The following is a 115,343-nucleotide window of genomic DNA, read 5'->3' as shown; positions in this document are numbered from 1 at the left end:
ACCAAACAAACTACAGTTTTAGAACTCGTTTTACAGGAGATGAAAAAGGTACAAATCCCGAAGAATTATTAGCGGCGGCACACGCAGGCTGTTTTACAATGGCAGTAAGTTTTGCCTTGACAGAAAAAGGCTTAACACCAACATTATTAAATACCGAAGCGACTTTAACAATGGAAGGTTTTGCTATTTCAGGAATTCATCTTTCGATTACAGGAAGTGTACCGGGAATTAGTGAAGAAGAATTTACAGCCGTAACAAAAGCAGCAGAACAGAATTGCTTAATATCAAAAGCTTTAAGTGTTCAGATTACTTCTGATGCGCAGCTTTTCGCTTAAATAAAATAATTTTTAAGCTGAACTAAATTACCAAATAATTGACCTTAATCGCAAAAGCATACTCTTTTTTGTATTGCAATTTTACAAGGTCAATAATGACACAATTTAAAATTTAAAATCATGATAACATCAAAAAAAATGAAAGGAATTGTAATGATGATAATTGCAGTTCTTTGTCTAACAGCTTCGAATATCTACGCACAGGAAACATTAAAAAAAGGAGATAAAGCTCCGGGATTTACTCTAAAAAATCAAGATGGCAAAGATTTTAAACTGGCAGATCATCTGGGAAAACAAAAAATAGTGGTTTTTTTCTACCCAATGGATCAGAGCCCGGTTTGTACTGCCGAAGTATGCGCGTTTAGAGATGCTTACGCAAAATACAAAGATGCCAACGCTCTTGTTATCGGGATTAACCAAGGTACTGTTGAAAGCCATAAAGCATTTCAATCAAAAGAAAAACTTCCTTTTGATTTATTAAGCGATCCGGATAATAAAGTATTGAAATTGTTTGGTGTAAAAGAAGAAAATTTAGGCACTATGATCCTGAGCGGACGTGAAACGTTTGTGATTGGAAAAGATGGTGTTATTGCTTATAGCTTCAGAGATTTTATGAAAGGTGAAGATCATTCTAAAGAAGTACTTTCTTATCTAAAAAAATAATAATCAGTTCTATTTTTTAAAGTGTCCGCTATTAAGCATCGGTGCTTCAAGGTTACTGACGGCATCGGTGCGAGGAGCGGCTAATCGTAAAATTTTATTCAAATGAAAAATTTAAAAAACGGTTCTGGTCTGCTATCATTTTGTTTTCTTCTGTTTTCAATGTTTTGTTCTTTGAATGCAGAAGCTCAGAATAAAACAGGAAATGAAATAAATTTTGTTCCGAAGAATTATCAGCAGGCACTTACTATGGCTAAAGCAAGTCATAAAAATATTTTTGTAGATGCATACGCCGTATGGTGTGCTCCTTGTAAACAACTTCAAAAAACTACATTCAAAGATCAAAAGGCAGCTGCTTATTTCAATAAAAATTATATCAATTTCAGTATTGATGTAGAAAAAGGAGAAGGAACTACACTAGCTAAAACATGGGGAATTGAAGGTCTGCCGACACTTTTAATTTTGGATCAAAACGGAAAAATAATTGCCAGTCATATTGGATATGTTGATGGTGCGGGTTTGCTTGAATTTGCTAAAGAAGCCTCGGCTCAATAATATATGCTTTTGATTGAATCAGAAGATTTCAGATCTCTATCTGAATTAATAATACAAATTATGAAAAAACACGTTCTGGCAATTTATATCCTGATATTTTCCTCGCTTTCAGGATTTGCATTTCACACTTTTAAAAGTTCAGTTACTTCGACTCAGGCAGCGGTTCTTCAAACAGAAACTGCAACATTTGCAACAGGCTGTTTCTGGTGCGGAGAAGCTAAATTTTCACAGCTTAAAGGCGTATTAAAAGTTACGCCTGGTTATACAGGCGGTCTTACTGAAAATCCCAGTTATGAAGAAGTTTGTACCGGAACAACCGGACACGCTGAGGCTTTTTCTATTGTTTATGATCCGTCTTTAATTTCATATGATGAATTACTGGAAGCTTTTTTTCTTTCACATGACCCAACGCAGTTGAATCGTCAAGGCAATGATGTTGGTACACAATACCGTTCGGCGATTTTTTATCATAATGAAACTCAGAAACAAAGAGCCAAATATTGTATTGCGCAGCTTAGAGAGAAAAAAATCTACGAACGCAATATCGTGACCGAGGTAACACCTTTCACTAAATTTTACAATGCCGAAAGTTACCATCAGGAATATTATAAAAAACATCCCAATCAGGCTTATTGCCGATATGTAATTCAGCCGGAACTGGAAAAATTCAGGGAAATATTTAAAAAGAAACTCAAATAGTGATCACTATGAAAAATATAGTATTAAGCTGTATAGCAGTTCTATTGACTGCCAGCGGTTATGCTCAAAATATGAAATCAGAGAAAGGACATGAAAATAATCCTTACTATTCAACAACCGATACGTCAAAACTGACTGTTTCTGATGCTGAATGGAAAAAAGTATTATCGATTGACTTATATCTGGTGGCAAGAGAAAAAAATACCGAAAGACCTTTTACAGGGAAATACTGGAAAAGCAGCACTAAAGGAACGTATTATTGTGCAGCGTGCGGTAATATACTTTTTAAATCTGATGCCAAATTTGCAAGCAGCTGCGGATGGCCGAGTTTTTACGAACCTCTTAGAAAAAACAGTGTGCGTTATCACGAAGATAATTCACTTGGAATGAACCGTACAGAAGTTCTATGCGGACGATGCGATGCGCACTTGGGACACATTTTTGATGATGGTCCGGCGTCTACTTACAAACGATTCTGTATGAATTCTATTTCGCTGGATTTTGAACCAGAAGAATCAAAAAATAAATAATATGGATCAAAAATTTAAGGGTATTCTTGGAATACTTTTCGTTTTGTTTTTTATAAATGTAAACGCTCAGATTCAGGAAAATCCTGTAAAATGGAAATCAAGCATTGAACAAGGTTCTGGAGATACGCTGCATTTAAAATTTTCGGCTGTAATTAAAAAAGGCTGGCATATTAACAGTCAGTTTAATAAAATAAAGGATGGTCCGCTTCCTACATCTTTTCATTTTGAAGAATCAGACCAATATGTTCTTGCAGGCCGAGTAATGGAACCCAAACCTCTCAACCGAATAGAGAAGGAGTTTGAGAATCAGACTTTGTACTATTTTGAAAATGAAGTCACTTTTATACAAAAAATAATTCCTAAAGCAAAAGACAGCATAAAGATTAAAGCAACTGTCAATTATATGTCGTGCGGAAGTACAATGTGCCTTCCGCCAGAAACTGAAGAAATTAATTTAAAATACTTGCCTAAAAAAAGTGCAGTAAATGCACATTATACACCTCCTGTAAAAGAAGCTAATTTATGGTGGATATTTCTGGGAGGATTCCTTGGCGGTTTTTTGGCTATACTAACGCCATGTGTGTTTTCGATGATTCCGCTTACGGTTAGTTATTTTACAAAAAACGGAGGAATAAAGCGAGCCATAATTTATGCGGCATCCATTGTTGCCATATATGTCACACTTGGTTTAACCGTTACGCTGACTTTAGGACCAGATGCGCTGAATGCTTTGGCAAGTAATGGTATTGTAAATTTTATTTTCTTTTTGATTTTTGTTGTTTTTGCGATCTCATTTTTAGGCGCTTTTGAAATAACACTTCCAAGCAGCTGGCTTAACAAATCTGATGAAATGGCAGATAAAGGCGGATTGATCGGAATATTTTTTATGGCTTTTACACTGGCATTGGTTTCGTTTTCCTGCACAGGGCCAATTATAGGAAATCTTTTGGTAGAAGCAGCAATTAGCGGAAGTATTGTTGGACCAGCAATAGGAATGTTTGGGTTTTCATTTGCGCTGTCCATTCCGTTTCTGCTTTTTGCCGCTTTTCCGAGTATGCTTAAAAAACTGCCGAAATCAGGAAGCTGGCTTGGAAAGGTAAAAGTGATTTTAGGTTTTTTAGAACTGGCTCTTGCACTAAAATTCCTCTCAACTTTTGATCTTGTTTACGGATTGGGAATATTAAAGTGTGAACTTTTTATAGCCATTTGGATTGTTATCTTCACCTTATTTGGATTTTACATGCTGGGCAAGCTAAAGTTTGATGAATACGAAAACAATTCAACAGTTTCAATCAGCGGTTTTGTATCTTCTATTTTGATATTCAGTTTTGTGGTTTATTTGATACCGGGGCTGTGGGGCGCCCCTTTGAAACTAGCCAGCGGATTTTTACCACCGTCTTTTTACAAAGAATGGAATCAAAATAATAGTGCTTTTGTTTCATCCAATATAGAAAATGCGACAGAAAAACATTCGCAGCCATGTCCGCAAAATCTCAACTGCTTTCATGATTATGAAGAAGGACTGGCTTATGCTAAAAAAGTAAATAAACCTATCATACTTGATTTTACGGGTTGGAGTTGTGTGAATTGTCGCAAGATGGAAGACAATGTTTGGAGTGATAAAGAAGTGTGGGAAAAACTCAATAACAATTATGTACTGATTTCACTTTATGTAGATGATACAACAGTGCTTACGGAAAAGGAACAGTTTATTTCGAAAACTACCGGCAAAAAGATCAAAACAATTGGTAATAAATGGAGTAATTTTCAAACTGAAAAGTTCCAAACCAATTCGCAGCCGTATTATGCTTTGATGGATACAAACGGAAATATGCTTTCTAAACCAGCAGCATACGAACCTGATATCAAAAAATACGCAGCGTTTTTACAAAATGGAATTGAGAATTTTTAAGTTATTTTGATGATACTTAATTGAGAAATTAATATTTCAATTTAGACCAATAAAAAACCCTTAAACAGAAATGTTTAAGGGTTTTGCTTTTTAGTTTGTTCTAAAAATATCATTAATTAATTTTAACCAAATGATTTTCAATAGCAGCTCTTTGAGACTCGTATTGAGCAGGAAGTTTTAAGTTTTGACCTAATTCTTCTAAGCTTTCATCTACAGTAAATCCGGGATTATCTGTAGCAATTTCGAATAAAACACCTCCCGGTTCTCTAAAATACAGAGAATGGAAATATTGTCTGTCTATCTGCGGCGTAATTGACAATCCGTAAGCCTCGATTTTTTCACGGAAGTGCATTAAAATTTCATCATTTTTTACTCGGAAAGCAACGTGATGAACAGTTCCATTTGCGTTTAAACCGCGTTTTTCATCAGCCAATTCTACCAAGTCAACAATTGCAGCATTTTCTACAGCATCTGTTGCATAACGGTAACGATTTACATCCTGATCGATTAATTTGTAACCAAATATTTCAGTTAAAATTGCAGCAGTTGGTTTAATGTCGTTTAAAGTCAAAGTAATGTTATGAAAACCTTTTGTAGCTACATCTGCTTTTACCTCATCAGTTTCCCAGGCTTTTCTGTTATCGTCTGTTTTAGATTCGATTAATTCTAATTTTAAACCATCAGGATCTAAGAAAGTAAGATATTTTTCTCCAAATTTTTCAGCTGGTTTATTGTATATTACATTGTATTGTTCGAAACGTTTCTGCCAAAAATCCAAGCTTCCTTTTGGAACAGAATATCCAATTTCTGTAGCCATTCCAGAACCTTTTCTTCCTTGCTGAATTCCTTCTCCCCAAGGGAAAAAAGTTAGGATTGTTCCGGCACTTCCCACTTCGTCGCCAAAGTAAAAGTGATAGGTTCCCGGATCATCAAAATTTACTGTTTTTTTAATGAAACGTAATCCTAAAATATTAGAATAAAAGTTGAAGTTTCTTTTTGCGTCACCTGCTATTGCAGTTATATGGTGTAAGCCTAAAATTTTATTTTCCATGGTATTTATAATATTAAATTGTTATTGATTTCTTATACAAATTTACCTCCATTATCGTTCTGGATCGATTAACCTAGATTAAGAAATAAAAGCCTCTTTTTATTATTCGAAAACTAATAACCAAATAGTATTCCAAGCGTGTTATCTGTTTGTTTATTAGTGTTTTACTTGTGCTGTGGTTTTTTGTTTTTACGATATATCGCAATTTTATAAATGAAGCTGTTTTATTTAGAAAATCGATAAAAATATAGTGAGGTTATTTCTTAGATTTCATAAATAAAAAAGCCGACAGAATGCCGGCTGTTTATAATTTTATAAATATTGATTTTCGAAGTTTGGGTTCCATATTTTTTGTTTTGTGTCCTTTTCCTGTGGTATCTTCAACCAAGAGAATTGATCCCGTTTCAAATTTTCTTTTTTCTCCTAAAGAAGTTTCAATTTCTACACCGCCTTCTAATAAAACAATATATTGACGGTCTGGTGCATTATGAAAATCATAATCATAAGAAGGTTTGACTTCTCTAAATACTATAGATTTTACAGGCTCATCATCAGATAAAAATCCGATATCGCCATTGTTTTTCAACGGAACTTCGAAATCTTCAAAATGACTTTCGCCGTTGGCATCGCTGTAAACTCGTGTTATCGTAATCATTATTTTTTGTTGAAAATTAATGCATTTGCACAATCTACTTCGTCCTGACTTATAGTATGTCCCATATTCGGGTAGATTTTTTTAGTAACATCTGCGCCTAATTTTTGAAGAAGTGCTTCAGTTTCATTTACTCTTTCAACAGGAACATGAAAATCAGGATCACTTGTTCCGATGAAAACTGGTGTGTTTTCGAAATTTCCGGCATAATGATTTTCATATACTTTATCGCCAATAAGTCCGCCTGTAAAAGCGACAACGCCTCCGTATTTGGCAGCATTTCGGGCTGTAAATTCTAAAGCAAGACAAGCGCCCTGAGAAAATCCAAGAAAATAAATGTTTTCTTTTTCAATTCCGTTTTGCTGAATTGCCACCACAACCTGATGAATAGCTTCTAGTGATTTTGAAAAAGAAGGTTCATTTTCATTAAGTGGAGCCAAAAAAGAATACGGATACCATGTTCTGTTTTCGGCCTGTGGCGCTACTAATGCAAAGTCATCAACTTTAAGATGGTTTGCAATTGAAAGAATATCATGAGCACTTGCGCCACGTCCATGAATCATGATCAAAGCTTTTTTAGCTTCGTTTAAAGGAATACCGTCGGTTAAAATTTCTGTATTCATAATGTTATATTTTTAAAATTATGAGGCTGATTAAAGTAAATTTTTTAGCCACAGATTAAAAGGATTAAAAGGATTATTTAAAAATCTGTGTGAATCCTTTTAATCTGTGGCCTGTAAAAAAAATATTTATTTTTTCCAGATATCCTGATATTCATCCGGATGTCTTTTGAATTGCGCATGAACGTATGGACAAAGGGGTAAAACCATTAAATTATTGGCACGAACATACGATACCATTTCTTCCAAAAGTTTTTTCGCATAGCCTTTTCCTTCTGCTTCCGGTTCAACTCCTGTATGATAAACAGTCAATAAATCCGGTTTAATACTTACCGTCATTTCACCTTGTTTTTTGCCATCAACATAAAGATTAAAAGCGCCATGTTTTTTCTCGTCTAATTCTAGTTTTATCGTTTCCATATTGTTCTAGTTATAATTTGATGTTGTTAATTTCTTTTACAAACTTAGGCAATACACACAAATCTGCTGATTAACCTAGATTAAGAAAAATTTCACTTCTCAGATTTAAAATAGATTCTATTTGTGTACTATTTATATTTCACTATCGGTGAATTCTTTTAGCGAAATATAGTTATTAGAATAATTTTTTAAAGTATATTTATTTGATTATCAATAAATTAGTAAATTAGCATAGTGCTTGCTTTATCTGTTTCCATGATTAGATATAGGAAAGAAATCAGAATACTTGTAAAGTATTTGAAATCTTAATAAAATGATTAAAATCTGATCTTTAATAAGTGCTTTGCCCGGATTATACAGCTAATTTAGAAGTAAGGTACGTCATATTTTATAAACCTCAATTACTCATTAAATATTAATCTTATGACAAAATCAAAATCTATTATTCTGATACATGGAAACTTTGTAAACCAAACAAGTTGGGAAAAGTGGAAAGACCGATACGAACAAAAAGGCTATACCGTTTACACGCCGGCTAATCCCGGACATGACGGAATTCCTTCTGACTTAAGAAAACAAGTTCATCCTGATCTTACCAAAACGGGTTTTATAGATGTGGTTGGCAATATTGTTAAATTAATTGATACGCTGCCAGAAAAGCCATTAATTATAGGGCATTCAATGGCAGGAATGGCGGTGATGAAATTATTAGAATTAGGTAAAGCAGCTGCGGCAGTTAGTATTGATGGTGCTCCTCCAAAAAATGTATTTCCTCCTTTTGCAACATTAAAGTCAGTTATACCGGCATTTGGTTTCTTTTCCTCCCAAAAATATTTTATGGGCAGCCGCGAATGGTATGACAAATGTTTTTTCAACACACTTCCGGAAAGAGACAGAGCAAATGCTTTTGAGAGTTTTGCCGTTCCGGAAAGTTATAAAGTAAGCCGTGAACTGGTGTTGAATTCTTTTTCTAATATTGATTTCAGCAAACCTCATAATCCTATTTTATTTATTGGAGGCGGCAGTGATGCAATTTTCCCTTCATCACTTACAACCACTCTGGCCAGAAAATATAAAGACAGTAACAGCAAGGTTGATCTGAAGATTTTTCAGGGCAAAAGCCATTTTATATGTGGAGAACCAGGCTGGGAAGCTGTAGCAGATTATATTTTAGACTGGTACGAACAATTATAAACTTCGAAAATGCATACTAACAATTAAAACATAATACAATGAGCAAGATTACAGTAAAAGACGGAACAGAGATTTATTATAAAGATTGGGGTACTGGTACGCCTATTTTTTTTCATCATGGCTGGCCTTTATCAGCAGATGACTGGGATGCACAAATGCTATTTTTCTTAGATAAGGGATTTAGGGTAATTGCACATGACCGAAGAGGACATGGAAGATCTACACAAACGTATTCCGGTAATGAAATGGATACTTATGCTGCAGATGTTGCAGAGCTTACGGAGTTTTTAGATTTAAAAGATGCTATACATATCGGACATTCTACAGGTGGAGGTGAAGCGATTCATTATGCCGCAAAATATGGTAAAAACCGTGTGTCAAAAGTAATACTTATTAGTGCGGTGACACCGTATATGATCAAAAATGAAGGTAATCCAGACGGAGTGCCAATAGAAGTTTTTGATGATATTCGTTTTAACACAGCCAATAACAGACAGCAGTTTTATCATGATATTACTTTTCCGTTTTATGGATATAATAGAGAAGGAGCAGATATTAAAAAAGGAATTCAGGATAATTGGTGGCGTCAGGGAATGAACGGCGGAATTAAAGCACATTATGACTGTATAAAAGCATTTTCTGAAACAGATTTTACCGAAGATCTAAAAAGTGTTGACTTTCCTGTACTTATATTACACGGCGAAGACGACCAGATAGTTCCTTATCAAGTCACTGCACTAAGAGCGATTAAACTGGTAAAAAACGGAAAAATAATTACTTATCCGGGACTTTGCCACGGAATACCAACAACAGATGCTGATAAAGTGAATGCAGATATTCTTAGCTTTATTAAATCCTAAGTATTTTATTTAAAAGGTTCTATTTAAAGGGGAAAACTTTATCACTTAAACATTCAGGGATTTATAAATAAAATAAATCCCTGAATGTTTTTTTTAAATATGTTTTTCTGGTTTGTTAATTATAAATCTGTAACTATCAGTTTTCCAATGTTTTGTATTGGTTTTTTATTAAGAATTTTTACCTTTGGTGACTTCAAAAATAAAAAATCGCTTAACGCTTAGCCCCGAAACGTTTGCAGTAATAATTAAGGAATTGAGTTATTAATTAAAATTACAAACATTAAACAATAGGAGCTATGGAAAAACATCTTCAGGAAATTCGGGAACAGCAAAAAATTTCATGGAATAAATTTTCTCCGGGCTGGAAAAAATGGGATAAGGAAATGATGGATTTTCTTAAACCAATGGGAGAAAAAATGATTGATCTGCTTGATTTGAAAGCAACAGATCATGTTTTGGATATTGCATCCGGAACAGGTGAGCCTGCACTTAGTATAGCCAATTATGCTAAAAAAGTAACCATTACAGATTTATCGAATGATATGTTGATAATCGCAAATGAAAATGCTGAAAATAGAGGTATAAAAAATGTTGATTTTGTGAATTGCGACGTTTGTGAACTTCCTTTTTCAGATGAATCTTTTGATGCGGTCAGCTGCCGTTTAGGTTTTATGTTTTTTCCGGATATGGACTTAGCAGCAAAAGAAATTTTTAGGGTTCTTAAACCCGGCGGCAGAGTTGTAACTTCTGTTTGGGATATTCCCGAAAAAAACTTTTGGCTCACTGCTATTGGAGGGTCAATTAACAGAAATATGGAATTACCTCCTCCCAATCCTGGTGCCCCGGGTGTTTTTAGATGTGCAAAATCTGGATTAATTGAAGATTTATTTCATAATGCAGGTTTTAAAAATGTCAAAGGTTATGAAGTAAAAGGGAAATTAAACTATGAAACTCCGGAAAGATACTGGAGCATGATGACTGAAATTGCCGCTCCGGTAGTGGCAGCTTTAAGCAATGCAGATGATCAAATGCGTCAAAAAATTAAAACGGAAGTTTTAGAAATCGTTCAAAAAGCATATCCGGATAAAGTTATTATTGAAGGAAACTCTTTTGTGATCGTGGGAGTAAAATAATCTTTTAGAAACACTAATCATCAATTAAAGAAATACGTTCTATGCAAAAACGCTGGATTAACCCAAATAAAAAACCCTTAAACATTTCTGTTTAAGGGTTTTGCCTTTTTGTAGCGAGGACGGGAGTTGAACCCGTGACCTCAGGGTTATGAATCCTGCGCTCTAACCAACTGAGCTACCTCGCCTGGACTGCTATCATTGAATTCCTGATTGCGGGTGCAAAGATAGAAATAATATTAAAGCTTACAAGAATAAAATGAAGAAAAAAAAATATTTTTAAAAACGCATTGTTTTTGGACATATATTCTTATATTTCGAAAAAATTAAAAGTAGCACATGGATTCAAAAATACGTTACGAAATCGAGTTTCCGATCAATTCTTCGCCACAATTATTGTATCAATATATATCAACTCCGTCAGGTTTATCAGAATGGTTTGCTGACAATGTTAATTCAAGAGGTGAATTTTTTACTTTCATCTGGAATGATTCGCAGGAAAAAGCACGTCTTGCGTCTAAAAAAACAGGTGAAAAAGTAAAGTTTAAATGGGTTGATGAAAGCAGTAAGGATACTGAATACTTTTTTGAACTCCATATTTTAGTTGATGAATTAACTAAGGATGTATCATTAATGGTAGTCGATTTTGCAGAAAAAGAAGAAGTAGGAGAAGCTAAACAATTGTGGGAGAATCAAATCTCAGACCTAAAACATCTTATAGGATCTGTTTAGTAAAAGTCTATTTTATGCCTTATATTTGCCCTGAACAAAATTCAGGGTTTTTTTATGATCAATTTTAACGGAAACATTGCACAAGAAGAAAATATACTAACTCAAAATCGTGCCTTTTTATACGGAGACGGCGTTTTTGAAACAGTAAAAATAATCAATAACAAAATCTTGTTTCTCGAAGATCATTATTTCAGGTTAATGGCTTCAATGCGTGTTGTTAGAATGGAAATTCCCATGAATTTTACAATGGAATATTTTGAAGAGCAGATTTTAAATCTTGTTCAGCAAAAAAACATTGCTTCTTCGGCAAGGGCAAGAATTACCGTTTTTAGAAACGATGGAGGTTTATATCTTCCAAAAACAAATGAAGTTTCTTTTTTAATTCATGCAACGCCGCTTGATAATACTTTATATGCTTTAAATAAGGCCGAATACGAAGTTGATTTATATAAAGACTTCTATGTGACAAAACAATTATTATCGTCGATTAAAACGACTAATAAAATGATTAATGTTACGGGAAGTATTTTTGCCCATGAAAACGGATTAGCAAATTGTATTTTAGTAAACGATACTAAAAATGTTGTTGAAGCTTTGCAGGGAAATTTATTTATGGTTTCTGGCAAAAAACTAATTACGCCTCCAATCTCTGAAGGATGTTTAAACGGAATTATGCGCAAGCAGATTTTAGCTTTAGCTAAGAAAGTTGAAGGTATAGAAGTCGTGGAAGAAATAATTTCGCCGTTTGATCTTCAAAAAGCAGACGAATTATTCTTGACAAATGTAATCACAGGGATACAACCGATAAGCAAATATCGAAAAAAAGAGTTTACAAGTAATCTGGCTCATTTATTAGTACAGAAACTAAATGAATCCATATCCGAAAATTAATTCAGATATGGGTTTTCAGGTGCATTTGACCAAATAACATAATCACCGCCAAGTTCAATAATCTGCTCTTTCCAGAAATGGGTAGTAGATTTTCCAATAATTTTGTTTTTGTAATTATTGTCAGCAATGATCCAGGAGTTTCCCTGCATTTCGTTTTCAAGCTGATTTTCGTCCCAACCAGTATAACCTAAGAAAAAACGAATATTGTTCTTATTGATCGATCCGTCGTTAATTAAGTCTTTGGTTGATTCGAAATCTCCACCCCAATAAATTCCGTTAGAAATCTCGACACTATTCGGGATTAAGTCAGGAATATTATGAATGAAGTACAGATTGTCTTGTTCAACTGGGCCTCCGTTATATATTTTAAAGCTGGCTTCAATTTCAGGTATTAAATCATTAATAGTGTATTTTAATGGTTTATTAATGATAAAACCTATTGATCCTTCTTTGTTATGGTCTGCTAATAAAATTACCGATCTGTTAAAAGATAAATCTCCAATTATTGAAGGCTCGGCAATAAGCAGGTGTCCTTTTTTTAATTTTTCTGAAATCATACGGCTACAATTTTTATTAAATTTAATCATAAATTTTTTAAATTCACAAAAAAAATCGTTAAACCGCACAAAAAAACCCTCCATAAGGAGGGTCTTAATTATATTATTTAGTTTAGAGAACTTTCTTACTTAGTTCACTGCACCTTCTAATTCAGCTCCAGCTTTGAATTTTACTACATTTTTTGCAGCAATTTTGATAGTTTTTCCTGTTTGAGGATTTCTACCGTCTCTAGCAGCTCTCGCAGATACTGACCAAGATCCGAAACCTACTAATGAAATTCTTCCGCCTTTTTTCAAAGTAGTTCCTACGTTTCCTAAAAATGACTCTAAAGCTAATTTAGCCGCAGCTTTTGTAATTCCTGCATCAGCAGCGATAGCATCGATTAATTCTGATTTGTTCATAATAATTAGTTATTAATTGTTGGTTAAAAAAAATTGTTAATACACAAATTTAGTAGGAAATCCGTTGCGTGCAAGTGTTTTCTTTAATTTTAGCAACAATTGTTGATAACTTGTTTTTTTTGTTCATAAAGCGTGTTGTTCATCGATCAAAAACAGGTAGGAACCCCTGTTTTACTGACCTTAATAGACCTTTGCGCTATCAGAAAAAGTTATCCCATTTAACAATTCTGCTACTTGCATTCGTTTCTTACCAGGTAATTGCAGACTTAATAACTGAATAAAGCCCTCTTTTATTGCAATTTTGATTTCTTTTTTATTACTAATTAAAGTCCCAGCTTCATAAGAATGCACCTCTGAAAGCAGTTTGGCTTCATATATCTTTATATTTAATTCCTCATTTTTATCTTTCAAAAAACACCATGCTGCAGGATAAGGACTTAAACCGCGAATTAAGTTATTAATTTCATTTCCTGGTTTTGTCCAGTCAATTTTACAATTCTCCTTATTTAGTTTATAAGCCGTTTTGATATCGTTATTATCTTCCTGAATTGTTGTAGTAACATTTCCGTTTTCAATAATCTTTAAAGTATCAATAACAGTTGTGCTTCCTAAATGCATTAATCTGTCGTGAAGTTGTCCGGCATTTTCTGTTGGTTCAATTGCAATTTCCGAATTTAAAATCATGGCTCCGGTATCGATTTTATCATCGATAAAAAATGTTGTAACTCCGGTTTTGGTTTCTCCATTAATAATAGCCCAATTTATAGGAGCCGCTCCTCGGTAATTTGGCAGCAATGAAGCATGAAGATTAAATGTTCCTAAACCTGGCATTTCCCAAACTACTTTTGGTAACATTCTAAAAGCAACAACAATTTGTAAATTGGCATTCAAAGCTTTTAATTCAGCTAAAAAACTTTCATCTTTTAAATTGGTTGGCTGTAATAAGGTAAGATTGTTTGCTAATGCATATTCCTTAACAGCCGAATATTTTATTTTTTGTCCGCGTCCAGCCGGTTTGTCTGCAGCTGTAATAACGCCAACAACTTCGTAATTGTTTTTGATAATGGTGTCCAGAATGCCAACTGCAAACTCCGGAGTTCCCATAAATATAATTCGTAATTTTTCCATTATGATTTTAAAGCGTATTTATTATTGGCTAAAATAATGATATGATTGTTTTCCAGTAATTCCTGAAGAACCACAATAACATCTTTAGCATCTAATTTTATTTGATTCTGAATTTCGCGCGAAGTTAGTGCAGTTGCTTTTAATAAGTGAAGAATTTTATCAGCAATTGAATCCGCTTCGGTAATTTTTCCTTTTTGAGTAATACAGAAAGAACAAACGCCGCAATTCGATTTAGTTTCTTCTCCAAAATAATCCAAAACCAATCTGTTCTTACATGTTTTGTCTTCCTTTATATAATAGAGAACAGATGAAAGCTGATCGCGTTTTAGTTTGTTCTGTTTTTCCAGATATTTAGCAACTCTGTTTATAGTTAAATCATCTTCGCGGACTTCATTAAATAAAATAGTAGCGTCGTTGTTTTTCGATTTGTATTCAATGATATCTTTCTCTTTCAATTTTTCTAAAAGATCAGTAACCTGTTCTTCGGTATGATTTGATTTTTTTGCAATAAGCGAAAGATTAAGAGGTGTTTTCATTTCATGAATTCCTGGATAAGTTCTTAAAATCGCCAGAATAATTTCTTCGTCATTCGGATTCAGGCTCATGTATCGAAGTACTTCTTTTGATTCGATTAAAAACTGCATGGAAACTTTTTCTGAAAATTCCTGAGACATCGTAATAATCCCCTGTTGATTCAAAAACTGCAAAGCATTATACGTTTTCAAAGTAGGGAAGTCGTATTTATGACAAAAATGATTCATTTTAAAAGAATACGAATCGTCTAAACCTTCGCCATAAGCAATTTGAAAATAATTGCACAATTTAATGTACATCGTTTTCAGGAACGTTTTATCAGGAAGAACACTTATAAACTGCTGTTCTGTTTGATTTGCATCTGAATTATTAAATAATAAAACCGAAAATGATTTTTCGCCATTTCGTCCCGCTCTTCCGGATTCCTGATAATAATTTTCTATGTTTTCGGGCAATTGCGTATGAATAACTGTTTTAACATTATCCTTGTCAATTCCCATTCCAAACGCATTGGTGGCTACAATAACCTGCGCCTGCTCGGACATCCACAATTGCATATTTCTATCTTTTTCCTGAGCCGAAAGTCCACCGTGATAATACGTTGCTCTAAATCCCAGCGATTGCAATTGCGTTGACATGTTTAAACATGATTTTCTGTTTCGGACATATATAATACATGGCTGCGGATTTTTCTTCAAAATCTGCTCCACGCGATACAATTTGTCTTCCACTTCAAAAACCATGTACGCAATATTCTTTCTTTCAAAAGACTGCTGAAAAAGTTTGGTATCTTTTAATCCCAATTCGGTTTTAATATCTTCAACAACTCGTGGAGTTGCAGTTGCGGTTAAGGCCAAAAACGGAATTTTAGGAAAGTATTTTTTAAGTTCTGAAATTTTTAAATAAGCGGGTCTAAAATCGTGGCCCCATTGCGAAACACAATGAGCTTCGTCAATAGCAATTAAATTTATAGGAAGATTTTTGATGCGTTCTAAAATCCAGTCAGATTGTAATCGCTCCGGAGAAAGATAAAGGAATTTATAATTTCCGAATTGGCAGTTATCCAGAAGATCAATAATTTCTTCGGTATGAATTCCGCCAGTTAGCGCAATTGCTTTAATTTCTCTTTTTTGAAGATTCGCTACCTGATCTTTCATCAGTGCAATTAAAGGAGAAACTACCAGACAAATTCCTTCTTGCATCATCGCCGGAACCTGAAAACAAATCGATTTTCCGCCTCCGGTTGGCAGCAGTGCAAAAGTGTCTTGCCCTTCTAAAACCGAATCAATAATTTCTTTTTGCAACGGTCGGAAACTTTGGTGTTTCCAGTATTTTAAAAGAATTTCCTGTGCGTCCTGCATGGCCTCTGTTTTAAAGTTAAAAATGTAGAAATCAGTTTCTAGTTTTACAACTTTAAAACCGGCTGCTAAATTTTGTCTAAGATATAAAGAATTCTGTTTTCAACCGTATCTTTCGGAACCTCAATTAAATTGTAACCGTATTTTTTGTACGTTTCAATTAAGTGTTTCTGAATGGTAAGTGCCTGTTCAAAATTTTCATATCGCTCTGTGTCGCTCTGATAAATTTCTTCCCAAGGCGGTAAAATAAAAGTTTTATAATATTTATAATTCTCGCATGCTTTTATAAAATCTTCCGGATATTCATCGCCAATATAATCCATATAAGCCACAACATCAGGAATACCACGATCTATAAAAACGATAGTATCGGGTTCTTTTTGGGCATTTTCAAATTGCTGAATACGTCCTTCTAAAAGCATTTCGCTAAATAATAAAGGCTGCTCCAGAAACAATTGTTCAACGCCTCTTTTTTGGGCTTCGAGTGTAACTTCTCTGGAAATTTCAGGGTAACAACAATAGCCACGAGCGACTAATTCGTTTATAAGCGTAGATTTTCCTGTACCAGGACCGCCAATGAGAACTATGATTTGTTTTTGCACTATTCTAAAAATAAAGCGCAAATTTACCTAAACTTATTCGTATTTAAAAAGAATATTTATCAAGAGCGAATAATTTAGCATTTTTATAAAAAACGAACTCCTTTTGCAAGAGGGAAATATCGCTGTAAACTGGACTGAAGTCCAGCTCTACAATATGGATCGTTCCTTCGGAACTAAATTGTGAAAAGATTTGTGGATTTGTTAAATATTGTGGTAGCTGGATTGAAGTCCAGCTCTACAGTATGGATCGTTCCTTCGGAACTGAATTGTGAAAAGAGTTTTGGGTTTCTTAAATATTGTGGTAACTAAAGTCCAGCTCTACAATATGGGTCGTTCCTTAAGAACTAATTCGTAAGAGAGCCATAGGCTCGCCAAATATTGTAGGGCTGGACTTCAGTCCAGTTTATAATGTTGATTATTATGGTGTGATTAAATTTTTTAATCACAAAACAAATATTTCCCAGAACCTTTTCCTTTTTTAGAAGGCACAATCAAATGCGATTCAATTTTTTTTCCTTTCAAAACATCATTCACAAAATCCAGAACATATTGTTGACCGTCATGAAAAAGGTAACCGGAGAATTCATGTCCGCCGCCACAAAAAGTAATCAGTTCAACATCTTTATGTAAATCCTGCATATGATTGTAAACCGCATAGGATCCAAATAAAATTAACCAGCCTGAAGCATTTGTCGGGCAGGAGCGATGGGAGCCAGCACTATAAGGAACAGTATCGTCATTGCTGCCATGTGCCAATAACATCGGAATTGCTTTTTCTTTTGTAATCAAATTGATATCCTGAATGGCGCCCGAACCTCCAATAAATCCAGTATATTTAAAGTTTTCCGGCAAATTGCTTTTGTATAAATTCATTAATTTATAATCCCAAAACGAAGCGTGAAAACCAATTTCTGCCCCGGCACTAATTCCCGAAATAAAGATTTTAGAAGAATCGAGATTATATTTATCAGCATTTTCGATTAAAAAAGAAGTAGCCTGCCACATATCGCTCACACCAATTTGAATCGCTTTTATCTTTTCCGTTAAAGTTCCCTTGCAGCCAAAATCTTTTCCTTTCATATATAAACTGTATGAAATGCTGGCAACCGCATAACCGTTTTCGGACATAAACATTCCGAAGTTTTTTTCGCTCGTACGTTCTCCGCCAGAAAATCCGCCGCCAAAGGCAAACATAATAAGCGGAATTTTTTCGTTAGACTTTTTCTTTGGCAGATATAAATCTAAATCCAGTTTTAAAGTGTCGTTTTGGAAATAAGTTAAAGTTTTGACTTCTTGTGCCTCAATATTGTTGAATATAAGTGCTATAAAAAATAAAAGGATTTTTTTCATTATAATGGGTTTTAATCTCGCAAAGTCGCAGATTCGCAAAGTATTTCAAATATAAAGGTTTGCCACGAATTACACGAATTTTAATTTTAAAATTAATCAAAAGCCAGCAAAATTGAGGAAGATATTCACGCCAATATAATTAGTGTAAATTAGTGAAATTCGTGGCAAAAAATCTACAGCTTCTCCAATGAAAAAAATCTAAAATCTAAAATCTGAAATCTGAAATCAAAACCGTATATTTGCGTTTATTTTTAATTACGAATGGAGAACGATAAAGAAAAAAATACCGCCGAATTTTTCGAAAGATTAAAAGTCGAATTAGACAACGCAAATACTTGGCCAGCAGAATATTTGTACAAATTCATTGTGCCTTCTGTAGGCGATAATGTTGAACGTGTTGAAAAAGCTTTTGACAGAATGGGCGCGGTTATTAAAACAACAAAATCAAAAACCGGTAAATTTACCAGTGTTTCTGTAGATGTTACCATGAATAGCTCTGATGAGGTGATTGGTAAATACAAAGAAGTTTCTACAATAGAAGGTATAGTTTCATTATAAACTTATGGTCGAAAAATATAAAAAAGAAGTCGCAAATGACGTTGTGTATAATTTAGAATATAATTCTGAAAGACAACGTTTGATTATTCCGGAGTACGGTCGTCATTTACAAAAACTGATCGATCAGGCTACTGCAATCGAAGATGATGAAACACGCAACAAAGCTGCGAAATATATCATTCAGGTTATGGGAAGCTTAAATCCGCATTTGCGTGATGTGCCGGATTTTCAGCATAAATTATGGGATCAGCTTTTTATTATGTCTGATTTTAAATTGAATGTTGAGTCTCCGTACCCAATTCCTTCAAGAGATGTACTGCAGTTAAAACCAGATGTTTTACAATACCCTCAGAATTTTCCAAAATACAGATTTTACGGAAACAATATCAAATACATGATTGATGTTGCCAATAAATGGGAAGATGGCGAAATGAAAAATGCATTGGTTATGGTAATTGCCAACCACATGAAAAAATCATTTTTGAGCTGGAACAAAGACACAGTAAAAGACGATGTTATTTTTGAACACTTATATGAATTGTCTGGAGGAAAAATAAACTTGCTGCACAGTACAGAAGAACTGTTGAACACAACAGATTTAATGCGTACAAACAAACGTGTGTCAAACAAAATCGCACCTGCAGGGCAGCCTAAAATTCAAAATAACAAAAACAATAATAAAGGCGGTAAACCTAAAACTTTTCAAAAAAACAATAATCAGAAGTAAAGTCTCTAAGTTGCTAAGATACTAAGCTGCTAAGTTTTTTCTTAGAGTCTTAGAATCTCAGAATCTTAGAATCTTAAAAAGAAGAACCTAAACAAGATCTATGGGAATTTTTAAAATCGAAGGAGGAACTCCTTTAAAAGGAGAAATCACTCCGCAAGGAGCAAAAAATGAGGCATTACAAATTTTATGTGCCGTGCTTCTAACAGGAGAGAAAGTAAGAATTAATAACATTCCTGATATTATAGACATCAATAAATTAATCACTTTGCTGGGTAATTTAGGTGTTAAAATCCAACGCAATGAACCGGGTTCGATTACGTTTCAGGCCGATGAGGTTAATGTTGGATATTTAGAAACAGAAGCTTTCAAAAAAGAAGGTGGAGCGCTTCGTGGTTCTATTATGATTGTTGGACCGCTTTTGGCTCGTTTCGGAAAAGGATATATTCCAAAACCGGGAGGAGATAAAATTGGCCGTCGTAGATTAGATACTCACTTTGAAGGTTTTATTAACCTTGGAGCAAAATTCAGATACAACAGAGAAGATCACTTTTACGGAGTTGAATCTCCAGCAGAAGGACTGCAAGGAACAGATATGCTTCTTGATGAAGCTTCTGTAACCGGAACAGCAAACATTGTAATGGCTGCGGTTTTAGCAAAAGGTAAAACTACAGTTTATAACGCGGCTTGCGAACCATACTTACAGCAATTATGCAAAATGTTGAACTCTATGGGAGCTAAAATCACTGGAGTTGGTTCTAACTTATTAACTATCGAAGGTGTTGAAAGCCTTGGTGGATGTGAGCACAGAATCCTTCCTGATATGATCGAAATTGGTTCTTGGATTGGTCTTGCGGCTATGACAAAAAGCGAAATCACGATTAAAAATGTAAGCTGGGAAAATTTAGGTTTGATCCCAAATACATTTAGAAAATTAGGAATTACTATTGAAAAACGTAACGACGATATTTACATTCCGGCTCACAAAGACGGATATGAAGTAAAAACAGACATCGACGGATCTATCTTAACTATTGCCGATGCGCCTTGGCCAGGATTTACACCTGACTTGTTGAGTATCGTTTTGGTTGTGGCAACACAGGCAAAAGGCGATGTTTTAATTCACCAAAAAATGTTCGAAAGCCGTTTGTTTTTCGTGGATAAATTAATTGACATGGGAGCAAAAATCATGTTATGTGACCCGCATAGAGCTGTGGTTATGGGACATAATTTTGAATCTCAATTAAAAGCAACTACAATGTCTTCTCCTGATATTCGTGCAGGAATTTCATTATTGATTGCGGCGCTTTCTGCAAAAGGAACAAGTACAATTCAAAATATCGAACAAATTGACCGTGGATACGAGCGTATCGACGAGCGTTTAAGAGCTATTGGAGCAAAAATTGTAAGAGCATAAAAATTATTTGCCACGAATTTGATTCTTCAAAGAATATCAAAAATAATTCGTGGCGAAAAAATAATTTTCTATAATGACAGATGAAAAAAAAGCTATAAAAGCTACTATTTTTAGTATAGTCGGAAACACCTGCTTGGCCTTGATAAAAGGTTTGGCAGGTTTTTTTGGCAATTCATACGCCTTGATTGCAGATGCAATTGAGTCAACAGCAGACATATTTTCGTCCTGTTTGGTCTTATTCGGAATCAAATATTCTAATAAACCGGCAGATGAAAATCATCCTTACGGTCACGGCCGTGCAGAACCTTTAATTACCTTTTTGGTTGTTGGGTTTTTAATTACTTCGGCTACCATTATTGGGTACGAAAGTATTGCCAATATTCAATCGTCGCATGATTTACCAAAATCCTGGACATTATATGTTTTAGGGGCTATAATTCTTTGGAAAGAGTATTCGTATCGTTTAGTCATGAAACGAAGCAGGGAAACCAATAGTTCGTCTCTTGCCGCCGACGCCTGGCACCATCGTAGTGATGCTATAACTTCAGTTGCAGCATTTATCGGAATTTCGATTGCACTGATTATGGGAAAAGGTTATGAATCTGCAGATGACTGGGCAGCTCTTTTTGCTGCTTTTTTTATTCTATATAACTGTTATAAAATTTTCAGACCTGCACTTGGCGAAATCATGGATGAAAACATGAACGATGATTTAGTAGAAGAAATTCGTGTAAAATCGCTGACAGTACCCGGAATCCTCGGAACAGAAAAATGTTTCATCAGAAAAGCCGGAATGCGTTATCACGTCGATCTTCACGCCATTGTATCAGCTGAAATTTCGGTAAAAAAAGGACATGATTTATCTCATAAATTGCAAGATACTTTAAAAGAAAAAATTCCGCAGCTGGGAAATGTTCTGATTCATATTGAACCAGATGATTATCATTGAGATTTTAAGTGACTAAGGTTCTGAGATGCTAAGATTCTAAGTTTTCTTTAGGGATCTAATCTTATTTTTGTCAGGCTGAGCGAAGTCGAAGCCCGCGCAAAAATCTTCAAAACTTTGAAAAAATCCGTTTATTCTTCAAGAGAGTAAACGGATTTTTTTATGGGCGTTACCTTCGGCCGGGCTGTCCGCTGTATCTTTTTATTTTTAAAGAAAAAATAAAAAGAATGCCGCTTCCATCCCTAACGCAAACTCAGGTAATTAGAATTTTTATGGTTTAACTCAAATTATAGACACAGCTTGTCAGTTCGAGCGAAGTCGAGAACTTCGCAAAGTATTCACGCTGCACAAAACCTTTGTTCCTTTGGACCTTTGCAACTCTGCACCTTAATTCAAAATATTCAAAATCTTCAGCCCAAACACAACACCATTTTGCTGAATTCCGCCTTGGTAAGAATGTACATAATCAACCCTGAATAATTTAAATTTCCCGAAACCTAGATTATCTAAACCAACTGTAAATTCAGTATACGGTTTACGATCCGGAATTGCCAGCGAATGAAAACCAAGATTCATTGTTGATTTTAAAAGATTCAAAAGCGGAATTTTATTCGTTACAAATCCCATATCATTGTGTTCTAAATGCATTTCAAAATAACTGTCGTTTGTACTATTGTCATAATATGGCATTAAGTTGAAAACATTCAAATAACGATCGCTGGTGCCAATGTGGGTTTGGTTTCCGTTAAAATGTCTGTAATCAATAAAAGAAATATTTTCGGCATTAAAGAATTTACCTGCTCTGAAATTCATTCCTAAAAGGCCTTTGTTGTTTAATTTTAAATCATATTGAACAGAAGCGCCAATTCTTTCAAACTCGTATTTTTTTTCGCTTGCGGCAAGTGCCTTTTCAAAAGCTAAAAATACAGTTGGATATTTTTCATCTTTAAAATTATATCTTCCGTCAGGTCTTGAAATATATTTGTTTCCAAAATTAATTCTGGCCGTCAAATTAGCCTTCATTAAATGATGCTGATCAAAAGCAGGTGTGTTGAAGTCATTCGGCGCAAGCGGATTATTTGACGAATAAATATCATCCCTTTTAAAGAACGAATAATCGGTTGTATTAAAAAGAGGTTTTCTTTGTTCGTAAGCTACCCTTGCGTTTAAATTTAATCCGTTTGCAATATCTTGTGCATAGTTAATTTGAGCAAATTCCAAATTGTACAACTTCATGTAATTGTCTTTAAAAAACAACGAACTTACAGAATTGATCAATTTGCTAATAGGCTCAGCGCTATTAAATTGTTCTGTTTTTGTTCCTCCCGAAGCTGAAATTGTCGCGTAATTAATCGTATTAAATCGGTGGCTGAATTCGCCAATAACACGCAGACGTTCATCAGAAAAACCATAATTGAAATCTGTACTTATGGAAGTGCTTTTTCCTTTTTCTTCATTCCATTTTTTAAATGAAAATCCAGTTCCCAGATTAAATCCCTGAACTGTATTAAAACTTAAAGAAGTTGGACTTAGTAAACCGTCAAATTTAAAAGAGTATTTCTTAAACGTGTTTTTATAATCGTAACCACCAAGAATATCTAAAATTTTAAATTTATTCTCTTTTGCATCAATAGAATCAGTATATTTTTTAGATTTTCTGATAACTTGTAAACTGTCTTTTTTGGTGTAATCTGTACTTTCTTCGAGTGTTAACGGAATCGGACGAATTTCATTCCAAAATGAATCATCTTTTTTATTGGCATTCAAATCAAAAGCTACGATTTCGTTTCCAAAAGTTTTCTTGGCAAACGATTCCGGAAATTCATAATTAGAATAAACATAATTAAACTGACCTGAAAATTTTATTCCAAGGCCACCCGCATTAAACGAAAGCGTCTGTGCATTTTTTGACCAGATTTTGTTTTTTACATTGTAACTAAAGCTTTGTTTTAAATTCATTACTTCAGTAAATTCATTTTTCATTCGGTAGCCTTTAATGTCGAAATCAACGGCATAAATGGCAAAACTATCATCGACAATGTAAATATAACCTTCAAAAACAGGTTCTTTATCTCGTTTTGGAATTACTTTAATTTTGTAAATCTGCTGTTTATTATCATCATAAAAAGTTCCTTCCAGTTTGTATTTATAATAGCTGAAAGCGTTATTAGCAATAGGAGAGATGAGGTTTACATCAAATTCTAACGTATTGTCGTAGAAATCATAAGTTGATAAAGCGGCAGTATTATAGCTGAAACCTTTATTGTTTCCGGAAATTTTAGAGGCAATTATAGTTTCCTTTAATTTATCTGGTTTTTGATAAGAAACTTTTGAAATAGTTTCGGATAAATATAAAATTCCAGTTCCGGTTGAATCTAAATTAGAAGATAAATCCGGACCAAGATCTACTTTTTGACCTAATATTTTTTTAGGTAAATCTTTTACTTTTAAAATTCCTTTCGAATAAAAATCGGCAGTAAATCGAGCTGTTTTTTCAGAGTTTTCTTTTCTGTTTGCAATCGCATTTTTAATGATGGCGTTTGCCGGATTGTTTTTAGGATCAATAACTACTTCGTTTAATGCAAAACTTTCTTCCTGCATTTTAATATCTAAAGTTACTGTTTTTGAATCTCCCGAAACCGTTATTTTTTGAGTTTTAAATCCCAAATATTGAAAAACGATTCTGTTTTTACCAATTTCTTTTACCTGCAATTGATATTGTCCTTGTTCGTTTGAAGTAGTTCCGCGATAGGTATTCTCTTCAAAAATAGAAACAAACGGCAGCGGATTCCCTTTTTCATCGGTTATAGTTCCTTTGATCTGGGCAAAATTGGAAATCGAAAAAAATAAAAAGGCGAATAAAATATAGTTTTTCATGAAAGTAGTTTCTCTCACAAAAATAAAATAAGTTGAAAATGAGCTTATTAATAATTTGTTAAATTGTAATAGGGAAAATCAAAGTCGTTTGTCAGGTTGAGCGAAGTCGAAGCCCCTCGCACGCTATAAGCGCTTCGACTTCGCTCAAGATGATAATATCTTATAAAAAGGACTGAATCGCCAATTCGTAACTTTTTAATCCAAACCCTAAAATAACACCTTTTGCATTTCCAGATAAATACGATTGATGTCTGAAACTTTCGCGGGCATAAGTATTAGAAATATGCACTTCGATAACAGGAGTTGTAACTGCTTTCATAGCATCGCCTAAACCTATAGATGTATGAGTGTACGCTCCGGCGTTTAGAATAATTCCATCAAATGAAAAACCAACATCCTGAATTTTTCCAATCAATTCTCCTTCAATATTACTTTGGTAATACGAAAGTTCAATGTTTGGAAATTTTTGTTTCAACGTTTCAAAATAATCTTCAAAAGTCTGACTTCCGTAAACTTCGGGTTCACGTTTTCCTAAAAGATTCAAATTTGGTCCGTTGATAATGCAGATTTTCATATTTAAAATTATTTATTGAAATATTGATATTGCTATTGCAATTGAATTGTGTAAAAATAAAAAAACCGATCTAATTAATAGACCGGTTTTTGTAAAAGTATGTGATATTCTTTTTAGAACATATATCCAGCTGAAAGTTGGAATACAGAGTTTTTAAAGTCAGCTTCTTTTGAAACTTCTGTTAAACCTATTCCGTAACGAGCTTGAACAAAAAGACCTCCAACTACTTTTAATCCTAGACCTGCATTAAGAGAAAAGTCAAATGTGTTTGGATCTGCTGCATCAAATTCTTTTTTATTGCTAACAAGAAATGATGCTTGTGGTCCAAGCTCAAGGCTAAGAGATTTAGTCATATAGATTTTTGCCATTACTGGAATAGCGATATAGCCCATTTCGTTTTTAAATTCTGAAAAAGCATTTTTATAAGTTGCTCCTTGTGTAGTATACAATAGCTCTGGCTGAATTGAGAATTTTTCTAATAATTTAAGTTCTGCCACAAGACCTGCATGGTAACTTGTAATTCCTTCTTTATCAACAGAAATTCCTTCAAAGTCTGAACCTCCAGTTTGGTTAGCAAAGTTAACCCCGGCTTTAACCCCGATTTGTACAAATTGCGCTTGGATTGTAGCTGTTGTTGCAACGAACAATACAGCTGCTAAAAGTATTTTCTTCATAAAAAATGTTTTTAGTTTGGTATTTAAATGTTATTCTTTTAATTCAAAACTACATTATTTTGATTTTATTGTTTTATATACTGCATGATAAATTTATTAAAATTCTCACATTTTTTCAAATTCATATTGTTGAAATGATTGTTTTTTGTACAAATGAACTGAAAATTAATAGGTTATTTGAAAATCCATTTTGTCTTATTTTAATACTTTAATTACTTTTTGGGGTTATTTTTTGGTAAGTATAATCTTAGTTTTGGATTGTAATTAAAAAAATAAAAACATGAAAAAAGTAATTTTAACTGCTATTGCAGTATTAGGATTTGTATTTGCAAATGCGCAAACAACGGGTTTCTCGAAAGGAGATGTATTTGTTTCAGGAGCTTTCAATGTAGGTTCTCAAAAAACTGGGGATTTTAAATCAAGCGATTTTACCCTTGTCCCAAGTGCTGGTTATTTTGTGACTGAAAATATTGCCATTGGAGCAAAATTAGGTTTTAGTACATCGAAAGAAGGTGACAACAAAACTAATGATTTTACAGTAGGAGCTTTCGGTAGATACTATTTTACTCCAGCTTCTCAATTTTCAGTTTATGGTCAGGCTGGATTTGATTACATGAACTCAAAAGAAAAACCTAGTGATTTTAAATCAAACACAATTGGTGGGAACATTGGTTTAGGTATGAGCTATTTCTTGTCTAATCATTTTGCTATCGAAGCTACTTGGATTGGTTTAGGTTATTATGTTGACAACAACGGTGGTCATGGAGCAGAGAAAACTAATACTTTTGGTCTTGGAACAGATTTAAGAGATGTAAGTTTTGGAGTTGTTTACAAATTCTAAAAGAAAATATTTTTAGTTAGTTTTTTAAAAAGCTTCCTCATTTTTGAGGAAGCTTTTTTCTTTTCATTTAAAAGCAATTTCACCTTGTCTTAACAATTTGTATGCTTATTACTATTTTTTTTGTTAAAATCCAAGCAGTTATTTGTGAAGAATATTTTTATATTTGATCATTAATAACCCAAAACAACTTTTATGAAAAGAATTATTTTAGCTGCTATTGCAGTAATGGCATTTGGATTTACTAATGCACAACAAACTAGATTTGGAGTAAAAGGAGGTCTAAATATCTCTACAATTGGCAATGCAGATCGTGCTGATGCATTAATTGGTTTTCAATTAGGAGGTTTCGCTGAAATAAATATTTGGAAAAAATTATTCATTCAGCCAGAGCTTTTATATTCTACTCAAGGTGCGAAAATCGACTATGGTATCGGAAACGATTTTACAGTTAACTTAGATTATTTAAACGTTCCGGTACTTGCTAAGTATTATATTACAGATGCTTTTACTGTTGAAGCAGGTCCGCAAATTGGTTTTTTAGTTTCTAGTAAAAATATTGAAAATGAAAAATCAGTTGATTTAGGTTTTAATTTAGGAGCTGGATATAATATTACTAAAGATTTTTCTGTAGGTATTCGTTATACGATTGGGGTGTCTAACATCTATGATGATAATTATGACTATGATGAAGATGATTTTGATGTTTATTTAGATAGAAGACGCACTAATAATGTTTTAGCTTTAACTGCCGCATATAAATTCTAATTTGAATTTTTAAAATACTTAAAAACCTTCCAATCGTGGGAGGTTTTTTTATGTATAAATTGTAAGTTTTTATTTCTCATTATTTAAAGCTTATTGTTTTTTTTATAAGATTTTATTTATATATTAGTGAAATTATTAATGAATAAAAAAAATATTATGAAAAAAATTTTAAAAATGTTTTTGATTAGTGGTTTTACTGTGTTTTCTTTTTCAAGTTGTGACAATCGCGATGAGAATAATGAAGCTTTGTCAAGTGCAGAAGTTAATAAGTTAAAAGTAGATAATCTGTATGACTCAAAATCAAATTTAAAAAGAGAATTTGGTAAAGCTCTTGTCAAATCACTGAACGAAAGTAAAGCTTTACGAGATTTAATTAAAAATGAGTCTTTAAAAATGTTTGACAATGATTATGAGGTTTTGTATCAAATGATTAAAAATGAAACTCTAGAAAATAATCTTACAGTAAGAAATTTAATTCTTAAAAATTTAGAAAATGAAAATTTATTAAATGATATAGAAATAAACAACCCAACGCTTACAATCCTTGTTCCTGAATTGCCAGAAAACTCTTTTTCAGCTAAATTATGGGATACAGATAATCAAGTTCCTAAAGTAGCAGTAAGGCTTACTACAAGTAATGACGTGCCACTTATTAATCAAGATGGTACAGAGGAAGTTCTTGAAGCGAAATATATTCCTGGATTTCCAGTAATAGTTTTAAAGGATAATGAAAGAATAATTTCTAGCAATAATTCTACTAACAAAAATCTTAAGACTAATAGTATTGCCGTTATTAATGGAGTAAATTATAAATTTTTGGATGACTGTTTTGATGGTTCAAAGAAAATTAATAATCAAACTGCAAGAACAGTTCCTACTTCATCTTTAGATTCAAAATTAATTACTGCCTATAACACTTATGTTAATACTGATGGATGGCAGAGAGATTTTGTTTATTATGATATAACTCCTGGGACGCCTAAGGGACCATTTAAATATAATTTTCAAGAATCGATAAAAACATTTTCTTTACAAGGTGATCCTAGGGCGGCTTATAATAAAATTGCTGATCAAACAGGTGATCCTAAACTTGCAGAAGGTGGTCATGCTGTAAATGATGTGTATAAATTTAATACTGGTTGGACGGGAGGAAATTTTGAGTTTAAGGTTAGAATTATTGTTAATGGAAAAAACGGTGTTGGTAGCGAAATAATAAAGTATTTTAATGCGACTGGAAGTGATCTATTTGATCATAGTTTTGTAGCCATTCAAAAAAGATTTCCAGCTATTACCATTTATGAATTAAGAATTAATTCTTTGAAGCAAATGAATTTAAATATTCCAATTTTTAATTGGGATTTAGATCAATATGCTTCGTCAATTAAAATTGATATTGAGGAAATAGATTTAACGGAAACGACTATTTTGACAGAATCTAGAAATGTAGAATTTGCTTCTAATTTTGGTGTTGATGTAAGTGGAGGATATAAGGATTATGTGAAAATTGGACTTAAATATGGAACTAGCCAAAAAGTTAATTCGGTTAGTACAATCCAAAGAACTTTTACACAAGGAAATGATTTGCTAGGTGATGTTATTGTGAATTTTGGAGATAATATTATTATAGGGACTACGGGAAGTACTTACACTACTAGGGAATATAATTCTGGTTTATATTCAATTACAGTTGAACCGGCTAGGGTTCAATAGATTCAATGATAAGCAATATATTAAACCTTCCAGAAATGGAAGGTTTTTTTATGCCCAAAAATGTTTTACTTTGTAAATATGAAATGGAACAATTATATAAAAGACTATCAATCGTATCTGCGAATAGAAAGAGGTTTGTCTAAAAATACAATTGAAAACTACAGCTTTGATATTGAGCGGTTATGTCTTTTTTTAGAAACCAATCAAATTGATGTTTCGCCTATAAAAATTAAAGATGAAACCATTCAGCAGTTTATATATTCGGTTTCAAAAGAAGTAAATCCGCGTTCGCAGGCGAGGATTATTTCGGGTTTGAAAAGTTTTTTTAATTATCTGGTTTTTGAAGATTATAGAAATGACAGCCCGCTTGAATTAATTGAAAGCCCCAAAACCGGACGAAAACTTCCCGATACATTATCCATAAAAGATATTGATGCACTTATCGCAGCTATTGATTTAAGCAGTAATGAAGGAGAACGAAATCGTGCTATTTTGGAAACGTTGTATGGATGTGGACTTCGGGTTTCTGAATTGGTTTCGCTCAAAATATCAGATTTATTTTTTGACGAAGGTTTTATAAAAATTACCGGAAAAGGAAATAAAGAACGTTTTGTGCCCATTGGAAAATTAACTAAAAAATATATTGAAATCTATCAGGACGAGATTAGGGTACATCTCAATATTAAAAAAGGCTGTGAAGATACTTTGTTTCTAAACCGCAGAGGAAACCAGTTAACGCGCGCCATGATTTTTACGATTATAAAAGATTTGGCTGTAAAAATTGGTTTAAATAAAAATATAAGCCCGCATACTTTACGCCATTCCTTTGCAACGCATTTACTCGAAAATGGCGCCGATTTAAGATCTATTCAATTAATGCTGGGACATGAGTCTATTACAACAACAGAAATTTATGTACATCTGGACAGAAGTTTCCTGACAGAAGTAATGCATTCGTATCATCCGCGGAAGTAATTTTTTGGGAAGTGTCTGGTTTTTTTACGCCAAAAGTTATAACTTGGTATCACATTTGTATTCAAAGGGAAGTAAATTAAAAGGATTTTGAGGATTTTTTTAACTCAGATCCAGTAAGATATTATTTACTTAAATAGCGACATATGATTTTTGATTTGTACAGTAATGAAGACTGCATGGAAGTAAATAATTTTTACAGAAAATTATTTGCCGAAATGCCAGATTTGCTTTTTCAATTTGTTATAGATACTCATAATCATTATACTTTTCCTCTAGTGAGTAAATCAGTTGATGAAATTTTTGAACTTTCCTTCAAAGAATTTACAGACGATATTAAACACATTATTTACGAACGCGTTTTTGAACAGGACAGGGAAAAATTTTTTCAGTCCCTTGTAAAAGCACGTAAAGAAATTGTGCCTTGGGAATTAGAGTTCAGGTCTGTTTTACCCAAAAAAGGACTGCGCTGGTTTAGGGTTTCTGCGAAAACAGAACTATCTTCCGATGGAAAAGTTAGTTTTTTTGGACATATCTCTGATATTACCGATTTAAAAGACAAAGAAGAAAAACTCCGTATTTCTGAAGAACGTTTCCAGTTTGCACTTGATGCATCAACAGTGGGAATCTGGGATTGGGATATGGTTACGAATAATGTTTTTTATTCTTCACTCTCCTTAAAAATCTTAGAATTAGAATCGGCAGATATTTTTGACGACCCGGAACGCTGGGATAAAATTGTGCATCCTGACGATCTTCCAAAATATTACTCAGACATTAAAGAACATTTTGATAATAAGATTCCGTATTATGAAAATTACCATCGTGTAATGACGTCAAGCGGTAATTATAAATGGATTCTGGATAGAGGTAAAGTCATAAAACGGGATGAAAACGGTAAACCATTACGCGTTATTGGAACGCACACAGACATTTCTCTTCAAAAGGAAAAAGAACTGGAACTTTTAAAAACAATGAAATTGTACAGCGACCAAAATAGTCGGTTGTTAAACTTTTCGCATATTGTTTCGCATAATTTAAATACACAGGCAGGAAACATAAAATCGATTTTAGATTTTATTGATGAAGATGGAGATAAAGCAACTGTTGGTGAAATGCTGGAACATCTTCGTACGGTTTCAAATGATTTAAATGAAACGATTTCTAACTTAACGCAAATTGTAAAAACGCAGAGTAATATTAATATTGCTGTAGAGCCTTTAAAACTTTGTGAATATATTGAGAAAACGGTCGCGACTATAAAAGGGTATGATAAACAGAAAAAAGTTACAATTGTAAATAATGTTCCGCAATACTTGACCATTAATTTTAATCCGGCTTATCTTGAAAGTGTTTTGCTCAATTTTACCACAAATGCTATAAAATATGCACATCCGGATCGTGATCCGCTTATTGTATTTGATTTTGGAATTGAGCCAGAAGGATATAAATCTTTAAAAATTACAGATAACGGTTTAGGAATCGATTTAAAAGTCTACGGTGAATTATTATTCGGAATGTATAAAACGTTTCATAAACATGAAGAAGCACGCGGAATTGGCTTGTATATTACCAGAAACCAAATAGAAGCGATGAAAGGAACCGTTTCTGTAGAAAGTGAAGTTGGAGTAGGGACGAGCTTTAAAATCGTTTTTAATGATCTCTAAATAATTAATAAAGGCTGTCAAAGACAGCCTTTTTAATTTTATATAATAGAAAGAGAATTATTTAGCAATGTTCACTGCTCTTGTTTCTCTAATTACAGTAACTTTTACCTGACCCGGATAAGTCATTTCTGTTTGAATTTTTTGTGAAATTTCAAATGATAAATTTGCAGCATTATCATCAGAAACTTTTTCGCTTTCTACAATAACACGTAATTCTCTACCAGCCTGAATTGCATAAGCATTTTTGACACCGCTAAATCCGTAAGCAACATCTTCAAGATCTTTCAAACGTTGAATGTATGAATCTAAAACCTGACGTCTTGCACCTGGTCTTGCACCTGAAATAGCATCACAAACCTGAACGATTGGTGATAATAATGATTTCATTTCGATCTCGTCGTGGTGCGCTCCAATAGCATTACAAACTTCTTCTTTCTCACCGTATTTCTCGGCCCACTGCATACCTAATAATGCGTGTGGTAAATCACTTTCTGTATCTGGAACTTTACCAATATCGTGAAGTAAACCAGCTCTTTTTGCCAGTTTTACATTCAAGCCTAATTCAGCCGCCATGATACCGCAAAGTTTAGAAACTTCTCTAGAGTGTTGTAATAAGTTTTGTCCGTAAGAAGAACGGTATTTCATTCTACCAACAACTTTAATCAATTCAGGGTGTAAACCGTGAATCCCTAAGTCGATTACAGTACGTTTTCCAACTTCGATAATTTCATCATCGATTTGTTTAGCCGTTTTTGCAACAACCTCTTCAATTCTTGCAGGGTGAATACGTCCGTCAGTCACTAATTTGTGTAAAGACAAACGGGCAATTTCTCTACGAACCGGGTCAAAACAAGAAAGGATAATAGCTTCCGGTGTATCATCAACAATGATTTCAACTCCCGTTGCAGCTTCAAGAGCTCTAATGTTACGACCTTCACGGCCAATAATTCTACCTTTTACATCGTCAGATTCAATATTGAATACAGAAACGCAGTTTTCAACTGCTTCTTCCGTTCCAACTCTTTGAATGGTGTTGATAATGATTTTTTTAGCTTCTTGCTGAGCTGTAAGTTTAGCCTCTTCAATAGTTTCCTGAATATGAGACATAGCTTTGCTTTTAGCTTCGGCTTTTAAACCTTCAACCAATTGCTCTTTTGCTTCTTCTGCAGAAAGCCCAGAAATTACTTCAAGCTGTTGCAATTGACTTTTGTGTAGTTTGTCAACTTCCGCTTGTTTTTTGTCTAAAACTTCAATTTTGTTATTGTATTCTTCTGTTTTAGCTTCAAAATCGTCGTTTACTTTTTTAGCTTTAGAAAGCTCGTTAGAAATCTGAGATTCTTTATCACGTACACGTTTTTCTACTTCGGCTACTTTTTTATCGCGTGCCAGAATAACTTGTTCGTGTTCCGATTTTAATTCGATAAAACGTTCTTTTGCCTGAAGTATTTTATCTTTTTTTATGTTTTCAGCTTCTAAATTAGCATCTTTTAAAATGGAAGCTGCTTCTTTTTTAGCATTTTTGATTAGGTTTGAAATATTGCTTTTCTCGATGATTTTAGCTATTGCAAAACCTGCCGCAATACCTACAATACCTGAAATAATGATCGTTATGATGTCCATGTTTGTTAGGGTTTATATATAAAAAAAGCCTACATTAATTGCTTGTATAAACTCGTAAAGACAAGTTTTGAGCTAACTCACTGTTCAAGTTTCCCGGTCAAAGCTGGGCATACTATAGTAGCGACGATTTGCTCATTCTAAATTGTTAGTGTTGAGTTTACCAATTGTGAACTAATGTAGGCAGTATCTTAGTTTATGTAAAGAACGTTTAATTTTCGAGATATTGATCTAAAAGCGAATTTAATCTTTTAATTCTTTCAATGGTTTCTTCGCCATCGATTGCGTTATCAATTTGTTTTTGTTCCACCTGCGATGCAAATTGCAGTGCACACATGGCTAATACATCTTGTTTATCGCGAACTGCGTAACTTTCTTCGAATTGCTTGATCATAGCATCAATTTTTTTTGAGGCGCTTCTAAGGCCTTCTTCCTGAGCGGGTTCAACCGTTAATGGGTAAACGCGGTCGGCAATTGATATTTTAATTCTAAGCTTTCCGTCCATGTTTCTAATCTGATAATTGCGCTATACAGTAATCAATTTCGCGAATTAATGAATTTATTTTAAGCTTTGTCTCTCTCTTGTTGTTGTCGCTGCCAAGCAACGAATTGGCTATCTTAAGTGTTTCATATTGCTTTTTCAAAGCTTCCATTTCTTCAGATTGTTTCTGGATAATTTGCACCGCTTTGTCTAATTCTAATCGTAATTCCTGATTATTTTTTTCCAGGCCTTTTGATTTTTCAAAAAGCTTCTCGACTTTATATTCAAGAGTATCAATTATTTCGGCAATTACACTCATTATAAATCCTATTCATTACTTAATCATACAAAGTTAGTATTCCTTTTTATTAATGCAATTTTTTCTCGATTTTTTTGCATTAAAAATAGACAAATAAATGAATTTCAATCAATTGTGTTTTTGTGAGATTTTCTTCGGTTTTTACCTGTTAATTTTTTATCTTAGCAAAAATGTTACCCATGAAATTTTCAATATTAGCTCTTTTCTTTTGCCCTTTTCTATTCGCTCAGACACAATATCCTAAAGATTATTTTCGTCCGCCGCTGGATATCCCTATGCAGCTTTCGGGGAATTTTGGAGAGTTAAGACCCAATCATTTTCATGCTGGTTTTGACTTAAAAACGAATCAAAAAGAAGGATTAAATGTGTATGCGATTGCTGACGGTTATGTGTCAAGGATTAAAATTTCGACTTTTGGAAACGGAAAATGTATTTACATTACGCATCCAAATGGATATACTTCTGTATACGGACATTTGCAGACAACCCTTGGGCCAATTCAGGATTATGTAAAAAAAACACATTACAAAGAAAAGGCTTATGAAATTGAAATGTTACTAAAACCAGATGAACTTCCGGTTACAAAAGGACAATTAATCGCGCTTTCGGGAAATACCGGATCTTCAGAAGGGCCGCATCTTCATTTTGAAATTCGTGATACCAAAACTGAGTTTGTCATTAATCCAATATTCTTTGGCTTTGACCAAAATATTAAAGATACCAAGAAGCCGACCTTGTCGAGTTTATACGTTTATCCGTTAGATAATGCAACAGTTAACCAGTCAAAACAGCCGTTACTTGTAAACATTACGCTTCAAAAAGACGGAACTTATTTGGCAGGGAAAGTAAAAACAAACGGAAAAATTGGTTTTGGAATTAATGCCTCAGACACTGATGATGTTTCTTTTAATAAAAATGGGGTTTTTAATGTTTCAACATTTTTAAACGGAAATCAGAATTATAATTATCAGTTCAATACGTATTCATTTGATGAAATGCGTTACATAAATGCTTTTATCGATTATCCGCGATATAAAAAGACGAGCCAGCGCGTGCAGAAACTTTTCATGAAAACGCCGTTTGCATTAAGTATTATCAAAACAGATTCACTGAGAGGAATAATTTCGGCAGTGCCAAATCTGACTTCTAATTATAGAATTGAAGTTTCAGATTATTTCGGAAATCAAAACTCAATAACAGTTCCAATTGAATATGATTTGGAAACACCGCTTGTTCCAGCAGAACCTGTAACATCAAAATATTTTGTTCGTTATAATAAAGACTCCAATTTTGAGAAAGATAATATGTCTGTTTTTTTTCCTGCCGGAACTTTTTACGAAGATTTTAATTTAAATTTTGATGTAAAAAACAACAAGATTTATATTCATGATGATACCGTTCCCGTGCATTCTAATTTTACAATTACTATAAAAGATACCGTTTATCCGGAATCTTTAAAGGATAAACTTTATATAGGAAAAGGTACAAGCTATAACGGAACTCTTAGAAAAGGCGACGTTTTTACGGCCAAAGCAAAAATATTAGGAACGTATGGTTTGGTTCTCGATACGATTGCTCCGGTTATAAAAATCACAAAACCTGTTGAAGGAAAATGGATCAGCGATCAGAAAAAAATTGAGTTTACAATTGGTGATTCTCTGTCTGGAATAAAGTCGTACAATGGCTATTTAAACGGAAGCTGGGTTTTATTTGAATATGAAAATAAAAACAGAAAAATTACACATACTTTTGATGATCAATATTTGACAGAAGGAGAAAACTTTTTAAAAATGGAAGTAGTTGATAATGTAGGAAATTCTACTATCTTTGAAACTCATTTTTTTAGAAGTCAACAAAAATAAAACCCAAATCTTTGAATAAAAACAGGTTAATATTCGCTTTGCTTTTCTTGTGCTTTACTTGTATTTCATTTGCTCAAAATGCTCATGTAAAAGGTATTATTTTAGATAATGAAAATCATCCTGTTTCGAATGTCAATATAACTTCGGGCAAAAACAACACACAATCTGATGCGAATGGTTTTTTTGAAATTGATGTAATTTCGAATAAAAAAGCTTCTATCATTTTTACACACATTTCGTTAAAAATGATCAGTCTTACGGTTACTTTAAAACCAGATGAAGTTTTTGTTTTTAATCCTGTAATGAATAATTCCCAGGAACAAATGGGAGAAGTTTTTGTTTCTTCCCGAAATAAAAAACGAGTTCAGGGAATCACAACTATAGAAACTGCCACAATAAAAAAGATTCCGGGAGCAAATGCCGGTATCGAAAATATTCTAAAAACACTTCCCGGCGTAAATTCAAATAATGAACTAAGTACGCAATATGGAGTTCGTGGGGGTAATTATGACGAAAATTTAGTTTATGTAAACGAAGTCGAAGTGTACCGTCCGTTTTTAATTCGTTCAGGTCAGCAGGAAGGATTGAGTTTTACCAATACAGATTTAGTTCAGAATGTAGATTTCTCAGCCGGAGGATTTCAGGCAAAATTTGGAGATAAATTATCATCTGTTTTAGATATTACCTATAGAAAACCAACTCAGTTTGGGGCTTCACTTGAAGCAAGTTTTTTAGGCGGAAGTGCTTCTGTAGATTTAGTTTCGAAAAATAAAAAATGGTCGGCCGTGACCGGAGTTCGTTATCGCAATAATAGTTTGTTGGTAAACAGTCAGGATACGCAGACCAACTATACGCCAACTTTTGCCGATATTCAAACCAATATAAATTATGATATTTCTGAAAAATGGCAGGTTAGCTTTTTAGGAAATATTTCGCAGAATAAATATTTGTATCAGCCTTTAACCCGTGAAACCAAATTTGGAACCATTGATCAGCCAATGGCTTTGGCGGTTTATTATGAAGGTCAGGAAAAAGATCAGTATGATACTTATTTTGGAGCTTTTAAAACAACGTATAAAGTTTCGCCTTCGCTGACTTTAAAGTTTATAGGTTCGTTATTTCATACTACAGAAAAAGAACATTTTGATATTTTAGCCCAATATCGTTTAGGAAATGTTAATGCAGAAAATCCAACAGATGCATCATCAATTGATTTTACACGCGGAATTGGTTCGCAGTTGAATCATGCCCGAAATGATTTAGATGCGTTAATTGCCAATATGGAAATTAAAGGTTCTAAAGAATGGCAGGAAAGTCAGCTTGAATTTGGATTGAAATATACACGAGAATCTATTCGAGACAGAGTTGTAGAGTGGGAGATGATCGATTCGGCAGGATTTTCTATCAATCCGCCGCTGGTTATTCTGCCAGAAAATAATCAGCCGTATTCGCCTTATACAGGCCCGCTTTTACCTTATCAGGATATTCGAGCAACAAATTTTAATACGATCAATAGATTTTCCGGTTATGCACAATGGAACAAACAATCTGAATTGGGTTCAAGCCAGATTTGGTATCATGTTGGAGCTCGTTTTCAAAGCTGGAATGTTACTGGAGCTATAAAAGAAGGAAAAAATCAATTTGTAGTAAGTCCGCGTGCACAGTTTGCCATAAAACCGGATTGGGATCGTGATATGGTTTTCAGGATTTCTGGTGGATTATACCATCAGCCGCCATTTTACAGGGAGCTTCGTGATTTGGATGGCGTTGTAAATCCAAATGTAAAAGCGCAGGAAGCAGTTCATGTTGTGTTAGGAAATGATTATAATTTTAAAATGTGGAATCGCCCTTTTAAATGGGTGACAGAGCTTTATTATAAATCCCTTTCGGATGTAAATGTATATTCAATAGATAACGTCCGCATTCGATATGTGGCCAATAACAATGCGAAAGCATACGCGCAAGGTCTTGATTTTAGATTGAACGGAGAATTTGTGCCGGGAACAGAATCGTGGGTAAGTTTTGGATATTTAAAAACAGAAGAAAACTACGAAAACAAAGGTTATATCGCTCGTCCGACAGATCAGCGTTTAAAATTTGCGATGTTGTTTCAGGATTATATGCCGAATATTCCAAGTGTAAAAGTTTATCTTAATGTAGTTTATAATACTGGTTTGCCAGGCGGCGCGCCAGCATATTCTGATCCTTATTTATATCAAAACAGATTAAATGATTATAGAAGGGCTGATATTGGTTTTGCTAAAGTTTTTGTAGACAGCAGTACGCAGGGTTCAAAAACAAGCTGGTTAAAAAACTTCAAAGAATTAGCTGTTGGATTGGAAATTTTCAATCTTTTCAACAATCAAAATGCGATTACAAACACTTGGGTTCGCGATGTGTATTCTAAAAATCAATACGCGATTCCAAATTATATGACTTCAAGAGTTTTTAATATAAAACTGAATGCGAGATTATGATCGCAAAACGTGAAAAGAGAAAGAAGATTTTTTACGTTCCGGGAATGATTTCTTTGGTTTTAATTCCTTTGTTTTGTTTTTATCATTTTTATAAAGTTGATGCCTTTAAGGTTTATGGAGCAATAGATTTATCATTGCCAAATAAAGGAGATTTTGAAAAGTATAAAGTCGAGACTCTAAGGAAATATAAAGTTTATAAGTTTAGTGGTAATGAATTTGAGGATAAGAAGAAGCTTAATGAAATGAGGTTTTATCTTAGAAAATTAAGAAAAGAGAAAGATACTATAAACGGAATTAAATTGCAGTATAATTCAAAAACAAATTACGATACTTTTATTAGGACTCTTGATATTTTGACAATAGAAAAAGCTCCGGCCTGGGGAATATTTGATGATGATATATATGTAATTGCCAATAGTAATACACCAAAAAAGACCAAAAAGGATACTATTGAATATCATACAATGAATTGTGGTACAGGAGAATTAATGAGGCAGCAGGCGTATTGGGAGCAGAAAAACAGAAAAGAAGACGAAGCACGTGCTTTTCAGGTTTCCTTTTTTGCGCAAAAATGGCAGTTAATCTTCTGCGGCTATTCAGGACTTATTCTTCTTAACATCTTTACGCTAGTAAAATTCAATAAAAACAAAAATTACAATCAAAAATAGTATATTTGATAATTGAATATAATTTGTCGATGAAAAAGTACTTTAAATATATAGCCTTAGCAATTGTTGGAACATTAATTAGCTGTCGTGAAGAAGTTAAAAAGCCAAAAGTAAGTTACGATGTGTCAAATAAAGTAAGTGTTACAAAAACAGATTCGACTCAGGTTGAAGTTGCTGATCTGCCTATTCAAATGGAAGGAACAGATTATTTGATTCATCCGGTTGGAGATTTAAGAGTTTTTGAAAGAGGTTCAAAAGCACGTTATGGCTCTTCAAGCGTAAATGATGTAAGTTTTACAATCTCGAACTTAGGCGAATATGAAATTACAGGATATTTACAAAACCTTAAATTTCAAAAAACAGATTCAGATTCGATTCATGCTTTGTCAGATAAACCTGTTTTAATTTTAACGGCAACGTATTTAAAAACGGTTGCAGATAAAACTAAAAATAAAGTTATGGTGTACACCTTAACAGATTCTGATACCAACAAAGACGGAAAAATTGATACCAGCGATATTAAAACTTTATATTTAAGTGACATCAGCGGAGAAAACTTCACTAAAGTCTCGGCAGATCTTCAGGAATTAGTTGACTGGAATTTAATTGAATCTAAAAACCGTCTGTATTTCAGAACTATTGAAGATACGAACCAAAACGGTCAATTCGATAAAAACGATGTTTTACACTATAATTATATCGACTTAGCTTCTAAAAAATGGGAAGTGAAGAGCTACAAGCCTATTTAAAGGGTTTTGCCACAGATTATACGGATTAAAAGGATTTTTTTTTAATTCTAAAATATAAAAGAAAAGCATTTAAAAATTAATTTTAATTTTTAAATGCTTTTCTTTTTGAACCAATAATCCTTTTTAATCTGTATAATCTGTGGCATAAAATAAAACTTAGAATCTCAGTCCCGATAGCTATAGGGATAGCAACTTTATATCAATATGTCGCTTTCCAAATCCGATTTTTCGATTTCAAAACCAAATTCGAGGCGTTCAACCAATTCGATTACCAGTTTTTTATACCAGTTTTCAGATTTTGGGTGAATGTATATTTTTTCAATCAATTGATTGATGTCAACATTGATTTTTATTCCGTCATTTAGTTTGATGCCGCTTTTTGAAGTATCGGTAAGAATACGCACTTCACGTTCGTATTGAAAACTTTTTCTTTTGAATAAAAAAGGAAAGAACAAATCCTCAAACGGAATATATTCCTTTTTATAATCGATGTAGTTTACTTCACCAATATACTGATCAAAATTATTCTCAGGCTTTAAAGCTTTTTGCAACCTCCCAATTGTAGACTGAATCGCTAAACCTTCGCTGTTTTGAGTAAATATCTGCCACATGGCAAACGATTCATATTCGTTAATATGCCAGCTGCTTACGGCAACCTGCTCGCGGTGCGTTTTATAATAATTTAAAAAGTCAGGATTGTCAACTGCAAGTTTTTTAATCTCTTCATAAGTCGGCTCACTAAAAGTACCTTCATATTGATCTTCAAATTTATCAGATCGTGACATGAACAGTTTTTTAGAAAGCAGTAAATCAAGAAATTTAGATAAGTCAAGATATTTCCAAACAATAGTATCAGGATCTGGTAGTTTGATGTTGGGGTTGTTAAGATACATTTTCCATAAGAATTAAATGATTTTAATCTTTACTACCTAAAGTTATAAAATAAAACACAGATTAAAGAAATTAAACTGAGTTTTAATATTTCCTTAATCTGTGTAGATTATTTGGTTATGATTGTATGTCTTACGATTCGAAAGACTGCATGGTTACCAGTTTATTATAAGTTCCGTTAAGGGCAATTAATTGGTCATGAGTTCCCTGTTCAACGATTTTTCCTTTTTGCATTACTACAATAACATCCGCTTTTTGAATCGTCGAAAGTCGGTGTGCGATAACAATCGAAGTTCTGTTCTGCATCATGTTTTCAAGCGCTACCTGAACAAATTTCTCGCTTTCGGTGTCTAATGCTGATGTTGCTTCATCCAGAATCATAATCGGTGGATTTTTCAATACCGCTCTCGCAATAGATAAACGTTGTTTTTGCCCGCCTGAAAGTTTATTTCCACTGTCACCAATGTTGGTATAAATTCCTAAAGGCAGTTCTTTTACGAACTCATATGCATTGGCAATTTTAAGCGCATCGATAATTTCGTCATCTGTAGCGTCTAATTTTCCTAATGCAATATTGGCTTTGATTGTATCATTAAATAAAATACTGTCCTGTGTAACCAATCCCATTAAACTGCGAAGCGAATGCAGGTTCATATCTTTTATATTAATCCCATCAATAGAAATTGAACCTTCATTAACATCATAAAAACGGGTCAATAAATTCGCAATAGTACTTTTTCCACTTCCGGATTGTCCAACAAGAGCAACGGTTTGCCCTTTATTAATATTAAGAGAAAAATCTTTTAAGACATTTTCATCTTCATATTTAAAGTTGATATTTTGAACACTGATATTACTTTCAAAAGTTGTTTTTTCGATTGCGTTTTCTTTTGAAACAATTGTATTTTCCTGATCTAAAATTTCCAATACACGTTCTGCGGCAGCATTTCCTCTTTTTACACCATATGAAGCTTTAGAAATGGCTTTTGCCGGAGTCAGGATGTTATAAGCCAATCCCATGTAAGCAATAAATGAAGCACCTTCTAAGGTTTTATCAATTAAAACCATTTGTCCCCCGTACCAAAGCAATATAGCAATAACCGTTATTCCCATAAATTCACTGGCAGGTGAAGCCAGGTTTTGACGGTTTCCAATACTGTTTGATAAATTGAAAAAACGCTCTGTAGAATTTTTGAAAACATTGTTGAAATAGTTTTCGGCATTATATCCTTTTACCACTTTTAATCCGCCAATAGTTTCTTCAATAGTAGATAAGAAAGTACCTTGTTCTTCCTGAGCTTTTGTAGATTGTTTTTTAAGCTGTTTCCCAATTAAAGAAATGATGTAACCTGAAACCGGAATAAATATAAAAACGAACAACGTTAGCTTAGCGCTTATAATCAGCATTGCTATTATCGTAAATATAATTGTCAAAGGTTCCTTAACAATAAGCTCTAAAATTGCTAAAAAAGAGGTTTGTACTTCATTTACATCGCCGGCGATTCTGGAAATAACATCTCCTTTTCTTTTTTCAGAATAAAATGCCAAAGGCAGCTCCAGTGTTTTTTTGTATAATGCGTTTCGCATATCTCTTAAAACCCCATTTCTTAAAAAGTTAATAAAAAACATAGCCAGATAATCTGCTAAATTTTTTAATAAGAAGATCGAGATAATTATTCCAACCATTACCGAAAGTATAAAACCCGGATTGTTTGGATCGTTATTTTTTGTGATATAATAGTTTAGATAACTTTCTCCATATTCCTTTATATGTGTGATTCCTTCATAAACAGGCATGGTTGTAAGTTTCTTGCTTTTACCAAATAAAACCTGCAGCATTGGAATCAACGCCATAAATGAAAGTGTGCTGAAAAGAGCATACAAAACATTGAAAAAGATGTTTAAGAACGCATATTTTTTATACGGATATATAAAAGGAACTATTTTTTTGAAATTACTCATTTATTTTTGAATATTATTTTTTCTGCTGTGGTATTGCTCTTTCGAGTTTTAGCAATATTTTTTTTTGGTTATAATTAATTTGTTGGGGGAATTTTTACTGCACAAAATTAATCCAATTGATTTGTTTTCAATTTTTTTTTAGTTTTTTTTATTAAAAAACTCTGATTTACATTTGTTCTAAATGTAAATCAGAGTTCTAAATATCAAAATTTAATTAGCTGCGCAGAGATTTCCTGCGCAGCTATAATAGGTATTTAAAGAGCTTATCACTCGTTTTTTTATTTCAATTGCATGTCTGCAATGATATTCTGTATTTTTCCGTCTAAGAAACTTTCGGCAGCATCAAAATCCAAAACAGATTCTAATTCAGCATTAACACTGATATAGAATTTAATTTTAGGTTCAGTTCCACTTGGTCTTGCACAAATTTTAGATCCGTCTTCTGTATAATAAATCAATACATTCGATTTTGGAATATCCATTTCAGATACTTCATTTGTCAATAAATTCAATGCTGTTGATGATTGGTAATCTTCCACCATAATTACACGCTGACCGTTGATTTCTTTCAAAGGATTTTCACGTAAATCAATCATCATCTGATTAATTTCCTGTAAACCTTCCATTCCTTTTTTAGTCAGTGAAACTAAAAACTCTTTGTAGAAACCATTCTCAACATAAAGTTGTAAAAGTTCTTTATAAACAGAGCTTCCTGCAGCTTTTGCCTGAGCAGCAACTTCACATATTAATAAAGTAGCGGCAACGGCATCTTTATCTCTAACAGCATCACCAACCATAAAACCAAAACTCTCTTCACCTCCACCAATAAACTGAAGTTCAGGGAAGTCTTTGATCATTTTGGCGATCCATTTAAATCCTGTTAATCCAACTTTGCATTCAACGCCGTAACTTGTAGCAAGTTCCATCATCATTGGAGTTGACACAATAGTTGAACCTACAAATTGTTTACCGTTGATTTTTCCGGCTTTTTTCCATTGTTTTAAAAGGAAAGAAGTCATTAAAATCATCGTTTGGTTTCCGTTAAGCAAAATCATTTTACCGTCATTATTTCTAACTGCAACACCTAAACGGTCGCAATCAGGATCTGTACCCACAACGATATCAGAATTTGTTTTATCTGCCAGCGCCAAAGCCATAGTTAAAGCCTCAGGTTCTTCTGGGTTTGGAGATTTTACAGTTGGGAAATCCCCGTCCGGAACTGCCTGTTCTGGCACAATGTGAACATTTTTATAACCAGCCTGCGATAAAACGTCTGGAATAGATTTTATAGAAGTTCCGTGCAATGAAGTAAAAACAATATGCAGATTGTCTTTGGCTTCAGCCGCAGTATTAAAACTTGCGTTCTCTATAGATGATTTTATAAACGCTTTATCGATGTCAGTATCAATATATTGAATCAGGCTTTCGTTTGCGTTGAATTTAATTTTATCGTAGTCTAAATTTTCGATTACGTTAATAATTTCGCCATCTTGCGGAGGAACAATTTGTCCGCCATCTTCCCAGTATACTTTATAACCATTATACTCTGGCGGGTTATGCGAAGCCGTAAGAACAATTCCGCATTGACATCCAAGATATTTAAGTGCAAAAGACAATTCCGGAGTAGGTCTTAAATCTGAGAATAAATAAACCTGAATTCCGTTTGCCGAGAAAACATCAGCAACAACTTTTGCCAAAGTATTACTATTATGGCGACAGTCGTAAGCAATAACAACCTTTAAAGGCTGGTTTGGAAAAACCTTATGTAAATAATCAGATAACCCCTGAGTATTTTTTCCAAGTGTATATTTATTAATTCTATTGTTTCCTACGCCCATAACGCCGCGCATACCGCCGGTTCCAAATTCAAGGTTTTTATAAAAACTTTCCTCAAGTTCCTTTGGCGAAGTTGTCATTAATTCTTTTACAGCGGCTTGCGTTTCCTGATCAAAAGTTGGTGTCAGCCATTCATTTACAGCGTTTAAAATATTAGGTGCTATGTTCATGTAAATTTTCTTTTATGTTTTAAATAAAGATAGTTTTTCTTGAAAGGTTAATTTGACTCAAAAAGATTTTTTTTTCCTGATTTGTGTCAAAAATTCACTTCTCGTGCTACTTTATATCTTGCTTCGTTGCTTTTAGTTCTCAAAATGATTTCACCTAAAAATCCAGCTAAGAAAAGCTGAGTTCCCAGAATCATTGTTGTTAATGCTATATAAAACCACGGATTATTAGTTACCAGGCTGTATTTTACTCCGCTATACATATGGTATAGTTTTGAAACTCCAATATATCCGGCAGATAAAAATCCGATAATAAACATAATTGAACCCATTGCGCCAAACAAGTGCATAGGTCTTTTTCCGAATCTTGATAAAAACCAAATCGTAATTAAATCAAGGAATCCGTTAATAAAACGTTCCATACCAAATTTGGTTTCGCCGTATTTACGAGCTTGGTGAATCACTACTTTTTCTCCAATTTTTCCGAAACCTGCATTTTTTGCTAAAACAGGAATATATCGGTGCATTTCGCCCGAAACTTCGATGTTTTTTACAACAGCATTTTTATAAGCTTTTAACCCACAGTTAAAATCGTTTAACTCCACTCCAGAAGTTTTTCTGGCAGCCCAGTTAAATAATTTTGAAGGTAAATTTTTAGCCACAACAGAGTCGTAGCGTTTCTTTTTCCATCCCGAAACCAAATCGAACCGCTCTTTGGTAATCATTTCATACAATTCTGGAATCTCATCCGGACTGTCCTGCAAATCGGCATCCATAGTAATGATAACATCACCTTTTGCTTTAGCGAAACCAGCATGCAAAGCCTGTGATTTTCCAAAATTTTTCATGAAACGAATTCCTTTTACATTTGGGTTTTCGTTAGAAAAACTTTCAATAATATTCCAAGAATCATCCGTACTTCCATCATCTACAAAAATGATTTCATAAGAGTAATTATTAGACTGCATCACTTTAATAATCCATGTGTAGAGTTCTTGAAGCGATTCCTCCTCGTTTAGAAGTGGTATAAGTATAGATAGATTCATTTATAATTTTTATTCTTGTGTAGATTTGCTTTTAAAAAATGCTGCTAAAATTAATCCTAAAATTGAGTAGCCAACAATACTAAAAACCAATGCTTTTAATTGTTCCGTTGTTGAGAAAGGACTGTTTTCTTTCATTTTAGCCAAAGCTTCGTTTATGGCAGAAGCGGGAGTTCCAAATTTTTGTAACGTCTCCGCCATATACTTAATAAGTAATTGGTTTACTGTTTCTTTTGCTTCCGGATCAATTACATTAAATAATATGACGCTAAAAAGAGTAGAAATTGCAAGAGCAGTTATTGTAGCTATAAAAAATGTGGTAAAAGCATCTTTAAAAGAGAAAAAACCAATCTCTTTTTTTGTTTTTGTAAGTAATAAAATGCCAACTACTAAATAAATAACAAATGACAGACCGCCAATCCAGCCAGAAACAAATAATTTTAGATCAATAGCATATATACTTGCCGTAATTAACGCCAGAATAACACCTAAGGCAATTCCGTATGTAACTCCATTCTTTTTTATAACTTCATTAATCATATTTCTATATGTTTTAAAATTAATCCACAAATATAGCAATTCCCAATATAATCAAGGAGAAAAAAAGCTTTTTGAATTTAACTAAAAAAAAGTACGCTAACTATTTGTTTATTAAAAAAGAATTGTAAATTTGCAAACTCAAAATTAATTAAAATTTTAAACAAAAAAAGAGCATAGTTTGTTTACACCTTTTTCTAACCATGAAAAAGCTTCAAAATGAAAATGTTCTAAACAATAAATAAAAAGTAAAGATGAAAAAAGGAATTCACCCAGAAAATTACAGATTAGTTGCATTTAAAGACATGTCAAATGACGAAGTTTTTATCACTAAATCTACTGCAGATACAAAAGAAACAATTGAAGTTGACGGAGTTGAGTATCCAGTTGTAAAAATGGAGATTTCTAGAACATCTCACCCTTTTTATACTGGTAAATCTAAACTTATCGATACTGCAGGACGTATTGATAAATTCAAAACTAAATATGCAAAACACGCTAAAAAATAATAGCTGTTTAAATTATATAAGAAGCCTTCCAATTTGGAAGGCTTTTTTTATGGGATTATTTTTTGTTAGCCACGATTCGACCAAAGGGACAGACGAAGTAATTCACGAATTTTCTCTTTGCAAATTATTGAAGATAAAAAATCCGAATTTAAAATATTGCCTGTGGTTTCAACCACAGGGTGCGGAGGGATGCGGATTGTGAATATATTACGTCCCGGCGGTTGAAACCGCTGGCTATGTTTTTCTTATTGAGTATATTTAGAGATCAGCTTTTGAGCTTCTTAAAAATGACCTCGATCGAATTTAAAATATTGCCTGTGGTTTCAACCACGGGGTACAAAGGGATAGGGATTGTGAACATATTGCGTTCCAGCGGTTGAAACCGCTGGCTATGTTTTTCATATTTTTAAGATTATTTAATTTTAATTGAGAATATTTGGCTAAAGCCGTCGCAATGATGATTAAGTCACCAACATCTAAAGATGTTGGCAATTGATTATTCAGGAAACATTTTTTCAATTGCCTTCAGATTTATCTGAAGGTTATAAAATCAAAATGTATCAGGCTTTAGCCAAATAACTGTAATCTAAATCAATTAAAATTAAGAGAATATAAAAATTCGTGAATTCGTGGCTATCAGAAAAAACATATATTAATGAAACACATAAATATTTGTAACTTTGTCCTCGGTAACCAAACAAATTTTAACACATTAAATTAATTTTATGAATTACATTCTTTTTGACGGTCCCGTCCGGAATGCTCTATTACCTTTTACTTTTACCAGACCCGTGGCTGATATTTTAATCGGAATTATGACGATTCGCCAAAAGTGGGAAACTCGTTTAGGATCGACTATAACAACAATTACAGAAGATTACCTTTCTACTAAATTCCCAATGGTAGAAATGGAAGAAAACGTAATGATAAATGCTGCGTATTTGCCAAATGATACGCTTGCAGAATTAGTTTCGGACTTAAAACCCAATCAGGCGATTTTTAAAGGAGAAGATGTAATTGCTTTTTTTACAACAGAAAACCAGGAAGAAGTTGATTTCGATTCGTATGAAATCATTCAATATAATGATGAATGTTTGACAGTAGAACACACTTGGGATATTTTCTCAAAAAATGACGCCGCCATTCGTGCCGATTTTGCTTATTTGACTGAAGACAGAAAATCACAGCCAATTCCTAAAAGTGTAAATACAATTGCGCCTGAAAATATTTTTATTGAAGAAGGAGCAAAATTAGAGTTTGTAACCCTAAATGCATCAAACGGACCTATATATATAGGTAAGAATTCCGAGATCATGGAAGGAACCGTTATTCGCGGCCCTTTTGCCTTGTGTGAAAATGCACAGGTAAAACTAAATGCAAAAGTTTACGGAGCAACAACCGTTGGTCCCGGATCGAGAATAGGAGGAGAAGTTAAAAATTCTGTCCTGTTTGCTAATTCAAATAAAGGGCATGATGGATTTCTTGGAGATTCTGTTTTAGGCGAATGGTGTAATATAGGTGCTGATAGTAATAATTCAAACCTAAAAAATAACTACGAGGAAGTAAAATTGTGGAGTTACGAAACGGAAGGTTTTGCTAAAACAGGACTTCAGTTTTGCGGTTTAATGATGGGCGACCACAGTAAATGCGGAATCAATACGATGTTTAATACCGGAACCGTTGTTGGAGTAAGTGCTAATATTTTTGGATCTGGTTTTCCCAGAAACTTTGTTCCGAGTTTTTCCTGGGGCGGTGCAGCAGGTTTTACAACGTATATTACTAAAAAAGCTTTCGAAACTGCAAAATTGGTAATGGGCAGAAGAAATATCGAATTTGACGAAACCGAAGCTTCGATCCTAGAACACATTTTTGAAGAAACCAAAAAATGGAGAAAAGATTAATTAGATAATTAGTCAATTTGATAATGAGATAATTTTGTAATCCGACAGGTTTTTTAAAACCTGTCGGGTTTTATTTTTCACATATTAACCAAAAAAAAGCCCAGCCCAACAATAAGAGCCAAAGGCTCTCGTATAAGTTCCGAAGGAACGAATTATATTGTAGGGCTGGACTTCAGTCCAGTTTAATATGCAAAATAAAATAATAAAACCGATAGGTTTAAAAACGTGTTCCAATATTGAATTGAAGCTTCTATTTTATCAAATTCTATATTTCTGACTCTTAACTGGACTAAAGTCCAGCCCTACAATATAATTCGTTCCTTCGGAACTTTAAAGAGCCTTCGGCTCGATCTATATTGTAAAGATGGGCTTCAGTCCAGTTGAAAAAATAATTCGTGAAAATTCGTGTAATTGCTTCGCCTGTTCGCTGTCGCTCGGGTCGTGGCAAAAAAAGAAAATTCTCTAATCACCACATTCTCAAAATTATCTAATTATCAAATTGCACATTTTCTAATTGCCTAATTATCTAATTAATCTATCTTTGCAGCACGAAAAAAATGGGGTAGTCAGATAAACGATTAACCGATAAAACAAATTCACAGAAGATAATGATTACAGTTAACGATATTTCGGTTCAGTTTGGTGGAACTACACTTTTTAGCGATGTCTCTTTTGCTATCAATGAAAATGATAAAATTGCCCTTATGGGTAAAAATGGTGCGGGAAAATCGACACTTTTAAAAATTATAGCAGGACAGAGCAAACCTTCTACCGGAAGTATTTCTACGCCAAAAGATGCCGTTGTAGCATACCTGCCTCAGCATTTATTGACAAAAGACGGTTCGACTGTAATGGAAGAAGCATCTAAAGCCTTTGGTGAGATTTTTAAAATGAAAGCCGAAATTGACGAAATCAACGAGCAGTTAACCGTTCGTACCGATTACGAAAGTGACGAATACATGAAATTGATCGAAAGAGTTTCGGACTTAAGCGAGAAATATTATGCAATTGAAGAAGTAAATTACGAAGCAGAAGTTGAGAAAATCTTAGTAGGTTTAGGTTTTGAACGTGAAGATTTTACAAGACAAACTTCTGAATTTTCAGGAGGATGGAGAATGCGTATCGAGCTGGCAAAAATCCTATTGCAAAAACCGGACTTGATTTTACTGGATGAGCCAACCAACCACATGGATATTGAAAGTATTCAATGGTTAGAAGAGTTTTTGGTGAATTCAGCAAAAGCAGTTGTAGTAATTTCGCACGATAGAGCGTTTGTAGATAACATTACAAACCGTACGATCGAAGTAACAATGGGAAGAATTTACGATTATAAAGCAAAATATTCTCATTATTTAGAACTAAGAAAAGACCGTCGTATTCACCAGCAGAAAGCATACGACGAACAGCAAAAAATGATTGCTGATAACAGAGCCTTTATCGACCGTTTTAAAGGAACATTCTCAAAAACAGATGCCGTACAGTCGCGTGTAAAAATGTTGGAGAAACTAGAAATAGTTCAGGTAGACGAAGTAGATACATCGGCATTGCGTTTAAAATTCCCGCCGGCAGCACGTTCTGGACAATATCCGGTTATTGTAAAAGAAATGGCAAAATCATACGGAGATCATGTCGTTTTTAAAGATGCTAATATCGTAATCGAACGCGGACAGAAAGTAGCTTTTGTTGGAAAAAATGGAGAAGGAAAATCGACCATGATCAAAGCGATTATGAAAGAAATTGGCGTTGACTCAGGAAGCGTTGAAATTGGACATAATGCACAAATTGGATATTTTGCACAAAACCAGGCTTCATTATTAGATGAAAATGCAACCATCTTTGAAACAATCGATGCAATTGCAGTAGGAGATATCCGTACACAGATCAAAAATATTTTGGGAGCATTTATGTTTCAGGGCGATGATATTACCAAAAAAGTAAAAGTACTTTCAGGAGGAGAAAAAACACGTTTGGCAATGATCAAATTATTGTTGGAACCCGTTAACTTATTAATTCTGGATGAGCCTTCAAATCACCTGGACATGAAAACAAAAGACATTATTAAAGATGCTTTACGTGATTTTGACGGAACATTAATTTTAGTTTCACACGACCGTGATTTCCTTGACGGATTAGCAACTAAAGTATTCGAATTTGGAAACAAACGAGTAAAAGAACACTTTGAAGATGTTGCAGGATTCCTTGCCCACAAAAAAATGGATTCAATGAGAGAAATAGAAAAATAATTTTTCCTCATAAAAATATAAAGGCCGCTAAATTTAGCGGCCTTTTTTGTTTTTTTAGCTTTTTTACCATTAAGATATTAAGTTAATTAAGTTGTTCTTTATGCAGGATAAAGCTTAATGTCTGAATCTTTTAAGCTATTAAAGATGTGAAGCTTAACGCTCTTCCTAGTTATAAAAGTAAAGTATAGACAAAGCTTAATTAACTTAATATCTTAATGGTAAAAGAAAATTACCCCTTAATGTCTTAATAGTAAAAAACTAATATAATCTGCATAATGGATTAATATTTTTCCTACTTTCGTAAGATATTTCCAGTTACATATTATTTTTAGCTGTTTTTTTAAAACAGTAAGCGAAGTCTAATTTTTTATTTTTAGGAGCGTATGAACAAACCTTTACTAATAAGAATTGCTTTTGTCTTTTTTTTAATACCGCTTTTCATGAACGCACAAACTGCCGAAACTCAAAAAGCAGTTGATTCTGAAGATGGTGTTAAGTACCCCCAATTTCAATTTAAAGGGCTTTTTCAGGCACGATATCTCGAAAGTTTTGGAGATAATGTAGACGTTATGGGCGTTCACCATTCTACAGGTGACGTTACCCAGAGTTCCTTTGATATTAAAAGAATGCGTGTTGGCTTAAACACAAAATTAAGTGAAGCCACAGAAGTCGTAATCTTAGTTAATTTAGCCGATTTTAAATCAGATACAAAAGGTAAAGTTCTCGAAAACGCCTATGCAAAATATACTTTCAATAAATACATTGCTGTTTTAGGAGGACAATTTCGGCCGGCATTTGGTATTGAAGAATTAGTTCCCGTCGATATTATAAAATCATTTGATTTCTCCAATCAATATTATGAGTTTGGAAAAAATGGCTGGACAAGCTTTCAAATCGGAGCTTCAGCAACCGGAAACTTTGATCTTGGCAAAATCCCTGTAAACTATTCTGTTTCGGTTTTAAACGGAAACGGAAAAAATCAGGAAAAAGATAACGATAACGGAAAACAATATTCTTCAAGATTAGTTTTTGAATTATCAAAAAAGCATAAAATTAATCTCGGTTTAAACGCCGGTATCGGTAAATATTCCAAAGAAAAAGTATTTGCCTTTGGCGCAGATGTTACCAGTGATTTTAGACTTACAGATCGTTTTACTTTTGATTTGCAGATAGAATACAAACGAGGAACAAATCACAACTTATATTTTTCGTTACCCGTTGATACCAGAACAGCTGATGTTGCCGATTATCAAATGCGAGGCATTTATTTCCTTCCCAATGTGCGATATCAAATCGATTATAAAAAATTAACCTCCTTAGAAGTATCCTGCCGTTATGAAAGATTTGACCCTAGTTTTAAAATAGACTCAAATGTAAGGCAGACTTATACCCCTATGATAAGCCTTGAATTTGGAAAAAACTATACAGGTCGTATAGAAATGGGATTTGAGATAGATCATTTTGACCGAAATATCCCAGATACATCAACCTATAATGATAATTTATTTTTGATTCAGTTTCAGTGCAGGCTGTAGTTTAATTTAATTCCAAAACCATGAAAGAAGTACAAATTCCTCAAACCCTGATTACACTTGCAGTTGGAGCAGCAATTTGGTTTATTCCTGCGCCAAACGGAGTTGTGCCCGAAGCCTGGCATTTGTTTGCCATATTTGTAGCGACCATTTTAGGAATTATTCTAAAAGCCGCCCCAATGGGAACCATGTGTATCGTTGCCATTGCCTTAACCGCTTTTACACAGGTTTTAGCACCGGGCGATCCGGGAAAATCAATTACGCTGGCATTAAAAGGATTTGGAGATAAAGTAATCTGGCTTATTGGAATTTCATTTTTTATAGCACGCGGATTTATAAAAACAGGATTAGGAAACCGAATTGCTTTTCTGTTTATTCGGTTATTCGGAAAAAGCTCGCTTGGATTAGCGTACGGTTTGGGTCTTGCCGATTTGGTTTTGGCACCAGCCGTACCAAGTAATACCGCTCGCGGCGGAGGAATTATTTATCCCATCATGAAATCAATGGCAATGAGTTTTGGTTCAATGCCCGAAGAACCTGAAACACATCGAAAACTAGGTTCGTATTTAACATTGAATTGTTATAATATGAATTTAATAGCATCCTCAATGTTTCTTACGGGAACAGCCAGTAACCCAATGTGCCAGAAGTTTGCGCTTAATCTCGGCATAAAAATAACCTGGATGTCGTGGGCTGCAGCTGCAATCGTACCGGGATTGTGTGCCTTTTTTGTGATTCCGTTTGTGCTGTATAAAATATATCCGCCGGAACTTAAAAAAACCGGAGACGCACCGCAAATAGCATCTCAAAAATTAAAAGAAATGGGCCCAATCACCAGAAACGAATGGATGATGCTGCTGACTTTCTTTATCTTATTATTTCTTTGGATGACAGGCGATTTATTTTCTATTGATGCCACAACAACCGCCTTTATTGGATTGGTAATTTTATTGCTTACTTCCGTTTTGACCTGGGACGATGTAAAAGCCGAAAAAGGAGCGTGGGATACCATCGTATGGTTTTCGGTATTAGTAATGATGGCAAGTTCGCTAAACGAATTAGGATTTATTAGCTGGTTTAGTAATTTGATAAAAGCAGAAATTGGCGGACTAAGCTGGCAGATGGCTTTTCCTATCATTATATTAGTATACTTTTTCAGCCATTATCTCTTTGCAAGTGCAACGGCGCACGTGGCGGCAATGTATGCAGCGCTTTTAGGAGTTGGGGTTTCACTGGGAATTCCGGGATTGCTTCTTGCTTTTATGCTTGGTTTTGTGGGATCAATTTACGGAACGTTAACGCATTACGGACATGGTCCGGCTCCCGTTTTCTTTGGGAGCGGATATGTCGATTTAAAAAGCTGGTGGGTCAAAGGTTTAATAACCGGACTTATAATGCTTTTTATTTATATGGCAATTGGCGGATTATGGCTTTGGGTAATTGGTGATTTTTAAATCCTGATTCCCGGAGGCAATAAATCTTTGTATTTTGGATTTTTTTTGAAAAAGGCCGCAATTTTTGGGTGAATGGGCACAACTCTGAATTTTTTCTCTGTACTTAATTCTAAAATGCTTTTAAGTAAATTGTCGAGTACAGGCTGGTTTTCAAAATTTTCCGGCGTATTGATTTTGGTTAAAAAAATCTTTTTTTCCTGAAAAGAATACTCAACGCTTAGTAATCCTTCAGGGACCACGGTTTCAAATTGTCTTGCAAAAGTGTTGTCTTTGATTTCCATAGTTTCGGTAGGTTCCATATTTGTCATGTTTTGGGGTAGGTTAAAAAATATTAGAAAAAGAACGAAAAATATAGTCAGCTAAAATCTTTTTAAAAGATCTTTAGCAGTGAATGATTTGGAATGCAAAGGTAATCATTTGATTCTCAATATGAAATTATTTTTTGAGGATCAGGTTCATTGCAAAATCGTTTATTTTTACAACTCAATTTGTTTTAATATGCAATTATGGTGTACGATTTGCTGTAGTTATTATTAAAAAAAGTAAATTTAGCTTGAAATTAAGAGCTGTAGTTGTAATTCCATTTTAAACAAATGAGCAAAATTCCTGTATATTTTATGCCCGGTCTGGCGGCTAGCCCTGCTATATTTGAAAGAATCAAATTAGACGAAACTGTTTTTGAAACCTGTTTATTAGAATGGGAAATACCGCATCCAAAAGAAGCCTTATCTGATTATGCACTCCGAATTTCAAAAAATATCAAGCATGAAAACCCTGTGTTAATTGGCGTTTCTTTTGGAGGAATTTTAGTGCAGGAAATTGCAAAACATGTTCAGGCAAGAAAAGTAATCATTATTTCGAGTGTAAGAAGTAATCTCGAATTTCCAAGAAGAATGAAAATAGGCAAGACTACAAAAGCCTATAAATTGATTCCTATGAAGCTGATTTTGAATATCGAAAGTCTGGCGAAATACTCTTTTGGAGAAAAAATCAACAAACGAATTAAATTATACGAGAAGTTTTTAGCCGTTCGGGATCTTAATTATTTACAATGGGCTGTAGAATCTGTCATTTTATGGAACAGAAACCAGGTCGACGAAAATGTGATTCATATTCACGGCGATCAGGACGAAGTTTTTCCTATAAAATATATCAACAGCTGTATAGTAGTAAAAGGCGGAACCCATATTATGATTCTCAATAAATACAAATGGCTCAATGAAAATTTGCCTTCTATTATATTAGAGGAGTGAATTAATAATTAAAAATTGTTTTGTCACCCTGAGCGATCCCGTCCCGAAGCATCGGGATCGGGAGAAGGGCGCAAAGTAACTCCGCAATACAACTCAGACCCGACAGGTTTTTAAAGCCTGTCGGGTCTCTTTGCGTTAAAGCTATGCGGTTATATAATCTTCACCCCAATCTTGTCATCCCGAGGAACGAGGGATCTGCGTAAGAAACTCCACAAACTAAATCGCCAATCTTTGTCGAGCCACTTGCGCAGATTTCTCCCTACGGTCGAAATGACAAACGATGTGGTTATATAATCTTCACCCCAATCTTGTCATCTCGACGAAGGAGAGATCTCCGCAAGAAACTCCACAAACTAAATCGCCAAACTTTGTCGAGCCACTTGCGCAGATTTCTCCCTACGGTCGAAATGACAAACGGTGTGGTTATACAATTTGCCGCACAATCTTGTCATCCCGAGGAACGATGGATCTGCGCAAGTAACTCCGTAAAGTATATCGCCAATCTTTGTAGAGTTACTTGCGCAGATTTCTCCCTACGGTCGAAATGACAAACGGCACGGTTAATTTTCTTTAGCCCTGTCACCCTGAGCGAAGTCGAAGGGCGCAAAGTAACTCCGCAAAGAAATTCGACAATAATCTTCACCCCAATCTTGTCATCTCGACGAAGGAGAGATCTCCGCAAGAAGCTCCATAAAGCATATCGCCAATCTTTGTCGATCAGCGAGTGCGATCCTTCGTTCCTCCTTTAGATTTGTTTTTTGAATTTTTAAGTAAATTTATGATTGAGAAAGGAAGCAAAAGTGAACTATTCGTTCCTCCGAGTTTGTGGCTCATATCTTGATTAAGACTTTAGCTTCCTTTTCATCAAAGACTCAGATAGAAATTTGGGCTAGAGACCCGTTATCAAGGAGTTGAGCTTATGATGAATTTCTCAAATCATTTGTTGAATCGTAAAAGCAAAGTTATGAAAAACATTATTATTGGCATTGATATCAGCAGTAAGACTTTAGATATCTGTATTAAAGAACAATCATTAAATTACTATTCTATTGAGAATAACGTTCAGGCTATAAAGCGTTTTTTTAAAAGATATTCAAATGAAAATGTAATTGTAGCCATGGAAAATACGGGCAGATATAATTGGAATTTGTTTGAAGCATTGGAAAAATTCAACTTTAAAGTTTATGTGATATCGGCTCTGCATATAAAAAAAAGTATAGGTCTTGTCAGAGGTAAAAATGATAAAATTGATGCGCTTCGTATTTGTAATTTCATTGAAAAAAATTATAAGGAAAGCAGAGAATGGAAGCCAAGTTCCTGTTCTATTAAAAAGATTAAAATACTATTGACAGAAAGAGCTTTAAGAATAAAAATCAAAAAACAGCTAGTGGTTCAACAGCATGATTACAAATTAATGAAGGATATTGGGTTGGATAAAGAACTAAAAAGCCTAAATATCAAACTTATTAAGAACATTGAAGGACAAATTAAGATTATAGAAAATGATATTGAAAATATTATCCGAAGCGATGAAACTCTTAATCACCAGCAGAAATTGATAAAATCTGTTCCTGGAGTGGGTCAGGTTTTATCTTGGACATTATTATCAAAAACAGAAGGATTTACAATTATAACCGATCCAAGAAAAATGGCATGCTATAGTGGAGTTGTACCTTTTGATTTTCAATCCGGAACATCATTAAAAAGAAGGCCTGGAGTATCAATGCTTGCTGATAAAAATTTAAAAACTATTCTGCATCTGGCCGCAATGAGCGCTGTTCGATTAGACAATGATTTAAGAAAATACTACATCAGTAAAGTTGATGAAGGAAAGAATAAAATGAGCGTTTTAAACGCTGTGAGAAACAAAATAATACATCGGGTTTTTGCGGTAATAAAAAACCAAATCCATTATCAAAAAGATTTGGTTTTATCATAGAAATCAGGATGACAAACGGTGCTCTTGTCATCCTGACGGAGGAAGGATCACACAAGAAACTCCGCAAAGTAATTCAACAAAGCATATCGCCAATCTTTGTCGATCATCGAGTGCGATCCTTCGTTCCTCAGGATGACAAATGGTACTCTTGTCATCCTGACGGAGGAAGGATCACACAAGAAACTCCGCAAAGTAATTCCGCAAAGCATATCGCCAATCTTTGCCGATCAGCGAGTGCGATCCTTCGTTCCTCCTTTAGATTTGTTTTTTAAAATTTAAGTAGATTTATGATTGAGAAAGGAAGCAAAAGTAAACTATTCGTTCCTCTGAGTTTGTGGCTCATATCTTGATTAAGACTTTGGCTTCCCTTTCATCAAAGACTCAGATAGAAATTTGGGCTAGTGACCCGTTATTAAGGAGTTGAGCTTATGATGAATTTCTCAAATCATTGTTGAATCGTAAAAGCAAAGTTATGAAAAACATTATTATTGGCATTGATATCAGCAGCAAGACTTTAGATATTTGTGTAAAAGAAGAATCATTAAATTACTTTTCTATTGAGAATAACGTTCCGGCTATAAAGCGCTTTTTTAAAAAATATTCAGATGAGAATGTAATTTTAGCAATGGAAAATACAGGCAGATACAATTGGAATCTTTTTGAAGTATTGGAAAAATTCAACTTTAAAGTTTATGTAATATCGGCTCTGCATATCAAGAAAAGTATAGGTCTTGTCAGAGGTAAAAATGATAAAATTGATGCCCTGCGAATTTGTAGTTTTATTGAGAAAAATTATCAAGAAAATAGAGAATGGAAACCAAGTTCGTGCTCCATTAAAAAAATAAAAATACTATTGACCGAAAGAGCTTTAAGAATAAAAATCAAAAAGCAGCTTATGGTTCAGCAGCATGATTACAAATTAATGAAAGGCATTGGATTGGACAAAGAGCTAAAAAGTCTAAATGTAAAACTCATTAAAAATATTGAGGGACAAATTAAGGTTATTGAAAATGATATTGAAGAAGTAATCCATAATGATGAAAACCTAAGCTATCAGCAGAAACTGATAAAATCTGTTCCTGGAGTAGGTCAGGTTTTATCATGGACATTAATATCAAAAACAGAAGGTTTTACAGTGATAACTGATCCTAGAAAAATGGCATGTTACAGCGGAGTTGTACCTTTCGATTTTCAATCTGGAACCTCATTAAAAAGAAGACCTGGAGTGTCAATGCTTGCCGATAAAAACCTGAAAACTATTCTGCATCTGGCCGCAATGAGCGCTGTTCGATTAGACAATGATTTAAGAAAATACTACATCAGAAAAGTTGATGAAGGAAAGAATAAAATGAGCGTTTTAAACGCTGTGAGAAACAAAATAATACATCGGGTTTTTGCGGTAATAAAAAACCAAACCTTTTATGAAAAAGATTTGGTTTTATCATAGAAATCAGGATGACAAACTGTGCGGTTACACAATCTTCACCTAATCTTGTCATCCCGAGGAACGAGGGATCTGCGCAAGTAACTCCGCAAACTAAATCGCCAATCTTTGCCGATCAGCGAGTGCGATCCTTCGTTCCTCAGGATGACAAAAAAATGCGCATAAAGCATATCGCTAATCTTTGTCGAGCTTCTTGCGCAGATTTCTCGTTCCTCGAAATGACAAACTGTGTGGTTAACACTGGTGTTCAGGATGACAAACTGTATCTGATATTTTTACAAGGAGCAAAAAATCTAAAATCTAAACTCAGAAATCTAAAATAAAAAAATCCCAAACTCTTTTTGGAATTTGGGATTTAAAATATTGGAATTTAAAAATCGTTAGATTTTCTTCATTTGTTCTTTCATCATCGAGATTTGCTCTTTCAGCATTCCTTGTTTGTCTAATTTTTTAGCTTCGGCTAATAAATTAGTTGCTTCCAGTTTTCTGCGGCGTGACATTGCTACTCCGGCAAGGTTTAATTTAGCTACAGCAAGATCCATATCCATTGATAGTCCAAGCTCGATCGCTTTTTTGAAATGTTTCTCAGCCTGAATTAAATTAGTCTGCGAAAGCATGATACCGTGAAGGTAATTAAAATATCCTTGTTGTTTTCTTACTAAAGCAGTTTCCGGATTTTTGATGTATGCTAACCATTTTTTAGCGCCTTCGAAGTCTTGTTTTCTTAATTTAAGAAAGGCTAAAAGGATAAATTCATTTTTAAAATAAAGAAAAATAGGAATTGCAGACAATAATATAAGGAAGATACCATTACCGGTTTCTTTATCTACAATTTGCCAAACGCCAGCTATTATAAGAAGTCCGGCCAAAATAAGTTTGATAATTTTATTAAACATAATTCATGTAAATTTGTGATTGCAAATATAGTAAAATGAATTAAAAATATTTTTATAAAACTACTTGCCAGAAAAAAAAGTCTTTGTATATTTGCACTCGGTTTTTGAGCAACGGAATTCAAAAACAGAAAAACAGATAATAGACACCATTTTAAAGATACAAAGCAATGAGCAAAAGAACATTTCAACCATCGAAAAGAAAAAGAAGAAATAAGCACGGATTTATGGACAGAATGGCTTCTGCGAATGGAAGAAAAGTTCTAGCGCGTAGAAGAGCAAAAGGAAGACATAAATTGACTGTTTCTAGCGAACCTAGACACAAAAAATAATGTTTGTATAAACATACATAAGGCGATTACTTTTTTAGTATCGCCTTTTTTTATACCTTGTCGGTAAAAATTTTCTCAACATTCTAGTTTTTAGTACACTAAGAATGTTTTTTAAAATACTTTTATATAACTACACAATACATACAAAATGCCTAAAGACACATCAATTAAATCAGTTTTAATAATAGGTTCGGGACCTATTGTTATTGGTCAAGCTTGCGAATTCGATTATGCAGGATCTCAATCTGCACGTTCGATTCGTGAAGAGGGAATTGAAGTTATCTTAATTAACTCCAATCCAGCGACAATTATGACCGACCCATCTATGGCCGATCATATTTATTTGAAACCATTAACTACTAAATCGATTATTGAAATTCTGAAGGAACACCCGCAAATTGATGCAGTTTTGCCAACAATGGGAGGGCAGACCGCTTTGAACTTGTGTCTGGAAGCTGAAGAAAAAGGAATCTGGCAGGATTTCGGAGTAAGATTAATAGGAGTTGATGTAAATGCGATTAATATTACCGAAGACAGAGAGCAGTTTAAACAGCTTTTAGAAAGAATAAATGTACCAACTGCACCTGCAAAAACGGCTACTTCATATTTAGAAGGAAAAGAAATTGCACAGGAATTTGGTTTCCCGCTTGTAATTCGTCCATCGTTTACACTTGGTGGAACAGGAGCAGCGGTAGTTTACAAAAAAGAAGATTTTGATGAGCTTTTAACCCGCGGACTCGAAGCATCCCCAATTCACGAAGTTTTAATTGATAAAGCTTTAATGGGATGGAAAGAGTACGAGTTAGAGCTTTTAAGAGATAAAAATGATAATGTTGTAATTATCTGTTCTATCGAAAATATGGACCCAATGGGAATCCACACCGGAGATTCGATTACCGTTGCGCCGGCAATGACATTATCAGATACCACTTTCCAAAAATTACGTGACTACGCAATTTTAATGATGAGAAGTATCGGAAATTTTGCTGGAGGATGTAACGTACAATTTGCAGTTTCGCCAGATGATAAAGAAGATATCGTAGCGATCGAGATTAACCCTCGTGTATCTCGTTCTTCTGCATTAGCATCAAAAGCAACAGGTTATCCAATTGCAAAAATTGCTTCTAAACTGGCTTTAGGATATAACTTAGATGAATTACAAAACCAAATTACAAAATCGACTTCGGCTCTTTTTGAACCAACTTTAGATTATGTAATCGTAAAAATACCACGTTGGAACTTCGATAAATTTGAAGGATCAGACAGAACTTTAGGTCTTCAGATGAAATCTGTAGGTGAAGTTATGGGAATTGGACGTTCTTTTCAGGAAGCGCTGCACAAAGCAACCCAATCTTTAGAAATTAAAAGAAATGGTTTAGGAGCTGACGGAAAAGGATATAAAGATTACGAACAAATCATCGAAAAGCTTACGTATGCAAGCTGGGACAGAGTTTTTGTAATTTATGATGCCATTGCAATGGGAATTCCGTTGAGCCGTATCCATGAAATTACAAGAATCGACATGTGGTTCTTAAAACAATACGAAGAACTTTATGTTTTAGAGAAAGAAATTTCAAACTATAAAGTTTCAAACCTTCCTAAAGAATTATTACTTGAAGCCAAACAAAAAGGTTTCGCCGACAGACAATTAGCTCACATGATGAACTGTCTGGAAAGTGAAGTGCATTCTTTACGTATGGAGAAAAACATCAACCGTGTGTTTAAACTGGTTGATACGTGTGCGGCTGAGTTTAAAGCAAAAACACCTTATTACTACTCCACTTTTGAAGCAGAAATCGAAAAAGCAAACGGAGAGCGTTTTGTGGATAATGAGAGTATCGTAACAGATAAAAAGAAAGTTATCGTTTTAGGTTCCGGACCAAACAGAATCGGGCAGGGAATTGAGTTCGATTATTCTTGTGTACACGGAGTTTTGGCAGCAAAAGAATGTGGTTACGAAACAATCATGATTAACTGTAATCCTGAAACAGTTTCGACAGATTTTGATACGGCTGATAAACTATACTTCGAACCAGTTTTCTGGGAGCATATTTATGATATTATTCAGCACGAAAAACCAGAAGGTGTAATCGTTCAGCTTGGTGGTCAAACGGCTCTTAAATTAGCTGATAAATTATCTAAATACGGTGTAAAAATCATCGGAACTAGTTTTGATGCACTTGACTTAGCAGAAGACAGAGGAAGATTCTCAGATTTATTGACAGAATTACATATTCCTTTCCCAAGATTCGGAATCGCTGAAACGGCAGACGAAGCTTCAAAATTAGCGGATAGTTTAGATTTCCCGCTGTTAATTCGTCCTTCTTATGTATTAGGAGGTCAGGGAATGAAAATTGTAATCAACAAAAAAGAGCTTGAAGAGCACGTTATCGATTTGTTGAAAACAATTCCAGGAAACAAATTACTTTTAGATCACTACTTAGCCGGAGCAATTGAAGCTGAAGCGGATGCGATTTGTGATGCTGACGGAAATGTATACATCATAGGAATTATGGAGCATATCGAACCTTGCGGAGTTCACTCTGGGGATAGTAATGCAACATTGCCTCCTTTTAACTTAGGAGAATTCGTAATGCAGCAAATTAAAGATCATACGCATAAAATTGCAAGAGCTTTAAAAACAGTTGGTTTGATCAATATTCAGTTTGCGATAAAAGATGATACGGTTTATATTATCGAAGCAAACCCAAGAGCTTCAAGAACGGTTCCGTTTATTGCAAAAGCTTACGGAGAGCCTTATGTAAACTACGCTACTAAAGTAATGTTAGGTCATAGTAAAGTAACTGACTTTGATTTTAATCCGCAATTAAAAGGATACGCAATCAAACAACCGGTTTTCTCTTTCAGCAAATTCCCGAACGTAAACAAAGCTTTAGGGCCAGAAATGAAATCAACAGGAGAAAGTATCTTGTTTATTGATGACTTAAAAGACGATCAATTCTACGAATTGTACTCTAGAAGAAAAATGTATTTGAGTAAATAAGCTCAAATTTTATTATAACAAAAAAGCTCCAATGAAAATTGGAGCTTTTTTATTTTACTTTGCGCATAAGACGCACTGCTGTGCGTCTCTACGATATGCTTTTGCGGTTATTTGTCAAAGAAAATATTCATTCCAATTTTCTGTAGAGACACACAGCAGTGCGTCTACGCCCAGTATTAAAGCTCCGTTATTTACTTTGCGCATAAGACGCACTGCTGTGCGTCTCTACGATATACTTTGTGGTTATTTGTTTGTCGAATAAAATATATATTCATCCCAATTTTCTGTAGAGACGCACAGCAGTGCGTCTACGTCCAATATTCAAGCCCCGTTATTTACTTTGCGAATAAGACGCACTGCTGTGCGTCTCTACGATATGCTTTGTGGTTATTTGTTGAATAAAATATATATTCATCCCAATTTTCCGTAGAGACGCACAGCAGTGCGTCTACGCTCAGTATTCACGATAGGATTAAAATAAAAAAAGCTCCCATTAAAGGAGCTTTTTTTATATGTAAATATATCAGAATTATTTCTCTGGTACATCATATCTGTAGCTAAAAGTACCATCAGTTACTTTTGTTGTAACAGGATTAGCAGCGCTAATTGGTTCATTATCATCATCTACACAATTAAATGAAAATGTTCCGGTTACTTTTTTAGCAGTTAAGTCAATCGCTGTAATTGATACTGAACCATTAACAGGATATTGGCTTTTTCCTTTAGTGTTAAATGAGATTTCAACTTGTGTTTTAGAGGCGTCAAAAGTGTTTTTTGTTATAGGATATGTTCCAACTTTTAGATCGCTTCTTTTAATGTAAAGTCTAATTTCATCTACAAAATTTTTGTTTCTTCCTTGTAAAAGAATATATTCTTCTGCAGGATACATATCAAATAATGTTTTTGTAGCATAATCTGATCCAAACGGATTTTGCATTTCCCACAATGTACCGTCAACTTTTGCTGTCATTGCAAATTTTGATGTTTCCGGATCTTCAGGGTTTTCGTTGTCATCGCTTGAACAGCTGTTTAATGCTAAAAGTAAAAATAGAAATAAGATTTTTGGTGTTTTCATTATTGGTATTTGTTATATTAAGAAGTAAATGTAAATGAATTTATTTTAACATTTAATTTGTAAGATTAGAAAAAATGTATATTATACATTAAAAAAGTTCCAATGAAAATTGGAGCTTTTTGTTTTTTTAGTTTGCGCATAAGACGCACTGCTGTGCGCCTCTACAATATGCTTTGTCTATATATTTTGTGAGATTGATGATCGAAAAATTTATATAATTCCATCCCAATTTTTTGTAGAGACGCACAGCAGTGCGTCTACGTCCAATATTCACGTTTGCTGTTCTTTGCGCATAAGACGCACTGCTGTGCGCCTCTACGATATGCTTTGTGGTTATTTTTTGTCGAAGAAATATTCATTTCCAATTTTGTGTAGAGGTGCACAACAGTACGACTACGTCCAATATTCACGTTTGTTATACTTTGCGCATAAGACGCACTGCTGTGCGTCTCTACGATATGCTTTGTGGTTATTTTTTGTCGAAGAAATATTCATTTCCAATTTTCTGTAGAGGCGCACAGCAGTGCGTCTACGTCCAGTATTCACGTTTGCTATACTTTGCGCATAAGACGCACTGCTGTGCGTCTCTACGATATGCATTGTGTTATCTGCTGGTTGAAAAAATATAATTCACCCAATTTTCCGTAGAGACGCACAGCAGTGCGTCTACGTCTAGTATTTACGTTTGTTATACTTTGCGCATAAGACGCACTGCTGTGCGTCTCTACGATATGCTTTGTGGTTATTTTTTGTCGAAGAAATATTCATTTCCAATTTTCTGTAGAGGCGCACAGCAGTGCGTCTACGTCCAATATTCACGTTTGCTATACTTTGCGCATAAGACGCACTGCTGTGCGCCTCTACAATATGCTTTGTGGTTATTTTTTGTCGAAGAAATATTCATTTCCAATTTTCTGTAGAGGCGCACAGCAGTGCGTCTACGTCCAGTATTCACGTTTGCTATACTTTGCACATAAGACGCACTGCTGTGCGTCTCTACGATATGCATTGTGTTATCTGCTGGTTGAAAAAAAAATATAATTCACCCCAATTTTCCGTAGAGACGCACTGCAGTGCGTCTACTTTGCGCATAAGACGCACTGCTGTGCGTCTCTACGATATGCTTTGTGGTTATTTTTTGTCGAAGAAATATTCATTTCCAATTTTCTGTAGAGACGCACTGCAGTGCGTCTACGCCCAGTATTTACAATATGATTATAAATAAAAAAAAGCTCCCATCTAAGGAGCTTTTTTCGATTAAAAGTAAGATGTTTTTATTTAACCAATTGCTGTAAAGGTTTCAATTGTTCCATGTCTATTTTTGATTCTTTCAAAACAGACATTAAAGTCATAATGCTGTTCGGGTTCATATTGTTCCCTAACACACGAACAACGGCAAAACCATTTTCTTTTCTGTTTGCAAAAACTATGAATTCTTTGATGTTGTCATCAGAGCCGACATAACTAATTGATGCGCCGTCTTTACCGGAACCAACTTTCATTAATTCCTGATATTTTGGGTCTTTTAATATGGCCTTTACCTTATTTCGTTCTGCTTCAAATTGCACCTGATTTTTATCATTTGCTTTAAAAGCTAATATGTTCATTTTGTCGAATGAATTTATGGCTTCTTTTTGCTCTGCAGACAATTTAGTATTGTCGAGATTTAAAATAGAAGGCGAAACATCGAGTGCAATAAAGTCTTTTTTGTCTGTATTTTCGACAAAATACTTTTGCAGTGAAGGCTCAGAATTACAACTTACAAAAGTTAGTAATGCTAAAATGGCTGTGGTGAAAACGTTGATTTTCATGATTATCTTTTGCTTTTAGAAGCTTTTTTCAAGTCAGTTCCGCCCGGAAGCTGCATTTTGTCTGTAAGTACTGAGATTTCATTTAAATCGAAATTACCTGTAAGTGACAATAAAACAGATTCTTCGCTTTTTGCCCCGTCAACAAACATTAGTAATTCTTTAATTTGAGTATCTGTAGTGCCAGATTTTACCATTATCCTAACATTTTTACCGCTGTCGTTGATACGCATAAGTTCTTCTAAACCAGCAGATTTTATGTATTTATCTGCAGAAGCTTTCATATCTGCTTCAACTTTAGGATTTTTTGTGGTAAACACTTTTAAGTAGTCTAATTTTTTGATCAGGTTAATGTATTGCTGTGTTTCTTTATCAGAAGCATCAACTTTTACCTTACTCATTAAATCAAACATTTTTTTGTTTACAATTACTGATGTTACATCGTCCTGACCGTCATATTTGTCAAAGGCACTTTGAGCATAAAAAGCTTGTGTAACGAATGCGAAAACTAGAGTTATGATGAAATTTTTACTCATGCTTTTTATATTGTTTTTTCTGTATTCGTGAATCGTTGATTTCATGTTTATTTTTTATTTAATTACTGTTTAAAAATTTTGTTTTTTGATTGTTCATATTCGCCAATGTATTGTACACTTTCAATACCTACATTAACATTGTTCGACAATAGGGCCAAAGCTTTTTGCGTTGCTGCAAGGGCTTCTTCCGGATCGTCGTAGGTTCCTAATTCTGACTGAGCTACAACCGGAGTTGTTTTTTCGCCTGCAAAATAATAGGTTCCAATTCCTAGTAAAACAACAACCGAAGCTGCAATTGATAACCACGCCACATTTCGTTTTTTAGTTTTTAGTGGGATCTCCTGCGTTGATTTTTGTTGTTTTACCTGAGAGAAATAACCAAAAATGGGTCTGTACTGCTCCAAATGCTGCGCAACATCTGATGAAGAAAAATAATCTTTTAATTGATTTTCTTCGGCAATAGTAGTTTCTCCCTGAAAGTATTTTTCTAATATATTTTCTATTTTACCTAATTCCATAACTGTGTGCATTTACCATTGATTCTCTTATTTTTTTTCTTGCTCTCGAAAGCGCCACCCGAATTGCGGTTTCGTTCATATTAACGATTTTTGCAATTTCTTCAAATTCATATTGTTCAACATCCCGTAACTGAATTAATATTTGAAGCTGTTCCGGCAGCTGATTTATAATTTTTCCAACCCATTCTAAACTATCAGCATCCTCTAATTTCCGGTCTAACTGCGGCTCGCGATCTGTAAAATTATTATGGACAATCTGGAGGTTTCCGGCTCTTTTAGATTTTAACTGATCTAAGCAATAATTTTTTGTCATGGTCATGGCCAGTGCTTCAACATTATTGTAAGTGTCCAGATTCTCTTTTTTATTCCACAATTTTACCATTACTTCCTGAGTAGCGTCTTCGGCTTCCTCGGTACTGGTAAGCAATCGTTTTGCCAGACGAAAAACTTTGTCTTTAAAAGGATTAACTAATTCTATAAACACATTCTGGTTCATAAATTAAAAGGTTATTCGTTAGCTTATATAGTCAAGACGAGCCACAATTATTTTTGTTACAGCAATAATGTAAAATTTTTTTAGGTAAAAAGAATACTACTTAAAACTAAAGGTAGTATTTTTACGTTAATAGAATACCAAGACACCGAAACCTAATTTCTATGAAACCAATTTTAAAGGCAATACTATTTTTGTTTGTACTAACATTTGCTTTGCAATCTTGTGAAGATGAGGATGATGTTAGAGCTCCTGCGGAGTTACAGGTAAACGATTTTATATGGAGAGGATTAAATACCTACTATTTATGGCAGGCTGATGTACCTAATTTAGCCGATGACCGCTTTGGTACAAAAAGTGAATTAAATTCTTTTTTATCTGGATATTCGCATCCAGAAGACTTATTTCAGGATTTATTAAACAAACCGGTAAGCAAATATCCAAGTAATGCTATTGATCGTTTTAGCTGGATTGTAGAAGATTATACCGTTTTAGAACAAGAACTTAACGGAATCACTAAAAATAATGGTGTTGATTTTAAACTAACCAGAGTTGCCGAAGGATCTAATGATTTAGTAGGTTATGTTCGTTATATTATCCCAAACTCTGATGCTTCTGGTAAAGATATCAAAAGAGGGGATTTATTCACAGCTGTAAACGGAACTAAACTGACAGTTTCAAATTACCAGTCATTATTATTAGGACCTGATACTTATACTCTAAATTTTGCCAGTTATAATGGCTCTTCTTTTGTTTTGAATGGAAAATCACTTTCTTTAACTAAAACCACTTTAGAAGAAAACCCAATTTTAATTCATAAAGTAATTACTTCCGGCAGTCACAAAATTGGTTATTTAATGTATAACGGTTTTTATCAGGACTATGATTCTCAATTAAATGAAGCATTTGGTGAATTAAAAGCGCAAGGTGTTACAGATTTAGTTTTAGATTTAAGATATAACGGAGGTGGTTCTGTACGTACTTCAACACGTTTGGCAAGTATGATTACGGGACAGTTTGACGGTGAAATATTTTCGAAAAGACAATATAATTTTAAATTAATGGCTGGTTTGAATGCTGAAGCATTAGAAGACTTGAATGAAAGATTTGTAAGTAATATTGATGGTGCTGCGGTAAATGGTTTAAATTTGGCTACGGTTTATATTTTAACAACTTCAAATACGGCGTCTGCAAGTGAATTGGTCATAAACGGATTAAAACCTTATATAAATGTAATTCAAATTGGTGAAACAACTATTGGTAAAAATGTAGGTTCAAGAACACTTTATGATTCTCCAAGTTTAGTAACTAAAAGTAATATAAATCTAAATCATAAATATGCAATGCAGCCTTTACTCTTTAAAATTTCTAATGCTGCAGATTTTGGAGATTATACAGGAGGATTGGTTCCAACTTATGTTCAGTATGAATACATTAATAATTATGGTGTTTTAGGTGATCCTTCAGAACCATTATTGAATTTAGCAATTTCTAAAATTACTGGTTCTGCTGCTAAGAAAATCCAAACAGATCATAACGCAGTTTTGCCATACATAAGCGATTCTAAAAAAATCAACGGACTACGAAACGAAATGTATCTGTAATGCTCTAAAAGGGTTTTAAAAATAGAATAGAAATAAAAAAAAGGCTTTCAGAAATGAAAGCCTTTTTTTACCAAAAACAAATAAAAACTAATTCTAAAGTAAATTAATCATTAAAGTAAAAACCGTTTGGCCCCACTCCAACAGTTAATTCTTTTTGTAAACTTCCAGTTAAGCTGTAAATGTATGCTTTACTATCAGCCTTATAATCACCGCTGTCAGCTATGTAAATACGGTTGTTGTTAACTGCAAATCCATATAAATTACCCAAATTAGCTGTTACTATTGCAGTTGTAGAAGCTTCGGTTGCAGTTGTAGCAATAGTATAAACTGAATTGCCTACTGTATAATAAATTTTATTCTCATAAATATCTAAAAATACAGCTCCGTCTAATGATTCTGGGAATGTAATTTTAGCAACAGATTTGTCTGCTAATTTTACTTTTACAATTTCGCTTCTGTCTCCATAAGGACCTCTTAAAATATATAAGGTTCCGTTATCTTCTTCAATAGAATCTGCGCCTGAACCAATTACTACAGGAGTTTCCAATGCTTTAGTTGCAATATTTACCACTAATAATTTATCATTATTGTAAGGTTCAGTAATATATAATTTACCATTTTCTTCTACAAGCCTGTTAGCTGTTGCGTTTAGGTTGATTTTAGACTCGTATGTATTTGTAGCTAAATTGATTACAGCAACATAGTCATCAGTATTTCCGTTTGGATTACTTGCTGAAAAATAAGTATTAGCATTAGTTACATAAGCTTTACCATCTTTTACAACACCATATCTTGGGTTTGCAAGTCCAGTATCGATTTTAGCAATCAATTTAAAGGTGTATTTGTTTACCACATTTATAACATTTGAGCCACCTGCAATAATATAAGCTCTGTCTCCGTCAAAAAAGATATTTTGAGCATATTTTCCAAGCAAATCTGATCCATTTGCAGCAGTGTAAGCATCTTTTTCAAAAACGTTGAAATCATTGCTTGAAAAAGAAACACTTCCTTGTCCTGCGCTTCCTTCGTTTAAAATAAGGAATCCGTTTTTATATTCTACCTGGTCATTATCGTCATCACTCGAACAAGAAACGAATAACGAGACGCTAAACGCCATTAAAAGTAATTTACTAAGTTTCATAATTATTAAAATTTTAGAGTTAAATACATATTGAAATTTCGACCCGGCATTGGTCTGTCTTCCAGACTTTCATAATTTTTATTGAAAACGTTTAAAACCTGAAAACCAAGTTTGAAAGAGTCTAAGAATTTAAAATCATAATCGATTCCAACATTTGAAATGTTGTAATCGTTTATAATTTCGTCCGGATTATTATCGGCTCTTGTGTACACAAAACCGTTGTATAAAAATTGGTAATAAGCAGAAATTCTGTTTCGTGAATAAGCAACAGAAGCCGTTACTTTATTGTAAGGAACAAAGAAAAGCTGTTTTTTAGTGGCTTCATCTTTTGAAGCGGTATAAGCATAAGAAGCATTTGCACTGAAGTTATTTTTACCGAATTGTTTTTTCCAGCTCAATAAAGTTTCAGCACCGTAACTATTAACGTTGTCTTTATTTATAGGACTCCAAATACCGTTTTTGCCCGGAACCCATTGCAGTAAATCTTTAATTTTCATGTAGTAGAAATTCTGCGTAAGCGAAATATTTTTGAAAGTAAACACGTTTCCAATTTCTGCCTGATACGAACTTTCTGGTTTTAAATCCGGGTTTCCGCCTTCGTCCCAATACAAATCATTATAAGTCGGAATTCTGAAGTTTCTAGATACATTCAGTTTGAAATTGTACAATTTGCTAAACTGATACGAAGATCCTAAAGAGAATAAAACCGGAGATTTGTAATTATCTGTAAACTCTTTTCGAACACCAAGTTCGTTTTTCCAGGCTTCAGAGAAATCTTGTTTGACCAATATTCCTGCTGAGCTGATTTCGCGAACGTGATCGCCAAAACTGCTTCCGTAACCTTTAGTTCTGTTATAATCTAATATTCCGTTTATTTGGGTTGATTTGAATAAAGTATAACCTAAGTCAACTTTTGTAATTAAACTTTCGGTCTTTCCGTAAGTGTAAATATTGCTCGAATTATCAGCAAAATATTGATAGTTTTCAAAGATATAGGCGGTTTTAAAATTGGTTTTAAATTTTCCAAAATCACCGTCGTATTCTAATAAACTTCGATTGAAACCATTTACATATTTGCTTTTTGTTTCCGTTTCTACAACTAAAGAAGTATTTCTGTCTGTATTTGAAAACTGACTGTAAAACTTTAAGGTGTTTTTTGAGTCGATTTTATAACCTGCATTAGCGCTCATAGTTATAATATCATACTGTCCGTTTTGGTTCCAGCGCTGTTCGCCTCGCCAGGTGTAACGGTTTAAATACTTGTAATCGTTTGTGGAGCTGTTTTTAGAAAAACCAATTTGCGCGCTCCATTTTTCGTTAGAAATATTCGTTTTATAATTTATTCCAATAGTATTAAAACTTCCGTAATCGAGTTTTAAATTATTCTCAAACCGATTATAAAATGCCAGATCGTTGTTTAAATGCACGGTTCCGCCAATGGCACCGCTTCCGTAAATAACACTTCCGCCGCCGGCTTTTACACTAATCGAATTATAATCAGAACCCGAAATTGTGTTGAAATCGGTGCTTCCGTTCATTTGCGAATTAATGTTAATTCCGTTCCAGATTACAGCTGTTTGAGAAGAGGTAGTTCCACGAAAAGAAACCGTAGAAAGCATTCCTCGTCCGTATTCTTTAAAATAAATTGTAGAATTGAAATTTAAAAGATCAGTTAGTAAAGCTTCATTTTTATTGATAATCGAATCGTTAAGCTTTAAAACGGATTGGGAATTGGAGTATTTTTTCAGATTAGCATCAGAAACTACAACTTCTTTTAACTTAATAGAATCGCTCTGCGCCGAAATCAATTGGCACAACATTACAAGTAAAAAAGCAAAACGTATTCTTAAAGTCATAATTTCTACACTCTTTTTCCCGAGAGCTCGATATTTGTTACAAAGGCAGGTCTCCTGGCTTGCGTCTTGTTGTTTACCTTCCCATTCGCCGGGGCGAGCAGTGGTTTTGTAGTTTACAACAAGCATTCTTTTTAGAACTAAGCTTACAGTTGCGGGAACAGCTCAAGATTTTACTTGATTCCCTTTTAATGTGTTTTATAAAAACACAACCTTAATTTGCTGCAAAGATAAAGTTAAAATTATTGAATATTCAAATTTGTTTTACTATTTCAATTAAATTCTAAACAAAACTAAATTAAAATGTAATTTTTATGACTTGTCCAAAATCGACTTTATTTTGAAAAGCCTCCTTTAATGGCAGTGAAGTCTGATGACATAATACGCTTCTGATAATTCCGGCATGCGCTACAATAATGATAGGCTGCTGGGTTTTCTGCGAAATTTGTTCTTCTAAAAAATTACCAACTCTTTGATGTAATTCCACAAATGATTCACCATTTAAAACTTGAATGTTTACAAAATCTTCCATCCATGGATTTAATTGTTCCGGCGGAATTTCGTTCCAGTTTTTGAGTTCCCACTCGCCAAAATTCATTTCTTTCAAACGATCGTCTTCCTGATAAGAAATCGTTTTTATATTTTGCTGAATGTGTTTTGCTAAAATAGAACAGCGTTTTAACGGACTTGAAAAAATAATAGCTTCAGTAGGTAATTCTGAAACAATTCGGTTAAAAATTTCATCAAAAGGTTCTGCAATATTTACATCAGATTGTCCGTAACAAATTCCTTTTTCGCAGATGGTTTCGGTGTGGCGAACTAAATAAATTTCCATATAAAAAGAATACTTAAATAATAAATTACTTCGCACACTTGCTGCGTTGCGCCAAGACAATCTCCCGTATAGCCGTCAATCCATTTTTGGAAATATCTTGCGAGAAAATATCTGGTTATAAAAACAGGAATTAAAACTAAGAGAACTTTATAATTGAAATAGGAGAGTGCCAATAACGGAATTAATCCAAAGAAAAAAGATCCGAAAACTTCTTTCCAACTATGTTGTTTAGCTATTGGTTTGCTTTTGCTCGAAGCGTCATCACGAGAATATTGATGCGTAAAAATAATGCTGATTGCCGCCAAACGACTTAAAGAATGTGCCGAAATAAATAAAAGGTAAATCAGTAAAATGTTATTAGTGAAAAGTAAAATAGATTCTGAAAGCAATTTGAATTTCGCCAGAAAAAGTAAAACCAATCCAATTGCGCCATAAGCACCAATCGCGCTGTCTTTCATAATCATCAGGATTTTTTCTTTGGTCCAGCCGCCGCCAAATCCATCGCAGACATCTGCAAATCCATCTTCATGAAATGCTCCGGTTGTTAAAACTGAGATTATAATAGCAAAAATTACAGCTGTTTCTGTTGAAAGAAAAAGAGAGAAAATATAAAAAGCCAAAAATGAAATTGTTCCAACAATCCAGCCAATAAAAGGAAAATATCTTGTTGCTTTATTTAAATAATCCGGATCGTGAGTAATGTTTTTTGGACATGGAATTCTGGTGTAGAACATTAAGCAGGTGAAGAAAATGTGTAGTTCTTTTTTCATTTAGATTGTGGTATTTGGCTAAAGCCCTTTTTGAGAGGCAATTATTTTTATACCAACATCTAAAGATGTTGGCAATTGATTTTTATATTATTTTATTAATAGTTCATTCTTTCAGATTTAATAAGTAATCAAAAATAAAAAAAGTTTAATTGCCTCCAGATTTATCTGGATGTTTGAGGAATGTTATGTCTAAAAGGCTTTAGCCAAATATCATTAAGATATTTTAAAATAAAAATTCTTTACAAATTTATTTGGCTAAAGCCTCTTTAGGTATCATAATTTTCACCAACATCTAAAGATGTTGGCAATTGATTTTTTTAAATGATTTCTTTATTGAAAAATATTTGAAAATAAAAAAAATATTTAATTGCCTCCAGATTTATCTGGAGGTCTCAGAATATCATATATGAAAGGCTTTAGCCAAATTCCATCAAGATATTTTAAATCCAAATTTGACTATAAATTCATCGTATTCTTCTTGAAATGTTTTCTTTTTATGATGTTCCTCTTGATTAATAATATAATCTCTCACTTTGCCAACTATAGATTCTGATACAGAAACCGCAAAATATTCATCCTGCCATTCAAATTTTTCTTTGGTCAATTGATTTTTATTAATCCAATATGAAGATTCACCTTTTAATAATTGTATTGTTTTTTGAATAGTCTGATTATTTCCTAACGAAATCAAACAATGGCAATGATCAGAATATCCATTAATATAATCAAGATATATTTCTTTTTTTAATGCATTTTCTTTTATGTGATGCCAAATTTTTTGGCGCAGATCAATCGAATTTAAAAATGGAAACCTGTTTTTTGTGCTCCAGACGCAATGAATATAAACTTTAGTAAAAGGCATGTATAATTTTTTTAATAATTTCAACTTATGGTTCAAAGATATGAACTGCAAATCAAAATTGAAAACTATTTCCTACTAACCCCAGCACTTTCAAAACTAGCCATTTCATTTAAAAAAGCCTCTGCCGACTTTAAAATAGGAAATGCAACTGCACAGCCCGTTCCTTCGCCAAGACGCAAATCTAAATTTAAAATAGGTTTAGCGCCAAGGTAATCTAATAATTTTTGATGTGCTTTTTCGGCAGAGCAATGACAGAAAACAGCATTTCTTTTAATATCAGGATTTATTTTAGAAGCAATTAAATAAGCGACAGAACAAATAAAACCATCAACCAGAATCAGCATTTTATTTTCATAAGCCGTTAACATTCCGCTTGCCATCTGCATAATTTCAAAACCGCCAAAGTAGGCGATTTGCTGTTTTAATTCGGCTTGACCGGAATAATTCCCGATTGCTTTTTTTAGAATATTTTGTTTGTTCAGCAGTTTTTGATCGTTAATTCCGGTTCCTTTTCCAACGCAGTCTTCGATAGAAAAACCAGTTAAAAGACTCATTAAAACGGATGCTGTCGAAGTATTCCCAATTCCCATTTCGCCAAAACCAATACAATTTGAACCTGTTTTAGCAATATTTTCTACAATTGATTTTCCTTTTTCAAAGCACAAATTCAATTCTGTTTCGCTCATTGCGGGAACATGCAGAAAAGATTGTGTTCTTTTTGCAATTTTGGCATTAATTAATTTTGCATTTGTTGGAAAATCATAGTTTACGCCCGAATCTACAATCGATAATTCGATATTGTTTTGTTTGCAGAAAACATTAATTGCTGCGCCGCCTTCCATAAAATTATTTACCATTTGGCGCGTAACATCTTGCGGATAATCGCTCACGCCATGATTAGCGATTCCGTGATCTGCTGCAAAAACAACAATATTCGGATTTATTATTTTAGGATTTAAAGTTTCAAAAATGCTCGCCATTTGAAAAGCCAAAGTTTCTAACGTTCCAAGTGAGCCGACGGGTTTTGTTTTTGAATCTATTTTTTCTTGTAAAAGTGTACCGAAATCAGTTTTGTTCTCAACTTTACTTGAAGGTTTTAAATCAAAATCAGAAATATTGATTTGATGAATTTCATTGATTTCTTTACAGTCTGCAGTTTCAGATTTTTGTTTCCAATGCAGTTGCTGTAACATAGGCTGATTGCCGTAATTTGTAGCGGGTTTACCAATACAGAAATAGCCAAGCGGTTCAATATCTTCTGGTAAATCAAGGATTTTTTTAAACTGATAATAATTCAAAATTGAAACCCAACCCATTCCGTAACCTTGTTCTGTGAGCGAAAGCCAAATATTCTGCGCCGCACAAACCGAACTAAATTTCACCGCTTCATTACTGCCAATAGTCCCAATCGTAAACTGATTTAAAACTGAACGATCGTAAGCAATGATAAGCCCGATTGGAGCTTCTTCAATTGCTTCGAGTTTGAGCGATCTATAAAGTTCTTTTTGTTCGGGATTATCGGTAAGTTCTTCGGCTTTTTTATTATAGTCTAAAAACAGATTTTTAATGGCACATTTAACTTCATCTGATTTAATGATATAATATCTTGTCGCATCAGTCAAACCAACAGAAGGCGCCCAATGTCCGGCCTGTAAAGCTTTTTGAATTACTTCATCAGGAACTTCATCGGTGGTAAAATGTCGGGTATCGCGACGTGATTTTAATATATCGTCTAAACTAGTCATAAATTCCAATTTTTTAAATTCCAAATTCCAATTCAGCTGAAATTTAAAATATAAGTAAAGATAAAGTATAGCCTTGGAATTTGGAATTTAAAATTTGGAATTTTCTCCTTTGATCTTTACTGGAATTCCCGAAACCATCAAAACAACTTCATCTGCATTTGAAGCCAGAAACTGATTCATCCAGCCTTGAAGTTCGGTAAATTTTCTGCCGATTTCGGTTGAAGCGTGAACGCCCATTCCAATTTCATTAGTTACAATAATTAAGGTTGCATTTTCCTGATTGGCAATTGAAAGAAATTCTTTTTTTGCTTCTTCTAAACTTAGAGTTACATCGTTTTTATTATCTACAAAAAAGTTGGTTAGCCAAAGCGTTACACAGTCGATTAAAGCAACTTTTCCGGAAAAGTCTATTTCGCTTAAATGTTTTTCTTTTTCAATATTTGTCCAGCGTTCGTCTCTTTCCAGTTGATGACGGTCAATTCGATTCTGAAAATCTGAATCCCATTTTCGGGCAGTCGCCACATATATTGGATTGTTTGAAAACTGCAAAGCCAAATTTTGGGCATAACTGCTTTTTCCTGATCGCTCGCCGCCGGTAATTAAATGTATCATTTTTTGTGTGTTTGTGTAAAATGTAAAATGCGAAATATAAAATGAATGTTTAAAATAACAACTTTTTACTTCTCACTTTTCACGAATAACTAAATTAATACGGGCAATGACGACATTTATTTCCGCAGCAGGTTCCACGTTTTAAATGAAACCAGGCTTTAAAAACCATGTTGCCATCTTCTGTATAATAGTCAATTCCCTCAATTAGTTTTTCTGTTTTGGGTAAAGATATGGCTTTATTTTTAAGGGCATTTTTAGGAGTAATAGTTTCAATATAAGCATCGATTTTATCTTCGCATGCTTCTTTAAAACAAACGGGACAAAGACAGTCTCCTCCTTCAGAAAGATTGAAAATAGGCGGGTAATCATTACACCAGCATTTATTTTCAACCGAAATGTCTCCACAGCTGAATTGAGATTCACAGCTTGAGCAAACTTTAATTTTTGTGGTATTCATGTTGCAAAGATACAAATTGTTGAATTTTGTAAGAATAAAGATAAACAAAAAAAATAGAAAATACTTTACCTTTGTTCCTTTCGAAAACGTAAAATATGAGACATTTATTCCCTAAATTGATTTTTATTTCTTCTTTTTTTATTCTCTTCGGATGTAAGAAGAACGAAACGAGCGAAGTAGCTAAAATTGAAACTGCAAAAAATAGTATCGAATATGCATCTGGACTTTCTATTGTAAAATATGATGATTATTCAGTTGTAACAGTTTCAAATCCATGGCCTAACGCAAATAAGGATTTTAAATATATTTTAAAAGAAAAAGAAGCAAAAGTTCCGGATAGTCTTCAATCTTATACTACAATTCAGGTTCCGTTAGAATCTGTTGTGGTAACATCAACAACCAATATTCCGTTTTTAGAAATGCTGGAAGTAGAAAATAAATTGGTTGGTTTTCCGCATACCGATTATATTTCATCTGAAAAAACAAGAGCCTTAATTGACAAAGGTTCTGTGAAAAACGTTGGACAAAATGAAAAATTAAATATTGAGCAATTAATAGAATTATCGCCAGATTTGATTGTAACTTTTGGAGTTGATAACAATAACCCGATGCTGGATAATTTGAAAAAAAGCGGTTTAAATGTTTTGATTCAGGGTGACTGGATGGAACAATCTCCGCTTGGAAAAGCAGAATGGATTAAACTTTACGGAGCATTATTTGGTAAAGAAGATAAAGCAAAAGAATTGTTTGATAAAATTGTTGAGAGTTATAATCAGGCCAAAAAACTGGCTGCAGAAAAAACTGCAAATTCAACCGTTTTATACGGATCAATGTATGAAGATGTTTGGTATGTTGCCAAAGGAAACAGCTGGGTTGCCGAATTTATGAAAGATGCTCACGCCAATTATTTATGGGCAGATTTAAAAGGAACAGGAAGTGAAGGTTTGTCTTTTGAAAAGGTTTTGGATAAAGCAAAAACAGCAAATGTCTGGATTGCTTCGGGTTCTTTTAAAAGTTTAGATGAATTGCAAAAAGCAAACCCGCATTATAGTGAATTTGATGCTTTTACCAATAAAAGTGTTTATAGTTTTGAAGGAAAATTGGGCGCAACCGGAGGAACGGTTTATTATGAATTAGCACCTAGCCGTCCGGATTTAGTTTTAAAAGATTACATTAAAATTTTTCATCCTGATTTAATGTCGAGCTACGAATTTACTTTTGCATCAAAACTGAATTAAATTGGCAAACAAAAAACGAAATACCATTTTATTTGTCGTTTTGGCTTTAGGTCTTTTATTGATGTTTTTTGCGAGCATTAGTTTAGGATCTGTCACGATTCCGTTAAAAGATGTTTTTACGAGTTTAACCGGAGGACATGCGACAAAATCAACCTGGGAATATATCATTATCAATTATCGTCTGCCAAAAGCCATTACCGCAGTTTTAGTGGGAACGGGACTTTCGATCAGCGGACTTTTAATGCAGACTTTATTCCGAAATCCGCTTGCAGGGCCTTATGTTTTAGGATTAAGTTCCGGAGCGAGTTTAGGTGTTGCTTTTGTGATTTTAGGTGCTGGGTTTTTACCTTCGTTTTTAAGTGTTATTGCTTTATCCTCATATGGAATTGTAATTGCTTCTACTTTTGGAAGTACGTTAGTTTTATTGTTGGTTTTAGTAGTTTCTCAAAGATTACGAGATACAATGGCCATTTTAATTGTCGGATTAATGTTCGGAAGTTTTACAACGGCAATCGTAAGTGTTTTGACTTATTTCAGTACGGCAGAACAATTGCAGAAATTTACTTTTTGGTCAATGGGAAGTCTGGGGAACCTTTCCTGGCCAACCATTGGAATTTTGACTTTCTGCGTTGGAATTGGATTGCTTTTAAGTGCTAAAAGTATAAAACCTTTAAATGCTTTATTGTTGGGAGAAAACTATGCAAAAAGTATGGGTTTGAATTTTAAAAGAGCGAGATTGATTATCATATTTGCAACGAGTATTTTATCTGGAGCGATTACAGCTTTTGCCGGACCAATTGCTTTTGTTGGATTAGCGGTTCCACATATTGCAAAGCTGACTTTTCAAACGAGTAATCATACTATTTTGTTTTGGAGTACTTTGTTTTTTGGATCGATTATAATGTTGTTTTGCGATATTGTTTCACAAATGCCGGGATTTGATGTTACGCTTCCAATAAATGCCATAACGTCTATAATTGGTGCTCCGGTTGTGATTTGGCTTTTGGTAAGAAAACGAAATTTCCAATAATTATTAGCCCACAGATTTTACTGATTAAACGGATTTTCACAGATTATTTTTAATCATTTTAATCCTTATAATCTGTGGCAAGAAAAAAACTCAGCAACTTAGTATCTTAGAACCTTAGCAACTTTAAAAAATGATAAGTATTTTAAAAACTTCAAATTTAAATATTGGATATAAATCCAAAAATGCGGTTGTGACTATTGCTGAGAATTTAAATTTGAATTTAAGTTCTGGAAAACTCATTTCTTTGATTGGAGCAAACGGAATTGGGAAATCGACTTTATTGCGCACCATTACCGGAATTCAGCATCCTTTATCTGGGAATGTATATTTGAATGATAAAAATATCTCAACATATAAACCTTTAGATTTAGCGCAGAATTTAAGTTTGGTTTTAACCGAAAAACTACCGCCAAGTAATCTTTCTGTTTTTGAGTTAGTGGCACTTGGTCGTCAGCCTTATACCAATTGGGTGGGAACTTTAACCCAAACTGATATCGATAAAGTTCAGGAAGCAATGCAGCTGACGCAAATTGAACATCTTTCTTATAAAAAGCATTATGAAATAAGCGATGGACAATTGCAAAAGGTTTTAATTGCCAGAGCTTTGGCACAAGATACGCCGCTGATTATTTTAGATGAACCAACAACACATCTTGATTTACTTCATAAAGTTTCCTTATTTAAACTTCTGAAAAAACTGACTCAGGAAACTCAAAAATGCATTTTGTTTTCAACACACGATATTGATTTGGCAATACAATTGAGCGATGAAATGATTGTCATGACGCCCGAAAATGTTGTTCAGGACGAACCCTGTAATTTAATTTCAAACGGAAGTTTTGCTGCTTTGTTCAAAGATGAGCATATTATTTTTGATGCCGAAAAAGGGAAGTTTATCGTTACCTGATTCTTTTCCTGCAAGGTTTTTCAAACCTTGTAGGTATTTGTTATTTATTGCGAGCTTTTAAAATTTATACCTACAAGGTTTGAAAAACCTTGCAGGAAGATCGAGATTACTTTTTCAATCCAATCTGTCTCTTAGCTTCTCCAACTACAAAAGCAACAGAATTCGCAATATTAAAAGAACGAATAAGCGGAGACATAGGAATCGTTAAATGATTTTCAAATCGGGCCATAAACTCTTTGCTTAAGCCAACGCTTTCTTTTCCGAAAACTAACCAATCGCCATCCTGAAATTCATTTTCTAAATACGATTTATCAGAATGAGAACTCATCAAAAATACACGGGAATGATCAGGAATTTGAGCAATCCATTCTTCAACATTTTGATATTCGGTTACATCAAGGTGAACCCAATAATCCAAGCCGGAACGTTTTAGGTTTTTATCATTAATTACAAAACCAAAAGGATGAATTAAATGCAGTCGGCTTTCAGTACCTACGCACAATCTTCCAATGTTTCCGGTATTATTTGGTATTTCTGGTTCTACAAGAACAACGTTCAGCATTTTTTTGAATTATGAGTTATAAGTTATGAGTTTTCAAAAATTATCTAATTATCAAATTGACTCATTATCTAATTTAAAATCTTTTACTTCTAAAACATCACCGGCTTTTAAGTTCTGCAAATATACATTTCCTATTCGAACGCGGACTAAACGCAATGTGGGAAAACCAATAGCCGCGGTCATTTTTCGAACCTGACGAAATTTTCCTTCGTTTACAGTAATCGAAGCCCAGGAAGTCGGCCCGTGTCGTTCGTCCCTGATTTTTTTTGCCCTTGGTCCAAAATCTGGAATTTCAGTAACAATAAAAGCAGAGCAAGGTTTTGTTTTGTATTTTCCGCCTTCAAAACCTATTTCTACACCTTTTTGCAATTGTTCAATCGCTTCGGGCGTAATTATGCCGTCAACTTGTACATAATATTCTTTGTCGACTTTTTTACTTCTTATCTGCTCGCTTACTTTACCATCGGTTGTTAGCAAAAGTAAACCTTCAGAATCTTCATCTAATCGGCCAATTGCCATTGTTCCTTCGGGAAAATCATGAAGTTCGCCCAAAAGCTTTTTCTTTCTTTTCAATTCATAAATAAATTGGCTTAAATAGCCGTAAGGTTTAAAAAGAATGAAGTGTCGGTGCATGTTTTATTTTTTGCAAAGATAGCTTTGTTCTGCAAGTATTAAAGTAAAACTGAGAACCGATTACTCGTTTTTTGCTTTCATCTTTTTCAGCCATTCATAAACAAACCAGATTACGGTGATTCCGAATACAACTAAAAGCGGTATATAATAGTTTTTGAAGAAATCATGAAAATAACTTCCAATAAAAATATAGATCGAAGCCATGCATAATTTTATCAGAATAAATTCGGCATTTGACCAGCTTGTTTTGATTTTAAGAAATTTCATAAGACTGTTTTTTAGTTCATGATTAAAGTTATGAAAAATGCTTTTTAAACTAAATGCTATGTTAAACAACTTTCTTTTAAAATTTAGAATTCGTAATATTAATATAGAAACTCAAAATAATAAGGATATGGAAACGAATAATCTAGGCTCTAAAAAGATAAATGGAGTACAAAAAGATATAGACGAAACGAAAGGAAAAAATATTTCACACGATGGAAAAGCTGATGATGCCAACCTGAAAAAAGAAGTGGTTGCAGATAAAGACGGAAACAAAGAAGTTGTAGACAGGGCGAGAAATGAAAATGAAGATATTCAAAAAGCTAAAGACGATGTAAATCCAAATAATCCAAATGCAAACCGCGGCGTTTCCTCTGATGAAGAAGCAAAAAAGACAGTCGAGAATAAAGACAGAAATTCTGATGTTGAACCAAACCGCTATCCAAATTCACATCCGGATAATCATGAAGATCGCGGCAATATGAAATTAGACGAAGATAAATAATACGGAAAATTTTCTGGAATTACGGGGTTTTAATGCCAAATAACATTTGATTATGATAAAGTCTTAATCTTATTGTAAACTCCGTTTTTGCTATGGTCAGCCGTCAATATCTTCGTAAATTACAGCTACAAAATTTAAATTTAAAGAATATGGCACTTTTAGAAAACAAAGTAGCTTTTGTCTCTGGAGGCGGTTCAGGAATTGGACGCGCAGTTGCAGAATCCTACGCTCGAGAAGGAGCAAAAGTTGTAGTTTCGGATATTAATGTTGAACACGGAGAAGAAACCGTAAAAATTATAAAAGAAAGCGGCGGAGAAGCCTTTTTTGTAAAAGGTGATTCGTCGAGTGCAAGCGATAATAAACATATGGTTGAGGTTACGGTTTCAAAATACGGCCGACTTGATATTGCCTGCAATAATGCAGGAATGGGCGGCCCGGCAAAACCAACCGGAGAATATGAACCAGATGCCTGGGATCGTGTAATTGCGCTTAATTTAAGCGGTGTTTTTTATGCCTGTCGTTATCAATTAGAGCAAATGGAAAAAGGCGGCGGCGGAAGCATTGTTAATATCGCTTCTATTCACGGACAAGTTGCCGCTCCATTAAGTCCAGCTTATACGGCTTCTAAACATGGAGTTGTAGGACTGACTAAAAATATTGCGGCAGAATATGCTCAAAAAAATATTCGTTGTAATGCCGTAGGTCCCGGTTATATTGAAACAGCATTGCTAAAAGATAATTTGAATAAGGATGTCATGAACGCCGTTGCTGCAAAAGCGCCAATGAATCGTTTAGGAACGGCTGAGGAAATTGCCGAACTGGTAACTTTTTTAAGTTCTGAAAAATCTTCTTTCACAACAGGAAGTTACATTATTGCCGATGGAGGTTATACTGCCATATAATTTTCGGCATAGATAATTTAAGAAAAAAGCTGTTCTGTTTAGAGCAGCTTTTTTATTGCAAAATAATTTAAAATAAAGTTTTTTCTTATAAAAAATAAAATACTGTTTTTGGATTTTATAATTATTAAAAATAGTGCGAAAACGCATTCTGCCTAAATCAGGAAAATTTTAGAATACCAAATTAGATTTACTGTTAATAAAATATTTATGTAAAAACTTACAATTAATTTAAGTTTTTACAATATTCCCTTAACTTTAAACAATATAACTTTGAGTTCTAAACCCCTATTTTTAAATTTATGAAAAACAGTTACTCAATTCGCCACCTCGTGGCTTTTTTAAGTTTTTTTTGTTGTTCACTTAGCCTGGTTGCGCAAACCTTTCCAACACCTCAGGATTTGCCGTATCAGCAAAATTTTTCTATTGCTCCTAGTGTTACAGCATATCCTGCTGGATTTCAAGGATGGACAGCAAGTACAGTTCCAGGATCTGCTTTTAATACAAATGCAGTATTAGTGGCAGACAGACCTTTAGTTGCAAGCAGTACTGCAGCAACTACAAGTGGTAATTTTCATAATTATGATGGTAAAATTGGTTTCTTAAATACTGGTTCATTAGACTTAACAATTGGTTTTGCTTTTGATGCAACTGGAGAAACAGCAATACAAGTGCAATATGATGCGATGACAATTCGTAATCCTTATGATGTCGCTGCAAACAGTTCACGTATAAATGAAATGGTTTTGCAATATAGAGTAGGTACAAGTGCGCCTTTTATTTCATTATTATCAACTGCTTATGTAAATAATGATGTAAAACAGACCACTGCCATTACAACGCCTCAAAACTCGAAAACCATAAAAGTAACTTTGCCTGCAGAATGTGATAATCAGCCAATAGTTCAAATTAGATGGATTTCAAGACAAGTTTCAGGATCAGGCTCGCGTCCTTCATTTGCAATTGATAATATCGATATTAAAAGCGATGTTGCAGCTCCGGTAAATGCATCAGGATATCCAAAAGCAGATAACATTTTAGCACAAAGCTTTGATTTCATTAATAAACTAGACGAACCGGCAAAAACGTATTATGTATTATTGCCGGGCGGAAGTGCAGAACCTACAATTGCTCAAATAAAAGCAGGGCAAGATGCTGCAGGAACAGCAGCTTTACAATCTGGATTTTTAGATATTACAAATGCATCTCAGGAATATGTAAAAAGTTTTACAGGATTAAGTTTAAGTACGGCATATTCTGTTTTTTCAATTTCCGAAGATCCTTATGGAAATGTTCAGTCTACAGTAAATAGAATTGATGCCGCAACTTCAAGCGTTGCGCTTCCTAATTTAGTTCCTTCGGTTGTTTCTTTAAATTTAGGTTTTTCTGAAGCAAATTTTGATTCAGATGTTTTCTCATACCAGCTTCAAGGTTTAAACCTTACTGATGATGTTGTTTTAACTTCAACAGCAAATTTTACAATTTCTAAAGATAACATCACTTTTGCATCGACATTAACATTTGCGGCTGCTGATTTTGCTTCAAATGCCACTCCAACAGTGTATGTAAAGTTTACACCAAATGCAATCAACAGTTTTACCGGCGAGATAACGCATGAATCAAATGGCGCTGCAACAAAAATTGTTACACTGACAGGAGTAGGAATTAATCCGTATATACAAGGATTTAATGATCCTAATGTTTTATCTAACAGCGGATGGACACAATATAACGTTGCCGGAACCATAAACAAATGGTCTCCAACAACGGTTGCAAGAAATGTAAATTCAGGAACTGGAGCCGTTTTAGTGAACGGATTTTCAGATACCGGAGCAAGTAAAGACTGGTTGATTTCGCCAAAATTACATTTAGATACCTTTACTCATTTTGCATTATTATCTTTTTACTCTCGTAAATTTTATGCAGGTCCGGGTTTAAAATTAATGGTTTCTACAGATTATGATGGAAAAAGCAATCCGGAAACGGCAACCTGGGCAGAAATAGATGGTAAATTCCCAACCGTAACCGGAACGTATACACAATCACAATATATTGATTTAAGCGGTTTTAAAACAAGCAGCACATATGTTGCATGGGTTTATGAAACTACAGCTGGAGGAAATAACTTCGCAGCCGAATGGTCATTAGATGATGTTGCAATTACCAATGAAACAGGTTATGTAAATGCAAATCCTGTTCTTGATTTTGGAGATGTTGCACAAAATACAATTTCGGCAAGCCAGTCTTTTATTTTTAAAGCCGAAGGTTATGGAGACATTACAATTACAGCTCCGGCAGATTATCAAGTATCATTAGATAATATTACATTCCAGTCAAGCGTAATTGTCGAAGCTACAGAAGCTGCAAATGGTAAAACAATCTATGCAAGATTTACACCTTCATCAAAACAATTAATAATTTCCGGGCCATTAACAGTAACGGGAACTGGATTAAACAAACAAATTGGTTTATTGACAGGTTCTTCTTTACCAAAAGCAGATACATTTGATGTGGTAACCTATAATTTAGAATTTTTTGGTACAGATGTAAAAGGAACTGACGGAGTAGAATTTGGTCCAACAGATGATGCCTTGCAAATTGATAATGTAGCCAAAGTAATGAACAAACTAAATGCGGACGTTTATGTAGTTCAGGAAGTTTCTGATGATCCGTCGATTGATGTTTTAATTCAAAAAATAAACATTAACGGAAAAACATTCGATAAAACAACTTCGACATCATGGTCGTATTCTTTTGACGCACCAGATCCTAATTTCCCGCCGCAAAAACTTGTTGTACTTTATAACACGCAGACAACTTCTGTAAAAAAGACTCGTGTTATGTTTAAAGAGTTTTATGACGAAGTTCGTGCCGGAACAAAAACGTTACCGAATTATCCTGGCGGAAATGGTTCAAGTTTTTTCTCATCAGGACGTTTGCCGTATTTGGTAACAATCGAAACCAATATGGGCGGATTTACAAAAGAAATCAATCTGGTAGATCTTCACGCACGTGCCAACAGCGGAAGCGATATTTCACGTTACAACATGCGTAAATACGATGCTCAGGTTTTAAAAGACAGTTTAGATGCGCATTATTCAAATTCTAATTTAATTATTTTAGGAGATTACAATGATGATGTAAAAGCATCGGTTATTACGCCAAATCCTTCTTCTTACGAAAGTTTTGTTACAGATACGAATAACTACAATGCACTTACTTTAGGAATCAGCCAGGCTGGCGCTTACAGTTTTTTAAGTTCAGGCGGATTTCTGGATCACATTATAATTTCTAATGAATTAAGTGATGAATATATTCCAAATTCCATTGCAGTTTATGACCCGCGTAATGATATCGCAAGTTATACCACAACAACATCAGATCACGGACCTGTAATTGCTCGTTTTGAATTAAAAGAAGATGTTTTATCAACTCCTGATTTTGGAACTAAAAACGGATTTTTTGTAAAAGCATATCCAAATCCTGCTGTTGATGATTTAAATTTTGCAGTAAAAACAAGCGAAAACAGAAATCTAAAACTAAGACTTTACGATATAAACGGTCGTGTGTTAGGAAATCCTATTGAAATTAAAAGCAGTCAGGAACTTTCAAACACCGTAATGTCAGTTCGTAATTTATATCCGGGACTTTACATTTATACTTTATCAGAAAACAATAAAGTGATTTATAAAGAAAAAATCCTGAAAAAATAAGCTAAAGATTAATTCATTAAAATTATTTTTGTTTTTAATAAATTAGTCTTTTACAATTTTGAAATAGATTGGCTTATCATTCCGTCGGAATGTTTCGTTGGTAGAAAAAAACAATAGCAAGTAGTGTTTACGTTCCGTAGGAACGTTTGATATGATATTGAAAAAAATGATAACAAAATGAAACGTTCCTACGGAACGTAAATTATATGGTAATAATATATTTTCTACCAATGAAATGTTCCTACGGAACAAAAACATACATAAAAAACAAAAAGGCAGTTCAATTCGAACTGCCTTTTTGTTTTTATCTATTTGCCAAGTAAAAACTTAGCACGATTTATATCTGTTTGATCAGAAATGGGTAAAAAATAATCCAATTGCCATTGTTGCGTTTTTTGAGCCTGTTTGCTTGTTGTTTCATCCCAAGGCGGATAAACTCTTGTGGCTCTTATTCCTTCTTTTACAGTTGTTGTAAAAATTCCTTTTTTGAGTAAAACCTCTTTCGGAAAAATAAACTGCCCTAAAAGATTTTCTTTTTGAACACTTACAATTACAAAATCTATTGCATCAGAATAATCAAAAGGTTCGATAATTCCGGCTTTATTTCGTTTCCATAAAGTTACAAACTGACCTGTTTTGGTTGGCGTAATTTTAGCCGATCTAAATTTAATCTGGCTTTCGCCGATTTTAAAATCGAAAGCGTCATATTCCTGACTTTCCTTTTCGGGTTGAGGTTCAGAACATTCGAAATTGCAAATATCATAAATCAGTTCTTTTGCAATTTGTAAATTCTTTGGAACAAATTTTAGATCATTCCAGTTATTTTTAAAAGTCATTAATTGTTTTGTTTTCCCTGCAAAATACAATAAATCAAACATTAATTCAATAAAAAAGGCAGTTCAAATGAACCGCCTTTTTGTTATATCTATTGAAATTAAAAACAATAAACTATAGATATTAAAAGTTAACATTCAACCCAAAATTCAATCCCCATTGAAATTGATTAAAAGATTGATTGCTTAAAGGATTTGCATAATAATTAACAGCAGGTTCAACAAAAACGTTTGTTTTTTTATAAACCCTATATTGTACCGTACTGCTCAAAGTTGTACCATAAACATAATCGTTTGCATTTACGTTTTCGCCCATAGAATTTCCATCAATGGCAACACTGTTCGAAATCAGTTTACCAATAAATCCGCCTGTGTTTAGATTTATGTTTGTTCTCTTTTTATTAAAAACAGAATACGAAACTTCTAAAGGCATTTCGATGTAACGAAGATTTTGGCTCAGATTTCCAGTTTCAATATTATCGCTTTGCAGCACATCTTTTGTAGTATTTGAAACTAAAACATAACGTGTATCACTTGCAATTTGTGGAACGCTTTCATTTTTTACAAAATAATCGCTTGAGCTGAAAAGAGCTTGGTTTCTTGTGCTTAAATAGGAAACATTTGCCACACTTTGCCCCAGTTCATTGATTTTAAAGCCAGAAGCAACGGCCCATTTTTTATTGATTTTATACTGTGTTTTTACACCGTACGAATTACTTTGTTTAGAATCGTTTACGTTTCCTAAAGTTTTATTGTTTTTATAATTTTCAGAATTGGCAACACCTGCAAAAAGCTGTAAAGCCCATTTTTCTGATTTAGATAATGTTTTGTCTTCTTTTTTCTTTTTCTCTGCTTCCGGAGTAACAGCAGCAATTCCTTTTTCTAAATTTTGAAGTTCAGCTAACTGTACAGAATCTTTTTTACTCAAAACATTTGAATTACTAAAAGCAGTACTGTTTTTTGAATTACCATTTTGAACACTTGCAATACTTTTGTCAGCAGTCGTTTTTTGAATACTTTCTTTATTCAACGAAGGACTTAAAGCATTTGGATTTCTCTTTGCTGCAGAATTTGAAGCATTAACTGCAAGTGCATTTTTATTTTTTGAAGACGAAAGATCCTCAAAAATTGAATTCGGTAATTGATTCCCTGAAACAGCATTAAAATTATTTGTTTTTGCCGGAGCAAATTTCTTCTCTGCTAAAACCTTATCAGCATTTCTTTTTTCAATGTCTGACTGACTTTTCGAACCGTAATTAAAAGAATCCGATTTGTTTGGGGCAAATGATTTTTCGGCAACAGCATTGTTTAAATTCTCTTTTTTAGTGGTCGAAAGTTGACTTTTAGATGCCGCATTAAATCCATTTTCTCCAGCTGAAACAAATGTTTTTTCGGCGACAGCGCGATTTATATTTTCTTTTTTATTGGTAGAAATTTGACTTTTAGAATCTGCATTTAACCCATTTTCTCTCGCTGGAACAAATGATTTTTCGGCTACGGCATTATTTCTTTCGACATTTACTTTTGGTTCAAAGCTGTTATTATTTGTTTTGTTTTGAGAACCTGTTTGAGCTTTAACTGTTTTTGAATTTTGATTTAATTGATTTTGGTCTGATTGATTAGTTGTTTTTTCTGATGACGAAACCCGATTATTATTCGATTCTTTTTCAAGGATATTTTCTTTATTTTCAATACTTCTGGTTTTATCTGTATCCTTATTTTCCTGATCCAGAACCACATTATTATTTTCAATAGAATTGTTCTGTATTGTTTTAATTCCCGAATTATCAGAACTAAAATGCAATACAGACGGGAGCAGTAAACCTAATAATAAGCATGCAGCCGCAGACCACCAAAGAATTGCTCTTTTCTTCTTTTTAGGTTTGTCGAGTTTTTCTTCAATCTGACCCCACAATTCAGGAGGCGGAACACTCGAGAAGTCTTCCATTGATGAAAAAATATCTTCTATTTTTTGCTTCTTCATGCTATCTTAAAATTTTTTTTTATGCTCAGTATTCTTTTTTGCAAAATATGTTTAGCTCTATTTAAATTTGATTTTGATGTTCCTTCAGAGATTTTTAGTAATTCGGCAATCTCTTTGTGTTTCATCTTTTCAAAAACATAGAGGTTAAAAACTGTTCGATATTGATCCGGTAAATCCCTAATATATTCTAACAGTTTTTCTTGTTCTATTGGGATAATGTCCAGTTCCTCTTCTTCTACAAAATCAGTATCGGGATCAAAAACATCCAGAAAGAAACTCTCTTTTTTCTTCTTATTTAAAGTCTCAATCAGCTTATTAATGAAAATTCGTTTTAGCCAGCCTTCAAAACTTCCTTCAAATTTATATTGGCTGATTTTTTGAAAAACAATAACAAATGCTTCCTGGAAAACATCCTTGGCATCGTCTTCATTTTTCATATACTTAAGGCAAATACCGTATAAAACAGGAGAGAACAACTGATATATTTTCAGTTGTCCTCCTCTGTCATTTTTCATGCAAAGCTTAATATATTTCTCTAAATCGTCTTTCAAAAAATGGATTAATTTGGTTTTGCAAAAATAGTTCTTAAAAGCTTACAAAACTACATTTTGTAAATAGTTAGAACTAGTGGTATTTTGTGTTAGTTTTTGATTATCAAGTATATCTGTATCTTTTGTTGGGTAGCAAAAGATACAGATGTTACTTAATGAGTATTATTTTAAGCTGTTGATTTTTGCCTTAAGCGCCATTCTGAAAGCTTTTATTTCACTGCTCATATCCGGAGTATCATTATTGTCAATAGTAATTTTAGTTACTGTAATTCCCTGACGAAGCTCAAAATAAACGCCGCCCTGAGCACCTGGTGTACCATAGGTTTTTGTCTGGCCTTTAATTGCTGTAATTTCTGTAGGGATAGTTTTTGACAATGTAGTATATTCACTTCTTACCGTTTTAGCATTGTATTTATATTGCTCAAACTCGTAGTTTCCGGTAGTTACACCAAGGAATTTTAAAATATTGTAATCATTGATCTGAAAAAAGTCATTTGTAGTTCCAAAACTTCCAATTACGATATTATCAGGACTTTCGTTAGTTCTGTTAAACAAAATTGCTTTTGCTGTTTTTGGGATCAAAATAAAATCTGTTGGATAAGTTGGAGTCTGCGTTAAAGTTTCTCCCGTTTGAGGTCCTTTTTCGTAGAAATTAACAATGATTTCGCAGTTATTTTGTACAATAGAAGTAATTTTTATAGCATAACCATTTGTAGGTTTTACACCTGCAAAAAGTGCAATCATATAGTTATCACTAAAATTAATGTTTGGATCGCTTGCAACTGTACAGGTATTTGCATGTTTTGTAAAATAAGCGTCCATTTTTTCCTGCGAAGTTATAATAAGGGCACTTGGATTATTAGGTAAAGTTTTTACACTATAATTACATAAAACAGGGAAGCCCGAAAAAGGTAAATCTACATTAGTTCCACAGTCAACATTCAGGTCGTCATTACTAAGAGAGCAGGCGCTAAATCCAAAAGCGATAAATAAGCTCAACATTAATTTTTTCATGATTATTTTTTAATAGGTTATATAATGTAGATGGAGCTGCTTTAAAATGGTTGCGTGAAAAATTATTTTTTTAAAGTATTTCCGTAAATCTTATTTAGATTGTTTGTTTAATTTAGACCCCATACTAATTCGTGATATTTTAATTTTTAAAACCACGAACTACGTATTATTGCGTACTTTTACTTAAAATTAACTTAGATATGTTAGAATTTCTTCCACTTTTATTGGCTTTTGTAATTGCTTTGTTTCTGGGGATATACTTAGGAAAAATGTTGTTTTCTGCTAAATTTCAGGCAGAAAAAGTAAGTTTAGAAGAAAGACTTACTGCAAATGCAAATCAGTTTCAATTACAGAAAGAACAATTTGAAACAGAAAGAAATAATTTTCAGAAGCAACTTCATTTAATTAATTCTGAAAAAGAAAGTATCCGAACAGAAAAAGACAGTCTGGCCATTCAGCTTTCTAAAAAAGAAGTTGATTTTGAGAATCTTTGGGAACGCCATAAAGAACAGAAAAGTGAAATAAACGAACTTCAGGAAAAATTCACCAAAGAATTTGAAAACCTCGCGAACAAAATTCTTGAAGAAAAATCGGCAAAATTTACAGAACAGAATAGTGAAAACATGAAAAATATCCTGCTGCCGCTTCAGGATAAAATTCATGTATTTGAACAAAAAGTAGATCAAACGCATAAGGAAAGTATTGATTATCACGCAGCATTGCGCCAGCAGATTATTGGTTTAAGCGAAATGAACGCTCAAATGAGCAAAGAAACCCTAAACCTGACCAAAGCGTTAAAAGGTGACAGTAAAATGCAGGGAAACTGGGGCGAACTTGTTTTAGAACGTGTTCTCGAAAAATCCGGTTTAGAAAAAGGAAGAGAATATGAAGTACAGCAAAGTTTTGTAAATGCCGAAGGAAACCGTGTTTTTCCAGATGTTGTGATCAATCTTCCGGATGGTAAGAAAATGATTGTCGATTCTAAAGTTTCTCTTGTTGCTTATGAAAAATGGGTAAACGAAGAATCTGATTTACTAAAAGCAGACTGGCTTAGAGAACATGTTTCGTCTATTAAACGCCACGTTGAACAACTTGGAAATAAAAACTATCATGATTTATATCAAATAGAAAGCCCGGATTTTGTTTTGCTTTTTATCCCGATAGAACCCGCTTTTGCGATTGCGCTCAACGAGGATTCTACGTTATACAATAAAGCCTTCGACAGAAATATTGTAATTGTTACGCCAAGTACATTATTAGCAACGCTGCGCACGATAGATAGTATGTGGGCAAATCAAAAACAGCAGGAAAATGCTTTTGAAATTGCCAGACAAGCCGGAGCTTTATACGATAAATTTGAAGGTTTTGTTACCGATTTAGTTAGAATTGGAAATAAAATAAAAGACACTAAAACTGAATACGAAAACGCCATGAATAAGCTTGTTGACGGAAAAGGAAATTTGATTTCGAGTGTAGAAAGATTAAAAAAAATGGGCGCAAAAGCCAAGAAATCACTTCCGGAAAATATCATCAACAGAGCGTTGAATACGGATGAAACCGAATTATTGAATCAAGAAAATATTTAAGCACATAGAAACATAGATTTTACTTTTGTGTGAAAGGATGAAAAAGAAACTAGTTTCTAACACATAGTCCCCATCCCGAATCGTCGGGACGGGATTTGTTAATGCAAGTGAAACGCCTTTAACGCCATTTAAAAACTATGTTTTTATGTGTTTAAAATAATAACTATAAAAATTTCCAAAAACAAAAAACATGACTACAGATTTTAAACCCGTTTCTTCCTCAAAAATCAGCATTTCAGAATTAATGCTTCCGTCGCATACTAACTTTAGCGGTAAAATTCACGGGGGCTATATTTTACAGCTTCTGGATCAAATTGCATTTGCTTCGGCTTCAAAATTTAGCGGTAACTATTGCGTGACGGCTTCTGTTGATACAGTAAACTTTCTTAAACCAATAGAAGTTGGAGAATTAGTAACCATGAAAGCCTCTGTAAATTACGTGGGAAGAAGTTCGATGATCGTGGGCATTCGCGTTGAAGCAGAAAATATCCAAACCGGAGTAATCAAACATTGTAATTCCTCTTATTTTACAATGGTTGCCAAAGATAAAGAAGGTAAAAGTGTTCCCGTTCCGGGGCTTATATTATCTAATCTGGATGAAGTTAGACGTTTTAGAAAAGCAATCAAACATATCGAAGTTAGAAAAGAAGTAGAAGAACATGAAAAAGTTGCCAATATTAACTCAATCGAAGACTTGGCAAGCTTAGATAAATACAACGTGCTTTTAGAAATCAGCTAAATTTTTCTACCGATCAGATATCTCTCTGAGATATTTCTTTCGTATTTAGTTGTAATTTTTTCATTCAATGATTATATTAGTAATATAATATCTCGGAGAGATATCTCGTTGGTAGACGAAAAAATATGTACCAACACATTTTGTCCCGTAGGGACATCTCATTTTTATTAATCATTCATTAAATAAAGAAATCATGATAAAGTTTGGATATACAATTTTATACGTTGAAGACGTAGAAAAATCAATAGAGTTTTATGAAAATGTATTCGGGTTCGCAAGAAAATTTATAAGTCCGGATAATGATTATGGAGAATTAAATACCGGGGAAACCACCATTTCGTTTGCATCAAAAAAATTAGCATCACATAATTTAAGCGAAGGTTTTATAGAAAGCAGTTTAGAAGACAAACCTTTTGCAATAGAATTAGGTTTTATTACAGAAGATGTTGGTGACCTTGTTCAAAAAGCAACTTCGTTTGGAGCCGTTTTAGTTACAGAACCAAAGAAAAAACCGTGGGGACAAGTTGTGGCGTATGTTAGAGATACTGATGGTTTTTTATTGGAAATTTGTACGCCAATGCATGGATAAAATGTCATTAATAATAGCAGTATAGTCCCTACGGGACATTTGGGTCATTCGTTATTTTTTTTTCTACCGATATGTAATCTCTACGAGATATTCCGTTAGGAATTACATATCGGTAGAAAAAATTAAAATTTTCAAAAACGAATTTTGTTCAAATAGAATATTCACAAAAGAATATCTCGTAGAGATTACATATCGGTAGAAAAATCAAAATTTCCATCTCGTTTTGTCCCGTAGGGACTATACGACATTTATTATTCCGCTGTCAAAAAAAATATCTCGTAGAGATTACATATCGGTAGAAAAAAAATAAATTGTCTATCCCGTTTTTGTCCCGTAGGGACTATACGACATTTATTATTTCGCAGTCAAAAAAAAATATCTCGTAGAGATATCTCATCGGTAGAAAAAATAAAATTTCCGACCCCAATATTTGTCCCGTAGGGACATTTGATTTCACCTCAAACAAATTTCATTTCGCATTTATATCCACCATTTCGTACACCAAAATATTCACAAATATTTAGCACTAGTTCAAGAACTCCGCATCTTGAAATTTCGTAACTTTAAGTATAAACATTATGTTACAAATTTTTTCACGGAGTACTGCCGTTCTATTTTAAATAGAATGACATAATTGTTTAATTGATGACGATTATGAAAAGAACTACATTGCTTATTTTATTTTTTACTGCATTTTCATTACTTGCCCAAGACAAATTTAAAACCACTACGGCAGTTGTAAATTTCGAAGCTTCTGTTCCTTTTTTTGAAGAAGTAAAAGCAGTAAATAAACTCGGAACTATTATTCTCGAACCAGAGACAAGTACTTTAATCTGTACTGTTGTAATCAAAGATTTTCGGTTTAAAATGGATTTAATGGAAGAACATTTTAATGAAAATTATATTGAAAGCCATCGTTATCCAAAAGCAGTTTTTAAAGGTAAAGTTCAAAAATTTGATTTAAAAAACGTCGATGAAATTGAAAAGGAATATGACGTAAAAGGAAAACTTTACCTGCACGGAAAATCGAAAATCATTGAAATGAAAGCCTTAATAAAAAGAGTTCCGGACGGAATACAAATTTCGTGTAATTATCCAATTTCAGTTTCAGATTTTAATATAGAAATACCGAGTGTGGTTGCCAGCAAAATTTCAAAAACGGCCAATACAAATTTACTTGGAGTTGTAAAAAGTGAAGATATGAAGTATCTAACTTTGAAATGATTTTAGTGAATACTTGCTATAAGAGCTTTTTCTAAATCAGTAAACTGAAATTCAAATCCGGTTTTTTGTATTTTTTCTGATGAAACCCTTTGTCCGGTTAGGACCGCTTCGCTCATTTCTCCTAAAACAATTTTAAGAATAAAAGGAGGGATTTTAGGCAGCCAGATTGTATATCCGTATAATGAAGCCAATATTTTAGAAAACCTCGAATTTGTAGTGTTATCTGTCACAGCCGCATTATACGGGCCATGCATTTGGTCATCTGAAACTGCTTTGCAATAAATTCGAGATAAATCCTCGATATGAATCCAGGGTAAATATTGTTTTCCTGATCCTAAAACGGCACCAAAACCAGCTTTAAAATTAGGATTGACTTTTTTCAAAAATCCTTCATCTTTTCCCAATACAATTGCAGTTCTGATTTTTACGGTTCGAATGCCTAATGCTTCGATTTTATCAGCTGCATTTTCCCAAATTTGGCAGGTTGTGCCTAAAAAGTCATTGGCAGCAGGCGTTTCTTCAGTACAAATTTTATGACTGGTAACAGCGCCATAAATTCCCACTCCCGAAGCCGAAATAAAAGCATTAAGCTTTTTATTGTTTTTTTCTAAAACTGAAAAAATCAAATCAATTGGTTTTATGCGACTTTCCAGAATTGCTTTTTTTCTCTTTTCTGTCCATCTTTTTTCAACGATTCCTTCACCGGCAAGATGAATTATAAAATCAGCATTGAGAACGGCATTTTCATCGATATAATTTTTGTTCAAATCCCATTTGTAATACGTGATTTCAGCAGTGTTTTCTTTATGGGAACGGCTCAAAACAGACACAGAATATCCAGCTTGAATAAGAACATTTGTTAGATGTTTTCCAATGAATCCGCTTCCTCCGGTTAATAGAACATTTTGAGCCATAATAGTTTATAATATATTTAACAGTGCTTGCCGTTTAATCATTAGTAAAGGTACTTAAACAATGTTTACCTTTATGGCAAATTCTAAATTTTAAATAAAATGACGACTAAAAAGAAGGTAATTACCAAAGATGATATCGTTTCAAAATACATGGATGAAGTTTTAGAAAAAGGCCAAAAACCAAAATCAGTTTATCATTTTGCCAAAGAAAATGATTTTACCGAAGCGGAGTTTTATTCCTTTTTTGGAACATTAGAAGGTTTAGAAAAAGAAATATTCCGACTGTTTTTTGAAAACACAGTCAGCTTACTTCACAAAAACGAAGAATATCAGGAATATGACATGAAGAATAAAATGCTGAGTTTCTATTTTACCTTCTTCGAAATCTTAACCGCAAACAGAAGTTACGTTTTGCAATCACTTAAAATTGATAGAAATCCACTTAAAAACCTGGTTCAGTTAACTACACTTAGAAATAGTTTTAAAGAATACGTTTCAGAAATTCTGACTGATGATTATAGATTAGAATTAGAAAAACTGCAGAAATATCAGGAAAAAGCCATTCAGGAATCAGCATGGCTGCAATTAATGCTTACGATTAAATTCTGGATGGAAGATGAATCTGCTGCTTTTGAAAAAACAGACATCTTTATCGAAAAATCGGTTAATGCATCATTTGAATTAATGAATGTTGCACCAATGAATCATTTAATAGATTTTGGAAAATTTCTATTCAAAGAAAAAATATACAGCAAACAATGAAAACAATCGATTATATTCCAACTTCAAAAATAGAAAGAGCCGGAAAACTAGTTCAGACCGGCGCCAAAATCGGAGTAAATTATATAAAGCATTATGCTGAAAAAGTAGTAAATCCGGATTTAAGCCGCGATAAACTTAACGAAAATAACGCCGAAGATATTTACGACGGACTTAAAAGCTTAAAAGGAAGTGCCTTGAAAGTAGCACAGATGTTAAGCATGGACAAAAACTTTTTACCTCAGGCTTATGTGGAGAAATTCTCTTTGTCACAATTTTCAGTTCCGCCGCTTTCTGCACCTTTGGTTTTAAAAACTTTCAAGACTAATTTTGGTAAAACTCCATATGAAATTTTTGATGAGTTCAATGCAAATTCAGTAAATGCCGCAAGTATTGGTCAGGTTCATTTAGCTAAGAAAGATGATAAAAAACTGGCCGTTAAAATTCAATATCCAGGTGTTGCCAACAGTATTTCTTCTGATTTAGCTTTGGTAAAACCTATTGCAATCAGAATGTTTAATCTGCAGGGAAAAGATTCAGACAAATATTTTAAAGAAGTTGAAGATAAACTTATTGAAGAAACCAATTATTTGCTGGAATTAAAACAAAGTCAGGAAGTAGTTGAAGCCTGTAATAAAATTGAAAACATCATTTTTCCAAATTATTATCCAGAGTTTTCATCAGAGAAAATTATTACAATGGATTGGATGACAGGAATTCATCTTTCTGAATTCACGGCCAAAAATACAGATCAGGAAGTTGGCGATAAAGTAGGGCAGGCGCTTTGGGACTTTTACATGTACCAAATTCATGTTTTGCGAAAAGTACACGCAGATCCGCATCCGGGAAACTTTTTGGTTAATGATGAAAACCAATTAATTGCTTTAGATTTTGGTTGCATGAAACAAATTCCAGAAGAGTTTTACACACCCTATTTTGAGTTAATCAATAAAAATGTGATTACAGACGAGAAGCTTTTTAATAAAAAATTATTTGAATTAGAAATCCTTCGTCCAGACGATACTCCGGCAGAAGTGGAGTATTTCACCGATATGTTTCATGATTTATTATCACTTTTTACGAAACCTTTTCAAAATGAGACTTTTGATTTTGCCGATGAATCTTTCTTTAATGCGATTGCAGAATTAGGCAAACGTTTTTCTGAAGATACGAATTTGAAAAAAATGAACGGAAATCGTGGTTCTAAGCACTTTATTTACATGAACCGTACTTTCTTCGGACTTTATAATTTAATGTTCGATTTGAAAGCGAAAATTGTTGTGGAGAATTATTTGAAGTATTAAGTTGTGAAATTCCAAATTTTTTAAATTCCAAATTCCAATTTTATAGATATAAACCTTTGTCAAAGTTTTAAACTTTGACAAAGGTTTTTTTGTTTAGTTTGTCATCCTGACGAAGGAAGGATCTTCGTAAGTAGCTCTACAAAGATTGTCGATTTTGATAACGGACTTTCTTGCGAAGATTCCTCGTTCCTCGGAATGACAAGATTGTGGATAACCCTAAAATATTGGAATTTGGAATTTAAAAAATTTGGAATTTTATTTAATGATCCCCTTCTTATAAGTTGCAATCGCGCGATCCCTCGCAAAGGCATGATCCACCATAGGTTCACTATAACCAAAATCAAATTCAGGAATCCATTTGCGGATGTATTCGCCTTTTTCGTCAAATTTCTTTTGTTGGATTTCAGGATTAAAAACTCTGAAATACGGTGCGGCATCGCAGCCAGTTCCCGCGGCCCACTGCCAGTTTCCTACGTTTGAAGCGAGTTCGAAATCCAGTAATTTTTCGGCAAAATAAGCTTCGCCCCACTGCCAGTTAATCAATAAATGTTTGCATAAAAAACTGGCCACAACCATACGAACGCGATTGTGCATATAACCTGTTTCATTTAGTTGCCGCATTCCGGCATCGACCATTGGATATCCCGTTGTTCCGGAACACCAGCGTTTGAAATCTTCTTCATTATTGCGCCATTGAATTCCGTCGTAAGCTGGTTTGAAATTATGATTGACGCAATTGGGAAAGCTAAACAGAATCTGGATAAAGAATTCTCTCCAAATCAATTCACTTAAAAAAGTCTGATTTTTTCGATTTGCCCAGTTTACTAATTTCCGGATACTTACGGTTCCGAAACGTAAATGCGGCGAAAGGTAAGATGTACTGTCTAAAGCCGGAAAATCTCTTGTTTCTTTATAATTGCCAATTTGTGTTAAGTTGTGAGGGAGAACTTTTATAGAACTTCTTTCAAAACCAATTGCTGCTAATTCAGGAAATGGAAATTGATTTTTTGCAAAATTTGATTGAAATGGTTTCGAATCATATTCTGGAGCTGATCCTGACAAATGATATTTTTCAAGCCATTTATTTTTATAAGGAGTATAAACCGTATACGGAAGTCCGTCGGCTTTTGTGATTTCTTTTTCTTCGAAAATAGCATGATCTTTAAAAGAGAAACATTCAATATTATTTTCTTTTAGTAAGTTGCAAATTGCAGTATCGCGTTGGATCGCAAAAGGTTCATAATCTTTATTGAAAAATACGTTTTGAATATCAAATTCTTCTAAAAGTGATTTCCAAACGTCTTTTGTTTTTCCTTTTTTGATTAAAAACGAAGACTCAAAAGTGTTTAATTCGGTATTTATTTTTTGAAGTGAATCGTAAATGAAACTTACTCGTGCATCGTTTTTTGGAAGATTATCCAGAATATCATCATCAAAAATAAATAATGGAATTACAGGGAAACTGGATTGTAAAGCATGAAATAATCCGGTATTGTCTTCTAAACGTAAATCACGTCTAAACCAGAAAAAGGAAACTTTTTGTTTTGTCATTTTATAATTTTCGCTTGACGAATATTTTGTATTATGTGTGGTTTTTTAAACACATAGAAACATAGGTTTTATTTTTCTTGTGAAAGAATATGGAAAGAAACTAGTTTCTCACACATAGCTATGTTTGTTTATGCAAGTGAAACGCCTTTTCTACGCAATATAAACTATGTTTCTATGTGTTTAAATAAGATATTTATATACTTTTTTGCTCCGCGTTAATTTGTATAATCTTTGGCTGTGATTTTGAATTAAACAATTCTTCAATTTTATTGTAACGGAAATCAAAAATGGTTTTTAATTTATTCTTTACCACCAACCAATTCATAATTCTCCCTAAAATTCCAAGTGGGAGCGCATAATGAACAACGTCGGTCATTTTGGTTCCGCCGTCGGCTGTACGTTCAAAAAAGTGTTTGTGGTGCCATAATTTATAAGGGCCAAAACGCTGAACATCGATAAAATAGTTGTTTTCTTTGCAGGCTGTGATTTCTGTAACCCATGAAATTTTGATTCCTAAAAGCGGTCGCAAAGTATAAGTTATAATTTGCCCGTGATACATTCGCTTTTCGTCAAAATCCTTGATTTCAAAATTCATATTGTCGAGTGTAATAGTCTGCAGGTTTTTTGGACTAGAGAAAAAATCCCAGCAGTCTTCGACCTTGGCGTTTACATATTGTACGGTTGCTATCTTGTATAATTTCATCTTCAAACTAAATCAATGGTTACAAATGTTTCATTTGGAACACCCAAATAAGCTACATTTTATAATATTTTAAGGGTACAAACAACATTCCGAAACATTCTCCTTTTTCTTTATTTAGGTGTTTGTGATGTATTTTATGTGCCTTTCTGAGTCCGATAAGGTATTTGTTTTTGGTGTTTTTAAACCATTTAAAACGCTGATGAATCAATACATCGTGAATTAAAAAGTAACAGGCTCCGTAAAGCGTAACGCCGCAGGCAATGAAAAACAAATAATTGAACCCGCCCTGAACTCCAAAATAAAATAGGAGAATACTTGGGATCGCAAAAATGACAAAGAAAATGTCGTTGCGCTCAAAAGTATGCTCGTATTTTGGCTGATGATGGTCAGCATGAAAATACCACATAAAACCGTGCATTACATATTTGTGCGTAAGCCAGGTCACACATTCCATAAACAGAAAAACGCCTAAAAAGATTAAAAAAGAAATCATTTTATAAATGTTGTTATTAAAATTATGATTTAAAATCGTTTGAGTTTAGCTTTAGTTTATAAAAGATTGACTCTAAAGATTATTTTTTTTGTTTGTCATTTCGACCGAAGGGAGAAATCGTACTAGAAACTCCGCAATGTAATTAACCAATCTTTGTCGAATCCCGCGTGCGATTTCTCCCTTCGGTCGAAATGACAAAACTGAACGAATATTATACCAGCTTCAATTTATACGTCACAAACGACTGCGCTAAAAGCCCGGCTTTTGTATAATTTGAAACTCTGATTCTTGAATTTCCAATTTCATGAGACGGTGTGTTTTTTAGTTTTTTAAGCAATTTGCTGTAATAAACATATGCCGTATAAACGCCAAATTTGGCTTCGATTGGCAGTTTTACAATTCCCTGATAAGCAATGTGAAAATCTTCTTCAATTTCTTTAATGATCTGCGCTTTTGAATCTTCGTTGAAATTGTTGAGGTTAACACCAGGGAAATAAGTTCGGTTTAAGATGGTATTGTCATCTTTTAAATCTCTCAAAAAATTCACTTTCTGAAAGGCCGACCCTAATCGCATGGCTTCGCTTTTTAATTGTTGATATTTATGTTCTTTTCCTGATACAAAAACCTTTAAACACATTAAACCCACAACATCTGCAGAACCATAAATATAATCCGCATATTCGGCTTGTGTGTTATAAGTTGATTTTACAAGGTCGAGTTTCATGCTTTTTAAAAAAGCCTGAACCAGATCATCAGTAATATTATATTCTTTCACCGTATGCTGAAAAGAATTTAAAATAGGATTTAGGCTGATTCCTAATTCCATTGCTTTATAATATTCTTTTTCAAAATCGTCAATCAGGGCTTCTTTATCATAATCATGAAAAGAATCTACAATTTCGTCTGCAAAACGAACAAATCCATAAATGCTGTAAATAGCATCGCGAATGCTTGGTGACAGCATTTTTACAGCAAGTGAAAAAGAGGAACTATAGTTTTTGGTAACTAGTTTGCTGCATTTAAAAGAAACGGCGTCGAATAATGATTTCATTTTTTAAGATCTTAAAGATTTTTGAATTAATTCAGCGGCTAGTTTTCCTGAAATTAATGCAGGCGGAACACCAGGGCCGGGAACGGTCAATTGTCCTGTGAAATATAAGTTACGTACTTTTTTGCTTTTTAGTTTTGGGCGCAAAAATGCAGTTTGCAATAATGTATTAGCCATTCCGTAAGCATTTCCTTTAAAAGCGTTGTAATCTGCTTCAAAATCGTTTTTACAAAATGATTCCTTAAATATAATGTTATTTCTGATTTCTTGTTGTGTAAGTAGCTCAAAACGAGTAATTATCTTTTCGAAATATGTTTCTCTTAGTGTTTCGTTATCTTCAATTCCAGGTGCAAGCGGAATTAAGAAAAATCCCGTTTCCATTCCGTCAGGAGCTGCGGTCAGATCTGTTTTAGACGGGAAGTTGGCATAAAATAACGGAGCTTCCGGCCATTTTGGATTATCATAAATATCAGCTGCATGCTGATTAAAGTCGACATCAAAAAATAAGGCATGATGCGAAATATTTTCAATTTTCTTATTGAAACCCACAAAAAACAGGAGAGAAGAGGGTGCAAAAATTCGGCTTTCCCAGTATTTTTGAGAATAAACCTGATATTTTTTTTCCAGTAAAGTTTCGGTATGCTGATAATCGGCACCACTTAAAATAATATCGGCTTTTATAATTTCGCCGTTGATAACAATTCCCGCTGCAGTTTTATTTTCAACGATTATTTTTTCAATAGGAGAATTTGTTTGGATAGTAACACCAAGTTCTATAGCTAATTTTTCGATTCCTCGAATAACATCAAACATTCCGGTTTTAGGATGCCAGGTTCCGAGTCCGAAATCGGCATAATTCATAAAATTGTAAAATGAAGGCGTTTTAGTTGGTTTTGCGCCGAGGAATAAAACAGGAAATTCGAGAATTTGAATCAGCCTTTCATTTTTAAATTTCCTGCGAATATCTGAGCTGACATTGCTAAAAAACTGATTGAGCTTTAATGCTGTTTCTTTTGTAATTAATTCAAGTGGAGAAATTCCGGGACGATAAACCAAATCTTTTATGGCAATATCATAATTACTTTTGGCTTGATTAATAAAGATTTCCAGCTGGCTGCCGCTTCCTTTTTCAATTTCTTCAAATGTGGCTTTAATCTCTTCTAAATTGTCATAAATGCTGATAAAATCATTTATTCCAAAATAAACACGATAGGCAGGATTTAGCTTTATAAGCTCGTAATAATCTGATGGTTTTTTATTGAAGTCATTAAAAAAGCGTTCAAAAACATCAGGCATCCAATACCAGCTTGGTCCCATATCAAATGTAAAACCCTCTTTTTTGAATTGTCTTGCACGACCTCCAATCGTTGGATTTTTTTCATAAATAGTGACCTTGTTTCCTTGTTTTGCCAAGTAACATGAAGCGGCTAACGAAGAAAAGCCCGAACCTATAATTGCAATAGTTTTTGTCATTTTTGTTTAACAAATATACAAAAACTTTAAACGAAAATTTTATATAGTTTCCATTGTTTCTTCCATCGAATCAAAAATACGGATTCGTTCCGGCAGGTTTTTTTGATCAATATGTTCAACCATTTTACCCATAAGCCAGATTTCATTATTTTTTTGCAGCAGTTTTTGCCCCATTGACTTGACATACTGGTTAATAACGCCGCGATCAGGCTGTATTGTCATGAAGGAAACAAAAGTGATGTTTTCAAAATGTTTGGTTAAATCCTGTAGGTTTTCAATTGGCATACTTTCGCCTAAATAAATGGTTTTGTAGCCTTTAGATAAAATTTCATATTGAAGATATAGCAATCCTATTTGATGAATTTCATTTAATGGAAGGGAAAGAACAAAGATTCGGTCTGTTTTTGTTGGTTTTTGAATCTGAAGGCTTTCAGTATAAATTAAGATTTTCTGTTTGATCAAATGACTCATAAAATGTTCATTTGCAGGTGTAATTGTTTCTGACTGCCACAATAATCCCAATTCTTTCAATAAGGGTAAAAAATGGTCTTTAAAAACTTCTTTGAATGTTTTTTCAGAAATAAGCCAGTCAAACGTGTTGAAAAACAGCTCCTGATCAAAATTCATCATCGCCATTTTGAAAGATGTAATGGCGTAGTTTTGAGAATTTTTCTTCGAAATAATTTCACGGACCAACTGCGGAATTTTTTCTTCAGGATAAGTTGCTATTTTAGAAATTTTATAGCCGTATTCGTGTAATAATGTGATGTTAAGAAGTTTCTGTAGATTTTGCAGATTATAAAGCCTGATATTGGTATCAGTACGCATTGGCTCCAAAATATTATACCTTTTTTCCCAAATGCGAATCGTGTGTGCTTTTATTCCGGATAAATTCTCAAGATCTTTTATACTGAAAACAGTTTTTATATTGTTTACCATTTGATACGATTATGTAAACAAAAGTAAAATAAAATCTCAAAAAACCTTAAAAACTAGATAAAAATGATTCTTTATGAGAAGTTTGTAGTATCAAACTGATTTAATTTGTCTAAATGTAAAATCGTTTTAGTATTATCTTTGCTTCGGTTGTACATAATTTGGAATTTTGCACCGTAAATAATTTCGTTAAAAGTATACGAAGTTCGGGCTGCCACGGTATTGCTAAACATATCATCAAAAGTGGTGATGAAAACTAAAATCTCTCCATGTGTGTTTTTAAAATCTTCTTCGGTAAAATTATACAAAGGGCTGTTCTCATCAATGGGATGAACTAATGTCCAGCTCAGCGAGAGTGCATTTATACGATCTATTTCGAGGTTAAGAGTATAGAATTTATTTACTCGCTGACCGTTTTCTTCAATGCTCATACCTAAAGTAACTTTTGCCACTGCATCTGTAAAATTGGTGTTTTTAAAAGGAACAAGCCTTATCATTAAGCCTTTGCCTTCTCCGTAAGGAGAAATTAAGGCATTGTGCGAAAATTTTAAAAAGGCAGTTGGTTTGCTGAATCTTCCAAAGAATAAACCAGTTGCAATGGCAAAACTCAGCAAACCAATTAAAGCCTCGGCTGCAGACAAAGCACTTGTCAGGAATCCGGTTGGGCTGATATGTCCGTAACCAACCGTTGTAAAAGTCTGTGCACTAAAAAAATAAGCCTGACCAAACTGCGTTAAAAGACTTCCTGATGGTGAAATTCCGTCCAGATGTTCAACACCGATGGCATAATAAATAACTGCAAAAATAAAATTGATTATAATATAGAAAGAAAATAAAATAAACATGAATTTCCAGTTGGGCATATCGATCATGGTGTGGTACCAGCTTATTCGGCGAAGCAGGTTCATACCTCTTTTTTCGATATTGGGAGTTCCGTTTTTATTTACAAATCTTCCGCCGTAGCTTCCGGCATTCGTGCCAAATCCTGAATTTTTATCTGTTTGAAGGTTATTAATTTTTCTTAAAAGTGACATGCAGTTTTTTACTGTTATTGTTTGATTACCTTTTTGGTGCTGTATCCATTTTCATTGGAAATCGAAATATAGTAAATTCCTTTTGGATACAAACTCCAATCCGCTTTTATTGTATTAGAATCTTGTTTGGATTCATACAATAAACGTCCCAGCACATCATACACTTTGTAATTTAAAATAGGTTTGCTCGCCTGAATGGTTAATGTGTTTTTTACGGGATTTGGATATAAAACCGCATTTTTCAATTCAACACTTTCAGGAACAGATAAATTATTATCTGATGCTGCAATCCAGCTTGACGCCAGCGCATTGTCAAGATCAGTGCTGGAAAGCTGTAAATAACTTCCGTTTCCATCTGCATTTGGCCACGGAGATACATTTGTATATTCTACTGAATCGATTGTGTTTCCAAAACCATCTGCTAAAATTATTTTTTGTGAGGTATTGGATAAGTTACGGGAGAACTGCCCAAAAGCGGTTACTCCATATTTAGATTCAAAAGTAGTTTTATTGCTTGTGATATAAATACCCTGATTTGCCGCTAATGTTGCATTGGCAGGAAATTGATACGATAGACCCAATTCGCTTAAATAAATACCGGTTAAATTAACGGATGTGTTTCCTGTATTTCTAATTTCTATAAACTCCAGATCATTACTGGTTGGAAAAGTTGCCGAAACGCCTGGATTGTAATTTATTTTTGTGATAACAAGCGAAGGAGTTTCGATATTGCTGCAACTGCTAAAACTTCCTAATTGTCCTGTTATCCATGAAATTCTATTGGATAAAAATGATTTTAGATTATTGATTTCAAGTGCATCGTTTGGAATTGTTCCCCATTTTTGATTTTCTCTCACTTTTGCTTCGCTGATATAATTTACAGTTTCGTCTATAAACTGAGTAAGGCTGTTGTAGTTTAAAGGTTTTCCTTGCAATGTCAATTCATTCCATCTTTTAGTGAAATAACATTTAAATGTAGTGTCAGTAAATAAATCTCTCCAAAATCTGGCGCCTTCATTGTCTCCGTTTGAAAATTGCCAAACATCGTATTTGCTTCTGTCATATCCCCAGCTAAACAAATCGTTTCCGTATGTTAGATTAAAATCCCAAATAGGACCGGCGCGCAGTTTTCCTTCTTTATCTTTATGGAAATAAGTGCTGTATTGATAACTGTCAACATTTGAAGCTAATTCGGCCAAAATCATATAATCAACAAAAGAAGGAACATCAATAATAGATGAATATCCTGCTGCTAAATCAGAATTATGTGCGCCGGCTGTAATTTCCAGATTTTTAAACTGGTTTTTTATATAATCATTTTGTTCAATAGTTGTGTTTTCCGGTTTTGGCAATTCATGAATAAAATCTACAGAAGAACCGTTGTAAGAAGACATCGTCCAGGCAACCGGATCTCCGCCAGTTGTTTTATCGGCTTTTGTAATATAACCTCCGCTTACATTTGGAAGTGTATTATCAGTATCGGCCATTTTAATAACGTTTACTCTGTTAACGTTTGATTTTACTTTTTCCTGTAAAATGTATAATCCTTTATATTCATTGTTGATTACTACTTCGCAGTAAACAGTTCGCGTAGCATAATCGCCAATTTGTCTGGATAAATTATACGAAATATAATCACGAATACAAGAAGGATCAAAAGCTAGTGAATTTAAAATCCAGTCATTTTCTACCGGCATTCCCAGTAAACTGACATTGTTATTGCTTGTATTATTTGCTTTTAAAGTGGTAAAGCCATACGGTTTTTTAGGAAGTGATTGTGAAGAGGATCCTCTCAGTTCAATGCCAATTCTTCCGTTATAATTTAAATAAGCGGCAGTATTACTATCGGTTAAATAATTTCGGGTTCCGTCTGGTCTTTTAATGATTTTCATCGTTGCCAAAACTTTTGGATCATCGGGAATTTCAATTGGCTGATTCGTGTTCGGATCTATGTCTGTATTAATAATGACAATAGGTAAATTACTGTCTGTAAAGGTTTGTGATTTTACATTGGCTGTAAACAGAAAAACCAATATGAAAAGGGTATAAGGAGTGTAAGTTTTTGAAAAGTAGTGTTTTATCATGGTTAGGTTAGTTTTGTAACAAATGTAACAACTAACCAGATTATTAAAAAACGGACACTATTTTTTTATGAATAAGGTATAAAAAGCAATCTGCAAAGGCATTATTTTGCAGATTACTTTTTGTTAACACAAATTTGATTTATTATTTACAAAAAGTGCTTTTGTTTTTTATAGCACTTTGACTTCCTAATTCGATTGCTTTTAAGAAATCTTTGCAGGATTTGGCTTTGTCTCCAATTTTATTGTAAGCTAAACCTCGTAAATTGTAAGCAACATAATCTCTTGGGTTTAAACCAAGTGATGATGTGCAGTCTTCAATGGCTTCTTTAAATTTTGACAGTTTGAAGTTTACGTTTGCACGGCCCGTAAAAGCATCGGCATTCATATTATCAAGTTCAATGGTTTTGCTAAAGTCGGTCATTGCGCCTTGTAGGTCATTCAATTGGTATTTTGCAACGCCGCGATTTTGATACGCTTCAACAAATTTAGAATTTTTGCCAATCGCTTTTGTGTAATCAGTAATTGCGCTTTTGTAATTTCCGTTTGCAGCTTTGTTAAAAGCTCTGTTAAAATAAATTTCTGCGGTTTGTGACCACGACGAAAAGCTTATCATAATAAATGATAATAATAGTAGGTTTTTCATAAAACTAATTTGGGATTAGCAGGTTAATTATTCTTCAAACGAATTTAGCAAAGTTTTGTTTTTGTGAAAGAATTCTTTTGTAAAATAATTACTAATTATGAATTGTATTTTGGATAATGTTTATTTCTTCTCAATTCCTATTAAATACAATACCACTCCAGGACCGGATTTTACCCGGTTAATCTGCCAGTTATAAGATTCTGTATTATGTAGTCCATTTACAAGATTATTCATTTCTTGGACAGAATAAGTTCTTAATGAAGAAACAATACCATCCCATAAAACAAAAAGTGGAACTATAGGAATTAAATAAGTAAAAATAATTCGGCCAATTTTAAAAGGCCTGATAAATGGGGTAGTCAATAAAACGCTAATTGGAGAAAAAATCATGGCGACAATACTGGCAAAACTTCTTTCCTGAACTTCAAAAATGGCGATTGGAGATTTAGCATCTACTGCATTTTGTAAAATCTGTTTGGCATCGTTTGGGTTAAAATGATGTAAGGAAAGAAACTGAGTTCTAAGTCCATTTAATTCTGCGGGAACATTTCGTGCATCTACAGAATGGCTTATATATTCAAAATTATCAGCTTGTTTTTTAGTGTATTCAAAAGCAGGGATATTTGGATAATAATCGGTCAGAATGATTTTTAAGTTTGGAATTTCTTTTTTTAATTCATTGTTTAACCAAATAAGTCCTCCGCCTCCGCCAGAAGCCAGATCAATAATTGTTGCTGCATTATTGGTTTTTAGAATATTTACAAGCAAAGGAACAACAGGTTTGTACATTCCGGTTTTGTTTGACAGGAATTGCAAAAAGTCGGTTATGTAATTTCTTAAAAAAACAGGAAACCATTTTTGATCTTCAAATTCAAATAAATGTATTCTTGCCATACGTTTATCTTTTTAGTCAATATTTTGGAGAAATTTAGTTTGTAATTCATGATGAATTTACAAAAAAGATTAGAAATGATATGTTTAAATTTTTGGATTTAAAGTTAAGATTAAAAAAAAGCGCAAAGATTTCTTTGCGCCTTTAATTTTAGTTTATTATTCATACCATTGAAGCCATGGTTTTGCCTGATCAAAAGTATCAATACCTACTTGTTTATCGTTTATATATACTCTAATATCGGTAATAGAACCCATAGTGCCTATGTTTTTTATATAAAAAGTTTTTAGCCTATTTATTCCCGATGGCATTTTGTAAGTTTTATTGGCCACATAGAATTGTCCGTTTTTAATATGAATTCTAATAGTTTTCTCTCTATCAAAAGTATTTGGATTATTATTATAGTCAATATAAGTATTTGCTCTATTTTTATAAGTTTCACCTGAGTTATTTGTGAATATTTCTTTATACGCTGAATTCATCGGAACAATACAGCTCATGTATTGATTTTTGCCTCCATATGCACCATTCCATAATTGCAATTCAATTCCTTTTTCTGTATCAATAGGATAAGGTACATTTTTGCTTGATTCTATTTTTACTCTTATTTCAAAAGTCAAATCTCCATCTACATCAATTCCGTCATTATTAGCAGGTACAAAATAACTCAAACTCATTGTAGGATTATTATATTGATCAAAATATGGATTTATCAAATCATTATTCCAGTTAAACTTTCCATTACTAATAAAAGGATTTACTTGACCTTTTGTAAATTTTATATTATCTCCTGAATTACTTATATCCTTAGTAAAGGTGATAAAAGGTAATGTTTCTTCTTTATAAGATAATGGATTATTTTTCTCTACTACGAATACATCAGAACTTAAAACTTCTTCTATTTTTCTGTAAGTAGCCCAAATATATCCTTTTTCACCCCATGTTGGTCCCCAAGAATTAATAAGTCTAAATGCTTGTTTTTGATTGTCATAACCAGTTAAAACAACGGCATGGCTTGCATATGAACTTGAAGTGTTTTTATCCCACAATCTTATAGATTTAGCTTTGAAATCGTTATCAATAACTAGTCCTAACATTACTGGTTTTCCATTTGCTATTTGTCTTTTTATATCTTCCAGTGAAGGTATGCCGCCTTCGGGCGATGATAATCTGTAGTAATCATTTACTCTGTTTTTGTATGCATTTTTTTCCTGTGTGAGAGTAGGAAGAATACCGCAAGGTCCATATTCCATATCAGCATAGCTAGGTGTTCCTTCTGTTTTTACAGCATCTAAAGCCTCAATAAAATATAATTGACCATCACAATTGTCTCTGGACTTATATTTTTCATATAAATAATCCCCACTTGCATAAGCATTATAATTTGGACTTCCATCAGCTAATGTTTTTGATTCATTATTTAAAATAGTAAGAGCATGTGCAATTGAATAAGCAACACATGAGCCTTTGAATCCTTGATTAAGAGCAGCAGGCAGCTCAGGAAGTACATATTGAGCAGGAAGTGCTTCCTTACCAAAGAGACTTGATGTTTTTTTTAATTCTTTAATGTTTGCCAGCTGCTCAGGAGTAGACGGAATATACCCCGTTCCTCTTTCTTCTTCAATTAAAGAACTGTCATTTTTTGCATTTAACGGAAGTTCATCTTTTTGACAAGAATTAATCAATAATAAGGCGCAAAATGATCCTGCTAATTTTAAAAATTTTGTTTTCATAAAAAGGTTTTATTTAATTTGACTAGCAGCTAATATAGTAATTACCTTGTTATTTAATTATTAAAATGTAATATTTAACTTATAAAAATATATAAATCATTAAAGAAGATATATCTTAAAAAAAACATGCTCTTTGAAATTCTGATGTAGGTTTATATTTTGAAATAATTGAAAAAAATCAAATAATAAGTGAAACCTGAGAAATAATAATTCATGTTCAGTTACTAAAAAACATATCATACATTTGTCTCACAACAAGCAAAATAAAAAATAGTGAGTCAAAAACTACGTCAAATAATTTTCTTTTTCTTCTTTCTTGCAGGACAGCTATTGAATGCTCAAAATGCTAAGATTGACAGCTTGAAAAGAGTGCTAATTTATACTAAAGTTGATACTTCAAAAGTCAATGAGTATAATAAAATAGCCGATTTATATAAAGAAATCAACCCTGATTCGACATTGTTTTATGCTCAAAAAGCAACTAATCTAAGTTTGAAATCTGACTTTACTTTTGGACTTGCTACGGCTTATGTCAATAAAGGAAATGCTTCAATTATTTTAGGAGATTACCCAAATGCTTTAAAATATTTTAAAACTGCCCAATTAGAATTTAAAAAGGTTTTAAAGGAAGATTCAGGCAAAAAAGTAAAAAGCGGTTTGGCTCGTTCTTATGCCAGCTCGGGTGTGGTTTACTCAGAACAAAGCAATCAAATTTTAGCTTTGAAAAATTACGAAGAAGCACTGCAGTTATATCAGGAAATTGATGAACAGGCTAATGTTTCTAAAGCACTAAATAATATCGGGATTATTTATAAATCTCAGTTAAATTATCCAAAAGCACTAGAATATTTAAAGAAAGCATCTAAAATTCAAACTGAAACAGGAGAAAAAAACGCTGCTGTTACGCTTACCAATATTGGTGCGATTTACTTTGAAACGGGTCAGAATAAAAATGCGATTTTGTATTATAACAAAGCTAAAAAGCTTTTTGAGAATACAGATAATATGCGAGGATATGCACTTTTGTGTAATTATTTAGGCGATTATTATAAGAAAGAAAATGATTTAAAACTGGCTAATGAATATTATACGAAGTCATTGAATTTGTATGAAGAATTACAGAATAAATTTGGTGCTTCACTTTCCTTATACAATATCGCAGGTTTGCTTCAGGATCAAAAAAAATATAAAGAAGCAATGCCTTTTGCAGAGAAATCCCTTGCTTATGCAAAAGAAATAGGAGTGCTGGACCAGACGTATCATTCTGAAAAATTATTAAGCGAATTATACGAAGCTTTAAATGATCCGAAAGCAGCGTTAGAACATTATAAAAATTATGTTCAAGCGCGAGATAGTATTATCAATGAAACAACAAGTCAGAAATTTGCTTTGGCAGAAGTGAATTACGAATACAGAAAAAAAGAAGCTTTATTATCTGAAAAAAACAAAAGACAAATTCAGTTTGTTATTTTCTCCATTTTAGGCGCTTTACTTTTAATTGCTTTGATATTGGTAATTTATAATCGAATGCAGGTTAAACGTCAGTTGACATTGAAAAAAGAAGTTGCCGAATACGAGCAAAAAGCGCTGCACTTACAAATGAATCCGCATTTTGTATTTAATTGTTTGAGTTCAATTTCTAGTTTTATTGTTCAGAACGGAACCGATTCGGCATTGAAATATTTGTCTAAATTCTCCAAATTAATGCGTCTTACACTTGAATATTCAAAAGGTTCATTAATTCCGATTGATAAAGAAATTGAAAGCCTTCAGAATTATCTGGAATTAGAAAAACTCCGTTTTCATGACAAATTTGAATTTGAAATTAAATCAAGCGAAAGAGTCGAATTTAATATGGGATTACCGCCTTTGCTGATTCAGCCTTTTGTAGAAAATGCGATTCTTCATGGAATTGTACCTAAAGATGGAACCGGAAAAATTGAAGTTGATTTTGATGTTGAAAAAGAGCAGCTAATCTGTACGATTAAAGATGACGGAATTGGTTTATCTGAATCGAAACATTTAAAAGAAAACTCGGTTACGGCGCATAAATCAATGGCTTTGGGAATTACAAAAAAACGTTTGGAAATCATGGAATCTATAACTTCCAAATCTGCACAAATAGAAATCACCGAATTACAATCAGAAAATAAAAAAACAGGAACAAAAGTCGTTTTGCGTCTGCCTGTTCAATACATACCCTAATTTTTAATAAATGATAACAGCAGTATTAATAGAGGACGACAAACATTTGAGAACAGGTCTAAAAGCGCTTTTAGAACGTTATACAAATGATATTTTAATTGTTGGCGAAGCTGAAAGTGTAAAAACCGGAATTGCCGTGATTGAAAAATTAAGGCCTCAGGTTATTTTTCTGGATATTCATTTAACCGACGGAACTGGTTTTGATATTCTCGAAAGATTAAATAAGGTAAACGGAAAACTAAATGCTCATGTTGTATTTATCACTGCGCATGAACAATACGCTGTAAAAGCATTTAAATTTAGTGCTCTTGATTTTATCTTAAAACCTGTTGATCCGGAGGAATTGCAAGATACAATGGCAAAAATTAAAGAAGCTGTTGGAAAAAACAATTCATTCGAAAACATTGATTTACTGCTGGAAAACATCCGAAAAAAAGTAGACAATTTTAAACGAATTGCACTTTCTACCAGCGATGGAATTCATTTGTTTGAAGTTTCGGATATCATTCGCTGTGAAGCAAAAATTAATTACACGCAGTTTTTTATTAAAAATCACAAACCCATATTAATTTCTAAAACGCTTAAGGAATACGAAGAGTTACTCTCAGAACATGGGTTTGAGCGCATTCATCAATCGCATTTAATCAACTTGTCTTATCTGAAATCTTATATCAAAACAGATGGAGGTTATGTGATTATGGCTGATAATTCGAATATTCCGATTGCTCAGAGCAAAAAAGAAAAATTGCAGGAATTAATAAATGCTCTTTAACGATTTCCCCAAAAACCAAAATATCACTAATTATGAGAAAAAAATTACTACTATTTTTACTGTTTTTTACAGTAATACTAAAAGCACAGATTTTAAATTTTACCGATCCAACATTTAAAAATATGCTTGTAAATGGCGGTGCGGCAAATTTTACGGCTTATTCCGGCGGCGTTGCTGTTACGAGAATCGATACTAATTTTGATAATCAGATTCAGGTTTCTGAAGCGGCTTTAATTGACAAACTTTGGATAGAAGGAACTAATGCTAATTTGGTAACCAATATTCAGGGAATTGAAGGTTTCACGAATGTAACTGAATTGGGTTTTAACGGAATCAGCACGACTTCGATCAATTTAAGCGGAATGCCGAACTTAAAAACGATTTATGTAAAAAGCCCAACTTTGACTTCTGCAACAGTTTCAGGAATGAACGGATTAACGGGAGTTACTTTTATGGAAAACCCGTTGATGACCACTTTGACAATTTCAAATTGCTTGAGTCTTACTAATATCGTAGCGCAGCAAAATCCGGTTTTTTCTGCATTGAATTTCAGCGGTCTTTCTGCTTTGAACCAATTGTATTTAGAAGATAATGTTTTAACGGAACTCGATTTAACGGGCTGCCCAAATTTAGAATATTTCAATGCGGTAAATAATAAACTAATAACATTAAATGTTTCGGGATTAAGCAAACTGACTACTTTTTTAATAACAGATAATCCAACTTTAGAAAATATAAATGCTTCGGGATGCACGCTGCTTAATTTTCCGCAGTCTACTTTTCCTTCTAATCAGGTTTTAAAAACAGCTGATTTTTCGAATTGCTCCAGTTTACAAAATCTTCTAATTCAGGATAATTTACTGACTACTTTAAATTTATCAGGCTGCAGTTCGTTACAGGGATTAAATGTGTTTAACAATGCATTGACAAATTTAAGTCTTACAGGATGTTCGGCACTTTTGACGATTGAATGTTCTAAAAATCAATTAACCGCTTTAGATTTGAGTTCATCTCCAAATCTTACTCAACTTAGAGCAAACACAAATTCTATTTCAAATTTGAATTTGACAGGTACTGTGAATTTAAAAAATGTTTTTTTGGTTTCTAATCAAATTCCTTCGGTTGACCTTTCGGGAAATACAAATTTGGAAATTTTAGAATTGGATACTAATCCAACTGCAAATCTAAATGTTTCAGGATGTACGAAGT

General features: G+C 33.6%; 105 protein-coding genes, 1 tRNA gene and 1 riboswitch (2 of these 107 cut by a window edge). Of the genes, 50 read left to right on the top strand and 56 right to left on the bottom strand.

The features are described 5' to 3' along the window. From NLJ00_RS00830 to NLJ00_RS00805, 6 genes are all read left to right on the top strand, one after another. Positions 1–335, top strand: the 3' portion of a protein-coding gene (locus tag NLJ00_RS00830) for an OsmC family peroxiredoxin (RefSeq protein WP_317044749.1). Its footprint begins 112 nt before the window's first position; only the last 335 of its 447 coding nucleotides appear in the window; its start codon lies beyond the left edge, outside the window; its stop codon occupies positions 333–335. A 120-nt stretch (positions 336–455) separates the two neighbouring features. Next, entirely contained in the window at positions 456–998 is a 543-nt protein-coding gene (locus NLJ00_RS00825) for a peroxiredoxin (RefSeq protein WP_180857393.1), read from the top strand. 102 nt (positions 999–1,100) lie between these two features. After that, entirely contained in the window at positions 1,101–1,550 is a 450-nt protein-coding gene (locus tag NLJ00_RS00820) for a thioredoxin family protein (RefSeq protein WP_256635925.1), read from the top strand. A 60-nt stretch (positions 1,551–1,610) separates the two neighbouring features. Beyond that, complete coding sequence (msrA, locus tag NLJ00_RS00815) at positions 1,611–2,249, top strand: peptide-methionine (S)-S-oxide reductase MsrA (RefSeq protein WP_256635924.1); 639 nt, start codon at positions 1,611–1,613, stop codon at positions 2,247–2,249. An 8-nt stretch (positions 2,250–2,257) separates the two neighbouring features. Beyond that, on the top strand, positions 2,258–2,779 hold the full coding sequence (gene msrB, locus NLJ00_RS00810; protein WP_256635923.1) for a peptide-methionine (R)-S-oxide reductase MsrB: 522 nt from the start codon (positions 2,258–2,260) through the stop codon (positions 2,777–2,779). Between the two features lies 1 nt (position 2,780). Next, positions 2,781–4,691 carry a protein-disulfide reductase DsbD family protein gene (locus NLJ00_RS00805; RefSeq protein ID WP_256635922.1) on the top strand — a complete coding sequence of 637 codons (1,911 nt, stop codon included), beginning with the start codon at positions 2,781–2,783 and terminating at the stop codon, positions 4,689–4,691. A 112-nt stretch (positions 4,692–4,803) separates the two neighbouring features. Here the strand turns inward: NLJ00_RS00805 and NLJ00_RS00800 are convergent, their stop codons facing one another. From NLJ00_RS00800 to NLJ00_RS00785, 4 genes are all read right to left on the bottom strand, one after another. Continuing rightward, positions 4,804–5,742 carry a ring-cleaving dioxygenase gene (locus NLJ00_RS00800; RefSeq protein WP_256635921.1) on the bottom strand — a complete coding sequence of 313 codons (939 nt, stop codon included), beginning with the start codon at positions 5,740–5,742 and terminating at the stop codon, positions 4,804–4,806. 304 nt (positions 5,743–6,046) lie between these two features. Beyond that, positions 6,047–6,397: a cupin domain-containing protein gene (locus NLJ00_RS00795; protein WP_256635920.1), complete on the bottom strand. Its 351-nt coding sequence runs from the start codon at positions 6,395–6,397 to the stop codon at positions 6,047–6,049. Next, the gene (locus NLJ00_RS00790; RefSeq protein WP_256635919.1) at positions 6,397–7,017 is read right to left on the bottom strand and encodes an alpha/beta hydrolase; all 621 of its coding nucleotides are present in this window, start codon (positions 7,015–7,017) and stop codon (positions 6,397–6,399) included. Before NLJ00_RS00790 ends, NLJ00_RS00795 begins: the two co-directional genes overlap by 1 nt. A 126-nt stretch (positions 7,018–7,143) precedes the next feature. Continuing rightward, positions 7,144–7,434, bottom strand: a complete 291-nt coding sequence (locus NLJ00_RS00785) for a GNAT family N-acetyltransferase (RefSeq protein ID WP_256635918.1) — start codon at positions 7,432–7,434, stop codon at positions 7,144–7,146. A 423-nt stretch (positions 7,435–7,857) separates the two neighbouring features. Between NLJ00_RS00785 and NLJ00_RS00780 the strand changes: the two genes are divergently transcribed. From NLJ00_RS00780 to NLJ00_RS00770, 3 genes are all read left to right on the top strand, one after another. Beyond that, positions 7,858–8,628: an alpha/beta hydrolase gene (locus NLJ00_RS00780; protein WP_256635917.1), complete on the top strand. Its 771-nt coding sequence runs from the start codon at positions 7,858–7,860 to the stop codon at positions 8,626–8,628. 38 nt (positions 8,629–8,666) lie between these two features. After that, on the top strand, positions 8,667–9,488 hold the full coding sequence (locus tag NLJ00_RS00775) for an alpha/beta fold hydrolase (RefSeq protein WP_256635916.1): 822 nt from the start codon (positions 8,667–8,669) through the stop codon (positions 9,486–9,488). A gap of 296 nt (positions 9,489–9,784) precedes the next feature. Next, entirely contained in the window at positions 9,785–10,621 is an 837-nt protein-coding gene (locus NLJ00_RS00770) for a class I SAM-dependent methyltransferase (protein WP_256635915.1), read from the top strand. Positions 10,622–10,732: 111 nt separating this feature from the next. On the opposite strand, the gene NLJ00_RS00765 is transcribed toward NLJ00_RS00770, so the two are convergent. Further along, positions 10,733–10,806, bottom strand: a tRNA-Met gene (locus tag NLJ00_RS00765). A gap of 151 nt (positions 10,807–10,957) precedes the next feature. On the opposite strand from NLJ00_RS00765, the gene NLJ00_RS00760 reads away from it, so the two are divergent. Continuing rightward, a complete protein-coding gene (locus NLJ00_RS00760) occupies positions 10,958–11,350 on the top strand; it encodes an START-like domain-containing protein (protein ID WP_026727620.1) in 393 nt (130 codons plus the stop codon). Between the two features lie 54 nt (positions 11,351–11,404). After that, positions 11,405–12,241 (top strand): aminotransferase class IV, encoded by an 837-nt coding sequence (locus tag NLJ00_RS00755; RefSeq protein ID WP_256635914.1) that lies wholly within the window; start codon positions 11,405–11,407, stop codon positions 12,239–12,241. Here the strand turns inward: NLJ00_RS00755 and NLJ00_RS00750 are convergent. The 6 genes from NLJ00_RS00750 to NLJ00_RS00725 form a co-directional block, all read right to left on the bottom strand. Continuing rightward, complete coding sequence (locus tag NLJ00_RS00750) at positions 12,238–12,798, bottom strand: YqgE/AlgH family protein (RefSeq protein WP_053472839.1); 561 nt, start codon at positions 12,796–12,798, stop codon at positions 12,238–12,240. The two genes, NLJ00_RS00755 and NLJ00_RS00750, sit on opposite strands and share 4 nt — an antisense overlap. Positions 12,799–12,927: 129 nt before the next feature. Further along, a complete protein-coding gene (locus tag NLJ00_RS00745) occupies positions 12,928–13,200 on the bottom strand; it encodes an HU family DNA-binding protein (RefSeq protein ID WP_012022249.1) in 273 nt (90 codons plus the stop codon). A gap of 180 nt (positions 13,201–13,380) precedes the next feature. After that, positions 13,381–14,328 carry a methionyl-tRNA formyltransferase gene (gene fmt / locus NLJ00_RS00740; protein WP_256635913.1) on the bottom strand — a complete coding sequence of 316 codons (948 nt, stop codon included), beginning with the start codon at positions 14,326–14,328 and terminating at the stop codon, positions 13,381–13,383. Further along, entirely contained in the window at positions 14,328–16,223 is a 1,896-nt protein-coding gene (locus NLJ00_RS00735; RefSeq protein ID WP_053472808.1) for a RecQ family ATP-dependent DNA helicase, read from the bottom strand. Before NLJ00_RS00735 ends, fmt begins: the two co-directional genes overlap by 1 nt. A gap of 65 nt (positions 16,224–16,288) precedes the next feature. Continuing rightward, positions 16,289–16,822: an AAA family ATPase gene (locus NLJ00_RS00730; RefSeq protein WP_256635912.1), complete on the bottom strand. Its 534-nt coding sequence runs from the start codon at positions 16,820–16,822 to the stop codon at positions 16,289–16,291. A gap of 438 nt (positions 16,823–17,260) precedes the next feature. After that, entirely contained in the window at positions 17,261–18,172 is a 912-nt protein-coding gene (locus NLJ00_RS00725; RefSeq protein WP_256635911.1) for an alpha/beta hydrolase family protein, read from the bottom strand. Between the two features lie 261 nt (positions 18,173–18,433). Between NLJ00_RS00725 and NLJ00_RS00720 the strand changes: the two genes are divergently transcribed. The 4 genes from NLJ00_RS00720 to NLJ00_RS00705 all read left to right on the top strand — a co-directional run bounded on the left by NLJ00_RS00720 (position 18,434) and on the right by NLJ00_RS00705 (position 21,820). After that, the gene (locus NLJ00_RS00720) at positions 18,434–18,730 is read left to right on the top strand and encodes a DUF493 family protein (protein ID WP_053472805.1); all 297 of its coding nucleotides are present in this window, start codon (positions 18,434–18,436) and stop codon (positions 18,728–18,730) included. Positions 18,731–18,734: 4 nt separating this feature from the next. After that, positions 18,735–19,457, top strand: coding sequence for a DUF4290 domain-containing protein (locus tag NLJ00_RS00715; RefSeq protein ID WP_053472804.1), 723 nt, complete (start codon positions 18,735–18,737; stop codon positions 19,455–19,457). Between the two features lie 100 nt (positions 19,458–19,557). Then, positions 19,558–20,871 (top strand): UDP-N-acetylglucosamine 1-carboxyvinyltransferase, encoded by a 1,314-nt coding sequence (murA, locus tag NLJ00_RS00710; protein WP_256635910.1) that lies wholly within the window; start codon positions 19,558–19,560, stop codon positions 20,869–20,871. A 73-nt stretch (positions 20,872–20,944) separates the two neighbouring features. Beyond that, positions 20,945–21,820, top strand: coding sequence for a cation diffusion facilitator family transporter (locus tag NLJ00_RS00705; protein WP_256635909.1), 876 nt, complete (start codon positions 20,945–20,947; stop codon positions 21,818–21,820). 384 nt (positions 21,821–22,204) lie between these two features. On the opposite strand, the gene NLJ00_RS00700 is transcribed toward NLJ00_RS00705, so the two are convergent. The 3 genes from NLJ00_RS00700 to NLJ00_RS00690 all read right to left on the bottom strand — a co-directional run bounded on the left by NLJ00_RS00700 (position 22,205) and on the right by NLJ00_RS00690 (position 25,942). Then, a complete protein-coding gene (locus NLJ00_RS00700) occupies positions 22,205–24,694 on the bottom strand; it encodes a DUF5686 and carboxypeptidase regulatory-like domain-containing protein (RefSeq protein ID WP_256635908.1) in 2,490 nt (829 codons plus the stop codon). Positions 24,695–24,854: 160 nt separating this feature from the next. Continuing rightward, positions 24,855–25,268, bottom strand: coding sequence for a type II 3-dehydroquinate dehydratase (gene aroQ / locus NLJ00_RS00695; RefSeq protein WP_180857410.1), 414 nt, complete (start codon positions 25,266–25,268; stop codon positions 24,855–24,857). Positions 25,269–25,381: 113 nt separating this feature from the next. Beyond that, on the bottom strand, positions 25,382–25,942 hold the full coding sequence (locus NLJ00_RS00690) for a porin family protein (protein ID WP_256635907.1): 561 nt from the start codon (positions 25,940–25,942) through the stop codon (positions 25,382–25,384). 280 nt (positions 25,943–26,222) lie between these two features. Between NLJ00_RS00690 and NLJ00_RS00685 the strand changes: the two genes are divergently transcribed. From NLJ00_RS00685 to NLJ00_RS00665, 5 genes are all read left to right on the top strand, one after another. Next, the gene (locus tag NLJ00_RS00685) at positions 26,223–26,783 is read left to right on the top strand and encodes an outer membrane beta-barrel protein (protein ID WP_256635906.1); all 561 of its coding nucleotides are present in this window, start codon (positions 26,223–26,225) and stop codon (positions 26,781–26,783) included. Positions 26,784–26,975: 192 nt separating this feature from the next. Continuing rightward, on the top strand, positions 26,976–27,548 hold the full coding sequence (locus NLJ00_RS00680; RefSeq protein ID WP_256635905.1) for a porin family protein: 573 nt from the start codon (positions 26,976–26,978) through the stop codon (positions 27,546–27,548). 156 nt (positions 27,549–27,704) lie between these two features. Further along, positions 27,705–29,258, top strand: a complete 1,554-nt coding sequence (locus tag NLJ00_RS00675) for a hypothetical protein (RefSeq protein WP_256635904.1) — start codon at positions 27,705–27,707, stop codon at positions 29,256–29,258. 78 nt (positions 29,259–29,336) lie between these two features. Next, positions 29,337–30,233: a site-specific tyrosine recombinase XerD gene (gene xerD, locus NLJ00_RS00670; protein ID WP_256637453.1), complete on the top strand. Its 897-nt coding sequence runs from the start codon at positions 29,337–29,339 to the stop codon at positions 30,231–30,233. A gap of 143 nt (positions 30,234–30,376) precedes the next feature. After that, positions 30,377–31,897 carry a PAS domain-containing sensor histidine kinase gene (locus NLJ00_RS00665; RefSeq protein WP_053472794.1) on the top strand — a complete coding sequence of 507 codons (1,521 nt, stop codon included), beginning with the start codon at positions 30,377–30,379 and terminating at the stop codon, positions 31,895–31,897. Positions 31,898–31,954: 57 nt separating this feature from the next. Here the strand turns inward: NLJ00_RS00665 and rny are convergent, their stop codons facing one another. The 3 genes from rny to NLJ00_RS00650 form a co-directional block, all read right to left on the bottom strand. Beyond that, positions 31,955–33,517 carry a ribonuclease Y gene (rny, locus tag NLJ00_RS00660; RefSeq protein ID WP_053472793.1) on the bottom strand — a complete coding sequence of 521 codons (1,563 nt, stop codon included), beginning with the start codon at positions 33,515–33,517 and terminating at the stop codon, positions 31,955–31,957. 208 nt (positions 33,518–33,725) lie between these two features. Beyond that, a complete protein-coding gene (locus tag NLJ00_RS00655; RefSeq protein ID WP_012022231.1) occupies positions 33,726–34,019 on the bottom strand; it encodes a cell division protein ZapA in 294 nt (97 codons plus the stop codon). A 4-nt stretch (positions 34,020–34,023) separates the two neighbouring features. Further along, entirely contained in the window at positions 34,024–34,314 is a 291-nt protein-coding gene (locus NLJ00_RS00650; protein ID WP_053472792.1) for a hypothetical protein, read from the bottom strand. Positions 34,315–34,493: 179 nt separating this feature from the next. Between NLJ00_RS00650 and NLJ00_RS00645 the strand changes: the two genes are divergently transcribed. The 4 genes from NLJ00_RS00645 to NLJ00_RS00630 are packed head-to-tail and all read left to right on the top strand — an operon-like array spanning position 34,494 to position 40,070. Next, positions 34,494–36,176 carry a M23 family metallopeptidase gene (locus NLJ00_RS00645; protein ID WP_256635903.1) on the top strand — a complete coding sequence of 561 codons (1,683 nt, stop codon included), beginning with the start codon at positions 34,494–34,496 and terminating at the stop codon, positions 36,174–36,176. Between the two features lie 11 nt (positions 36,177–36,187). Beyond that, entirely contained in the window at positions 36,188–38,653 is a 2,466-nt protein-coding gene (locus NLJ00_RS00640; RefSeq protein WP_256635902.1) for a TonB-dependent receptor, read from the top strand. Beyond that, positions 38,650–39,321, top strand: a complete 672-nt coding sequence (locus tag NLJ00_RS00635; RefSeq protein ID WP_256635901.1) for a hypothetical protein — start codon at positions 38,650–38,652, stop codon at positions 39,319–39,321. The genes NLJ00_RS00640 and NLJ00_RS00635 overlap by 4 nt, the downstream gene beginning before the upstream one ends. Before the next feature lie 29 nt (positions 39,322–39,350). After that, positions 39,351–40,070: a CREC-EF hand family protein gene (locus tag NLJ00_RS00630; protein ID WP_256635900.1), complete on the top strand. Its 720-nt coding sequence runs from the start codon at positions 39,351–39,353 to the stop codon at positions 40,068–40,070. Between the two features lie 194 nt (positions 40,071–40,264). On the opposite strand, the gene NLJ00_RS00625 is transcribed toward NLJ00_RS00630, so the two are convergent. From NLJ00_RS00625 to NLJ00_RS00605, 5 genes are all read right to left on the bottom strand, one after another. After that, entirely contained in the window at positions 40,265–40,963 is a 699-nt protein-coding gene (locus NLJ00_RS00625) for a DUF2971 domain-containing protein (RefSeq protein ID WP_256635899.1), read from the bottom strand. 130 nt (positions 40,964–41,093) lie between these two features. After that, positions 41,094–42,923 (bottom strand): ABC transporter ATP-binding protein, encoded by a 1,830-nt coding sequence (locus NLJ00_RS00620; protein WP_053472786.1) that lies wholly within the window; start codon positions 42,921–42,923, stop codon positions 41,094–41,096. A gap of 278 nt (positions 42,924–43,201) precedes the next feature. Next, positions 43,202–44,929, bottom strand: a complete 1,728-nt coding sequence (locus tag NLJ00_RS00615; RefSeq protein ID WP_180857420.1) for a phospho-sugar mutase — start codon at positions 44,927–44,929, stop codon at positions 43,202–43,204. An 86-nt stretch (positions 44,930–45,015) separates the two neighbouring features. Then, positions 45,016–45,972 (bottom strand): glycosyltransferase family 2 protein, encoded by a 957-nt coding sequence (locus NLJ00_RS00610; protein ID WP_256635898.1) that lies wholly within the window; start codon positions 45,970–45,972, stop codon positions 45,016–45,018. 9 nt (positions 45,973–45,981) lie between these two features. Continuing rightward, positions 45,982–46,509 (bottom strand): DUF4199 domain-containing protein, encoded by a 528-nt coding sequence (locus tag NLJ00_RS00605; protein WP_053472783.1) that lies wholly within the window; start codon positions 46,507–46,509, stop codon positions 45,982–45,984. 251 nt (positions 46,510–46,760) lie between these two features. Here NLJ00_RS00605 and NLJ00_RS00600 point away from each other — a divergent pair, with 251 nt between their 5' ends. The 5 genes from NLJ00_RS00600 to NLJ00_RS00580 all read left to right on the top strand — a co-directional run bounded on the left by NLJ00_RS00600 (position 46,761) and on the right by NLJ00_RS00580 (position 54,145). Beyond that, positions 46,761–47,015, top strand: a complete 255-nt coding sequence (locus NLJ00_RS00600; protein WP_008464817.1) for a type B 50S ribosomal protein L31 — start codon at positions 46,761–46,763, stop codon at positions 47,013–47,015. A 725-nt stretch (positions 47,016–47,740) separates the two neighbouring features. Continuing rightward, positions 47,741–48,916 (top strand): GlmU family protein, encoded by a 1,176-nt coding sequence (locus NLJ00_RS00595; RefSeq protein WP_256635897.1) that lies wholly within the window; start codon positions 47,741–47,743, stop codon positions 48,914–48,916. A gap of 608 nt (positions 48,917–49,524) precedes the next feature. Beyond that, positions 49,525–51,159: an ABC-F family ATP-binding cassette domain-containing protein gene (locus NLJ00_RS00590; protein ID WP_053472781.1), complete on the top strand. Its 1,635-nt coding sequence runs from the start codon at positions 49,525–49,527 to the stop codon at positions 51,157–51,159. 440 nt (positions 51,160–51,599) lie between these two features. Continuing rightward, the gene (locus NLJ00_RS00585; RefSeq protein ID WP_256635896.1) at positions 51,600–52,694 is read left to right on the top strand and encodes a porin; all 1,095 of its coding nucleotides are present in this window, start codon (positions 51,600–51,602) and stop codon (positions 52,692–52,694) included. A 20-nt stretch (positions 52,695–52,714) separates the two neighbouring features. Continuing rightward, positions 52,715–54,145 (top strand): anion permease, encoded by a 1,431-nt coding sequence (locus NLJ00_RS00580; protein WP_256635895.1) that lies wholly within the window; start codon positions 52,715–52,717, stop codon positions 54,143–54,145. On the opposite strand, the gene NLJ00_RS00575 is transcribed toward NLJ00_RS00580, so the two are convergent. Then, positions 54,142–54,453, bottom strand: coding sequence for a GNAT family N-acetyltransferase (locus NLJ00_RS00575; RefSeq protein WP_234984747.1), 312 nt, complete (start codon positions 54,451–54,453; stop codon positions 54,142–54,144). The genes NLJ00_RS00580 and NLJ00_RS00575 overlap by 4 nt on opposite strands. A gap of 285 nt (positions 54,454–54,738) precedes the next feature. On the opposite strand from NLJ00_RS00575, the gene NLJ00_RS00570 reads away from it, so the two are divergent. From NLJ00_RS00570 to NLJ00_RS00560, 3 genes are all read left to right on the top strand, one after another. Beyond that, positions 54,739–55,398 carry an alpha/beta hydrolase gene (locus NLJ00_RS00570; protein ID WP_256635894.1) on the top strand — a complete coding sequence of 220 codons (660 nt, stop codon included), beginning with the start codon at positions 54,739–54,741 and terminating at the stop codon, positions 55,396–55,398. 964 nt (positions 55,399–56,362) lie between these two features. Continuing rightward, a complete protein-coding gene (locus NLJ00_RS00565; protein WP_256635893.1) occupies positions 56,363–57,337 on the top strand; it encodes an IS110 family RNA-guided transposase in 975 nt (324 codons plus the stop codon). A 472-nt stretch (positions 57,338–57,809) separates the two neighbouring features. Beyond that, positions 57,810–58,784 (top strand): IS110 family RNA-guided transposase, encoded by a 975-nt coding sequence (locus tag NLJ00_RS00560; RefSeq protein ID WP_256635548.1) that lies wholly within the window; start codon positions 57,810–57,812, stop codon positions 58,782–58,784. A gap of 377 nt (positions 58,785–59,161) precedes the next feature. On the opposite strand, the gene NLJ00_RS00555 is transcribed toward NLJ00_RS00560, so the two are convergent. Further along, complete coding sequence (locus NLJ00_RS00555) at positions 59,162–59,677, bottom strand: hypothetical protein (protein ID WP_053474518.1); 516 nt, start codon at positions 59,675–59,677, stop codon at positions 59,162–59,164. 167 nt (positions 59,678–59,844) lie between these two features. Here NLJ00_RS00555 and rpmH point away from each other — a divergent pair, with 167 nt between their 5' ends. After that, positions 59,845–60,006 carry a 50S ribosomal protein L34 gene (rpmH, locus tag NLJ00_RS00550; protein WP_008464848.1) on the top strand — a complete coding sequence of 54 codons (162 nt, stop codon included), beginning with the start codon at positions 59,845–59,847 and terminating at the stop codon, positions 60,004–60,006. Between the two features lie 148 nt (positions 60,007–60,154). After that, positions 60,155–63,010 (top strand): carbamoyl-phosphate synthase large subunit, encoded by a 2,856-nt coding sequence (carB, locus tag NLJ00_RS00545; RefSeq protein ID WP_053474519.1) that lies wholly within the window; start codon positions 60,155–60,157, stop codon positions 63,008–63,010. A gap of 529 nt (positions 63,011–63,539) precedes the next feature. Here carB and NLJ00_RS00540 read toward each other — a convergent pair. From NLJ00_RS00540 to NLJ00_RS00520, 5 genes are all read right to left on the bottom strand, one after another. Then, on the bottom strand, positions 63,540–64,085 hold the full coding sequence (locus NLJ00_RS00540) for a DUF6252 family protein (RefSeq protein WP_256635892.1): 546 nt from the start codon (positions 64,083–64,085) through the stop codon (positions 63,540–63,542). A gap of 1,274 nt (positions 64,086–65,359) precedes the next feature. Further along, positions 65,360–65,896, bottom strand: coding sequence for a DUF4252 domain-containing protein (locus NLJ00_RS00535; RefSeq protein ID WP_053474322.1), 537 nt, complete (start codon positions 65,894–65,896; stop codon positions 65,360–65,362). Positions 65,897–65,898: 2 nt separating this feature from the next. Next, on the bottom strand, positions 65,899–66,474 hold the full coding sequence (locus NLJ00_RS00530; RefSeq protein WP_408611602.1) for a DUF4252 domain-containing protein: 576 nt from the start codon (positions 66,472–66,474) through the stop codon (positions 65,899–65,901). 17 nt (positions 66,475–66,491) lie between these two features. Then, a complete protein-coding gene (locus NLJ00_RS00525) occupies positions 66,492–66,947 on the bottom strand; it encodes a hypothetical protein (protein WP_256635891.1) in 456 nt (151 codons plus the stop codon). Then, positions 66,934–67,443 (bottom strand): RNA polymerase sigma factor, encoded by a 510-nt coding sequence (locus NLJ00_RS00520; RefSeq protein WP_053474321.1) that lies wholly within the window; start codon positions 67,441–67,443, stop codon positions 66,934–66,936. Before NLJ00_RS00520 ends, NLJ00_RS00525 begins: the two co-directional genes overlap by 14 nt. 161 nt (positions 67,444–67,604) lie before the next feature. Here NLJ00_RS00520 and NLJ00_RS00515 point away from each other — a divergent pair, with 161 nt between their 5' ends. Next, positions 67,605–69,044 carry a S41 family peptidase gene (locus NLJ00_RS00515; RefSeq protein WP_256635890.1) on the top strand — a complete coding sequence of 480 codons (1,440 nt, stop codon included), beginning with the start codon at positions 67,605–67,607 and terminating at the stop codon, positions 69,042–69,044. A 103-nt stretch (positions 69,045–69,147) separates the two neighbouring features. Here NLJ00_RS00515 and NLJ00_RS00510 read toward each other — a convergent pair whose 3' ends face one another. The 8 genes from NLJ00_RS00510 to NLJ00_RS00475 all read right to left on the bottom strand — a co-directional run bounded on the left by NLJ00_RS00510 (position 69,148) and on the right by NLJ00_RS00475 (position 77,319). Then, the gene (locus tag NLJ00_RS00510; protein WP_256635889.1) at positions 69,148–70,185 is read right to left on the bottom strand and encodes a YncE family protein; all 1,038 of its coding nucleotides are present in this window, start codon (positions 70,183–70,185) and stop codon (positions 69,148–69,150) included. 5 nt (positions 70,186–70,190) lie between these two features. Continuing rightward, positions 70,191–72,041, bottom strand: a complete 1,851-nt coding sequence (locus NLJ00_RS00505) for a TonB-dependent receptor plug domain-containing protein (RefSeq protein ID WP_256635888.1) — start codon at positions 72,039–72,041, stop codon at positions 70,191–70,193. A gap of 27 nt (positions 72,042–72,068) precedes the next feature. Next, positions 72,069–72,270: riboswitch (cobalamin riboswitch) on the bottom strand. A gap of 66 nt (positions 72,271–72,336) precedes the next feature. Continuing rightward, positions 72,337–72,873, bottom strand: coding sequence for an alpha-ribazole phosphatase (cobC, locus tag NLJ00_RS00500; protein ID WP_256635887.1), 537 nt, complete (start codon positions 72,871–72,873; stop codon positions 72,337–72,339). Next, a complete protein-coding gene (locus NLJ00_RS00495) occupies positions 72,858–73,643 on the bottom strand; it encodes an adenosylcobinamide-GDP ribazoletransferase (protein ID WP_256635886.1) in 786 nt (261 codons plus the stop codon). Before NLJ00_RS00495 ends, cobC begins: the two co-directional genes overlap by 16 nt. 430 nt (positions 73,644–74,073) lie before the next feature. Then, on the bottom strand, positions 74,074–74,505 hold the full coding sequence (locus NLJ00_RS00490) for a transposase (RefSeq protein WP_256635885.1): 432 nt from the start codon (positions 74,503–74,505) through the stop codon (positions 74,074–74,076). A 65-nt stretch (positions 74,506–74,570) separates the two neighbouring features. Continuing rightward, positions 74,571–76,250 carry a nicotinate-nucleotide--dimethylbenzimidazole phosphoribosyltransferase gene (gene cobT, locus NLJ00_RS00485; protein ID WP_256635884.1) on the bottom strand — a complete coding sequence of 560 codons (1,680 nt, stop codon included), beginning with the start codon at positions 76,248–76,250 and terminating at the stop codon, positions 74,571–74,573. 87 nt (positions 76,251–76,337) lie between these two features. Then, the gene (cobU, locus tag NLJ00_RS00480; protein ID WP_256635883.1) at positions 76,338–76,862 is read right to left on the bottom strand and encodes a bifunctional adenosylcobinamide kinase/adenosylcobinamide-phosphate guanylyltransferase; all 525 of its coding nucleotides are present in this window, start codon (positions 76,860–76,862) and stop codon (positions 76,338–76,340) included. Positions 76,863–76,956: 94 nt separating this feature from the next. Next, positions 76,957–77,319: a DUF5522 domain-containing protein gene (locus NLJ00_RS00475; protein ID WP_053474313.1), complete on the bottom strand. Its 363-nt coding sequence runs from the start codon at positions 77,317–77,319 to the stop codon at positions 76,957–76,959. A gap of 95 nt (positions 77,320–77,414) precedes the next feature. Between NLJ00_RS00475 and NLJ00_RS00470 the strand changes: the two genes are divergently transcribed. The 3 genes from NLJ00_RS00470 (at position 77,415) to NLJ00_RS00460 (ending at position 80,494) form a co-directional block, all read left to right on the top strand. Further along, a complete protein-coding gene (locus tag NLJ00_RS00470) occupies positions 77,415–78,557 on the top strand; it encodes an ABC transporter substrate-binding protein (RefSeq protein ID WP_256635882.1) in 1,143 nt (380 codons plus the stop codon). 1 nt (position 78,558) lies between these two features. Beyond that, a complete protein-coding gene (locus tag NLJ00_RS00465; RefSeq protein ID WP_408611600.1) occupies positions 78,559–79,587 on the top strand; it encodes a FecCD family ABC transporter permease in 1,029 nt (342 codons plus the stop codon). 130 nt (positions 79,588–79,717) lie between these two features. Further along, the gene (locus NLJ00_RS00460; RefSeq protein WP_256635881.1) at positions 79,718–80,494 is read left to right on the top strand and encodes an ABC transporter ATP-binding protein; all 777 of its coding nucleotides are present in this window, start codon (positions 79,718–79,720) and stop codon (positions 80,492–80,494) included. Positions 80,495–80,600: 106 nt separating this feature from the next. On the opposite strand, the gene NLJ00_RS00455 is transcribed toward NLJ00_RS00460, so the two are convergent. From NLJ00_RS00455 to NLJ00_RS00445, 3 genes are read right to left on the bottom strand one after another with little or no spacing between them, the layout of a single operon-like run. Then, positions 80,601–81,056, bottom strand: coding sequence for a tRNA (cytidine(34)-2'-O)-methyltransferase (locus NLJ00_RS00455; RefSeq protein WP_053474310.1), 456 nt, complete (start codon positions 81,054–81,056; stop codon positions 80,601–80,603). A gap of 51 nt (positions 81,057–81,107) precedes the next feature. Next, positions 81,108–81,689, bottom strand: a complete 582-nt coding sequence (locus NLJ00_RS00450) for a pseudouridine synthase (protein ID WP_256635880.1) — start codon at positions 81,687–81,689, stop codon at positions 81,108–81,110. Positions 81,690–81,749: 60 nt separating this feature from the next. Continuing rightward, positions 81,750–81,956, bottom strand: coding sequence for a hypothetical protein (locus tag NLJ00_RS00445; protein ID WP_053474308.1), 207 nt, complete (start codon positions 81,954–81,956; stop codon positions 81,750–81,752). Between the two features lie 58 nt (positions 81,957–82,014). Between NLJ00_RS00445 and NLJ00_RS00440 the strand changes: the two genes are divergently transcribed. The 3 genes from NLJ00_RS00440 (at position 82,015) to NLJ00_RS00430 (ending at position 87,070) form a co-directional block, all read left to right on the top strand. Beyond that, positions 82,015–82,458, top strand: coding sequence for a hypothetical protein (locus NLJ00_RS00440; protein WP_256635879.1), 444 nt, complete (start codon positions 82,015–82,017; stop codon positions 82,456–82,458). Positions 82,459–82,607: 149 nt separating this feature from the next. Next, a complete protein-coding gene (locus NLJ00_RS00435; protein WP_256635878.1) occupies positions 82,608–83,360 on the top strand; it encodes an SDR family NAD(P)-dependent oxidoreductase in 753 nt (250 codons plus the stop codon). A 299-nt stretch (positions 83,361–83,659) separates the two neighbouring features. After that, a complete protein-coding gene (locus tag NLJ00_RS00430; RefSeq protein ID WP_256635877.1) occupies positions 83,660–87,070 on the top strand; it encodes a T9SS-dependent choice-of-anchor J family protein in 3,411 nt (1,136 codons plus the stop codon). A gap of 308 nt (positions 87,071–87,378) precedes the next feature. Here NLJ00_RS00430 and NLJ00_RS00425 read toward each other — a convergent pair whose 3' ends face one another. The 4 genes from NLJ00_RS00425 to NLJ00_RS00410 form a co-directional block, all read right to left on the bottom strand. After that, entirely contained in the window at positions 87,379–87,906 is a 528-nt protein-coding gene (locus tag NLJ00_RS00425) for a MepB family protein (protein ID WP_256635876.1), read from the bottom strand. A 121-nt stretch (positions 87,907–88,027) separates the two neighbouring features. After that, positions 88,028–89,887, bottom strand: coding sequence for a hypothetical protein (locus NLJ00_RS00420; protein ID WP_256635875.1), 1,860 nt, complete (start codon positions 89,885–89,887; stop codon positions 88,028–88,030). Next, positions 89,884–90,438: an RNA polymerase sigma factor gene (locus NLJ00_RS00415; protein WP_053474305.1), complete on the bottom strand. Its 555-nt coding sequence runs from the start codon at positions 90,436–90,438 to the stop codon at positions 89,884–89,886. The genes NLJ00_RS00420 and NLJ00_RS00415 overlap by 4 nt, the downstream gene beginning before the upstream one ends. 162 nt (positions 90,439–90,600) lie before the next feature. Beyond that, on the bottom strand, positions 90,601–91,452 hold the full coding sequence (locus tag NLJ00_RS00410) for a protease complex subunit PrcB family protein (RefSeq protein ID WP_053474304.1): 852 nt from the start codon (positions 91,450–91,452) through the stop codon (positions 90,601–90,603). 200 nt (positions 91,453–91,652) lie between these two features. Here NLJ00_RS00410 and rmuC point away from each other — a divergent pair, with 200 nt between their 5' ends. From rmuC to NLJ00_RS00390, 4 genes are all read left to right on the top strand, one after another. Continuing rightward, entirely contained in the window at positions 91,653–93,038 is a 1,386-nt protein-coding gene (gene rmuC / locus NLJ00_RS00405) for a DNA recombination protein RmuC (RefSeq protein ID WP_256635874.1), read from the top strand. A 190-nt stretch (positions 93,039–93,228) separates the two neighbouring features. Further along, positions 93,229–93,777, top strand: a complete 549-nt coding sequence (locus NLJ00_RS00400; protein ID WP_053474302.1) for an acyl-CoA thioesterase — start codon at positions 93,229–93,231, stop codon at positions 93,775–93,777. Positions 93,778–93,970: 193 nt separating this feature from the next. Then, positions 93,971–94,366 (top strand): VOC family protein, encoded by a 396-nt coding sequence (locus NLJ00_RS00395; RefSeq protein WP_053474301.1) that lies wholly within the window; start codon positions 93,971–93,973, stop codon positions 94,364–94,366. Between the two features lie 654 nt (positions 94,367–95,020). Continuing rightward, a complete protein-coding gene (locus NLJ00_RS00390) occupies positions 95,021–95,590 on the top strand; it encodes a YceI family protein (RefSeq protein ID WP_256635873.1) in 570 nt (189 codons plus the stop codon). A 2-nt stretch (positions 95,591–95,592) separates the two neighbouring features. Here the strand turns inward: NLJ00_RS00390 and NLJ00_RS00385 are convergent, their stop codons facing one another. After that, the gene (locus tag NLJ00_RS00385; protein ID WP_256635872.1) at positions 95,593–96,504 is read right to left on the bottom strand and encodes a TIGR01777 family oxidoreductase; all 912 of its coding nucleotides are present in this window, start codon (positions 96,502–96,504) and stop codon (positions 95,593–95,595) included. A 99-nt stretch (positions 96,505–96,603) separates the two neighbouring features. Between NLJ00_RS00385 and NLJ00_RS00380 the strand changes: the two genes are divergently transcribed. Then, positions 96,604–97,266 (top strand): TetR family transcriptional regulator C-terminal domain-containing protein, encoded by a 663-nt coding sequence (locus tag NLJ00_RS00380; RefSeq protein WP_256635871.1) that lies wholly within the window; start codon positions 96,604–96,606, stop codon positions 97,264–97,266. After that, the gene (locus NLJ00_RS00375; protein WP_256635870.1) at positions 97,263–98,567 is read left to right on the top strand and encodes an ABC1 kinase family protein; all 1,305 of its coding nucleotides are present in this window, start codon (positions 97,263–97,265) and stop codon (positions 98,565–98,567) included. The genes NLJ00_RS00380 and NLJ00_RS00375 overlap by 4 nt, the downstream gene beginning before the upstream one ends. A 255-nt stretch (positions 98,568–98,822) precedes the next feature. Here NLJ00_RS00375 and NLJ00_RS00370 read toward each other — a convergent pair whose 3' ends face one another. The 11 genes from NLJ00_RS00370 to NLJ00_RS00320 form a co-directional block, all read right to left on the bottom strand. After that, entirely contained in the window at positions 98,823–100,118 is a 1,296-nt protein-coding gene (locus NLJ00_RS00370; protein ID WP_256635869.1) for a cryptochrome/photolyase family protein, read from the bottom strand. Between the two features lie 193 nt (positions 100,119–100,311). Continuing rightward, positions 100,312–100,821, bottom strand: coding sequence for an SRPBCC family protein (locus NLJ00_RS00365; RefSeq protein WP_053474295.1), 510 nt, complete (start codon positions 100,819–100,821; stop codon positions 100,312–100,314). Positions 100,822–100,873: 52 nt separating this feature from the next. Continuing rightward, entirely contained in the window at positions 100,874–101,314 is a 441-nt protein-coding gene (locus NLJ00_RS00360) for a sterol desaturase family protein (RefSeq protein ID WP_180859856.1), read from the bottom strand. Between the two features lie 211 nt (positions 101,315–101,525). Next, entirely contained in the window at positions 101,526–102,365 is an 840-nt protein-coding gene (locus NLJ00_RS00355; protein WP_053474293.1) for a phytoene/squalene synthase family protein, read from the bottom strand. 3 nt (positions 102,366–102,368) lie between these two features. Beyond that, positions 102,369–103,835 carry a phytoene desaturase family protein gene (locus NLJ00_RS00350; protein WP_256635868.1) on the bottom strand — a complete coding sequence of 489 codons (1,467 nt, stop codon included), beginning with the start codon at positions 103,833–103,835 and terminating at the stop codon, positions 102,369–102,371. A 39-nt stretch (positions 103,836–103,874) separates the two neighbouring features. After that, the gene (locus tag NLJ00_RS00345) at positions 103,875–104,774 is read right to left on the bottom strand and encodes a MerR family transcriptional regulator (RefSeq protein WP_256635867.1); all 900 of its coding nucleotides are present in this window, start codon (positions 104,772–104,774) and stop codon (positions 103,875–103,877) included. Between the two features lie 71 nt (positions 104,775–104,845). Next, entirely contained in the window at positions 104,846–105,805 is a 960-nt protein-coding gene (locus tag NLJ00_RS00340) for an ion channel (protein ID WP_256635866.1), read from the bottom strand. A gap of 14 nt (positions 105,806–105,819) precedes the next feature. Then, positions 105,820–107,889 (bottom strand): CotH kinase family protein, encoded by a 2,070-nt coding sequence (locus NLJ00_RS00335; RefSeq protein ID WP_256635865.1) that lies wholly within the window; start codon positions 107,887–107,889, stop codon positions 105,820–105,822. Between the two features lie 142 nt (positions 107,890–108,031). Then, complete coding sequence (locus NLJ00_RS00330) at positions 108,032–108,532, bottom strand: tetratricopeptide repeat protein (RefSeq protein ID WP_053474288.1); 501 nt, start codon at positions 108,530–108,532, stop codon at positions 108,032–108,034. 120 nt (positions 108,533–108,652) lie between these two features. Further along, a complete protein-coding gene (locus tag NLJ00_RS00325) occupies positions 108,653–109,426 on the bottom strand; it encodes a hypothetical protein (RefSeq protein ID WP_256635864.1) in 774 nt (257 codons plus the stop codon). A gap of 156 nt (positions 109,427–109,582) precedes the next feature. Further along, the gene (locus NLJ00_RS00320) at positions 109,583–111,157 is read right to left on the bottom strand and encodes a C1 family peptidase (protein ID WP_256635863.1); all 1,575 of its coding nucleotides are present in this window, start codon (positions 111,155–111,157) and stop codon (positions 109,583–109,585) included. A 273-nt stretch (positions 111,158–111,430) separates the two neighbouring features. On the opposite strand from NLJ00_RS00320, the gene NLJ00_RS00315 reads away from it, so the two are divergent. The 3 genes in view from NLJ00_RS00315 to NLJ00_RS00305 are tightly spaced (at most 32 nt apart) and all read left to right on the top strand, a layout consistent with a single transcriptional unit that may run on beyond the window. After that, entirely contained in the window at positions 111,431–113,362 is a 1,932-nt protein-coding gene (locus NLJ00_RS00315) for a tetratricopeptide repeat-containing sensor histidine kinase (protein ID WP_256635862.1), read from the top strand. 10 nt (positions 113,363–113,372) lie between these two features. After that, the gene (locus NLJ00_RS00310; RefSeq protein WP_053474285.1) at positions 113,373–114,134 is read left to right on the top strand and encodes a LytR/AlgR family response regulator transcription factor; all 762 of its coding nucleotides are present in this window, start codon (positions 113,373–113,375) and stop codon (positions 114,132–114,134) included. Between the two features lie 32 nt (positions 114,135–114,166). Continuing rightward, a protein-coding gene (locus NLJ00_RS00305) for a DUF7619 domain-containing protein (protein WP_256635861.1) crosses the window boundary here: on the top strand, positions 114,167–115,343 show its 5' portion. Its footprint extends 1,961 nt past the window's final position; the window shows 1,177 of its 3,138 coding nt (coding positions 1–1,177); the start codon lies at positions 114,167–114,169; the stop codon falls past the right edge of the window.

It is taken from the genome of Flavobacterium panici, from assembly GCF_024499525.1.
Classification (GTDB): domain Bacteria; phylum Bacteroidota; class Bacteroidia; order Flavobacteriales; family Flavobacteriaceae; genus Flavobacterium; species Flavobacterium panici.
This window is presented reverse-complemented; position numbering and strand designations above follow the sequence as displayed.

What these genes read in the sequence shown, in the direction of transcription:
- NLJ00_RS00760 (WP_026727620.1), top strand. Translation starts at nt 10,958, where the DNA reads ATGGATTCAAAAATACGTTACGAAATCGAGTTTCCGATCAATTCTTCG.
- NLJ00_RS00825 (WP_180857393.1), top strand. Translation starts at nt 456, where the DNA reads ATGATAACATCAAAAAAAATGAAAGGAATTGTAATGATGATAATTGCA.
- NLJ00_RS00615 (WP_180857420.1), bottom strand. Translation starts at nt 44,929, where the DNA reads ATGAACATAGCACCTAATATTTTAAACGCTGTAAATGAATGGCTGACA.
- NLJ00_RS00455 (WP_053474310.1), bottom strand. Translation starts at nt 81,056, where the DNA reads ATGCTGAACGTTGTTCTTGTAGAACCAGAAATACCAAATAATACCGGA.
- msrA (WP_256635924.1), top strand. Translation starts at nt 1,611, where the DNA reads ATGAAAAAACACGTTCTGGCAATTTATATCCTGATATTTTCCTCGCTT.
- NLJ00_RS00325 (WP_256635864.1), bottom strand. Translation starts at nt 109,426, where the DNA reads ATGGCAAGAATACATTTATTTGAATTTGAAGATCAAAAATGGTTTCCT.
- NLJ00_RS00365 (WP_053474295.1), bottom strand. Translation starts at nt 100,821, where the DNA reads ATGAAATTATACAAGATAGCAACCGTACAATATGTAAACGCCAAGGTC.
- NLJ00_RS00350 (WP_256635868.1), bottom strand. Translation starts at nt 103,835, where the DNA reads ATGACAAAAACTATTGCAATTATAGGTTCGGGCTTTTCTTCGTTAGCC.
- NLJ00_RS00355 (WP_053474293.1), bottom strand. Translation starts at nt 102,365, where the DNA reads ATGAAATCATTATTCGACGCCGTTTCTTTTAAATGCAGCAAACTAGTT.
- cobT (WP_256635884.1), bottom strand. Translation starts at nt 76,250, where the DNA reads ATGACTAGTTTAGACGATATATTAAAATCACGTCGCGATACCCGACAT.
- NLJ00_RS00705 (WP_256635909.1), top strand. Translation starts at nt 20,945, where the DNA reads ATGACAGATGAAAAAAAAGCTATAAAAGCTACTATTTTTAGTATAGTC.
- xerD (WP_256637453.1), top strand. Translation starts at nt 29,337, where the DNA reads ATGAAATGGAACAATTATATAAAAGACTATCAATCGTATCTGCGAATA.
- NLJ00_RS00790 (WP_256635919.1), bottom strand. Translation starts at nt 7,017, where the DNA reads ATGAATACAGAAATTTTAACCGACGGTATTCCTTTAAACGAAGCTAAA.
- NLJ00_RS00445 (WP_053474308.1), bottom strand. Translation starts at nt 81,956, where the DNA reads ATGAAATTTCTTAAAATCAAAACAAGCTGGTCAAATGCCGAATTTATT.
- NLJ00_RS00560 (WP_256635548.1), top strand. Translation starts at nt 57,810, where the DNA reads ATGAAAAACATTATTATTGGCATTGATATCAGCAGCAAGACTTTAGAT.
- NLJ00_RS00700 (WP_256635908.1), bottom strand. Translation starts at nt 24,694, where the DNA reads ATGAAAAACTATATTTTATTCGCCTTTTTATTTTTTTCGATTTCCAAT.
- carB (WP_053474519.1), top strand. Translation starts at nt 60,155, where the DNA reads ATGCCTAAAGACACATCAATTAAATCAGTTTTAATAATAGGTTCGGGA.
- NLJ00_RS00585 (WP_256635896.1), top strand. Translation starts at nt 51,600, where the DNA reads ATGAACGCACAAACTGCCGAAACTCAAAAAGCAGTTGATTCTGAAGAT.
- NLJ00_RS00795 (WP_256635920.1), bottom strand. Translation starts at nt 6,397, where the DNA reads ATGATTACGATAACACGAGTTTACAGCGATGCCAACGGCGAAAGTCAT.
- NLJ00_RS00665 (WP_053472794.1), top strand. Translation starts at nt 30,377, where the DNA reads ATGATTTTTGATTTGTACAGTAATGAAGACTGCATGGAAGTAAATAAT.
- NLJ00_RS00385 (WP_256635872.1), bottom strand. Translation starts at nt 96,504, where the DNA reads ATGGCTCAAAATGTTCTATTAACCGGAGGAAGCGGATTCATTGGAAAA.
- NLJ00_RS00450 (WP_256635880.1), bottom strand. Translation starts at nt 81,689, where the DNA reads ATGCACCGACACTTCATTCTTTTTAAACCTTACGGCTATTTAAGCCAA.
- NLJ00_RS00440 (WP_256635879.1), top strand. Translation starts at nt 82,015, where the DNA reads ATGTTAAACAACTTTCTTTTAAAATTTAGAATTCGTAATATTAATATA.
- NLJ00_RS00675 (WP_256635904.1), top strand. Translation starts at nt 27,705, where the DNA reads ATGAAAAAAATTTTAAAAATGTTTTTGATTAGTGGTTTTACTGTGTTT.
- NLJ00_RS00570 (WP_256635894.1), top strand. Translation starts at nt 54,739, where the DNA reads ATGAGCAAAATTCCTGTATATTTTATGCCCGGTCTGGCGGCTAGCCCT.
- NLJ00_RS00525 (WP_256635891.1), bottom strand. Translation starts at nt 66,947, where the DNA reads ATGGAATTAGGTAAAATAGAAAATATATTAGAAAAATACTTTCAGGGA.
- NLJ00_RS00510 (WP_256635889.1), bottom strand. Translation starts at nt 70,185, where the DNA reads ATGAAACTTAGTAAATTACTTTTAATGGCGTTTAGCGTCTCGTTATTC.
- NLJ00_RS00580 (WP_256635895.1), top strand. Translation starts at nt 52,715, where the DNA reads ATGAAAGAAGTACAAATTCCTCAAACCCTGATTACACTTGCAGTTGGA.
- cobC (WP_256635887.1), bottom strand. Translation starts at nt 72,873, where the DNA reads ATGGAAATTTATTTAGTTCGCCACACCGAAACCATCTGCGAAAAAGGA.
- rmuC (WP_256635874.1), top strand. Translation starts at nt 91,653, where the DNA reads ATGTTAGAATTTCTTCCACTTTTATTGGCTTTTGTAATTGCTTTGTTT.
- NLJ00_RS00495 (WP_256635886.1), bottom strand. Translation starts at nt 73,643, where the DNA reads ATGAAAAAAGAACTACACATTTTCTTCACCTGCTTAATGTTCTACACC.
- NLJ00_RS00435 (WP_256635878.1), top strand. Translation starts at nt 82,608, where the DNA reads ATGGCACTTTTAGAAAACAAAGTAGCTTTTGTCTCTGGAGGCGGTTCA.
- rny (WP_053472793.1), bottom strand. Translation starts at nt 33,517, where the DNA reads ATGGACATCATAACGATCATTATTTCAGGTATTGTAGGTATTGCGGCA.
- NLJ00_RS00460 (WP_256635881.1), top strand. Translation starts at nt 79,718, where the DNA reads ATGATAAGTATTTTAAAAACTTCAAATTTAAATATTGGATATAAATCC.
- NLJ00_RS00680 (WP_256635905.1), top strand. Translation starts at nt 26,976, where the DNA reads ATGAAAAGAATTATTTTAGCTGCTATTGCAGTAATGGCATTTGGATTT.
- NLJ00_RS00805 (WP_256635922.1), top strand. Translation starts at nt 2,781, where the DNA reads ATGGATCAAAAATTTAAGGGTATTCTTGGAATACTTTTCGTTTTGTTT.
- NLJ00_RS00505 (WP_256635888.1), bottom strand. Translation starts at nt 72,041, where the DNA reads ATGACTTTAAGAATACGTTTTGCTTTTTTACTTGTAATGTTGTGCCAA.
- NLJ00_RS00535 (WP_053474322.1), bottom strand. Translation starts at nt 65,896, where the DNA reads ATGAAAATCAACGTTTTCACCACAGCCATTTTAGCATTACTAACTTTT.
- NLJ00_RS00470 (WP_256635882.1), top strand. Translation starts at nt 77,415, where the DNA reads ATGAGACATTTATTCCCTAAATTGATTTTTATTTCTTCTTTTTTTATT.
- NLJ00_RS00655 (WP_012022231.1), bottom strand. Translation starts at nt 34,019, where the DNA reads ATGGACGGAAAGCTTAGAATTAAAATATCAATTGCCGACCGCGTTTAC.
- NLJ00_RS00775 (WP_256635916.1), top strand. Translation starts at nt 8,667, where the DNA reads ATGAGCAAGATTACAGTAAAAGACGGAACAGAGATTTATTATAAAGAT.
- NLJ00_RS00690 (WP_256635907.1), bottom strand. Translation starts at nt 25,942, where the DNA reads ATGAAGAAAATACTTTTAGCAGCTGTATTGTTCGTTGCAACAACAGCT.
- NLJ00_RS00360 (WP_180859856.1), bottom strand. Translation starts at nt 101,314, where the DNA reads ATGATTTCTTTTTTAATCTTTTTAGGCGTTTTTCTGTTTATGGAATGT.
- NLJ00_RS00575 (WP_234984747.1), bottom strand. Translation starts at nt 54,453, where the DNA reads ATGACAAATATGGAACCTACCGAAACTATGGAAATCAAAGACAACACT.
- NLJ00_RS00520 (WP_053474321.1), bottom strand. Translation starts at nt 67,443, where the DNA reads ATGAACCAGAATGTGTTTATAGAATTAGTTAATCCTTTTAAAGACAAA.
- fmt (WP_256635913.1), bottom strand. Translation starts at nt 14,328, where the DNA reads ATGGAAAAATTACGAATTATATTTATGGGAACTCCGGAGTTTGCAGTT.
- NLJ00_RS00395 (WP_053474301.1), top strand. Translation starts at nt 93,971, where the DNA reads ATGATAAAGTTTGGATATACAATTTTATACGTTGAAGACGTAGAAAAA.
- rpmH (WP_008464848.1), top strand. Translation starts at nt 59,845, where the DNA reads ATGAGCAAAAGAACATTTCAACCATCGAAAAGAAAAAGAAGAAATAAG.
- NLJ00_RS00330 (WP_053474288.1), bottom strand. Translation starts at nt 108,532, where the DNA reads ATGAAAAACCTACTATTATTATCATTTATTATGATAAGCTTTTCGTCG.
- NLJ00_RS00400 (WP_053474302.1), top strand. Translation starts at nt 93,229, where the DNA reads ATGACTACAGATTTTAAACCCGTTTCTTCCTCAAAAATCAGCATTTCA.
- NLJ00_RS00620 (WP_053472786.1), bottom strand. Translation starts at nt 42,923, where the DNA reads ATGAGTAATTTCAAAAAAATAGTTCCTTTTATATATCCGTATAAAAAA.
- NLJ00_RS00555 (WP_053474518.1), bottom strand. Translation starts at nt 59,677, where the DNA reads ATGTTTAATAAAATTATCAAACTTATTTTGGCCGGACTTCTTATAATA.
- NLJ00_RS00375 (WP_256635870.1), top strand. Translation starts at nt 97,263, where the DNA reads ATGAAAACAATCGATTATATTCCAACTTCAAAAATAGAAAGAGCCGGA.
- NLJ00_RS00540 (WP_256635892.1), bottom strand. Translation starts at nt 64,085, where the DNA reads ATGAAAACACCAAAAATCTTATTTCTATTTTTACTTTTAGCATTAAAC.
- NLJ00_RS00595 (WP_256635897.1), top strand. Translation starts at nt 47,741, where the DNA reads ATGAATTACATTCTTTTTGACGGTCCCGTCCGGAATGCTCTATTACCT.
- NLJ00_RS00340 (WP_256635866.1), bottom strand. Translation starts at nt 105,805, where the DNA reads ATGTCACTTTTAAGAAAAATTAATAACCTTCAAACAGATAAAAATTCA.
- cobU (WP_256635883.1), bottom strand. Translation starts at nt 76,862, where the DNA reads ATGATACATTTAATTACCGGCGGCGAGCGATCAGGAAAAAGCAGTTAT.
- NLJ00_RS00625 (WP_256635899.1), bottom strand. Translation starts at nt 40,963, where the DNA reads ATGTATCTTAACAACCCCAACATCAAACTACCAGATCCTGATACTATT.
- NLJ00_RS00430 (WP_256635877.1), top strand. Translation starts at nt 83,660, where the DNA reads ATGAAAAACAGTTACTCAATTCGCCACCTCGTGGCTTTTTTAAGTTTT.
- NLJ00_RS00785 (WP_256635918.1), bottom strand. Translation starts at nt 7,434, where the DNA reads ATGGAAACGATAAAACTAGAATTAGACGAGAAAAAACATGGCGCTTTT.
- NLJ00_RS00780 (WP_256635917.1), top strand. Translation starts at nt 7,858, where the DNA reads ATGACAAAATCAAAATCTATTATTCTGATACATGGAAACTTTGTAAAC.
- murA (WP_256635910.1), top strand. Translation starts at nt 19,558, where the DNA reads ATGGGAATTTTTAAAATCGAAGGAGGAACTCCTTTAAAAGGAGAAATC.
- NLJ00_RS00380 (WP_256635871.1), top strand. Translation starts at nt 96,604, where the DNA reads ATGACGACTAAAAAGAAGGTAATTACCAAAGATGATATCGTTTCAAAA.
- NLJ00_RS00735 (WP_053472808.1), bottom strand. Translation starts at nt 16,223, where the DNA reads ATGCAGGACGCACAGGAAATTCTTTTAAAATACTGGAAACACCAAAGT.
- NLJ00_RS00650 (WP_053472792.1), bottom strand. Translation starts at nt 34,314, where the DNA reads ATGAGTGTAATTGCCGAAATAATTGATACTCTTGAATATAAAGTCGAG.
- NLJ00_RS00605 (WP_053472783.1), bottom strand. Translation starts at nt 46,509, where the DNA reads ATGATTAATGAAGTTATAAAAAAGAATGGAGTTACATACGGAATTGCC.
- NLJ00_RS00770 (WP_256635915.1), top strand. Translation starts at nt 9,785, where the DNA reads ATGGAAAAACATCTTCAGGAAATTCGGGAACAGCAAAAAATTTCATGG.
- NLJ00_RS00645 (WP_256635903.1), top strand. Translation starts at nt 34,494, where the DNA reads ATGAAATTTTCAATATTAGCTCTTTTCTTTTGCCCTTTTCTATTCGCT.
- aroQ (WP_180857410.1), bottom strand. Translation starts at nt 25,268, where the DNA reads ATGAAAATCTGCATTATCAACGGACCAAATTTGAATCTTTTAGGAAAA.
- NLJ00_RS00420 (WP_256635875.1), bottom strand. Translation starts at nt 89,887, where the DNA reads ATGAAGAAGCAAAAAATAGAAGATATTTTTTCATCAATGGAAGACTTC.
- NLJ00_RS00370 (WP_256635869.1), bottom strand. Translation starts at nt 100,118, where the DNA reads ATGACAAAACAAAAAGTTTCCTTTTTCTGGTTTAGACGTGATTTACGT.
- NLJ00_RS00425 (WP_256635876.1), bottom strand. Translation starts at nt 87,906, where the DNA reads ATGACTTTTAAAAATAACTGGAATGATCTAAAATTTGTTCCAAAGAAT.
- NLJ00_RS00600 (WP_008464817.1), top strand. Translation starts at nt 46,761, where the DNA reads ATGAAAAAAGGAATTCACCCAGAAAATTACAGATTAGTTGCATTTAAA.
- NLJ00_RS00800 (WP_256635921.1), bottom strand. Translation starts at nt 5,742, where the DNA reads ATGGAAAATAAAATTTTAGGCTTACACCATATAACTGCAATAGCAGGT.
- NLJ00_RS00335 (WP_256635865.1), bottom strand. Translation starts at nt 107,889, where the DNA reads ATGATAAAACACTACTTTTCAAAAACTTACACTCCTTATACCCTTTTC.
- NLJ00_RS00390 (WP_256635873.1), top strand. Translation starts at nt 95,021, where the DNA reads ATGAAAAGAACTACATTGCTTATTTTATTTTTTACTGCATTTTCATTA.
- NLJ00_RS00410 (WP_053474304.1), bottom strand. Translation starts at nt 91,452, where the DNA reads ATGAAAAAATTAATGTTGAGCTTATTTATCGCTTTTGGATTTAGCGCC.
- NLJ00_RS00745 (WP_012022249.1), bottom strand. Translation starts at nt 13,200, where the DNA reads ATGAACAAATCAGAATTAATCGATGCTATCGCTGCTGATGCAGGAATT.
- NLJ00_RS00490 (WP_256635885.1), bottom strand. Translation starts at nt 74,505, where the DNA reads ATGCCTTTTACTAAAGTTTATATTCATTGCGTCTGGAGCACAAAAAAC.
- NLJ00_RS00475 (WP_053474313.1), bottom strand. Translation starts at nt 77,319, where the DNA reads ATGAATACCACAAAAATTAAAGTTTGCTCAAGCTGTGAATCTCAATTC.
- NLJ00_RS00530 (WP_408611602.1), bottom strand. Translation starts at nt 66,474, where the DNA reads ATGAAATCAACGATTCACGAATACAGAAAAAACAATATAAAAAGCATG.
- NLJ00_RS00685 (WP_256635906.1), top strand. Translation starts at nt 26,223, where the DNA reads ATGAAAAAAGTAATTTTAACTGCTATTGCAGTATTAGGATTTGTATTT.
- NLJ00_RS00590 (WP_053472781.1), top strand. Translation starts at nt 49,525, where the DNA reads ATGATTACAGTTAACGATATTTCGGTTCAGTTTGGTGGAACTACACTT.
- NLJ00_RS00345 (WP_256635867.1), bottom strand. Translation starts at nt 104,774, where the DNA reads ATGGTAAACAATATAAAAACTGTTTTCAGTATAAAAGATCTTGAGAAT.
- NLJ00_RS00320 (WP_256635863.1), bottom strand. Translation starts at nt 111,157, where the DNA reads ATGAAAACAAAATTTTTAAAATTAGCAGGATCATTTTGCGCCTTATTA.
- NLJ00_RS00565 (WP_256635893.1), top strand. Translation starts at nt 56,363, where the DNA reads ATGAAAAACATTATTATTGGCATTGATATCAGCAGTAAGACTTTAGAT.
- NLJ00_RS00725 (WP_256635911.1), bottom strand. Translation starts at nt 18,172, where the DNA reads ATGAAAAAAATCCTTTTATTTTTTATAGCACTTATATTCAACAATATT.
- NLJ00_RS00515 (WP_256635890.1), top strand. Translation starts at nt 67,605, where the DNA reads ATGAAACCAATTTTAAAGGCAATACTATTTTTGTTTGTACTAACATTT.
- NLJ00_RS00750 (WP_053472839.1), bottom strand. Translation starts at nt 12,798, where the DNA reads ATGATTTCAGAAAAATTAAAAAAAGGACACCTGCTTATTGCCGAGCCT.
- NLJ00_RS00310 (WP_053474285.1), top strand. Translation starts at nt 113,373, where the DNA reads ATGATAACAGCAGTATTAATAGAGGACGACAAACATTTGAGAACAGGT.
- msrB (WP_256635923.1), top strand. Translation starts at nt 2,258, where the DNA reads ATGAAAAATATAGTATTAAGCTGTATAGCAGTTCTATTGACTGCCAGC.
- NLJ00_RS00755 (WP_256635914.1), top strand. Translation starts at nt 11,405, where the DNA reads ATGATCAATTTTAACGGAAACATTGCACAAGAAGAAAATATACTAACT.
- NLJ00_RS00720 (WP_053472805.1), top strand. Translation starts at nt 18,434, where the DNA reads ATGGAGAACGATAAAGAAAAAAATACCGCCGAATTTTTCGAAAGATTA.
- NLJ00_RS00630 (WP_256635900.1), top strand. Translation starts at nt 39,351, where the DNA reads ATGAAAAAGTACTTTAAATATATAGCCTTAGCAATTGTTGGAACATTA.
- NLJ00_RS00635 (WP_256635901.1), top strand. Translation starts at nt 38,650, where the DNA reads ATGATCGCAAAACGTGAAAAGAGAAAGAAGATTTTTTACGTTCCGGGA.
- NLJ00_RS00820 (WP_256635925.1), top strand. Translation starts at nt 1,101, where the DNA reads ATGAAAAATTTAAAAAACGGTTCTGGTCTGCTATCATTTTGTTTTCTT.
- NLJ00_RS00610 (WP_256635898.1), bottom strand. Translation starts at nt 45,972, where the DNA reads ATGAATCTATCTATACTTATACCACTTCTAAACGAGGAGGAATCGCTT.
- NLJ00_RS00715 (WP_053472804.1), top strand. Translation starts at nt 18,735, where the DNA reads ATGGTCGAAAAATATAAAAAAGAAGTCGCAAATGACGTTGTGTATAAT.